The organism is Bacillus sp. N1(2025) (assembly GCF_053470005.1).
Window position 1 is genome coordinate 57,672 of sequence record NZ_JBLTJB010000002.1, and the last position, 115,343, is coordinate 173,014.

Genomic DNA, 115,343 nt, shown 5'->3' on the forward strand with positions numbered 1-115,343 from the left:
GCCTTTCATGTGATATATTATATATTGCATATCAAATTACGTCAAAATGATTTTCGGAGAAGGCGCTTACGAAACGGCCGTCTGATGAATGAGCAATAAAAAAACACCCCGGCGGGTTTCCGGGGTGTTTTGGTTATTCTGCAATCGCGTCTGTTAAAACAGGAACGACTTGTTTTTTTCTGGATACGACGCCTTTTAAAAGAGCCGTGTTGTTTTCTAAAGTCACGTTGAATGCTTTTTCCACTTTTGACGCTTGATCACCGATGGCAAGCGCAAGGGAATCGTTTTCCAGAATATCCGTAATCACGAGAAGGAACAAGTCAAGGTTCTTCTCAGCAATTACTTTTGAAAGAGCCGCTTCTAATTCCGGCTGCCGCTTTTTCACATCTTCAATATCAACTGTGTTGACTTGGGCGATTTCGACTTTTTTGCTGCCGAGCGTGAACTCTTTCGCATCAAGAGAAATCAGTTCTTCCACCGTTTTTTTGCTTAAGTCGGCGCCCGCTTTCAGCATGTTTAAGCCGTACTCTTCCGCATCTACGCCGGCAATTTCAGCAAGCTCTTTTGCCGCTGCGATATCTTGCTCCGTGCAAGTCGGAGATTTAAATAACAGAGAGTCGGAAATGATTGCTGACAGCATGAGGCCCGCAATTTCTTTCTCGATTTTCACGTTATTTTCTTTGTACATTTTGTTTAAGATCGTAGCCGTACAGCCGACCGGCTCAGCACGGTAGTAAAGAGGTTCCGCTGTTTCGAAGTTGGCGATACGGTGGTGGTCGATAACTTCAAGAACCTGAACGTCTTCGATATCCTTGATGCTTTGCTGGCGTTCATTGTGATCAACAAGGATGACGCCGTTTACTTCGTTTGCGGCTGTTTCCACCAAACGCGGGCTTTCCTGCTTGAAATAATCAAGCGCGTATTGTGTTTCGCCGTTGACTTGTCCGAGGCGGACGGGCTCAGCATTGAAGCCGAGTTTATTTTTTAGATCAGCGTAGGCAATGGCAGAGCAAATGGTATCTGTGTCTGGGTTTTGATGTCCGAAAATAAGAATTTTTTCCATAATAACTCCTTGTCCTTTTTTGTAGTGTAAACAATCTTTTTATAGTTTAACACGTCTTGCGGAGGGTGTAATCTTCAAAACCTTAAAAATTGATGTGAAAAAGAAGCATTTTTGTTGAGAGTTGGGGAGGGTTGCGAGTAAAATACTGGGTAAGTCAGATGCTAATCAGCATATAGTATCAAAAAAGGTACTATGGAGGATGAAAAATGAACATATATCCGAATAAAGAAGGTTGTCCGGTTGAACTGACGCTTTCCGTTATCGGCGGAAAGTGGAAGGGTATTTTGTTTTATCATATGATCGGCGGAAAAAAGCGGTTTAATGAGTTTCGGCGCATTTGCCCCAGCATTACGCAGCGTATGCTGACGCTTCAGCTTCGCGAGCTCGAGGCGGACGGCATCGTGCATCGCGAGGTATATCAGCAGGTGCCTCCAAAGGTGGAGTATTCACTCACCGAATTCGGCAGGTCGCTGGAACCGATCGTTTTGCAAATGAAGAAATGGGGAGATGCCAACCGGGAGTTTCTCGAGGCATACCGCGAAAAAACGTCTCCTCAAGATCAATCCGCTCAAAAATAAGAAGCAGCAAAGGATTAAATTCCTTGCTGCTTTTTTTTATTTCATCGCGATGGCCTTTCTGGCGTTGCGCACGTCATTCTTCAGCAATTCGCTCAGGTTATAAGCCGGATATTGTCCGCGTTCTTCCATATACTCAAAGACCATTTGATGCCACTTGATGGCCGCGTTTAAGTGCTTGACGAAGACGTGTCTTAATTGAGGTGTGGCCGTCTCTGTAATGGCTACGGCGTAATTGCGGACAGACGTTTTGGCCATGATCAGCAGGCCGCCGCTGTAAAAGGAGGAATCAGCGCGCTCTTCTGTTTCATCCTCACGAAAAGCGGGAGCTTCAGGGAAGAAAGGAAGCAGTTCACGCAGATTTTGTTCCAGCGAATGGATGGAAAATCTGTAAAGCTGTTTTAATCTGGCATCGTTTACGTCCCGCTCTGTTCTTTTTAATTTCACAAGTCCGTTTGCCTGGAAAGCTACTAACTCATGCAGTTCTAACGTTTCATGCCATGCTAATGTTCTCCGCTCAGTCATGGTGTAAGAATCTCCTTTATCCTTCATTTTCACTTTCAGCATATGCCCCGGTCCCGATGTTGTTCCTGATGTTTTGAAGTTTCCAGAAAGGGAAACTCAATGTAAAGGAAATACGAAATAGAGGTGAAACTATATGTGGGACATGATAAAGAACTTCTTCCTTTTCAGCAGCGGGGTTTTGCAGGCGACCACTCTCTTACTTATCGTTATCGTCTTGTTATATGTACGAAAAACCAAAAAGAAAAACAGAGATACTTCTGGTTTCATGGATGATCAGGATCACTGATACAACGGGCATTCTTTCACTGGGATGTCCGTTTGTCTGTTTTCATGTTTCACATGGAACATTGCGGCTGTCCGCGCTCATTTTACTTGCGATTTCGACTTATGTTAAAATATATACGTGTATTTTGGAGAGTTTATGGAAAATTCAGGTCTTGAAAGAGACATTGCGGCGTCAAAAGAGCAGTCGTCTAAGCTGCTCTTTTCTATTCGTATGTTCGAATGATACAAGGTTTGAGGTGAGTAAGTGAAAAATACAAGGGCTCTATTAGAAGGCGCCATTTTGATCAGTATTTTTGCAATCATTTCCCTTTTGGTCGTGTACCTCCCTTTACTGGGGGCAATTCTTCTCTTTGCTTTGCCGCTGCCGATCATTCTTTACACCATTCGGCACGGTCTGAAGCCCGGGGTATGGATGGGGCTTGCCAGCCTTCCTGTCAGCTTTATTGTAGGTTCGTTTACCGGGCTTACAGGCGCTTTTACGGCAGCCTATACGGGAATCGCCATGGGATATTATTTTAAAAAGAAACAGCCCGGCTATGCGGTTGCTGCCGGCGCTATGGCGTATGTGCTGTGCGGCGTCGTTTTTTTTGTGGTCAGCATCGTGTTCCTTAACATGAATGTGGTTGATACCACCATGTCCCAGCTTCGGGAGTCGCTGTCTTTAGCAGAAACCATGTCAAAGCAACTCGGTTATGGAGACCAGTTCGGGAAGCAGATCAAGCTGATGGAAAGTCAGCTGAGCACGGTTCAATATCTTTTTCCGACAGTGCTCGTATTGACCGGCATCGTTTTTTCTTTCCTCAGTTATGCGATGGCAAGGCCGCTTTTACGGCGATTTTCCCCTGATCTTCCGAAGATGAAGCCTTTTAGAGAGCTCAAACTCCCGCAAAGCGTTGTCATTCTGTATTTTATTGTGACGATATTAGGGTTTCTGCCTTTAGAAAAAGGGCATATGCTGTATTCGGTTTCATTGAATGGGGGATTTATTCTCAGCTTGCTGATTTGTATTCAAGGATTAGCGTTTATTTTTTTCTATTGCCGCGAAATGGAGATGCCGAAAGCCGTTCCTGTATTAGCAATTGTGCTGGGGGTGCTTTTTCCGCTCATCTTGTCCGTGTATCTCCTCTTAGGCATCATTGACATAGGCTTTAACATAAGAAATAAGGTGACGCGAAATTGAGTGTGACTTACAGGTGGGGAGTTGATAGAAATGCCTAGTTTTTATGAAAAACCGTTGTTTCGGTATCCCATCTATGCATTGATTGCATTGTCAATCATCATAATCCTCATCAGCATTTACTTTAACTGGCTGATAGGAGCCATCGGCGTTGTGCTGCTCGCCGTGATCTTGTTTTTCATTAAGCGTGCGGATTCTCTGATCAGAAAAGAAATTGACGATTATATCTCCACGTTATCGTATAGATTGAAAAAAGTAGGCGAAGAGGCATTAATGGAAATGCCTATCGGGATTATGCTGTTTAATGATCAATATTACATTGAGTGGGCGAATCCGTTTTTGTCTTCCTGTTTTAATGAAAGCACGCTCGTCGGACGCTCGCTGTATGACACATGCGAGGCCGTCGTGCCGCTGATCAAGCAGGAGGTCGATTCGGAAACGATCACCTTGAATGAGCGGAAGTTTAAAGTAGTGATTAAAAGAGATGAGCGCCTGCTTTATTTCTTTGATGTGACAGAACAGATTCAGATTGAAAAGCAGTACGAAAATGAGAGAACCGTGCTGGCATATATCTTCTTAGATAACTATGATGACGTCACACAGGGGCTGGACGACCAAACGAGAAGCACGATGAACAGCCAGGTCACCTCATTATTAAATGCGTGGGCGCAGGAGTACGGCATTTTCCTGAAACGGACGTCTTCGGAGCGGTTTATCGCGGTGTTAAATGAACACATTTTAACGGAGCTTGAAAACGCGAAATTTTCGATTTTGGATGAAATTCGAGAAAAAACATCCGTTCACACTGTATCTTTGACCCTCAGCATCGGGATCGGCGCATCGGTTTCTTCCTTGAAGGAGCTTGGAGATCTGGCGCAGTCCAGCCTCGATTTGGCTCTCGGCCGCGGAGGCGACCAAGTGGCGATCAAAATGCCGAACGGCAAGGTGAAATTTTACGGCGGCAAAACAAATCCGATGGAGAAGCGCACAAGGGTGCGCGCCCGGGTGATTTCTCACGCGCTCAAGGAGATTGTCTCAGAAAGCAGCAATGTCATTATCATGGGGCACAAATTTCCTGATATGGACGCGGTCGGAGCCGCAATCGGAATATTGAAGGTGGCGCAGGCCAACGGCAAAGAAGGCTACATCGTCATTGATCCGAACCAGATCGGATCAAGCGTTCAGCGCCTGATTGAAGAAATTAAAAAATATGAAGAGCTGTGGTCGCGGTTCATCACGCCGGAAGAGGCGATGGAAATTTCAAATGATGACACGCTACTTGTCGTCGTTGATACACATAAACCGTCCCTTGTGATGGAAGAGCGCCTCGTGAACAAAATCGAGCACATCGTTGTGATTGACCACCACCGCAGAGGCGAGGAATTTATTAAAGACCCGCTGCTCGTTTATATGGAGCCATACGCTTCATCCACCGCAGAACTCGTGACAGAGCTGCTTGAATACCAGCCGAAGCGGCTCAAAATCAATATGATTGAAGCGACGGCCCTGTTAGCTGGTATAATAGTGGATACGAAGAGCTTTTCCCTTCGCACGGGCTCGCGGACGTTCGACGCCGCTTCTTATTTGAGAGCGAAAGGCGCAGATACGGTTCTGGTGCAGAAAGTTCTCAAAGAATCCGTCGGTTCTTATATCAAGCGGGCGAAACTGATCCAGCATACGTCTCTTTATAAAGAACATATCGCGATTGCTTCTCTTCCTGAGAACGAAGAGGAGTACTTTGACCAGGTGCTGATTGCGCAGGCGGCTGATTCCCTCTTATCAATGAGTGAAGTGGAAGCTTCATTTGCGGTAGCCAGACGGGATGAGCATACGGTGTGCATCAGTGCGAGATCGCTGGGCGAGGTCAATGTGCAGATTATTATGGAGGCGCTGGATGGCGGAGGGCATTTAACCAATGCGGCAACCCAGTTATCGGGCATTTCTGTCTCAGAAGCGCTCGTCCGGCTGAAGGAAGCCATTGATGAATATTTTGAGGGAGGCGTTCAGAGATGAAGGTTATTTTCTTACAAGATGTAAAAGGTAAAGGAAAAAAAGGCGAAATGAAAAACGTAGCAGACGGTTATGCACATAACTTTCTCATTAAAAAAGGCCTCGCTGTCGAAGCAAATGCGACAAACATCAGCGCATTGAAAGGACAGAAAGAAAAAGAGAAAAAAGAAGCGATTGCCGAGCTTGAAAGAGCGAAAGATTTGAAAGAAACGCTTGAACAGCTGACTGTTGAGCTGAGTGCCAAATCCGGTGAAGGCGGCCGTCTATTCGGATCTGTCACAAGCAAACAGATTGCAGAAGCGCTGCAAAAAACGCATAAGATTAAAGTGGATAAACGGAAACTGGAGCTCCAAGACGGTATCCGCACACTGGGATATACAAACGTTCCTGTAAAGCTGCACCCTGAAGTTCAGGCTGTGCTGAAGGTTCACGTAAAAGAAGAAGCGTAATACACAATGAAAAACCCGCCGATCCGGCGGGTTTTTTTCATGTCAGCAGACGGCGCAGCGCAAGAAAATGAGGAGAATGTTTCATTTCCGATCGTTACGGATTGAATATTATATTACATCATGACGAAGGATGTGTCGGTATGAAACGATTTTTTTCTGAAACATATTTTAATTATCCGGAGAATAAAAAAGCGCTGAAACACTATTCGCTGATCGGAGACGGAAAAGACGGGGAGGTCTATCGCTTAACACACAACAAATGCGTAAAATATTTTTTTAAAAAAGAGACATGTAAGAAGGAATTGGAAGCTTTACAGCTCGGATATGGTTCGCCGGTGATCCCGAAACTGTATGAATACGGAGATCATTATATTGTGATGGAATACGTCAAAGGCACCTCCCTTGCGCGCCATATCAAAAAAGAAAAATCCCTGTCCGTCAAACTGACAGCTGATATTTTAAACATGCTGGATGAATTAAAAGATATCGGTTTTGCCAGATGGGATGCCGAAATCAGGCATATTCTGATCAACGAACAAGGTGAACTTAAAGTGATCGACCATAAAAGAGCCTTTTCGACCGTTACCCGAGTTCCCGTAAAACTATTAAAAGGACTGGACAAATACGGCTTGGCGGATGAGTTTTTGAACACCATAAAAAAATTAAATCCGTCACGCTACCGGGAATGGCGAAGGGAATTGTAAGTTTCTGAAAATCCGCATATGTAAGTTTCCTTTTTTTAGGGTCGTCATATGATATTTGTAACATTTGTTTGGTGGAGTGTGGAAAAAATGGGAGAATATATTATGGTTATCGGCGCTCATCCCGACGATGAACTATTGGGATCAGCGGGCACCATAAAACGGCTGATCAATGAAGGATATAAAGTGATTTCCATTATTACGGCATTAGGAAGAAAAGAAGAAGCTCATCATATTAAACAATTAGGCGAACGCGCGAATCAAGAGCTTGGAATTGAGAAAGTCATCTTTTTGGAGCATACGAATTTAGAGCTGGAATGTATCCCTCTTCATAAGCTTGTCAAAGAATTAGAGCAGCTCATTCGCGTCTATCAGCCTGAAAAAATCTTTACACATCATTACGGCGATGTCAATATGGACCACCAGAGAACATTCCAAGCAGTTTTAACAGCCGCCAGACCGCTTCCGAATCAAAAGCCTATCGAACTGCTTACGTTCGAAACGCTATCTTCAAGCGAGTGGGAGAGGAATACGGCTGATAAACTCTTCAAGCCTAATTACTTCGTTAACATCACAGACACAATGGATGCCAAACTCGCGGCGCTTCACCACTATGACGTAGAAATGAGGGATTACCCTCATCCCCGTTCATATGAAGGCGTTACACATTTAGGAAAAGTCAGAGGGATGACGGCGGGTGTGGAATACGCCGAAGCTTTTGAAGTCGTGCGGAGGATCTGGAAATGATCAAGACATTTTCCGTCCCGTATCCGTATATGGTTCAGACGCTTGACCGCTACTACGGAGTCAAAGCGCGCCCGCAAAAAAAGACGGCAGTAAAGACTCAGATGAAACATGCACATCATATTCCGCGATTATACGGAAAAAAACAGAAGTTATCCATTTTGATTGCCACGTTTTGGGACTACCCGCACACGGGCGGTTTATCAAACTATATTAAAACGCTTAGTGAAGGACTGAAAAAAAGAGGTCATAAGGTGGATGTCATATCCCCCAATCAGTTTCCTTCCGCACAGGTAAAAGAATTGCGGGCGGATGTTGTTCCGAAATTAAAAGATTTCTTTAGTGACAGATACGGGGATTACAGTGATCATATTTTGAAGAATAATCGGCTGATGTTTATATACGAGCAAATGCTTCAAAAGATTCATTTGGAAAAATATGATGTGTTTCATGCTCAAGATTTATTTACAGCCAACATATTAGGCAGGTTCAATCAAATCTATAAGAAACCTTTATTTTTTACACCGCATGGCATGTTTACTTTCAACAGACTTAAATTTCACATCTTTAAAAAAGGATCGGTAGAAGAGTTTTATTATAAAAAACTAGAGATGAAAGCCATTGAATACGCAGATCGCCTGATTATTATCAGCGATACGTTCCGCAGCCCGCTCATGAAGCTCGGAGCCGAACAGGAAGACATGGCAACGGTGATCACAGGAATCGATTACGATGCAAAAACAGGCGGGAAAAGAAAAACCCCGATACCGAAAAATAAGATCATCATCGCGTGTATTGCAAGATTAGGCCCGAGAAAAGGACATAATCATTTGCTTGACGCACTTTCAAGAATTCCGTCTGATCTGCTTGAACATGTTGAAGTGCTGATCGCGGGCGACGGAGAGATGAGGAGCGCCTTAGAGGAACAGGCTCGAAAACTGAATCTATCTATGGTCTCCTTTTTAGGAAAAAGAGATGATGTTCCCGCTATTTTGAATATGACGGACATATTCGTACTGCCGACCATTAATGATAGTCTGCCGATTTCGATTATTGAAGCGATGTTCAGCGGATCGGCTATCATCGCGACCGATTGCGGGGGTATTCCGGATCTGATCCGCCATAACAAAACGGGACTTATTGTCGAGCCGGGAAATGCAAAGGTTCTTGCCCGGGCTTTAGCGTTTTTTATCTCTAACAAATCTGCGCGGGAGAAGGCTGCTTCAAACGCAAAGGCCTACGCGGAGAAATATTTAAGCAGTGAGACGATGATAAAAAATATCGAATCGATTTATCAAAATACCAACAGCTCGGAGGGAGATCATGAAACATGAACATGCAGCCGTTGTACTTGATTTCAGTGCAAACGGGATTGGGATCATTCGCAGTCTTGCCCGAAGAGGAATCGATGTTTACGCGTTTGACACGGAGGGACCTTATCGTATCGGAAAATCAAGATTGGCAGATTGCGGGATATGTCCCAGCCCTTTAACAGAAGAGGAAGAACTGCTGACATTTCTGACTGATTTCGGGAAGCGATTCCAAGCAAAGCCGGTTCTGTACGCAGGTTCTGATGATTATGCGGGATTTATATCTAAATTCCGCGAGACATTAGCCGGTTTTTTTTTATTTTTGCTCCCGAGCCACTCTCTGTTAGAAACGGTCTTAGATAAAAGCAAAGCATATGAATTAGCGGTCAAGCATCACATCCCCTGCCCGAAAACCTTTTTTCCGAACAACCAGGATGAGCTGGAAGAGGCCATCGCCAATATTGATTTCCCGTGTATTTTAAAACCGGTGGCCGGCCATGAATACAGAAAAAAAGTAAACAAAAAAGCAATTGTAATGAAGGATGCAGCACAATTGCGCAAGGAGTTCAGCTCCTACAGAGAAAATGGAGAACTGCTCGTGCAGGAGATCATCCCCGGAGACAACCAGTGTTTTTATAAAGTCGCCACTTTTTATGATGACCAAATGAAATTAATGGGCCTATTCTCTCTGCAAAAGAACCATCAATTCCCTGCTGATTTTGGCGCGGGGGCCCACGTCGTCAGCAAACGGCTTCCTGATTTAATCAAGAAGACCCTGCCGTTTTTTGAAGCGATTCAGCTGAAGGGAGTAGGCATGGCGGAATTTAAAAAGGATCCCCGGGACAATGTTTACAAGTTTATCGAAATTAATCCGCGCTTTTGGCTCAGCCATAGCCTGACAGAACCGGCAGGCGTTCATTTCGTTTACATGTACTATCTGTATTTGACCGGACAGCATGTGAAGCCCCAGCTCGAACAAAAAGACGGAATCAACTGGATTTATGAGGTGCGTTATTTCTTAACGTTTTTGAAGAAACGAAAAAGAGGAGAAATGACGTTCCGGGATTTTTGGAAAGGGTGTAAAGGAAAAAAAGAGTACGCTCTTTTTGCTTGGAATGACCCGATGCCATTTATCAGAAACACTTGGTCTCATCTCAAAAACAGCTGGAAACGGAAGCGGAAGGAAGATCGGCATGTATGAAAAGGAGATTTTGTATGGCGCATTTCAAAAACTGAGAATTGACGAAAAACTGTCGTATTCGTTCGGTGAAAGGGCTGCGGTGAATCCGGATGACATCACTTGTCTGAAATCAACAGACAGAAGCTCCATTTATAAACTGTTTGTAAAGAAAAAATCCGGAACTGTTCCGCTGATATTGAAGGTGTATAAATCTTCCCGTGAAAAAAACAAGATCGAGATTAATATATACGGGAAAGCCCGTTCTGTTTTAGGGGATTTGCTGCCGGATATCTATCTTATAGAAGAAAGTGACCATGAAACGTGGATATTTATGGAGTTTGTCAGCCAGATCAGGGGACAGCTTACATTTCACCCGAAGCATTTCAAGTATATTATTCCGTCTGTCGCAGAACTGCACAGCCGCACCTTTGAAAACAAGAATATTTCTGACGGTAAATGGCGGTCGTGGCTGCCGGTATATGAATCGGAAACCATGAGAAAAGGGCGTAAAAAGCAGATCAAAAAGACAGCGGAATTATTGGATAGAGCGCTTAAAGATGAGCGCACAAAAGATATCGTGAAGCCTCATTATCGGCAAATCACAAACTTGCTTGAGCAGAAGGAGCCGAATTTTTCCCCTGAATTGATACAAAACGGCTCAGCCATCACACACGGTGATCTTCATATGCAAAATATCTGCACCCACGATGCGTCCGGACATGAACCGTGGGATATTCAATTCATCGATTGGGAATCAGCAAAATACGCGCCGGTTTGGTTTGATATGACGGTGCTGGTTGAAATTCTGCTTGGCTTCAGAAAAGATTGGAGCCGGCACGCAGAAGATATTCGTACGTATTGCGTAAAAGTGTATACGAAAGAAATGAAAAAGCGGGGCATTCATTTTCAGACCCCTCCTATGACGCTTTATAAAATGGCTTATTTGCAGAGAACACTTGAAAAAGGGCTTCATACCCAATTGCGGAGAATCTTCGACAATCGGGGAGGGGAACTGCTGCCGTATCATGTTGACAAAGTGTCAAAATGGGGACGGGAATTAGGATTATAAGTTTGAGAGAGGGGGAGCGGATGTGAAAGAAGAGATCGGCAAGCCGAACGGTCTGGTGCCTCTAGCCTTATTGCGCGTCATGGATCAATTTTACGGGATCGAACATCAAGGTGAGCCAGAGATGCTGTATTCGTTCTGTGCGGAAGGAAAAAGCTCCCCCAAACGAAAAAAGCCATTGCGTATTCTGTACGCAACCTTTCTCCGTTACCCGAATGTCGGAGGGTTGGCGAGTTATATCACATCAATTAAGACGGGTTTTGAGCGCATCGGTCATCAGGCGGATGTCATCTCGCCGCTCCAAATGCCGCCAACTTTTTTTCAGGAAGATATCCCGCGGGCCGCTGACGAGATCAGAGCGTTTCTTGTTGGCAGATACGGCGCCGCAAATGAAAAGTTTGTGAAGAATCTCAGCTATTTACATGTCTTTCAAAGATTTTTGAAGGAGAAAGACTTAGAACAATATGACCTGTTTCACGCGCAGGATTTATTTGCGGTATTTTTGCTGGGATACCTTAATCAAACGTACCAGCGTCCTCTTTTTTTCACGCCGCACGGACATTTTACGAAAAGCCGGATGAAGTTTCATAAAATCCAAAAGGGTTCAATAGAAGAGGCATATTTCAGTGAAATAGAAAGGCAGGGTATTCAAGCTTCGGATAAAATCATTACAATCAGCGACTCCTTTCACGAGCCTTTGCTGGAGTACGGAGCGAAGGAGGCTCAGCTGAAGACTGTTCATACCGGCATTGACATTCAGGATGCCCCTGAGTCAAAACGTGCTGAAAAGCTCGTGATTGCGTGCGTTTCCCGTCTGACCGAGCGAAAAGGACATGATGTGATGCTGGACGCTCTCGCCCGCATCCGGCACCATTTATCCGGAGTTGATATATGGATCATCGGAGACGGAAACATGAGAGGGTTTCTGGAAGAGAAGAGACGGAAACTGGGCCTCTCAAATGTGTTTTTCCTCGGAAAACGACGTGATGTGCCGGCGCTTTTGGCTGAATCATCTATATTTGTCCTGCCGACATTGAATGATAATTTCCCTATAGCGATCATCGAAGCGATGTTCTCAGGTCAAGCCATTGTCGCAACTGACTGCGGAGGAATCCCTGAGATGATCCGGCATGAGGCCACAGGGCTTATTTGTCAGCCCGGCAACAGCCGCGAACTTGCTGATGCTCTCGTAATGCTGATTACGGATCAGTCTCTCAGGGAACGGCTTGGAAAAGAAGCGCGCTCCTATGCCGGCCGGCATCTGCGTCAGGAACTGATGGTTTCAAAAATAGAAAGTATTTATCAATCATTTTTCTGAATGATACCGGCGCCGCATGGCAGGTGCTTCAAGAGCAAAATAAAGAGGCCGGCGTTTAACTATCCAGCCTCTTTCCGAACTATTTTTTCATCTCATACAGAGTCTGCTGACTTTGTCCGCCCGGGCCGCCTGTCATTCCTTGCCGGGCTGAGCTTGTTTTTCCGGTGCTGTATTGGTCAGCTGAGATTTTTGTCCGTTCTTTTTCATCCATGAGACAAGCTTTGTGTTGCCTGAATTGTTTCCGGATAATAAGAAATATTTCACTTTTCCTTCGTCAACAAGTTTTTTCAGCTGTGAGACGGTTAAAATCGGATCGGTTCCGTTCAAAGAATGTTTTGCCAAAATTTTCTTCACAAAAAAAGAGGCGGAAAGCCATCGCTTCCGCCTCCCGCACATATATATGAGAGAGCAGCCTTTATTTGTGATCGTTCTCTTTTTGGACTTCAGCTAATTTGGCAAGCAGAATGTGCTGAGGCATGTGCATGATTCTCTCAAGCGGCATATTCAGTGATTCTGCGAGCTTTTGCGCCGTTTCGGCGGAAATTTGCAGCGGTTTCATGTGATCACTCCTTCCGTTTCTTTATTGTACTAAAATCAGAAATCTATCGTAAGAGGATATGACAAAGGAATGGAGGTTTGAAAAGCGGGGCTTTATAACAGAATGGGGGAGGTTTTTTATGCAATCGCCATTGATGTTATTACAGCTGAAGCTGGCTGATTATCAGAAAAAAGCCGCAGAACTGCGGACAATTGACGAATTTATTATACTGAAACAGACATTGCAGGACATGATGAAAGTATTCGCCGCCTGTGAAGAATGGGAGCTGTATCAAAAAACGGCCGATCTCATGGCGCAGACGGTGCTGCACATCCGTTTCATCGAATAAGAAAAGCCCTCGCTCGGGCGAAGGCTTTTCTTAAAAGGACCGTTCTTCTTCAATGTTTTTATGCTGATCATAAATGACAAGCTTAGACGGGCTGTTCTCTTTAGCCGTCTGCTCCGCTTTCTCGATCGCCGCGTCCTTTGATGTATAAAGAGCCGTCGGCGCCACATTTTCCACCTTCACAAACCATCCGTCCGCATCAACACTGGGTGTTACTGCATATGTTTTCATCCTTCTTACCTCCTGGTTTCGATTTATTTATTTGTTTCCCGGCATTCGGAATGGCGAAACACGCAGCCGCTGTTTGACAAATACAGGGAAAGTGATGTTTTTCTATTCTTTTTCTTGAGAAATGGTAAAATGGAGTTTGGATATTTTTTAAGGAGAGGACGGTGCTTAGCATGACAGACCTTCTGAATGATCGGCTGCCGCCGCAAAACATAGAAGCTGAGCAGGCCGTGTTAGGTGCTGTTTTTTTACAGCCGTCTGCGTTAACACTGGCTTCTGAAGTGTTGATTCCGGATGATTTCTACAGAATGTCACACCAAAAAATTTACAATGCCATGCTCGTGCTCGGAGACCGCGGTGAACCGGTTGATTTGGTCACGGTAACGTCAGAGCTTGCGAATACCGATTTGTTAGAAGAGGTGGGAGGCGTCTCTTACCTGACGGACATCGCGAATTCCGTTCCGACAGCGGCTAATATAGAATATTACGCGAAAATCGTTGAGGAAAAATCCATTCTCCGCCGTTTAATTAGAACGGCGACCTCAATCGCTCAAGACGGGTATACGCGCGAGGATGAAGTTGAAGATTTATTAAGCGATGCGGAAAAAACGATTATGGAGGTCGCGCAGCGAAAAAATTCGGGCGCCTTCCAAAATATCAAAGACGTGCTTGTGCAAACATACGACAACATTGAGCAGCTTCACAACCGGAAAGGCGATATTACCGGGATTCCGACTGGTTTTATTGAGCTTGACCGGATGACGGCGGGGTTTCAGCGGAATGATTTGATCATTGTCGCGGCCCGTCCGTCTGTGGGGAAAACGGCATTCGCCTTAAATATTGCGCAAAACGTGGCCACCAAAACGGATGAGAGCGTCGCGATATTCAGTCTTGAGATGGGTGCCGAGCAGCTTGTCATGCGTATGCTCTGCGCTGAAGGGAATATTAATGCCCAAAATCTCAGAACGGGAAATCTGACGGAAGAAGATTGGGGCAAGCTGACGATGGCGATGGGAAGTCTGTCAAACAGCGGTATCTTTATAGATGACACCCCCGGCATCCGCGTCAGCGAAATCCGTTCAAAATGCCGCAGACTGAAGCAGGAGAACGGATTGGGCATGATTTTAATTGACTACTTGCAGCTCATTCAGGGAAGCGGCCGTTCAAGCGACAACCGCCAGCAAGAGGTATCGGAAATTTCACGGGCGCTAAAAGCGCTGGCGCGGGAGCTTGAAGTCCCGGTCATCGCCCTGTCTCAGCTCTCCCGGGGTGTTGAGCAGCGGCAGGATAAACGTCCGATGATGTCAGATATCCGTGAGTCGGGAAGTATTGAGCAGGATGCCGACATCGTCGCCTTCCTGTATCGTGATGATTACTATGATAAAGAATCCGAAAACAAAAACATCATCGAAATCATTATTGCCAAACAGCGTAACGGCCCGGTGGGCACCGTCTCACTGGCTTTTGTGAAAGAATACAATAAGTTCGTAAACCTGGAAAGGCGCTTTGATGACGGCGGTGTTCCGGCAGGTGCGTAAAGCCTCAAGCAATGTCTTGAGGCTTTTTTTCATCCGAAAGAATGAGAGAATGCCGTCCGTTCGGCAGACGAAAAAAAGAAAGCGCTTTTATATAATGGCATTAAGGGAGGAATGATGATGACAATTGAATTTCCGCAATTTCAAGCGGCGCAAATCCGGATTGCCCGGCCGACCGGACAGCTCAAAGAAATCATCAGGTTTTATGAAGAGGGCCTCGGGCTGAAGAGGGTCGGCAGTTTTTCCGGACATGAGGGCTACAGCGGCGTCATGTTCGGCCTGCCCCATAAGCAATATCACTTAGAATTCACCGAAGAAACCGGCGCGTCTCAGCCGGCGCCCGTTCCGCACGGCGACAGCCTGCTTGTCTTTTACATCCAGGATCAGCAGGAGGTCATCCGCATCAGCACGAAATTAAAGCAGATGGGATATGAGGAGAAAGCACCCGAAAACCCGTACTGGGAAGAAAAAGGCGTGACCATCGAAGATCCTGACGGCTGGCGGGTCGTCCTGATGAATACAAGCGGCATATAAGTGACTGTCTGAAGAACCCTGATTACGGGTTCTTTTTCTTGTTAAAGCATGAAAGTTTCGGGAGTAATAGATAGCAAATGAAAGAGAAAACGCTTTTAATCATGTTTAAGGCGAACAAATATAGATTGATAAGATTTAAATGTTCGGATTTACGATTGACTTTCTGTTTCGGCACTGATACACTTAATTTGTTTGAATGAGATATCGTTTTGAAAGGTTAACGGAGGTGCACGGATATATGTCTTCAGTAGTCGTAGTAGGTACGCAGTGGGGCGATGAAGGAAAAGGTAAAATTACAGATTTCCTATCAGAAAATGCAGAAGTGATCGCACGTTATCAAGGCGGAAACAATGCAGGACATACCATCAAGTTTGATGGCGTCACGTACAAGCTTCATTTAATCCCATCAGGAATTTTTTATAAAGAAAAAGCGTGTGTCATCGGGAACGGAATGGTTGTTGATCCGAAAGCGCTCGTAACGGAGCTTGCGTATCTTCATGAACGCAATGTGAGCACGGATAACTTGAGAATCAGCAACAGAGCCCATGTCATTCTTCCATACCATCTGAAACTGGATGAAGTAGAGGAAGAACGCAAAGGGGCCAACAAGATCGGCACAACGAAAAAAGGCATCGGACCTGCTTATATGGACAAAGCGGCGCGGATCGGCATCCGGATCGCAGACCTGCTAGATCGTGACGTGTTTGCAGAAAAGCTTGAACGGAACCTTGAAGAGAAAAACCGTCTGCTGGAAAAAATGTATGAAACAGAAGGCTTCAAAATTGAAGATATTCTGGATGAGTATTATGAATACGGCCAGCAGATTAAAAAGTATGTATGCGATACATCCGTCGTCTTAAATGACGCGCTGGATGAAGGCCGCCGCGTTTTATTTGAAGGCGCTCAAGGGGTTATGCTTGATATTGACCAAGGGACATACCCGTTTGTCACTTCATCCAACCCGGTCGCCGGAGGGGTGACGATCGGTTCAGGCGTAGGCCCGACAAAAATCCAGCACGTCGTCGGTGTATCTAAAGCGTACACAACCCGTGTCGGTGACGGTCCTTTCCCGACTGAGCTGAAAGATGAAATCGGGGATCAAATCCGTGAAGTCGGACGCGAATACGGCACAACGACAGGCCGTCCGCGCCGTGTCGGCTGGTTTGACAGCGTTGTTGTCCGCCACGCCCGCCGCGTCAGCGGAATCACAGATCTTTCTCTGAACTCAATCGATGTGCTGACTGGCATTGAAACATTGAAAATCTGTGTCGCTTACCGCTACAAAGGTGAAGTGATTGAAGAATTCCCGGCAAGTCTGAAAGCTCTCGCAGAGTGTGAACCGGTATATGAAGAAATGCCTGGCTGGACGGAAGATATCACAGGCGCAAAAACATTAAGCGATCTTCCTGAAAATGCGCGCCATTATCTGGAACGCGTATCTCAGCTGACAGGTATTCCGCTTTCTATTTTCTCTGTCGGTCCCGACCGTTCACAAACGAACGTCATCCGCAGTGTATACCGCGCTAACTAAGAATTTGCAGCAAACAAGCCTCCGGTCACGGAGGCTTGTTTTTTTATGTAGGAAAAAAATAATAGATTTTTTTCAAAAAAGTAGTTGCCACTTTCGAATGTTCTATGATATTATAAATCTCGTTGTTACGGAACAGCTTCAATAGAGTACTGCAAGAAAGCTTTTGTCTGAATGCTCTATGATACATAATCCGACACATCGGGAGCCATTAGCTCAGTTGGTAGAGCATCTGACTTTTAATCAGAGGGTCGAAGGTTCGAGTCCTTCATGGCTCACCACTTTTTATGGCCCGTTGGTCAAGCGGTTAAGACACCGCCCTTTCACGGCGGTAACACGGGTTCGAATCCCGTACGGGTCATTGATTTACTTTAGCGTTATTGCTAACTCCTTATTTGTCCTCGGAGGGCCGCCACGATACGGCTCTCCGGACAAATTACTGTAAGGTCCGGTAGTTCAGTTGGTTAGAATGCCTGCCTGTCACGCAGGAGGTCGCGGGTTCGAGTCCCGTCCGGACCGCCATTTTACTTTACTTTATAGTATAGAAAAGAAACATCTGGCTCGGTAGCTCAGTTGGTAGAGCAACGGACTGAAAATCCGTGTGTCGGCGGTTCGATTCCGTCCCGAGCCACTTACCCAAACGCATCTGCAATAGTAGGTGCGTTTTTTCTTTTGTTATAAAAAAGGGAGAGCCGGCTTTTCAGCCGGCCCAGAAGAAGACGTCAAACACTAGACGGCGTTTTTTTCGTGAGGTTTCAAAAAAATATTATTTTTTAAAAGAAAATAAAAAACATGACAAAAGGATGGCAGTTCAATACGTTTTTGCGCTGTTCTCTTTAATTTTTTTATCTTTTGACCTGAAACCGTTATAATAGACGGGGAACGTTTTTCACGATCCGAATTGTGATCATCATGAAACATCAATAGATGAAATGAAGTCATTCTGGCAGGAGGAAAATCAAGATGATGGATAAGAAAATCCTTGTAGTCGATGATGAAAAACCGATTGCAGATATATTAGAGTTTAATTTAAGAAAAGAAGGCTATGACGTGCATTGTGCGTACGACGGAAACGAAGCCGTGGAAATGGTGGAGGAGCTTCAGCCTGATTTAATTCTTTTAGATATTATGCTTCCGAATAAAGACGGAGTTGAAGTGTGCCGGGAAGTCCGGAAAAAATATGATATGCCGATTATTATGCTGACGGCAAAAGACTCGGAGATTGACAAGGTCATCGGGCTTGAAATCGGAGCGGATGACTATGTCACGAAGCCTTTCAGCACGCGTGAGCTTCTGGCCCGCGTCAAAGCGAACCTGCGCCGCCAGCTTACGGTTGCGCCGGCTGAGGAAGAATCAGCTTCTAATGACATTCATATCGGTTCTCTCGTCATCTTCCCTGACGCTTATGTCGTATCAAAAAGAGAAGAAACGATCGAGCTGACTCATCGTGAGTTTGAATTGCTTCATTACTTAGCCAAACATATCGGACAGGTTATGACGCGTGAGCATCTGCTGCAGACTGTGTGGGGCTATGACTATTTCGGTGATGTGAGAACGGTGGATGTAACAGTGCGCCGTCTCCGTGAGAAAATCGAGGATAATCCGAGCCATCCGAACTGGATCGTCACAAGACGGGGTGTCGGTTATTACTTGAGAAACCCTGAACAGGACTAACCGGCGATGAATAAGGTTGGTTTTTTTCGGTCGATTCAGTTTAAGATCACGCTGATCTATGTGCTTCTCATTATCATCGCCATGCAGATTATCGGCGTGTACTTTGTGAAACAGGTGGAGAATTCTCTTCTCAAGTCCTATGAATTATCGTTAAATCAGCGCATTGACAATCTATCCTATTATATTGAGCAGGAATATAAAGGAGATAATGACAGCACCGTCATTAAAGATGACGTCAAACGGATTTTGAATGATTTTACGAAGAATAATGAAATACGGGAAATTACATTTGTTGATAAAAGCTATGAGGTCGTCGGTTCTTCGAGGCCTTATGGCGAGGAAATAGCGGGGAAACAGACGACGGACCCGATTTTTAAACGGATTTTCTCAACAAAACAGGCCTATTCAAAAAAATATTATGATCCTAAAAGTAAAAACAGAGTGCTGATTTCAGCAAAACCTGTCGTCACAGAGAATCAGGAAGTTGTCGGCGCGATTTATGTCGTGGCCAGTATGGAAGATACCTTTAACCAGATGAAAACCGTCAACTCGATTCTTGCTTCAGGAACAGGCTTAGCCCTTGTTCTGACGGCTCTTCTCGGTATATTTCTCGCCCGCACCATTACCCATCCGCTGTCAGATATGCGTAAGCAGGCGATGGAACTGGCAAAAGGGAATTTCTCCAGAAAGGTGCGGAAATACGGGCATGATGAAATCGGTCAGCTCGCAACGACGTTCAACCATCTGACGAGAGAGCTTGAAGATGCCCAAGCCATGACGGAAGGGGAGAGAAGAAAGCTTTCTTCCGTTATCGCGTATATGACGGACGGCGTCATCGCAACGAATCGCAATGGAGCTATTATTCTTTTAAACAGCCCTGCGCTTGAGCTGCTGAATGTTTCACGTGAAACGGCTTTAGAGATGCCGATTACGTCTTTATTGGGCATAAAAGAGAACTTTACATTTGAGGATTTAGTAGAACAGCAGGATTCAATGCTGCTGGAGATCGAACGTGACGATGAAACGACTGTACTGCGGGTGAATTTTTCCGTCATTCAAAGAGAGCACGGAAAAATCGACGGTTTAATCGCGGTTCTTTATGATGTCACCGAACAGGAAAAACTCGATCGGGAACGCAGAGAGTTCGTTGCCAACGTGTCTCATGAGCTGAGGACACCGCTGACGACCATGCGAAGCTATTTAGAGGCGCTTGCGGAAGGCGCGTGGGAAAACAAAGATATCGCTCCGCGTTTCTTAATGGTGACCCAAAATGAGACTGAGCGCATGATCAGATTGGTGAACGACCTGCTTCAGCTTTCTAAATTCGACAGCAAAGATTATCAGTTTAATCGGGAGTGGATTCATATGATCCGCTTTATGTCACTGATTATCGATCGTTTTGAAATGACGAAAGAACAGCATGTCGAATTTATCCGCGAGCTTCCGGACAGAAATCTGTACGTGGAGATTGATCAGGATAAAGTGACGCAGGTTCTCGATAATATCATTTCTAACGCACTGAAATACTCACCGGAAGGCGGGCATGTCACTTTCTCAGTCGATGTGAACGAGAAAGAAGAGCTGCTTTATATCAGCGTAAAAGATGAAGGTATCGGCATTCCGAAAAAAGATGTGGAAAAAGTCTTTGACCGTTTCTACAGAGTGGATAAAGCGCGCACGAGAAAACTCGGCGGCACCGGACTCGGCCTTGCGATTGCAAAAGAGATGGTTCAGGCGCACGGCGGAGACATTTGGGCCGACAGTGTAGAAGGCAAAGGAACGAAGATTACATTTACTCTTCCATATAAAGAAGAGCAAGAGGATGATTGGGATGAGGCGTGAAAATATAAAAACAGTCATACTGTCAGTGCTGGTCGTCATTAGTCTTGTTTTAACATGGGGAATTTGGACATTCCAGCCCAATTTTTCAGAAGGCACGGCCTCAACCAAATCGACTGTCCGGGAAAAGCATAAAATTGATAAAACGAGCCAAAAAGTGTCGCAAACGGTAAAACCCCGGGATATGTTTATTCATACAAACGGCTCTCATTATAAAGTGGATGATGAGACGCTCTTTAATGACCTGTGGGCGGATTTGCCGCAATGGGAAGTAAAAGGGATGAAGGATATTTCCGATCAATACGACAAGCTCGGTTTTAAAAATTGGCTTTACGGCAGAAACGGCAATTCGGCAAAGCTCGATCTGCAATTCAATGACACCATTCCGATTGATTTCTTCCAAACAATGTTTAAATGGTCGAATCCGTCAATGGAATACAGCTCATTTGACCATATTGTCATTCCGTTTAATGAGAATAAGACAAATAAAAAGATTTACATGGTCTCATACAGCAAGCAGCTGATTTTGGAAGTGACTGTGGAATCGGCGAATTACCGCAATCTGATGAATGAGCTGTACAGCAAAAAGTCGAGTATGCCGTTATACCACCTCTATTCGGTCGGAAAAAGCAAAGAATTTCTCATGCCGAATGCGCGGTTTAATATGAAGGAAAAAGAATTTATCACTGAAACCATTAAGACGAACCTGTTTAAGCAGACGCTTTTTAATGATCCGAGCACGGTCAGAGAAGACCCGAATTACAATCGGAATGTGCTGACTGACGGAATCAGCCGTCTGGAAATCAATTCGACACAGCGGCAGATTCAATTCCAGCATCGGAACCTGGCACAAAGCGCTTCTTACCAAACGGGTGAGCTGATTAAGAAAAGCTATAAATATTTAGAGGATACGGGAAGCTGGACGGATCATTATCAATTTTTCAATGTGAGTGATAACCAGCAGCTGAGTTTCTACATGTTTAAAGACCAAATGCCTGTGATCAACAGCACGTCTAAGCCTTTCGGATCCGGACCTGTTTTGACCCTGCAATGGGCCAATGACGAGGTTCTCAGCTACAAGCGGCCGAACTATGTTCTCGGACCGAATCCGATTAAAACAAAAGACGTGAAAATGATGAGCGGCAATGAGGTTGTGTCTTTGCTGGAGCAGCAGGTTAAATACGACGTGAATAAAATCGACCAGATCTTCCTGTCCTATCAAATGGTATCTTCGTCAACGAATGATCTTGTTGAACTGGAACCCGTCTGGAGTATGAAAATCAACGGGAAGATCGTCCCGATTACGAAAGATCTGCTGGGGAAGGAGGAGGACGATAATGGAGTGGAATAAGACAAAAACGATCTTCATCATTGCCTTCCTCATCCTCGATATTTTTCTAGGCTATCAGTTTTTTGAAAAACGCTCGAGCAGTGAATACGAAGTGATTAAAAATTCAAATGTGGAAAAAGACATGGAGATGGATCACATCACATTCGGAAACCTGTCTTCTGATTCCGCGACGGGCTACCGGCTGACGGCGGGCCAAAAGGTATTTACCGCTGAAGATATTGATGCTTTGAAGGATCAAAAGCCGTTAATGGAGATGCCGGCGGATGATCACAAGGTTACGACGCTGAAAATGAAATTTACCGATCCGGTCGGTTTATCGAAGCAAAAAACGCAGGAGGATGCGGAATCGCTCGTCAGCTCTAAAGTAACCGGCGGTGAAAAATATAAACTGTGGAAAGTCGACAAGGATAAAAAACAGATCATTTTTTACCAGATGTATGACGGCCAGTTTATTTATCAGGATTTTGACTCGTCCACGGATGCGATCGGACAGGTGATTCTGCATCTGAACGATAAAAACGAGGTCGTATCTTACGAGCAGACCATGCTGGAGTCATTCAAGCGAATCCAGACGGAGAGCCTGATTCCTGAGCTGGATGCGGTCGAATTATTGTATTCTCAAAATTACTTAAAAGCGAATTGCGCCGTTAAAAGCGTTAAGTTCGGCTATATTGCCCAATATCCGCTGACAAGTACGCAGGTGCTGGCGCCGGTATGGAGAATTACAATTGAAGATAAGTCAAAAGGGACGAAGAAAAAGACACTGCAAACGTACACTGTGAACGCATTGGAAAGCACAGTCATTGATAACAATCAAAATAAATAATGGAGTGAGACACAATGGGCTTGCAATTTAGCGTGCTTGCGAGCGGGAGTACCGGAAACGCGTTTTATCTGGAGACAGAGGAGCACTCTTTTCTGGTGGATGCCGGCCTGAGCGGTAAAGCGATGGACGGGCTGATGGAGAGAATCGGCCGCAAGATAGACGACGTCGACGGCATCTTTGTCACTCACGAGCACAGCGACCATATTAAAGGGCTCGGCGTCATTGCGAGAAAGTACGGTCTTCCCGTCTACGCGAATGAAAAGACGTGGAAAGCGATGGAGAATCAGATCGGCAAGCTGGATAACGGACAAAAGTTTTTGTTCCCGATGGAAAGCGTGAAATCCTTCGGCGGGCTTGATGTTGAGTCATTCGGCGTCTCTCATGACGCGGCTGAGCCGATGTTTTATGTTTTCCACTACCAAGGCAGAAAGCTCGCGCTGATGACGGACACCGGGTATGTGAGCGACAGAATGAAAGGCATTATCCGTTCGGCCAATGTGTTTGTGTTTGAAAGCAACCATGATGTCGGCATGCTGCAAATGGGCAGATACCCTTGGAGCATTAAGCGGCGGATTTTAAGCGATGTCGGCCACGTCTCGAATGAAGACGCGGCGCTCGCCATGACTGATGTCATCGGCGACGGCACATCGCGCATCTATTTGGCGCATCTGAGCCAGGACAACAATATGAAGGAACTGGCGAGAATGTCCGTGCAGCAGACATTGGCTGCGAAAGGATTTGTCGCCGGGGAAACGTTTCAGTTATTTGATACCGATCCGAAAATCCCGACGCCGCTGTGCGCCGTGTAATTTTTCCAAATGAATCATGATTATTAATCCGCGATCTGACCCACACTATAAGCAAATCGAGTACTCTTGAAAGGATTTGAGATAGGGTGGATTATAATCGCGATGATGAACAGTACGCCTCCGAACAGCCCCGCCGCAGCAAGAGAGGGTACTTTCTATCAAGTCTGATCGGCGTCATCGTCGGGGCCGCGCTCATGGCTTTCCTGCTGCCGTACTGGACAGGCGGAGACCATGGAGAAAGCAGCAAAAGCACCAGCCAGCGTCTCGGCAGCGAACAGGTGAAAACAGTCAACGTAAATGTCAACGATGCTGTCACGAATATGGTCAGCCGTGTATCAGATTCGGTAGTCGGTGTTCTCAATATCCAAAAGACCGATATTTGGGGAGAGGGCGGCGAAGCGGGAAGCGGATCGGGCGTCATTTACAAAAAGAACGGAAACACTTCTTATATCGTAACCAATCACCATGTCATTGCAGGTGCGACTGAAATTGAGATCAGCCTGAAGGATGGCTCACGCGTGCCTGCTGAACTGATCGGGAGCGACCGTCTGATGGATCTTGCCGTGCTGAAGGTGAAGTCTGATAAAATCAAATCGGCCGCCCAGTTCGGCAATTCTGATCAGGTCAAAGTCGGAGAACCGGTCATTGCGATCGGAAATCCGCTCGGGCTTGAATTTGCGGGATCAGTGACACAGGGGATCATTTCAGGCACGGAAAGGGCGGTGCCCGTTGACTCAAACGGCGACGGACATCCGGATTGGAATGCGGAAGTGCTGCAGACCGACGCCGCGATTAATCCCGGCAACAGCGGCGGCGCTTTGATGGATATATCGGGCAAGGTGGTCGGCATCAACTCAATGAAGATCGCTGAATCCGCCGTTGAAGGCATCGGCCTGTCCATCCCGTCAAAGCTTGTCATTCCCGTTATTCAGGATTTAGAAAAATACGGAGAAGTCAGACGGCCTTTCCTCGGTATTGAGATGAAATCCTTAACGGATATTGCGAGCTACCATTGGAGCCAGACGCTGAAACTTCCGAAAGGCATTAAAACCGGGGCGGTCATTATGGGTGTCGACGCGTTTTCACCGGCCGGAAAAGCGGGTTTGAAAAAGCTCGACGTGATCACCGGGTTCGACGGACATAAGGTCAATGACGTTGTGGATCTCCGTGAGCGCCTGTATCGCAAAAAGATCGGTGACCGTGTGAACATCACGTTCTACCGTTCGGGAAAGAAAAAAACAGCGGAAGTCAAACTGACAGAAGCGGATCGATTACAGAAATAAAAAAACAGCCCGGACAACCGGGCTGTTTTTTATTGATTTATTTGTTAATATTATACTATTATGAAAACGGGAGGTGACACACATGAAAACGGCTGATGTGATCATCGTATTGAATGAAATTGAAGGTGAATGTGAAGGAAGAATTATTTTAGAATGCAGAATTTAAGAACATGAAACATGTCATATCAAACGTCCTTTTTCAGGGCGCTTTTTTTATGCCTTTTTTCAGAAGCCATAAAAAAAGAACTGAACGCGGGTCACAACACGTTCAGTTAAAAATGGGTATATTTAGAAAAAGGCAGACATGAACTTAGAACTTTGTGATTGAAACAGACTGGTGCTGCTGAATTGAAGCGGCAGATGAAACTGCCGGCAGCTTATTTTTTGTTATTTACAGATGGCTCCGTTTTGAGCGTTTACTTTCACCGTTTGTTCCGTATGGTTTTGGGCAGTGATTTTCACGATGTACTTGTAGACGCCGTTTTCTTTCTTCATTTCAGACGATTTCACAGCGCCTTTGCAATGGCTGAGCGCGATGGAATGCGCTTTTTTAGAAGCGATCATCACTTGTTTTTTCTGCACTTCTTCTTTCAGGATTTTTCCGCTTTTGCCGTCCATGTGGAGCGTATGAAGCTTGCCGTCCTGGCCGAATATGCTGACAACATAGACTGATACGCCGTTTTCTTTTTTCATTTGAGCGGATTTCACAGCGCCTTTGCAATGGCTGAGTGCGAACGATTCCGCTTTTGCACGGGTCATGTGTTGCTGGTTATTCTTTATATCATGTTTGACGATTTTGCTGTTTTTACAATTGATATGGAATGTGTGAAGCTTCCCGTCTTGTCCTGATACCTGAACCACGTAAACCATGGCGTTATGTTCGGTCTTCAGCTCAGAAGACTTCACTGTTCCTTTGCAATTCTTCACGGCGATTTTTTCAGCGCCGGATTTTGAGATGAATTGCTGTTTCTTTTCAATTTGGTGTTTCACGACTTTTCCGCTGGAGCTGTTGACATTGACGGTGTGCTGCTTTCCTTTTACGTCAAGGACGTTGACAACATATACGTAAGCGCCGTTGACTTTTTTCATTTGCGCTGATTGAACGGCGCCTTTGCAGCTGCAGTTTTTCAATGCGGTCTCTTTCGCTTTAGAGATAGAAACGGAAGCCTGCTGTTTCGTTTCCACTTTCGTCTGCGCTGCGTCATCCTTATGAATGACAGCCGCATGCGCTGAAGTTAAAGAACTGATTGAAAGTATGGTCCCCAGTGCAGCTCCTGATAAAACTTTTGTAATTCCCATCATATATTCCTCCTTAAACATTTCATTGTTGGCTTCCCAACTAAGGCTTATTGTAAAGACCCAAACTGAAAACAACATGAATCTAAGCTGAAAACTTCCTGAATTCAGCGGATTTTCAGCTTAGATTCAGTTTTGTTTCAGATAAAAGCGAATAATAGAAGGGGAAGCGAAAAAAATAAACACAGGCTGATACATCTAAGGAGAGACTGCATCATGGATAAGTTGAAAGGCATCAAGGTGCTGATTGTAGACGACGAGCCCGCCATCATTGATTTTTTAACGATGGGGCTTGTCAATGAAGGGTTTGAAGTGATGTCCGCGGCAGACGGGATGTCGGCGATGAATCTTGTGAAAACATTTCAGCCTCATATTGCCGTTTTGGACGTGATGATGCCGGGAATGGATGGGCTTGAGCTGTCAAGGATGCTTAAGAAAACAAGCAATACCGCCATCATCATGCTGACCGCGAAGGATGAAGTAGAGTTTCGCGTAAAGGCGCTGATTGAAGGCGCTGATGATTACATGATCAAACCGTTCAGCTTTGAGGAGCTGCTTGCCAGAATTTACGCAAGAATCCGCAACCAGTTTCCGCATCTTTTCGATGAGGTGGTGCTCGGCCCCTTCCGAATCGATGACCGGAGCAGAGAGATTTTTTACAATGAACAGCCTTTGAAGCTGTCCGCCACCGAATATGAACTGCTGAAATGTTTAGTGCTCCACCACGGAACGGTTCTCAGCAAAACGAGGATTCTCGATCAGGTATGGGGCTATGATTTTTACGGGGAAGACAATATCGTCGAGGTGTACATCCGTTCTTTGCGCGAAAAGCTGAAGGACAAAGAACACAAGGTGATTCGCACGGTTCGGGGCGCCGGGTACAGGGTGGATCTGGCATGAAACGGCTGTACAGAACCCTGCGATTCCAGCTCCTGTTCAGGTCACTGGCGATTTTGGCCTTGCTGTTATGTTTCATCGGCGGCACTCAGTACATGTTTATGACACGGACGATGTATGAAAATCAGGCGATCAGCATTCAGAGTTATATCAATTCAATGGATCAAAGCGTATGGAGGTCAATCAAAACCCTTGCCCGTTCCGAAACATCGGCTCATCCGAATTTGATTTACCCCGGGGTGACGGTTGCTTTTATCAATCAATCATACAAGATGTCTGTTTTATCAGAAGACCCGCACGCGGGGGCCGCTCCTTCTTTTCCGAAAAAAGTGTATCAGGATGCGCTGACAGATACAATGGCGCTTCACTATCAGGTGGCTCACAATAAGGCGGGTGAGGAAATCATCGTCGTGTTTCAGGCGATTTCCGTTGACGGCAGGCAGGCGGGAGTTGTGCAGATGAGCACGCTGACCCAGCCTCTGAATGATTCGCTTTTCCGCCAGATCAGCATTTTCGCGGTGCTTTCCTTTGCGGCTTTGGTCATCGGACTGTTTGTTTTCTTGCCGGTGATCCGGCTCACACTCAAGCCGCTGTCCCGCATTGTGCGTATGATGGGTGACATTAATGCCGGCAGTCTCGATAAACGGCTGCCGATCGATAGGAAGCAGGCCGAAATTGAGTCATTGGGCATCTCCATCAATCAGATGCTGGAACGGATTGAAACCTCTTTTCAGGCGGAAAAAGAAGCGAAGGAACGAATCCGGCAGTTTGTATCAGACGCATCACATGAGCTGAGAACGCCGCTTACCTCCATTCACGGCTTTATCGAAATTTTAATGCGCGGAGCGGCGGAGAAGCCGGAGCAGAAAGAAAAAGCGCTTCAAAGCATGTACGCGGAATCCGCCAGGGCAAATAAGCTGATAGAGGATCTTCTGTTTCTCGCGAAGATTGACCGGGTGCCGAGCTTTGAAATGAAAAAAGGCGCATTGGGAGACGTCATTTTGGAAATGGAGGCTCAGTTGAAGCTGCTCGCGAGAAACCGGAAGCTCGAGTTCTTTGTCGATCAAAAGATAGAATCCGTTTTTGACAAAGACAAAATGAAGCAGGTCATTCTCAATCTATTTTACAATGCGGTGCAGCATACGGATGAAGACACGGGTGTCATCACCGTCTCCCTGCAGAAAGACGGAGGAATCATGCTTATGATTGCGGATAACGGAACGGGAATCGCTCCGGAGCATGTGCCTCATTTGTTTGACCGGTTTTACAGGGCGGAAACCTCCCGATCCCGTCAATCCGGCGGCGCGGGGCTGGGTCTTGCCATTACCAAAACCATTATCGACAGCCATAACGGAACAATTGAAGTGAAAAGTGAGCAGGGAAAAGGCTCCGTGTTCATCATCCGGCTGCCGGGATAAACCGGGAAGCAGGAAGAAATATCACAATTTATATATAAATTCTAAATTTTCAAAAAATAACTTGTCCTTTTCCAATATTGATGATAATATCTAGTTATTGGTAAAGGGGGTGTGTACTGATGAAGATTGAAGAACTTGATCTTGATACAGAAACAGCAAGCTTGGTGCATCGCTGCTAGTAAAGCCGTGACTCCCCTCATTGGGGAGTTATTATCTTTCAGGGGGTATGTCATGATGTCAACTGACTGTAAGCGCTGGAAGTTTAAAGACAGCGTGCAGGTGCTGACCTACACGGCGCATATTATCATTCAATATCGAAAGGCGATTAAGCTTGCGCATACGAGTGAGATCAAAGAGGCGGTTGAACGGCTGATCACCGGCTGTGAAAAACAAGAGCTTTCTGATCTTCTGGGAGAGGAAGCGGGAAACCAGTTTTTCGATGCGTTAATGAAATTGGATGCTTTAATAGAGCCATGGCAAAACGGCCGTGAAGGCCGCATCACTGAAAAGCAGCTGTACCATTTTGAGAAATACAACCAAAACCCCAATCTGATCCAAAACAGATTAGACGGCAGCAGGGCAGCGATCGTGGGTCTGGGGGGCGTCGGAACGATCATTCTTCAAAACCTTTTGGCGGCGGGCATGCAGCATTTTATTCTCATTGATTTCGATGCCGTATCAGTACATAACCTGAACAGACAATTCGTCTATAATAAATCTTCTGTAGGCAAATTAAAGATCTCAGAATGCAGAGATTATATTGCGGGTATCAATCCCCATGCGGACGCAGCACTTTACCATCAGGAAATTACACAGCCGCAGGACCTGCGTGTGTTAGATCCGTACGAAATTGATATCGTCATAAATGCCGCTGACAAACCCCATAACATTTCTGAATGGGTTTACCGGTATTGTAAGGAGCGGAATATCGCGTTTATGACCGGGGGTGTCGGCAGCTTCAGCGGCCAATGGGGGCCTCTGCTCACGCCTGAATCCTATCAATCCGGCGTCACTTATGAAAAAAACATGCCGGCCGGACTTCTGAACTGTTACCCCGATGAACCGATCAAAGGTTCCTTAGGAGCGACAAACGGTATTATATCCTCGTTTATGTCTCATGACATTATCACATACCTTGCAGGCGGAAGCCCGAAATCCCTGAATACCCGCATCGGCCTGGACTTTGACGGCCTTCATATTACAGAAACGAAGCTTTCTCAAAAGGAAAGCGCTTTATGAAGACGATACATCGTACGGCGAGAAAACCGGGCGACCCTCTGAAAATAGAAATCGACACAAGCCCGATACGCTTGAACCCATTAGATACGCAGGATTACACAAGCAAGATGATTTGCAGCATTATGTATGAAAGCCTGCAGGACGGCTATAACTGCCGGATCATCCGCAAAGATCCCCGCACCTGTCAGGTGGACATTCACCCGGACTATTTAGGTGACGCCGAGGGTGTGGTTCAAACGATCATCTATCATCTGACGAAAGAAAATCAAAGCCCCCATCTCGGCAGTTTCCTGAACATAAAACAGGCCGTTCCGTATGTAAAAGGCCTCGTCTCATCCGATCAGCTCGGGGTGAACGTAACGGGCGAAAAACGCTTTGAAGTCACCTTGGACGAGCCGTCTGATGAAATAGAATCCGTTTTGCAGAGCAGCTTTCTGATTCCGGCGACCGCCGGGGGCGATGTGCCGGAAAACGGCCCGTACCGATTCAAGCGTACGTTTGAGAAGGGGCTGGAATTTGAGCGGAATCCGCAATATAAAATGACGCCCGCGGATCACCGCACGGTTCAGACCATCCAATTTATTTTAAATGATGATCTGGAAAAAAGCATCGGGCTGTACGAAGCGAATCAAACGGACGTGACCTGCCACACCCAGTTTCATCATTCAAACATGAGGTATCGGCAATATGCTGATTTTAAAGAAAATCATTTGCCGATGTTATTTACCTTCAAGGTAAAGGACGACATGCTAAGAACTTTCATTCAGCATTATTTTGATAAACAAAAGCTGGCCGGGGATTTGGGGCATATCATCACACCGACTGATTCACTGATCGGTATATGGGAAAGCGGGAGGACACCGCAGAAAGATCCGCCCCTTTTGACAAAAGAAGAACCGATCCGAATCGTTTATGCCGATTATTATCCCAACGGAGAGATCATTGAAAGGCTGGCTGATCTGTTTCGGCGGGCCGGAGCGGACGTATCCGTCTCCCAGGTCGGTCATTTCAATGATTATTACCATATGGATAAAAGCGGGTTTGATATTGAACTCCATTTGTTCCTGCCGGCTTACATGCATGAGCTGAGCTATATCAAATATTTCATCCGCGACATCAGCGATCCGGAGAAGAAAAAAACGATCATTGATGCCATAGGATCTGAAAAAAAGAAGGAACTTTTTGGGTTATTCGAGAATACAACTCATTATTGCCCAATTTGTTTTGGGAAAAGTCTGTATCTGCAAGATCCATGTATAGAGGGTTTTAGTGTAAAGACTGACGGGCTCCTTTCTGTTCATGATGTTAAATGCAGATAGCTGGAAAGGGGTATTCATTTGCGGAATCGAAATTTGCTTTACTTCTCCGGTTTTTTCGGAAACTTCTTTTTCGAACGGGGAATTTGGATTTTATATTTAACAAGCATGAATTATTCATTGTTTCTTGTGGGCATCCTGCAATCGGTCCTGAATTTGGCGATGTTTCTGGCGGAAGTGCCGAGCGGCGTCATCTCGGACAGAATCGGGAGAAAAAAATCGCTCTTGCTCGGCCATTTTATGGTCATTATCTATTTGGTGATGTTCCTGAGCTTCCATAACTTCATCGCCCTCTTCATCGCCCATATTATATACGGTATCGGGCTGACGTTTATATCAGGAACGGATCACGCCTTTTTGTTTGATTCACTGAAAGAACAAGGGAAAGAAAAGTGGTACGGCAAATCCATCGGAAACTATAACGGACTTGTCATACTCGGTCTTGCGATTGCCATGGGCATCGGCGGCTACTTGCAGGAAATATCATGGTCGTATGTGTTTATCGCCGGGATTGTCACTCAGCTGATTGCGATGGCGGTCATTACACAGCTGACGGAAATCAAATTTGAAAACAGTGAACACGAAACGCAGACGGTCGGTGACATCTTAAAAGAAGTCAAAGATTTCTTCAGGCTGAACAAAGCCTTTAAATATCTGGTGCTGTCACTCTCCGTTTTCTTTGCGATTACATCGGTTTTTTATATGTACGGACAAGATTTGTTAAGTCAGGAAGGGCTGTCCGTGCGCAATATATCCATTATTTTTGCGGGACTGTCCATCTTGCAGGCGCTGTGCTCCATCTTTTCTTCAAAGCCGGCGGAAAAATTCACGCCGAGGCGCGTGCTTCTGCTGACATTCTGCATCATCGGGGCGGCCTATCTGTTTATACCTTCGGGCAGTCTGTACGTGACGATTGCAGCTTTTGTCGTCATTAACGCGCTCTATGATGTGATAGAACCCGTATCCAGTCAGGTGGTGAATAATGAGATTCCGTCCAGAACGAGAGCAACGCTGCTGTCCATTATCAGTTTGATGACCTCGCTCTTCATGTTCATTGCCTTTCCGTTTATCGGATTCTTAACGGACTATTTTGATTCAGCTTTGCTGCTGACCGCAATCGGGGTATTATCCATCTTATTGTCGCTGTTTATGATGCTCAGCTTTTACAAACTGAAAGCGAGCGTCGCCATCCAGAATAAAGTCGAGCTTTGAACCAGAATGACAAAGGGATGATGTGAGTTGCTGAATATTCATAATCTTACGGTAAATTTAGCGGGAGATACCATTTTCAAACAAGTTTCTTTTTTCATCAATGAAGGCGAAAAAGTGCTCGTGGCCGGGCCGAACGGTTCCGGCAAAAGCACGCTGTTCAGGGTGCTTTCCGGAGAGCTTGAGGCAGATGAAGGAACGATTGCGATCAACAAAGGGGCGAAGGTCGGTTTGCTGAAGCAGATCGCTGATCCCCATGAGGATCTGACGTTGTATCAATATCTGGAAAAATCGTTTGAAGCTCTCGCGGCGATCCAGAAGGAAATGAAGGCCATTGAGCTGAAGCTTTCGGAACCGATGAGTGATGACGAGCTGACTGCTTTATTGGAAAAGTACAGTCAATACACGGAAACATTTGAGCGGAACAACGGCTACCAGATGCATGCGATGATTGACGAGGTATGCAACGGGCTCAGCCTCAGCGAATTAAAGGATCAGCCGTTTTCAAAGCTGAGCGGCGGCGAAAAGACAAAAGCCGGCCTTGCTGAAATTTTAATCCGCAACGACGACGTTATACTGCTGGACGAGCCGACCAACCATTTGGACGTCCATGCGATTGAGTGGCTTGAAGGGTTTATTAAAAAATCGAACAAAACCATTCTGTTTACGACCCACGATAAAACGTTTGCCGACCAAACGGCGATGAAGGTGCTCGAGATTGACGATACCGAGGTGAAGATTTGGCCTTACGGATTCAGCGAATATTTGAAAAAGCGGGAAGAATTCATCATCGCCCAGTTTGAGAAATATGAAGAACAGCAGAGAAAAATACAGAAGATGAAGGAATCCATCGCCCAGCTGAGAGATTGGGCCAACCGCTCGAATCCGCCGTCTGTCGGCCTGCACAGACGCGCGAATAATATGGAAAAGGCGCTGAAAAGGATTGAGCTGATCAATAAGCCGGTCCGGACGGAGCAAAAATTAAAAAACGCATTTCAGGAAGCGGGCGCCGGTTCAAAAGATATTGTGTTCATTGAAAACGGAAAGGTGACCAACGGATCTTCCCTTTTATATCAAAATGTGAACCTGCGCATAAAGCATAAAGACAGAATCGGCATCGTCGGCAGAAACGGCGTCGGCAAAACAACGCTGATCCGCTGCATCATCGGGGAAAGAGAACTGTCGGACGGCACCATTAAAGTGGGGGAAAATCTTAAGATAGGCTACATTGATCAAAAGAGCCACGTCGGAGATTCGAGTCAGACGATTCTGCAATTCTTTAAAGAAAATCTGCTGACTGAAGAGGGCATGGCCCGGAATATGCTGGCCAAGTACGGATTTTACGGGTCGTCGGTCTTTAAAAAACTTTCCGTCCTGTCGGGCGGTGAAAGAATCAGGCTGAAGCTGTCCATCTTAATGGAAAAAAAGCTGAATGTCCTGATCCTGGATGAGCCGACCAACCACTTGGATATTGAATCACAGGAAATTCTCGAAAACAGCCTGATGCAGTTTCAAGGCACCATCATCTGCGTTTCTCACGACAGAAACCTGCTGGAGAAGTTCAACAAGATTTTCTGGCTTGAGAATCAAAACGTCACCATCTTTTCAGGTCCATACAGTTACGCCAAACAAAAAAAACGGCAGATTGCCGAATAAAAGGGGAATGGATATGACCATTGACAGACTGACAATCAATGAGTTATCGTACGATCTTTTTGTAAGCGAGTATGCTGATAAGAAACCTTTTATTTTGACGGGGGCAATGGATCACTGGGAATGCAGGCCGTGGACGCTTGAATACATTGACGAACACTATGGAGACAGAATGGTCACCATCCGGAAATCAGATATCGAAGGGGTCAAAACGTTTAAACAAGTAAAGCTTTCCAACTATATCGAGTACATTGATCAGAATGATGACAAATGGTACTGTGACTGGAATTTTACGCAGCTGAACCAAAATGACTTAGACCTTGTCTATTCCGCACCCGAGTATTTTACAAAAGACACATTGAGAGCGGATGAAGAAACGGGACGGGACTGGAAATGGTTCTTTCTCGGTTCTAAGCAGACAGGCACGCCGCTGCATCAGGATTTTAACAATACGCACGCGTGGAACGGCGTCATTTTCGGGGAGAAGGAATGGATCTTCTATCATCCGGACGACTCTCCGTATTTATACGAAGGAAATATCAATGTCTTTGATGAAAAAGACATTGAGCAAAAACCGCTGGTGCAAAAGGCGTCTCCGATCCGCTTCAGACAAAAGGCGGGAGAAATCATTTACGCGCCGCGCCATTGGTGGCATCAAGTCGAGAATACGGAACATACATTGGCAGTGAGTGAGAACTTTTGGTTTACCGGAGAGCGGCTTGCCAATCAGATATAACCTGACGAAAGGCTGAGGATCATCTCAGCCTTTTTTTGTATGGATTCATTTCATCCGGTCCAGACCGAATTTTTTCAGGCGGTATTGCAGGCTCTGTCTGCTGATTCCGAGCTCGTTTGCCGTTTTGGATATGTTATTGCCGTGTTTTCTCAGGGTTTTTTCGATCATGTATTTTTCGAAGTTTTCCATTTTGTCTTTTAAATCGGTGCCGGGCTGGGTGCTTGCGGCGGCTTTAGTTTCCGTGTCAGCGGGTTTGATTTTCATCCGGTATTGGTAAGGCAGGTGGGCCGCCGTAATCGTCGTTTCATCCGTCATAAAGTTCATGGCGCCTTCAATCATATGTTCAAGCTCGCGGATGTTGCCCGGCCAGTCATATTCCAGGAAGAATCGCTGCACATCGTCACTGATCGAATCGACATGCATTTGGAACAGGTGGTTGTTTTTCTGGATAAACACTTCGGCCAGAGGCAGAATGTCTTCCTTGCGCTCCCGGAGCGGGGGAATGATCAGCGTGACAACGCTTAAGCGGTAGTATAAATCTTTGCGCAGCCGCTCTTCTGAAATGGCGGTGATCGGGTCTTCATTCATCGTGGCGATGATGCGGACGTCAATCGGTTTGTCCTGAGCTGATCCGATGCGCCGGATTTTCTTTTCCTGCAGGGCGCGGAGCAGTTTTGCCTGCAGGCTGAGATTGAGAGAGTTGATCTCATCAAGGAGCAGGGTGCCTCCCTGCGCCTGCTCAAATAAGCCGGGCTGGTCGATGGCTCCGGTAAAGGCGCCTTTTTTCGTGCCGAATAAAATACTTTCGACCAGACTATCCGGCAGGGCGGCGCAGTTTTGTGAGATGAACGGGGCGCCTGAGCGCTGGCTGCCGTTGTGAATGCTTTGGGCGAACAGTTCCTTGCCCGTTCCCGTCTCGCCGGCCAAAAGCACGGACGATGACGTACGGGTTGCCCGTTTCGCGTTTTCGATGACTTCCCGAATGACCGGGCTGTTGCCGAGAATGCTGTCAAACGTGTAGCTGTTCTGTTCTTTCCTGTGCATGTTCTCCCTGATCAGCCGTTCGAGCTTGGTGACGTCCTTGGCGATCTCCACGGCGCCCTTGATCTCGCCGTTTTGCACAATCGGGAAGGTGTGGTTGATCGTCGTGATTTCCTGGCCTTTGTTATTAAAATAGCTTTGCTTCACGTTTTTAATCGTTTTGCCTTCTTGAAGGGCCTGAACGAGCGTGCTGTCCTGCTGATTGGAAAACATAAATACATCAGTCAGGTTTTTATGCAGGACGTCCCGTTCATCCATATCTTCAATCTGCATCATTTTCTTATTGTAAATGACGGTGCTGCCCTTCTCGTCCACCACATGCAGCCCGACATCAATCTCTTCCAGAATGCTTTGTAACACGAGTGTGTAAAATTCGCTGGTTGTGTGCAGGTCAATTCCCCCTCTCAATCGTCTTAACATTCATTATTTTAAAATAAATCGAACGGAAAACGCAAAAAAATTTTGCGCTTGAACGATATTTAAAAATAAATGGAAATTTAGTTAATAAAACCATTGACTTTTTTAGGAAAATGGTTGATATTTAGATATATACTTAAATATCTAAATCATGTACGTATGAGAGGGGGAAAGTTTTTGAATAAAGCTTTTAAAGCACTGGCCGATCCTACAAGGAGAAGAATTTTGGACTTATTAAAGAAACAAGACATGACAGCTGGTGAAATTGCGGAACACTTCGACATGTCAAAACCCAGTATTTCTCATCACCTTACCATATTGAAAAATACTGATTTGGTTCACGATGAGAGGAAAGGCCAATTTATTATGTATTCATTAAATACCACTGTATTACAGGATCTTATAGGCTGGTTCTTTTCTCTGACTGATTCAGAACATGATAATAAGAAAGGCGGGGAATCATGAAAAAATATCTCTTTTCAGCAGGAATCATAGTTTTAACTGTTTTCACATGGGCTTTCACATATTCATCTTTACCGGACAATTTGGCGACACACTGGGGATTAAACGGAAGCGCAAATGATTACACTTCTAAATTTAATGCAATGGTGATGCTTATTGGCATCATGATTATTCAATATATTTTAATGGTTATCATCCCTAAGATTGATCCTAAAAATAACTACAAAACATTTATCCGGCCATATATGGCTATATTTAATACATTGTTTGCGGTTCTGTTTGTCATTAATCTGATGACCATCTTGACCGGCCTGGGATATGATCTCCCTATATCTTATTTAGGAAACTTTATAGTGGGAGTCATTTTCATGGTGTTTGGAAACTTTATTCAGAAAGTTAAGCCTAATTACTTTTTAGGGATAAGAACGCCTTGGACGCTGAGCAGTGAAAGAGTTTGGAAAGATACACACAGGGTTAGTTCGAAAATTTTTGTCTTAGCGGGCATACTCATGATGCTTGCAGCTTTTTTGCCGCCGGTGTATAGAGTGTCAGTCATTTTCATTGCGGCAATCGGCTGTATTATATTATCTTTACTATATTCTTACATTGTATATCAGAGACAATTGAATAAATAACTGTTGAGTAGGAGCAATCTAATTGGATTGCTCCTATTTTGTCAGCGGAAAACGCAAAAAAATTTTGCGCTTGGCTGAAGTTTGCACGCAAACTGCCGGAAAATTTTGCGTGAAAAGAAAGAATGCTGGCGAAACATCCCGTTTTTTCGGATTGGCACGGAACTTGCTTTATAAAAAGGGAAAGCAAGATCTAATGTTGAATGATTACAAAACAAGGGGGAATCAGATTATGTCAGCTTTCACAAAATCTCAAGAAATTATCAGCCAAACTTCACATTACGGCGCGAACAACTATCATCCTCTGCCGATTGTTATTTCCGAGGCGCAGGGTGTTTGGGTAAAAGACCCTGAAGGTAATCAATATATGGATATGCTGAGTGCTTATTCTGCGGTGAACCAGGGGCACAGACATCCGAAGATCATTCAGGCGCTGAAGGATCAGGCGGATAAAATCACTCTGACGTCACGCGCGTTCCATAATGATCAGCTCGGTCCGTTTTATGAGAAAACAGCCAAGCTGACCGGAAAAGATATGATTCTGCCGATGAATACGGGGGCGGAAGCCGTTGAATCCGCTGTCAAAGCGGCGAGACGCTGGGCATATGAGGTCAAAGGAGTAGCGGATAACCAGGCGGAAATCATTGCGTGTATCGGCAACTTCCACGGCAGAACGATGCTTGCGGTATCCCTTTCTTCAGAAGATGAGTATAAACGCGGTTTCGGACCTATGCTTCCGGGTATAAAATTAATTCCATACGGAGACGCAGAAGCGCTGCGCCGGGCGATCACGCCGAACACAGCCGCTTTCTTATTCGAACCGATTCAGGGAGAAGCGGGCATCGTCATTCCGCCGGAAGGATTTTTACAAGAAGCGGCAGCCATTTGTAAGGAAGAAAATGTACTTCTGATCGCTGATGAAATTCAGACGGGACTCGGCCGCACAGGGAAAACATTCGCGGTTGACTGGGAAAATATCGTACCGGATATGTTCATCTTAGGCAAAGCGCTCGGCGGGGGCGTCTTCCCGATTTCGTGCATTGCGGCGAACCGTGACATTCTCGGCGTGTTTAACCCGGGTTCCCACGGCTCGACTTTCGGCGGAAACCCGCTCGCTTGCGCAGTATCGCTCGCATCTCTTGAAGTCCTTGAGGAAGAAGGACTGGCAGAGCGTTCCCTTCAGCTTGGCCGTTATTTTAAAGAAGAGCTTGAGAAAATTGATAACCCGATCATAAAAGACGTGCGCGGTCGCGGCCTGTTTATCGGCGTTGAACTGACAGAAGCGGCCCGCCCGTACTGTGAAAAGCTGAAAGGCGAAGGGCTTTTATGCAAAGAAACACATGATACCGTGATCCGTTTTGCACCGCCTTTAATGATTTCCAAGGAAGACTTAGACTGGGCGATCCAAAAGATCACAAACGTGCTTCAAAACGCGTAAAACCTTGATGCGGCAATGCTTTCCCTCGGCTTGTATGGAATTTACAAATAAAAAATTCAGCACACTCTATTTGCGCGGCGACAGTATTTTAGTATAATGTATCTTTATGTACGAAAATGAATTTAATATAACATTCATATACAAATAGAGGCTCTTTGGACAGCAAATCGGTTTCAAAGCACCGGCTTGGTTCCAATACAAGTTGCTGAAGGGGTGCAGAATAGTGAATACAAATCAAAAAGAGAATCAGCTTCAGCGCACAATGAAATCACGCCATTTGTTTATGATTTCATTAGGCGGAGTGATCGGCACCGGGTTTTTCCTGAGTACCGGATTTACAATTAACCAGGCGGGACCGCTGGGCGCGGTTCTGTCTTATCTGGTCGGCGGCTTTATTATGTTTTTGACCATGCTCTGCTTAGGCGAGCTTGCGGTTGCCCTTCCCGTATCAGGGTCGTTTCAGACGTACGCAACCAAATTCATCAGCCCCGCTTTCGGTTTCGCATTCGGCTGGCTGTACTGGCTCGGCTGGGCGGTGACATGCGCCATTGAGTTTTTATCTGCGGGACAATTGATGCTCCGCTGGTTTCCGCATGTTCCCGTATGGGTGTGGTGTCTCGTGTTTGTCGGACTGATGTTTCTTTTGAACGCCATTACCACAAAAGCGTTCGCTGAGTCGGAATTTTGGTTTTCCGGCATTAAAATTGTAGTCATTCTGCTGTTTATTATTTTGGGCGGCGCCGCCATGTTCGGCCTGATTGACATGAAACACGGCGAGCAGGCTCCTTTCTTCTCTCATTTTTATGAGGATGGATTGTTTCCGAACGGCATTAAGGCTATGCTTATTACGATGATTACCGTAAACTTCGCGTTCCAGGGAACGGAGCTGATCGGGGTTGCTGCGGGAGAAAGTGAAAATCCCGAGAAAACGATTCCGCGCTCTATCCGGCAGACGGTATGGAGAACGCTTGTCTTTTTCGTTCTCTCCATCATCGTCATTGCCGGCATGATTCCGTGGAAGCAGGCGGGAGTGGTCGAAAGCCCGTTTGTCGTGGTGTTTGAACAAATCGGTATTCCATATGCCGCCGATATTATGAACTTTGTTATCTTAATTGCGCTGCTCTCAGTGGCCAACTCAGGCCTGTTTGCATCGACGCGTATCTTATATGCCATGGCGAACGAAGGACAAGCCTTTAAATCGCTCGGCAAAACAAATAAACGCGGGGTGCCGATGAACGCTCTGATCGTGACGCTGGCCGTCGCCTGCCTGTCACTGCTGTCTAAAGTGGCAGCGCCGGAAACCGTTTATATGTTTCTCTTATCATTAGCCGGACTAAGCGCGCAGGTCGGCTGGATCACGATTTCCCTGTCACAGCTGATGTTCAGACGGAAATACATCCGCGAAGGCGGCAAAGTGGAAGACCTGAAGTTTAAAACACCGCTGTACCCGGTGCTGCCTATTATCGGGCTGACGTTAAACACGGTCGTTCTGATCAGCCTCGCATTTGATTCAGAACAGCGGCTCGCCCTTTATTGCGGCATCCCGTTCATGGCGGTGTGCGTTATCGTCTATCATCTGTATGTAAAAAAGCATAAGCAGTCAGAAAAACAGATAGAGCTTTAAATCTTTTCGTGTCCAAGTCATCTTTGAGAAACCCGCACAGGACAACATACAACATGTTGAGGTGGAAAAACGGATGAACAAGAATATCTCAGTTATTGGAATGCCGATGGATTTAGGACAAGCACGACGCGGAGTGGACATGGGCCCGAGCGCCATCCGCTACGCGCATCTCATTGAACGGTTATCTGACATGGGGTATGCGGTGGAAGACTTAGGCGACATCCCCGTCAATCGTGAAAAACTCAAAAATGATGAAGAGCTGAAAAATCTGAACTCTGTGCTCTCGGGGAACGAGCAGCTCGCCCAAAAGGTGGACAGCGTCATTGAGAATGAGCGGTTCCCTCTCGTCTTGGGCGGCGATCACAGCATCGCGATCGGAACGCTGACAGGAACGGCAAAGCACTATAAACAGCTCGGCGTCATCTGGTATGACGCGCACGGCGACTTAAACACCCTGGAAACGTCGCCGTCAGGCAATATTCACGGAATGCCGCTGGCCGTCAGCCTCGGCGTCGGGCACGACACGCTGGTGAATCTGGGCGGGTATGCCCCGAAAATCAAGCCGGAGAACGTCGTCATCATCGGCGCGAGATCGCTTGATGAAGGCGAGCGTGAATACATTAAGGAAACAGGCATGAAGGTCTATACGATGCATGAGATTGACCGCCTCGGCATGACAAAGGTCATTGAAGAAACTATTGACTACTTGTCAGACTGTGACGGCGTTCACCTCAGCCTTGACCTCGACGGCCTTGATCCGAGCGACGCACCCGGCGTAGGCACGCCTGTCGTCGGCGGCATCAGCTACCGTGAAAGCCACTTGGCAATGGAAATGCTGTATGATGCCGACATCATCACTTCAGCTGAATTTGTCGAAGTCAACCCGATCCTCGATCACAAAAACAAAACCGGCAAAACAGCGGTCGAGCTGGTAGAATCTTTGTTGGGAAAAAAACTATTATAAAATATGAGCCTCCGCACCTGCGGGGGTTTTTTTGTTGCCATGAGGAAACTAGAGGGCTTTCACCCTCTTTTTGGAACTGTAAATATGATATATTTATTACACAAAATGGGAAAGGGAGGTGTCCTGACAGATGGCTGAGGTGATGGCCCACGAAACAGTTGCGAAAAAAATCAGTGACTGGTATGAGGAAATCAAAAAGCACAACACCGAATCGGCTGAGGCGTTAAGAGAACAACTGCTTACGGATCTGCAAAATATGACACAAAATCAAACGGTGCTCCTTTATTTTAATTTAATTGATTCCCGCTATAAGCTTTTAATGGAAGAGTATGAGAAAACAGACGGCATTTTAAAAACGATCCAGCTGAACGCCGATAAAGAAAAAACAGACCAGATGATTCAATACTATTATTATTTCTTTTCCGGAATGCACGAGTTTTACCGTAAACGGTTTATGAACGCAATAAATTTTTACCGGATTGCTGAAAGCAGGCTCCGGCACATACCGAATGAGATTGAAAGAGCCGAGTTTAATTATCAAGTGGCGATTGCCTACTATGAAATCCGCCAAAACTACTTTGCAATGAACCACGCGGAAAAAGCGTTGGAGATCTACAAAGCCAATGAAATGTACGCGGTCAGAGAAGCACAGTGTTTAATGGTGATCGGCTGTAACAGAATGGACTTGTTTCACTACCAGAAAGCCGAAGAGCTCCTGCAGACGGCGGTTCATCAAGCCGCCAAAGCGGGCGATCCGCATATTGAGGCGCTCGCCCACTTTAACGCAGGCATTTGCTATGAAAGACAGGAAAAGCTTGAGGAGGCGCGGGTCGAGTTTGAAACGGCTCTCGATCAAAAGGAGCATTTGCAATCAGCATATTCGGTGCGGAGTCTGTACATGCTGGCCAGAGTGTTATTGAAACAGGAACAGACGGATGAGGGCCGGTTTTGGCTGCATAAAGCGCTGAATGCCGCTGAAGAAAAAAACGAGCCCGTATACACCCAAAAGCTGCGCATCTTACAGCATGTCTTTATTGACCAGAGTGAAGAATCGCTTGAATCAGCTTTCGCCGAGTTAAGAAGGAAAGAGCTGTGGAGTGACATTTCCGATTTGTCATATCAAGCCGCTGCGCATTTTAAAAAACAGGAGAATTACAAACTGGCGGCGAAGTATTTTCAGGAATCAATTGATGCCAATGACCAAATTTTGAGATTGACGGAGGGGATTCGTAATGAAAACATGTAAATTCATTGTACTCTCAGCAGCCTTGGCAAGTCTCATTTCGATTGGATTATTTGCGCAAACTGGTTCAACGGCACAAGCCGACCAAATCATAAAACCGGCGGAAAACGGAGCCTTCGGATAATACTGCATGATACCGCTTTCAGTCCGTGTTTTGTAAGGAGTGATTCAATGGCTATCACGCTGCAGCCGATGACAGGACAAGAATTTCAGTCCTATCTCGCCCATTCAACCGAGCATTACGCTGAAGAAAAGGTAAAAGCGGGAACATGGCTGCCTGACGAAGCGCCGGAGTTAGCGGAGCTGGCATTTGAAGACCTGCTTCCTGACGGCTTGGAGACGGCCGATCACTATTTATGGACGCTGACATTGGACGGAAAGGAAAATGCCGGCTGGCTGTGGCTGCACGCCGATCCGGACCACCCGCAGCAGGACGCATTTATTTATGATTTCGGCCTTCATCCGCCTTTCCGCGGCAAAGGCTATGCAAAAGAGGCACTCGCAAGGCTGGAGGACAAAGCCAAAGACCTGGGTGTCCGCAAGATTTCTCTCCATGTGTTCGCTCATAACGAAACGGCGCGGAAGCTGTATGAGAAGACGGGATTTCTGGAGACGGATGTCATCATGAGCAAAAAGCTGTCGTGAAAAGGGGCCCGCACGCTGGGCCTCTTTTGTTATTCATCTAACAATGTCATCATGTGTTCCGGATAACGCTCGCCGGCCGCGGTGCCGATCGGAAACATCTCATCCAAACGCGCCTTCACATCCTCGGGAAGCACAATGTCGAGAGCGGCGAGGTTCTCTTCCAAGTAGTGTTTCTTTTTTGTGCCCGGAATCGGAATGAGATCATCGCCGTTTGCGAAAACCCATGCGAGCGCAAGCTGAGGCGCGTTGATATTCATTTCCCGGGCAATGGCGGTAAGTTTTTGGACGAGCCCTATATTCACCGCCAAATTGTCTCCCTGGAATCTCGGCGTTCTTCTTCTGTAATCATCGGCATCCAGCTGATCGGTCGACGTCATCTTTCCGGAAAGAAAACCTCTGCCGAGCGGACTGTAAGGCACAAATGAGATGCCGAGCTCACGGCAGGCGGGCAGCACATGCTCCTCCGCTTCCCTGCTCCATAAAGAATATTCCGATTGAAGCGCGGCAATCGGGTGAATGCGGACGGCGCGCCTGATCGTTTCTGCGGAAGCCTCTGACAATCCGATAAATCTCACCTTTCCTTCGTCTATCAGCTCCTTCATGGCGCCGACAGTTTCTTCAATCGGCACCCGCGGATCAACCCGGTGCAGATAATAAAGGTCGATATAATCCGTCCCGAGACGTTTCAGACTGGCGTCACACGCTTTTTTCACATAATCGGGCCGTCCGTTAATTTCGATAAACTCACCCTTTTCGCTACGGACATAACCGAATTTCGTCGCGAGGCACAGCTCCTTTCTGAATGGGGCGAGCGCTCTGCCGACAAGTTCTTCATTCGCACCCAATCCGTATTGATCAGCCGTATCAAACAAATTCACGCCGAGATGAACGGCATGATGCAGGGTGGAAATCGACTCTTCCTCACTCTGGCTGCCATAGTATTCCGACATGCCCATGCACCCTAACCCCATTGCGGAAACCCGCATCGAACCGATCGTTCTGTCCTTCATATGTCCTCCCCCTTTCTTGTATGATAACCGGATTTCCTGATATTTGAAAATGATTTATGCGTATGATTTACATATTGTTATAAAATTTTTAAAAATCTGTAAATTGTATATTTTTTTATCACAATTTCGTCATATAATGAAAATGTGGAAAAATTATACTCAAAGAAAAGAGGCGAAGTCAATGTGTAAAAAGCTGTTCAAAGCCGTTCTCCCGTTTGCCCTGTCATTCACCATGGTTCTGTCGTTCTCCGGTTTGAATGTAAAAGCGAAAGAAACAGAAGCAGCCCGCTACGCAAAAGAAATCGCAGACCTTCAGCAGGGCACGACTCCTCAAGACGTTCTCCAATCCGCCAAAGAGCTTGCCAAACAGAAGCACGTTTCAACAGAAGCAATTCTCAAGCAGTTTCATCAAGAAATCACGGCAGACAAGGTGCAAGGAAATGTAATCGCTTCCAAAGAAGGGCTCTCTGCAATGGGCGGATCATCAGGCACAAAAAAACTTCCGAAAAGCACAAAAGGCAATATTTATTACACGAACTCATACACGGCTTATTACAACCACGGGCATGTCGGCATGTATTCATCCGCTGACAAAATTGTTGAATCCGTGCCGGGAGACGGCGTCCGCCAGATTGCTTATAACGGCAGAGAAGTCGAAGACAATTCAATCGTCCAGACCGTGAAAGTCACTGATGCCCAAAAACAATCCGCCGCTGACTGGGCCGTATCAAGAGTGGGTGATGAGTACTCCTTCAACTTCGTCAATAACAGAAATACGGGCCATGAAGGCGCCAAAAACTGCTCAAAACTGCTGTGGTCGGCATTCCTCTTAAAAGCCGGGATTGATATCGACTCTAACGGCGGCTTAGGCGTATACCCGCGCGACATCACAAGTTCGTCCTACACGGCCACGATTCTGACCATTCACTAAGGAGAACAACGTGAAAAAAATCATCTGGATACCCTTAGTGATCATCGCCGCCGCAGCGGTCTTATGCTTCTTCTATTTCCGCACGGAAGATCCTGCGGAGGTTGCGAGAGACACATTAAATGACCCTGATTTTCTGAAAGATAAAGAGGCGCTGCTGTATTTCTCCACTGCGGCTGACCAAGACACGTTCGGCGGCGGAAAAAGCTACGCCCTCTTCGCCGATGAAAAAGGGCGGCTCTCTTCTTATCACATGAAGGGGCTTGAGCTCGGATCGGCCAAAGTGCATGACGGCAGCGTGCTGCTGGAGGACAAAAAAGGAATCTACACCGTTCAGGGCGGCCTTCACACGTATAAAAGAGCGTACCAGCATACGGGAGACAGCGCGGGATATATCGAGCGGACGAAAGGCTTTTACACGCTGTATAATTCGGGCTACGAAAAGAGCGGCGGCAGCTATCGCTCAGAGCTGTACCGCCAGATTGACGGCAGGTGGAAGCAAGACGTCATCCCGCACTATATCCGCGCTTCAGGCTTTTTTAAAGATCATCTTTTCGCACTCACGCCGACAGATGACGAAAAAGGCTATCACGTCCAAGACATTGAGGCTGATAAAGAGAAACTCCATACAACATCAATCGCGACATGGACGTACAAAGAAGGCACGTCTGTCGAATCCCAGCTCGCCGCCGACGACAGCGCCATCTGCTTTGTCACCAGAGGGGAAAAAGCCGATCACATCTATCAAATGGTGAAAGTCATGAAAAACAGCGGCGCCATCAAAACGTATGACATCGCCGCTTATAAAAATGACGAACAGACGATCTATGACTCCATGCCGTTCAGCTTCAAAAAAAGCTTTTTCATGGAGCGGCGCAGCTTCTATTTCGTTGACGGCTTCGGAACCGTCTACCGCATCAACCCTGAGACCGGAAAAAGCAAAAAAGCCTTCAAGCTCCCCGCATCCCGAATGAAGGCCGACTTCAAGGAGCTGACCCATCAAAACGGAAAGCTGTATCTGTTTACGTACAGCTACAAAAAGCCCGCCAAAATCGAATCTTTCGACCTGAAAACGGGCAAAAAGCTGAACGACCTGACCATCCCAAACTTAAAAAACATTGTCACGCCGAAAAGCCATCTCAAGCTGTATGATGTGCAGGTGATGGGTGGATTTTGAAGAGTATAAACATTTCGGAAGAGCTTGCCGCTTTTGGTAAGCTTTTTATAATGAAACGTTACTGCAAGAAAGAAGGTGTTCATTTGAAATCATTCAGTCTCTTCTTATTGTTGTCCGTCATTTGTATAACCATTGTTTTTGTCATAATGAATATGTTGATTGGATACCCTGATGTGAGTAACGGGGCATTGATTATGATTGTATATATCGTTGTGCCCCTCATGATAAGGCTATATAACAAGAGAAAAGCCCACCGAACATAGAGATAGAGGAATTTGAATCGTAAAAGCAGAAGGCAGTCGGTGAAGGAGGGAGCCGATGAAGAAAAAGCTTGCCGCGGTGACCGTAACCATTCTCCTGGTTTCCGTGATAACCAACTCTTTTTTAAACGGCGGAAAGCCGGACTGGATAGATTATGCTCTACACCGCTGGCGTGTCTATTAGGAATTCTGTTCGTCCTTCGCTTAGAAAAAAGAGAAAACACGTAAAGAGCCGGATGCTGAAAACACCGGCTCTTTTTGCGCGTGATTTGCCGAATTGTGGATAAAACTCAGCCCGAAGCACTACTAACATGTGTATAAATAGGTTATATTGAAAAGAGAACAATTGCCGCGCGCAAAAGAAAACCGGAGGACGTAACGATGAAAACCGCTTATTATTCTTGTGAAGAACATATCGAAACCGTGCTGGACATGTACATAGATGATCATGAGCTTCCGCCCGAAATCAGAAAAATCGAACATACTAACAGTTTATCCACAGCCTGTGAATTATGTGGGGACACTGCAACATATCTAGTAGGGAACGAATGATCCTACACAAAATACAGAAAAGATATCCACAATTGTGGACAATATATATGAATAACTTGTTTCTAAAGTGGGGATGACCTGTGAATATCAATATTGTGACCATCGGAAAACTAAAAGAAAAATACCTCAAGCAAGGCATTGAAGAATACAAAAAACGACTCTCAGCCTACGCAAAAATCGACATCATTGAACTCCCGGACGAAAAAGCGCCGGAAAACCTGAGCGACCAAGACATGAAAATCGTCAAAGACAAAGAAGGCGATCGCATCCTGGCCAAAATCAGCCCGGACACCCACGTCATCGCCCTCGCCATCGAAGGAAAAATGAAAACATCCGAAGAACTGGCCGATACAATAGATAAGCTGGCGACATATGGAAAAAGCAAAATCACCTTCGTCATCGGCGGCTCACTCGGATTGAGTGACGCAGTGATGAAGCGAGCGGATGAAAAGCTGTCGTTCTCGAAAATGACATTTCCTCATCAGCTGATGCGGCTGATTTTAGTGGAGCAGATTTATCGGGCGTTTCGGATTAATCGTGGGGAGCCTTATCATAAGTGAATAGACAATTTTTATAAAGTCCAATGTAATAAAGATTTTATTATAAAATTAGAATTGAGCAGTTAAAATAATTCCCCAAATTAATCCGTATTACCATGGATATTTATTTTATTATCAGTCAATAAATAAATTTATCACAATATAATTGTTTTGGAGGATTAGATGGAGAATCTTAAATTTACTATAGAAGATAGAGAAATAGCTGAATTATTAGGGAGACAAAATTTCAGTACGAAAGAATCTGCAGTTTTTGAATTAATAAAAAATAGTTATGATGCAGGATCTGAAACTTGTAATATTTATATTGATGATCATTATATAAAAATTATAGACACTGGAAAAGGAATGAATCACGAGGATTTCAAGACAAACTGGATGCATGTAGGCAAAAGTAATAAAGGCTATAAAGATGAAATTAATAATAGGATATTCACAGGATCAAAGGGCGTAGGAAGATTTGCTTTGGCGAGATTAGGTAACCACGTGAAAGTTTTATCAAAGAAAAATACAGAGAATGCAATAATCTGGAAAACAGATTGGATTACATCAGGTTTTGAAGAAACTAATGTTGATTTCGATCAAGGGACTTATATTGAAATTTTAGATTTAAGAGACAAATGGCGGTCAAAAGACATTAATGAGTTAATTGAATTTCTTAATAGAGCATATAAAAGTAAGGAGATGGAGGTGTTTGTTCATTTCAAAGATAATGAGCCTCATTCTATTCAATCTAAATTTCAGAACCTAAAAATAGGTGTTAACTACGTTACTAAAATTTTATTAAACTATAATAGTACAAATAAGAAATTAACAGTTAAAACAGAATCTGATGAATTTAAATCAGAAATCACCGAAATAGTCAAACCGCTTTTTGCTACGTATTATAAAGAAGATTTTAGCATGGAAGATGAATTGAAAATTTCTAGCGAAATAGAGGATATCGATTTTTACCTAACTGATTTAGGAAATTTCAGTGCCGAATTTTATTTTGGTTTGGAAAAACAGCCCAAAGAAACAGCTAAAAAATTTATGTACAAATATAATGGACTAAGTGATTTAAATAAAGGAATAGTTTTATATAGAAATGATTTTAGTATCTCCTCTTTTGATGGTAAAAAAGATTGGCTTGACATCGCTTCACGTGCAAGAAAATCTCCAGCAGCTGCATCTCATCTTACAGGTAGTTGGAGAGTTCGCTTAAATCAAATGTCTGGATTTGTAATGATTGATAAAAAAAGAAATGCAAACTTGAAAGATATGGCCAATAGGCAGGGTTTAGAAGAAGACGAATTTTACCAAGTATTCATAGAGATTATACAATTCGGAATAAGCAGATTTGAAAAAAATCGTCAATCTATAATTAGAAAAATAGTTGAAAAAAATAACATTGAAAATCCGAATGAAAATGAAGATAAGAAGAAACTAAAAGAGTTTTTAAAACAACCAACAACTATAACAAAAATGTCGAAACAAGAAATTGTTTCTTTAGCAACTGAAATAAAGGAAATACAGCAAGAAGCAAAAGAACGATCGAAAGTATTTAAGGAAAGTGAGCTCAAACATAAATATGATGTTAGGATTTTGAACGTTTTAGCTACACAAGGTTTAAGAGCAAGTGCAGTAGCTCATGAGTTGCAAAATAAAAGGAATGCTCTAAGCTCAGGCTATCAAGATGTTGTTAACGCATTGGTTGAATATGGGTTTTGGGAAAAGTTAAATTCAGATGAATATACAAGGGTTTCATATATGAATGTACCTAAAACATTAGAGAATTTAGAGGAGATAAATGTAAAGTTGATTGCTTTTTTAGATGTAATTCTAAATAAAATTGAAAAGAAAAAATTCAATTCAAAAGTTGAATCTATTGAAAGTGCAGTAAAAAGGATAATAGATATTTGGAAACAACAATACATTTGGATTGATTTTGAAATCATTGTGCGCAATGAGATCCAGAGAGAGTATAAATTTACTGATGATGTCTTCGAAGTAATTCTAGATAATTTAATATTAAATAGTATTCAACACAATGAAATGAAAGATAAATTACTAATAAAAATAATTGTAGAGATTATTGGCGAATCCGTTAGTATAAATTATAGCGATAATGGAGTTGGTTTACATAGAAAGTATAATAATGATCCGAAAAGAATATTAGAAGTACATGAAACAACAAGAAGTGATGGACATGGTTTAGGCATGTGGATAGTTGATAATACCGCCCATATGTATGGAGGGAAAGTTATTGATATAAATGGTGAAAATGGTTTCAATATACAGTTAACAATGAAGGGGTAAGGTTTAAAATGAAGAAGAAAATTAATATTTGTTATATTGATGATAGAATTGATAATATGTTAAGCAGATATTTAGATCAATATTGTAAAGAACAAAATCAGTTGAAAAATTTTAAATATGATTTGGAATTTTTTGAATATGCATTTGAAAATACGGATAATTACAAAACATTATTGAGCAATAATATTATAAATAAGTCAAATATTATTGTAATTGATTCAAGATTATTTGAAAATGAGAGCTCTACTTTAAGTAAATTTACAGGAGAACAATTTAAAATAATTTTAAGACAAATACTACCTTTTATAAAAACAATAGTTATAAGTCAAAATGCTTCCGGTTCAGATTCTCTTACTGTAAAAAAGTTTCAAGCTACAGGGTTTAATAATAATATTAAAGCTTCTCAAAAGTATTATGCTGAAGAATTAGCCGAAAAATTATATATTAATATATTGGCTACTATAGAAGAGTTTGAAGTAATAAGTCAACTTGAGGTCGACAATGAAGTGGATCCTATATTATTAGGAACTATACAAACTACAATCGAAGGTATCCAAGATACAGCATTATTTGAAAAAGAAGATTTAGACAAGCTTATTGATCTATTTAATGAGGTTAAGATTAAGTATGAAAATTGAAACAATTAATGATTATAGAAATACGTCATACAAACAATTTGATTTTACTTTAAATGATAAAAAAATTAAATTTATAGAGGAGTTTATTTTAGAACATCCTAAAGCATGGAATATATATAACTATATAAATCAAAAGGGAAGACAATTCAATGAAATATTTAGAAGTATATACAATGATAAGTGTGTTTATTGTGGAATAAGTACACAAGTGATTAATTCGTCAAATTTTGAGGTAGATCATTTTATACCAAAATCAGTATTGGACTTAGGATTAGGTTATGATAAGAAAGAAATACATGGGATTGATAACCTAGTTAATAGTTGTCAAATGTGTAACAGAGGAAAAGTGAATTTTTTGTGTGATTTTGAAAACATAGAAATTTTGCATCCTGATAATAACAGGTTACCTGAAGTGTTTAATCGCAAAGTTGATTTCTCTATAGAAATTAATAAAGAATATGAAAACAATAATATTATTAAAGATTTTTATAATAAGTTAAAATTGAATAATCAGCTAAAAAGGTTAGATTATTTGTTAATGGAGATGAAAGACTTTTGTGATAAGTATGAAGGAGCCCCAATCATTAATGAAATTCAAAAACTTATTCTTAAAGTTGAAAGTAAAAGAAGAAGAAACTATTAAATTATTTTTTATGTTGGTGGATTATTGTGAATAATAAATGTCAAATTTTCACCCCGAGACCATATGTATCTCAAATGTTAGATGCTATAGATTATAAAGGAGCACAAATTTTAGGTAAATACATTTTAGAAAACTCTTGTGGTGAAGGGAATATTTTATTAGAAATTGTAAAAAGGTATATTGAGGAAGCGCAAAATTTTAAGTATTCAACTCAAGAAATAAAAGATGATTTAAGTAAATACATTTTAGGGTTTGAGATTGATCAAAGAGTTAGAGAGGTCTGTATAAAAAATTTAAACAATGAAATTGAGAGATACGGTATTAAAAATGTAAAATGGCAGATTGAAAATAAAGATTATTTAAAGTGTAAAATTAATAAGAAAATAGATTTCATTGTAGGTAATCCTCCTTATATCATGTATCAAGATTTAGATTTAATTGACAGGGAATTTCTAAGGGGTAATTTTCTTTCGTGTAGTAAAGGTAAGTTCGACTATTGTTATGCTTTTATTGAGAAGAGTATAAAAGAACTTAGTATTACTGGAGAAATGGCTTATTTAGTACCAAGTAGTATTTTTAAGAATGTATTTGGAAAAGAACTAAGGAAAGTTATAAAGAATTCTTTAGTAAAAATATTCGACTATAAAGAACGTACTGTATTTGAAAAGGCATTAACTTCTCCAGCAATTATATGCTTAAATAATAAAATAAAAGTGAACACTATTAACTATTACGATGTAGATAATCACGAAGTACATTTAATTGACAAAAAAAGCTTGGGAGATAAGTGGTTTTTTTCCTACAAAGAGAGTAGTGAAGACTCAACTACCTCAAAGAAGTTTGGAGATTACTTCAGAGTTTCAAATAGTGTGGCAACATTGCTAAACTCAGTATATATAATTAATAAAAAAGATATTGAAGAAGAAGAAGAACACATTATTAAAATAAAAGATTTCACAATAGAAAAAGATGTATTACGGCCCGCAGCAAGTCCGAGAAGTTATTCTTTACAAAGAGAAGAGTATATTATATTTCCTTATACTTATAAAGATGGTTGCCTAAAGAAGTTCGAGGAGGAAGAATTTAAATTAAAGTATCCTGGTGCATATAAATATTTATTTTATTATGCTTCACAGTTGAATCAAAGAAAATCTGATAAATCAGCAAAATGGTTTGAATATGGAAGAACCCAAGCTTTATCACATATAAATCAAGAAAAGATTTTGATCTCTTCTGTTATAACCAATGAAGTTAAGTTCTATCGTATAGCTAAGAATACAATTCCTTACTCAGGGTTTTATATTATTCCGATCAGTGGTAAGAGTTTAGATGAAGCAGAAGAAATTATGAGATCAGAAAAGTTTCTTTCATACCTTTCTATAAGGGGAATTAACGCACATGGTAAATCTCTTCGTTTTTCAGTTTATGATATATTGAATTATCCCCTAAATGATACAACTTTAGAAAAAGGATAGCACCTTATATAATATAGTTAAAGATTATCTGAGGACTAACCATCCTTATCTTATCAAAATGAAATAGGGTGAGCTTTTAAATTCGGAGTAATATAGACTTCATTAAAATCATTTAGTTACTTGTATTTGTTTTTAAATAATAAAAAGACCAAGAAATTTTATTTCTGGTCTTTTCATAATAAACTATATTTGTTGCTCGGAAGTCGTTTTGTAAATAATGTCCTTTAATCCAACTCCTATACCAAGGAGTCGCAAAGTCTCCATTAACCTTGATTCCTAGCTAAGTATTCAGAAGTTAATCGATCACTGTACCTTGGGAAATGTACTAGTATTCTTCCTGCCAAATGCCATTGGATAAACCATCACTAAATAAATACTGTATTGATTGTAGATTAAAATTATCTAACCGCCGTTTTAGGTTTCCTGAAAAACTAACCGTTAAAGGAGGTATTTGGCTGTCTATGTCTAATGAACCTTAAACAAAAAGCATTAGCCTGCACAACAACCTGTAATTACAAATAAATTATAAGAGAATTTCGTGTAACCAAACAAAACCCCATAGTCAGATGAACACTCTAATATCCAGCTTCGGCAATCCATCGTCCAAATCCAAATGCACTGTGTCTTTTTGTATTAAGCTAGCCCACATACAGAGACAATAGAGAGGAGTGATCTCCTTTTTCATTATAGCAAGGTGTTTCTAATGAACGTTCTTCCGTTTTGTCATAAAACGTTTACCTCATCTTACGCTATCTTTCTACGCTGTATGTCTACTATAAAGCTCAGTCTATCTGGTCAGTTAATATACTATTATTTAGTTTTTTCTCGTTATACCTCTTAGGGAATAGTGTCATAAGAAACCCTTCACGGAAGCGTACCACAGTTCCACAGAGTAGAACTTATGATGTTCAGAACAATCAGGGCTCTCATTTTGCGGGCTATATCATGAATCGTTTTCCATTAATGAATTGTTTCGGTGTAAATGCCTTATGTTTTCGCAATCCCCTTCACTTAAGCATTTACCTTCTCTTAAGTGCCATTTTCCAACGATGAAAAAACTCCCCCAAGGTAAACAGATTTTTTTATCTCATCTGCTATCTTTAGGGAAGCATGTCATAGTCCCTGAACCCTAAATATCTCCTTAATTCATATACCGATCTTTCACTTTCTTCCGCTCGAGCTCTTTATCCACTAACCGTTTCACTTTTCAGACATCGGTTCCGGTGCTCAGCACTTCGGCCTTGGAGTCAAAGTGTTTATCGGCAACTAGCTGCATGTCGTAAGAGTTGTATAACAGCCTGTAGACGGCAATGCCTGTTGTGAATTAGCGGGATTTGGATAAGCCACCGTTGATGACGATGATTTTTCCGTTTCCTAATGTTCCCCAACCCCAAAAAGAAGCCATCATTCAAGAATCCCCCTTTGAACAACAGCTTCTTCCGCTTTTTCCATACGACAGTATAAATCCCTTTGCGTCACGGAAACCTAGTGGAAAAGGTTTCTGAAAGGAGGGGGCGTATGATGAAAAGTGAAAAAATTCAAAATAAAACATCTTTGGTTTGGAAGATGGCGATTGCATCTGCGGTTTCTTGGGAAGCGGCAAAACTGGCGGGCTCTGATCATCCCTATTTAGCGCCGCTATCTGTTATCTTATGTTTGCAGCCAACGATAGATCAGTCGATTCGCTTTTCTTTTCATCGTATTGCGGGAACTGCGATCGGAATCATGCTAACGTCCTATCTTGTCAGTCACTTGCCAATGAATGGCTGGATGCTGGGGCTGTTCCTGATAGGCGGTACTTACATTGCGAAGTGGTTGCGAATAGATGTAACGGTTTTACATCAGGCAGCGCTCACCATTTTGTTGGTCTTTACGTTTGAACGAAACTCTAAAGATTATGCATTCGACCGAATCATCGATACGGTGATCGGCGTCATCATCGCCATTCTGGTTCACATGTTCCTTTTTCCGCCGGACTACACAAAAAAGGCAGCGGACTCTTTTCAAACATTGGCTCGTCAGCTTTCCGGCACACTTTCAGACCTCTCCAAATGGGTGCAATCAGAGTGGGGACAAGGAAAAGGGAACCTTATGGAATATAAAATGAACCATCTTCTGCGGGAGCTGCATACGGCAAAAGAGATGCTGCAAACAGCCTCTGACAGCTTAAAATTCAACCCCGTCAGAAAAAAACATAAAATCATCATTTCAAGCTATCAAATAGAGATGCAAAAGTTGAACGCCGGATTTGAGTATCTATCAAATATAGTGAAAACGTTAAAAGAATGGGAAAAAGAAGGAGCTTTATCTTCAAGTGACAAAAGGGAGCTGGGGAATGATTTACAAGTGTTAAGTGAATACTTTGCGGGTTTTAAAGGCATACAGCATGGTGAAACAGACAATTGGAAACAGAAGGAACAGGACATGTTATTGGAATCTCTCCGCTCCGACATGCTGTCGCACCCGCCGCCCGGTCATAAGGTCTATAAAGACTCTTTTTTTTAGAAACGAAGAAATTGCTGAAGCGTTTGTAATGTTTTCCGGAAATAAAGAATACGGATATACAGATGCAGATATGATCAGGTAAAAGCGGGGGACATGAAATGGATGATATACACCGGATTTTGGATGTCATCGCCAATTCTAAAAAAGCTAAGGTACTGGCTACCATCATTAAAACAGAGGGGTCCGCTTATAAGAAAGAAGGGGCCTCCATGTTGATTTTAGGGGATAAAACAAGAGTCGGAATGTTATCCGCCGGTTGTCTGGAAGAAGACCTCGTTGAACGGGCAGAACAGATCTGGGCTGCAGGAGAGCCGTTGATTGTCCGCTTTGATATGAGTGCGGAAGACGATTTATCCTGGGGACAGGGCGTTGGCTGTAATGGTGTTTTGACGGTTTTACTTGAGCCTGTAAAAGGGGAACTGGAACGAAATCTGTTGACAGTCAAGACATGCTTAGATGAAAAAAAGTCTGTGACCCGACTGAAACGATTCACTGAAACGTTAGAGCCGAAGGAAGATCTGTATATAGCTGAAGACGGCAGCGTGTTTGGAACCGGGGATGAGATAGAGCAAGGCTGTATTCAAAAACTGAGACAGACGGAAAAGGGAATCAAAAGGGATGAACATACATCTGATTTATTTTTTATCCATCAGATGGTGCCAAAACCTTGTTTATATGTCTTCGGAGCAGGAGAAGATGCAAGGCCGTTAGTTTCGTTGGCAGCCGGTACGGGTTTTCATGTGACGGTGATTGACTGGCGCCCCGCTTTATGTCATCACGGGCATTTTCCTGAAGCCGGCCATTTGATTACAGGAGCACCGGAAGAAGTCATGGAAGGGCTGAGCATGACAAAAAGGGATTTTGTTGTCATTATGACGCACAGCTTTCAAAAAGATCAGATCATTTTACATACATTAAAAAACGAGAATGTGTTTTATAAAGGCGTTTTAGGCCCCAGAAGGCGCACTGAACGGCTTTTAGGCGGAGCGGAGATTCCGGAAGATATTCATTCCCCTATTGGGCTTCCCATCGGGGCACAAGGGCCTGAGGAGATTGCTGTAAGTATTGTCGGCGAGATGATTAAAAGAATGCGAAAACAAAGGTCTGCTTTATGAAAACAGCAGCCATTTACCTGGCAGCCGGTACAAGCAGACGCATGGGAACGGATAAGCGAAGTTTATTTCTCAATGGCGTCTCTCTGGGAAGTATAGCTCTTAAAAATGCCTTGTTATCTGAATTAGATCATATTTTCGTTATAACGAGAAAGGGAGATTCACTGCATTGGCTTTCGGATTTTTTCTTTTTAGATCCCATATCAAATAAGTGGAGTCAGGCAGAATGTGAGCAAGCGGATAAGGGCCAAGGCCATTCCATACAATGCGGTTTACAAAAAGCGGCAGAGTACGAGGCTGACGCCGTTATCATTCTCCTTGCAGATCAGCCGTTTGTCACCGCAGATATCATCAATACGTTAATTGATTCCTATCACAAGGAGCGCCGTTATTCATTTATCGCCGCTGAAAATCAACATCTTCCTATGCCCCCCATTTTATTCTCCAATCAATGTTTTCCGGTATTGCATCAGTTAAAGGGAGACCAGGGCGCCCGGCATGTGATCCGTGAAAGTATGATCAATACGGGAAAAATGATCAGCTTTCAAGACCCTTTGCTTTTTTATGACGTCGATACAGCTGAAGATTATACGCTGCTGCTGAATAAATTCGGGGAGTGAATGAGTTGGAGTATATCGGGAAGAGTGTCATTCGGAAAGAGGCCCTTGAAAAAGTGACGGGTAAAGCGAAATATACGGATGATTTTCAAGAAACAGGGACGTTACACGCAAAAATGCTGACCAGTCCATATGCGCATGCCGATATTGTGTCTATGGACTTTTCAGAAGCTTGGAAGATTCCCGGCGTGAGAGCGATATTGGGGGATGAACCTTTTCCGCTTGCAGGTGAGGAAATTAAAGACAGATCGCCGATTGCTTATAAAAGGGTCAGATACCATGGTGAGCCGGTTGCTGTTGTTGTTGCGGAAAATCCAATTACAGCTAAAAAGGCAGCGGATGCCATCAAAGTATCTTATAAACCTCTTCCCGTCGTCAATTCCCCCCGTGAGGCCTTTCAAAAGGATGCGCCACTCGTCCATGAAAATGCGGACCGCTATGAGAAGACAAAAGGTGTATTCCCGGTTCCGAAGACAAATATCGCAAACCTGGATAAGGTTAGAAAAGGAAATATTGAAGACGGGTTTAGGGAAAGTGATGTGACAGCAGAATTCCAGATTTCCTTTAACCCTTCTGATCACGCTGCGATGGAGACAAGATGCTCGATTGCTGAAATTCGCGCGGATGAGGAGATTATCATTACCACATCTTCTCAAGCTCCTTTTGCCATTAAAAAATTAATGCAGTGGTATTTTGGAATCGAACCCGGAAAGGTTATCGTCAAAACGCCTTTAGTAGGAGGAGCGTACGGGGGAAAAGCGGCCGTTCAGTTAGAGGTGATTGCCTATTTGGCATCAAAAGCGGTTGGAGGCCGGCCCGTCAAATTATTTAATACGAGAGAAGAGGATATGATCACATCTCCCGTTCATATAGGATTGGATGCCATTGTCAAATTAGGGGCTGCAAAGGATGGAATCTTAAAGGCGGCAGACATTCAGTTTTTATTTGATGGCGGAGCGTATTCTGATAAAGGAGTGGACATCAGCCGGGCTGCGGTGGTTGATTGTACGGGTCCGTACGCTATCGATCATATACGGTGTGATTCATATTGTATGTATACGAATCATCCATATCCAAGTGCATTCAGGGGCTACAGCCATGCTGAAGTGTTATTTGCCTTTGAGCGGACGATGGATGTATTGGCGGAAAAGCTGAACATGGACCCGTTAGAACTCCGCTATAAAAATGCCATTCGCCCCGGTGATACCACACCGACTCAAGTTCTTCTCAATTCAAGCACGGTCGGAAATGTGCCGAAGTGCATTGAAAGATTGAAGGAATTAATGAATTGGGACGAGGGACAGCGAATTGAAATCGACGGCCGGAAGATACGAGCGAAGGGAATCAGCTGCATTTGGAAAACTTCAACATTTGATACAAATGCAACGTCCGGGGTTCTTTTAACCTTTAATCCCGATGGAAGCATTAATTTGATGTCAGGGGTAGTGGAAATTGGAACAGGGACAAAAACAGTGCTAGCCCAAATCCTGGCGGAACGAATGAAAATGGATATAAGCAAAATTCATGTAAAAATGCTTATAGATACACAAACAACACCCGAGCATTGGAAAACCGTGGGGAGCAGAGGGACGTTAATGGCCGGAAGAGCCGTACTGAATGCAGCGGAGGAAGCCATTCGAAAGCTGAAGGATGTGGCATCATGTGTGTTGCGGGTTCCTGTCGAGGAATTGGAAGTTGCCGACGGAAAGGTTTATTTTATAGATCATCCTTCTGTACATGTTGAAATAAAAGACATTGCTTACGGATATACGTTTCCAAATGGAAATACCATTGGCGGCCAAATCATTGCGAGCGGCAATTACACATTAACCCGGATGACGAATTTAGACCGGGAAACGGGAAGAGGAAAGCCGGGACCCGAATGGGCTGTCGGTGCTCAGGGAATTGAAGTTGAGTTGGATAAACGGGATTATACGTACAGAATTACTAAAGCCTATTCTGTTGTGGATATGGGAACTGTACTGAATGAAAAAGCGGCAAGGGGCCAAGTGATGGGGGCGATGAGTATGGGAATTGCATTTGGAGGAAGAGAGACCTTTGTCTTTGATTCATATGGAAGAGTATTAAATCCTCAGCTTAGAACATACCGCCCCCTTCACTATGGAGAGCAGCCTGAATATATTATTGAATTTGTTGAAACCCCGCATGTGATTGCGCCTTATGGGGCGCGCGGCGGCGGGGAACACGGACTGTTGGGGATGCCGGCAGCATTGGGAAATTGCCTGTCCGCTGCTTTAGGTGTCCAATTGAATCAACTTCCTCTCATTCCCGAACAATTATGGAGGACGCAAGAGGGGTGGAAAGATGATACCGTTTGATTTTGACTATTTTAAACCGAAGACCATTCAAGAAACAACCCGCCTGTTTCACTCGCTTGCGGCCGAAAAGAAAACACCAATGTATTATTCCGGCGGCACGGAAATTATCACGTTAGGAAGGCTGAATATCATCTATACGGATGCGGTGATAGATATGAACGCGCTTCCGGGATTTCAAACCATCCGCTTTTATGAAAATGATCTGGTGATCGGAGCGGGCGTGTCATTAACGAAACTGGAGGAAGAAAATCCATTTCCGCTATTAAGTAAAACAGTCAGTGAAATAGCCGATCGGACGACTCGAAATAAGATCAGCCTGGGCGGAAACATTTGCGGGGGCATCTATTACCGTGAGGCCGTGCTGCCGTTGTTAATTTCTGATAGTTTGATAGGGATTGCAGGGAGAGCGGGGATTCATTACCGTCCCATAAATAAAGTATTTAACAAGGAAATACAATTGCAAAAAGGAGATTTTTTATTTCATGTCGTTGTCGATCGAGCGTACGTTGACTTGCCATTTGTCAGTATCAAAAGAAGACAGCAGTGGAATGTCGGGTATCCATTGGTGACAGTCTGTGCGCTGAAAAAAGATGATGAGATCAGAATGGCCTTCAGCGGCGTATGTCCATTTCCTTTTCGTTCTGCTGAAATGGAGGCTGTGCTTAACGATAAAAGCCGATCAGCAGAAGAAAGAGTACGCAGGTCTTTACAATATGTACCCAAACCTGTTCTTGATGATGCAGAAGGCTCAAGTGAATACCGAATATTTGTCTTGCAACATACAATTTTAGATGCCTTATGGGAATTAGAAGGAGGTCCAAATGTCTGATCCTATTACGTTGAAAGTAAATGGCGAGGAAAGACAGATTACGGTCAGACCGGCTGATACTTTGTTATTTGCTCTTCGTCTTCGTCTCGGATTAACTGGTGCAAAGCCGGGCTGCTTAAATGGGGATTGCGGCGCCTGTACGGTATTAATGGACGGGGTGCCGATGAAATCTTGTTTAATGCTTGCGGCAGAAGGGGAAGGAAAGGACATTACGACAATTGAAGGACTGATCAATACGCCGATTCAAAAGGCCTTTATTGAAAAATTCGCGTTTCAATGCGGTTATTGCACACCGGGGTTTCTCATGAATTGTCATGCTTTAGTGAATACTGAGCCGAATGCAAGTGATGACACGATAAAAAATTGGCTGGAGTCCAATATTTGCAGATGTACGGGTTATAGGGAGATTGAAGAAGCGGTTAAATCCGTTTTACGTACAGGGAAAGGGACTCATTAGTCCGTAACCGTAAAAAAAAGAGCCCAGAGAATCATCTCTGAACTCCATATTCTTCACTTCATATACCGATACTCCCGCAGTTTCTCCAAAATCGCCACTTCTTTCATCAGTTCTTCACCGACGTTTGTTTCTTTCACTTTCTTCCGCTCCAGCTCTTTGTCGACTAATCGTTTCACTGTTAAGACGTCGGTTCCGGTGCTCAGCACTTCGGCCTTAGAGTTAAAGTGTTTATGGGCGACGAGCTGCATGCCGTAAGAGTTGTATAAGAGTGTGTAGCCGGCGATGCCTGTTGTGGATTGGTAGGCTTTGGAGAAGCCGCCGTCGATGACGATCATTTTTCCGTTTGCCTTGATCGGATCTTCGCCTTCGATTTCTTTTACCGGTGTATGGCCGTTGATGATATGGCCGTGATCCGGGTTGAGGCCGAATTCCTTCAGGATGTTTCGGCAGGCTGCTTCGTCTTCACGCAAATAGTAATACGGATTTTTCTTTTCTTTATGCGTTTCCTTCTCTTTAATGAAGTATCGCTCAAAGGTTGTCATGGCGCGTTTTCCGAAGAGGGAAGAGTATTCGCCTGTCCATAAGTACCAAGTCATATCTGTCGCCAGATCATCGGTTTCTTCCGGATGGGCGAAGGCTTCTCGTAAGAACCGTTCAAATACATCGAGCAGCTCACGGCCCGCATAAGCTTTATCCTCTATCATCATCGTTTCCATGCTGCCGTTTTCATCGACGGGAATACAGCCATGAATCAACAGGTTGCCGTTATATTTTAAATAAAGGCTGCCTTTTTTCATCATAAAATTCATATGGCGGCCCAGCTTTTCGGAGTTCTGAACAGAGAACAGCAGCTTGTCCATGACTTCTGCTTCTTCTTCTAACAGCTCGTCAGGCTGTTTAGGATTCACCGTCGCAAAGCAGGTGTTTTCCAGTTGATATGTTTTTCCGTTCAGCGTGATTTCATTGCGATCATAATCAATCTTTTCCAGTAACAGACGTTCCTCCATATTAAAGTTCGGCCGTCTCTTAATAATCGGGCTCTCAAGCTTGAATTGGATCATCGCGATCGCCTGATGAATTTTTGTGATTTGTTTAATCTCATCTTCCGGTCTGTTTTCGTCCGCTTTCGGGCGGAAAGACGGGTTATCATCGTAATATTTTTCGGCAAGGTTCAATAGCGGTCTCAGATTGATGCCGTAAACGTCTTCAATAATATCCAGATTGTCATAGCGGGCACAGATGCGGATAATGTTTGCCAGGCATACTTTTGAGCCGGAATAAGCGCCTATCCAGAGAACATCATGATTCCCCCATTGAATATCCACTGAATGATAGTTGATCAGTTCTTCCATGATTTTATCCGGCTGCGGTCCGCGGTCGTAAATATCGCCGACAACATGCAGATGGTCGACCACTAATCGCTGCGTGCTGTAGGCAAGACCGGTGATGAGCTTATCGGCCTGGCCGAGCGCAATGATCTGTTCTATGATTTCGGAATAGTATTGTTCCTTGTTGGCGGCTTGTTCTGTTTTGTACAGAAGCTCTTCGGAAATATAAGCAAATTGGGCGGGCAGCGCTTTGCGCAATTTGGAGCGGGTGTACTTGGAAGAACAATAAGAAACGAGCTTAATCATCCGATGAATCGTTTCTTTATACCACTCGTTTAGTGCCTCTTTCGTATCAAAGTCATGTTTGATCAGCTTCAGTTTGTCCTCAGGATAATAGACCAAAGCCGCCAGCTCATCAATTTCTCTATCGTAAATGACGCCGCTGAAAATATCGCGGATCTTCTCTTTTACCCTTCCTGAACCGTTCCGCAGCACGTGCTGGAATGCCTGATACTCCCCGTGCAGATCACTGACGAAATGCTCGGTTCCTTTCGGCAGGTTCAGTATCGCTTTCAGATTAATGATTTCCGTGACCACTTTTTCTTCACAATCGTATTTTTGTGCGAGCAGATCTAAATATTTCGTTTCCAATCTCGTCCATCCCCTTTTTATTTACGAGCAATTGTATGGTAAGGTGAATTTAAAGTATGACATAATGTTTAAATTGTTAGACCTTATATGATAGTACCGCATAACGCCTTTTTGAGACAATGAAAACGGAAAATACGGCGCTTCAGGCATCGAAAATTGGACCGGGATAACGCCGTGAAGCTCATCCCCCTATTGACAATGAATTCAACTTCCATTAGAATAAAAAGTTAGCTGATAGGTATTTCTATCAGAAACTCAATACGTAGCAGGCTATGATTGCTGTGGGTCGCACTACAGCAGGAGCGGCTTCTGGAGAGACCGCGGGTTTTCCGCGGCGCCGAAGGGTTCACAATCTCAGGCAAAAGGACAGAAGAGTACCGAATATGTATTTGTCATGCTGTTGATTGTCAGCGGCGCAAATATAATTTGATATTCTTATGACCATGAGATTGGAGGGCATCCAATCTCTTTTTTTATTGGCTTTTTTTGCTCGTCGTTCACTAGAGAGGTAAGGAGGAGTCAGATGTGGAGCAGCGAGAGCTAAAGAGGGACTTATCGAATCGGCACGTGCAGCTGATCGCCATTGGCGGCACGATCGGCACCGGATTGTTTTTAGGGTCCGGTAAGGCGATTCAGCTGGCGGGTCCTTCTATCATCTTTGCGTATTTTATTGTAGGTATTGCGCTTTTTTTCGTCATGCGGGCGCTGGGAGAACTGCTGTTATCTAAAGCGGGCTACCAATCATTAACGGATATTGCCGAGGCGTATTTAGGGCCGCGTGCAGCGTTTGTCACCGGCTGGACCTACTGGTTTTGCTGGATTATGACGGCTATGGCGGATGTGATCGCCGTCGGTGTGTATGTGAAATATTGGTTTGATATTCCGCAGTGGATTCCGGCACTTATCTGTTTGCTCATTTTATTAGGGCTTAATCTGTTAACGGTTAAGATTTTTGGAGAATTGGAGTTTTGGTTCGCCTTAATTAAGGTAGTCACGATTCTCGCGTTAATTGTCATCGGTGTGGTTCTGCTGGTGATTGGGTTCAAAACGCATACCGGAACGGTTTCAGCGGCGAATCTGTGGGAGCACGGCGGCTTGTTTCCGAACGGACTTTCAGGTTTTTTGCTTTCGTTCCAGATGGTGATCTTCGCCTATGTCGGTGTGGAATTAGTGGGTGTGTCGGCGGCGGAAACGTCAAATCCGAAAAAAAATATTCCGTCCGCTATCAATAAAATTCCATTGCGGATTTTATTTTTCTACGTCGGGGCATTGCTCATTCTTTTATGTATTAACCCGTGGATGCAGCTGAATGCGGCGGAAAGTCCTTTTGTGAAGACCTTCAGTCTGGTCGGCATCCCGTTAGCCGCGGGAATCATTAATTTTGTCGTATTAACGTCTGCTGCTTCTGCTTGTAACAGCGGGATGTTTTCAACAAGCCGGATTTTGTATAACTTAAGCAAAACGAAACAGGCGCCTGCAAGTTTTGCGAAGCTGAATAAAAATCATGTGCCGAGCCGCGCATTATGGATATCGGTTATTGTGCTGTCAGCCGGCGCTCTTTTAAGCAAATTGATACCGGAAGCGGCCTTTGGCATCGTGACAACCATCAGCGCGATTTGTTTCATTTGGGTGTGGGGCGTGATTCTTGTCTGTCATATCAGATACAGAAAAACCCGTCCGGACTTACACGCAAGCTCGTCTTTCAAGGCGCCGTTTGCGCCGTTTATCAATTACGCCGTGCTGGCGCTGTTTGCCGTCATTCTGGTGATTATGCTGTTTGCGGATGCAACGCGCCCGGCTTTGCTGCTGACGCCGCTGTGGTTTATTGGATTATTTCTTATCTATCGGGCGAGAGGGAGAAAGACAGATTGAATTGCTTCAGACGGTGTACTGCCATGCAGTATGCCGTTTTTTGTTTTGTTTGGAAAGCGAGAATATTTGTTAGAAATCAGGCTATAATGATTGTATAATTTTAAAAAAGTGTATGAATTTAAATTAAGCGAGGTGATAATATGAAGTATGAGAAGTTATCTAAGCTTTTTTATAAAATGGATGCTGATTCATATGAGAAAGAATGTAAAAAGAGAACAAGCAGCTATGGCAGTTATTCAACATCATTAAACATACGGGGGTTCCGAAAAGGCCGACCCACGGGCGATTCATTTGAGTTATTCTATGTGAATACACATAAACTCATGAAGCTGAATAATGAAGTGTTGTTAAACAGTTCCAAAATTTCATCCCTTATCAGTCAGCTCCCCGAATTTGCCGTCAAACCTTATTTTGATAAATTAATTATTAATGAAGCACAGAGTAATAATGAAATTGAAGGAATTCGCAGTACAAAAAAAGAATTGAAAGAGGCTCTTAAAGCGTTAGAACAATCCGAGCCCTCACATAAGCGGTTTGTCGGATTGATGAAAACATATCAATTTATAGACCGAATTCCGTCGTTTACAAGCATTCATGACTTTAGGGAATTATATGACGAGCTGGTCGCAGATGAAATCGGAGCAGAAGATGCGCCGGATGGTGAGCTATTCAGAAAAGGCTATGTTGAAGTGAACGATGGGAACATGACGACCCATATCGGCGTTAATTCTGAACAGAAGATAACAAAAGCGCTTGAGGCTTTAATTGCTTATCTTCATGATGAAACACATCCCCAGCTGTATCGTTACATGACAGCTCATTACTACTATGAATACATTCATCCTTTTTATGACGGCAATGGAAGAACAGGACGCCTTATCGTTGGGAGTTATTTGTCCCGATACTTAGAAAAATATTCAGCCATCACTTTTTCTTACGCAGTTAATAAGAACAAAGATAAGTATTATAAGGCATTAGAGGAAATTCCCGCACCTTTAAACCGGGGAGAGCTGACTTTTTATTTAATGGATATGCTGGAATTGCTTCTGTCAGGTCAAAAAGGGATTATTGAGGATCTTGAATTTAATTTAATGAAACTGAAACGAATTAGGAACTATATTGATAGCGATCAATGGGCTGATTATAAGGATGAACGTGATATTTTTAATATCATTATCACGATTAATGTATTTGTAAATGATCAGGTTACGCTGTCGGTGCAAGATTTAATGGAGCTCTCAAATAAATCGAGACATAAAATTAACAGAGTAATGGATTATTTAGAACAGCAAGGATTTGTTGAGCTGGTAAGCAGAAGGCCAAAATCTTATAAAATCAGCGAGGATTGTTTAGAGGAGATACTGCCTTCTTAATTCATATTTAAAAAAGCCGCCATATGAATGGCGGCTTTCACATTAATTCCGGATCAAATAATCAAATGCGCCTAAAGCGGCAGTTGCACCTGATCCCATGGAGATAATGATTTGGTTGTACGGGCCGTCTGTGCAGTCCCCTGCGGCAAATAGGCCGGGAACGCTTGTCGCGCCGCTCTTATCGACGATGATTTCGCCGATGCGGTTGCGTTCGACAGTTTCGTCTAACCATTCTGTATTAGGCACGAGACCGATTTGGACGAATACACCTTGGAGTTCAACGTGTTTTTCTTCGCCTGTTTCACGGTCAACGAACGTAATGCCGTTTACGTTTTGATCGCCTGTGATTTCTTTCGTTTGTGCATTTTTGTGCACAGTGACGTTTGGCAGGCTGTAAAGACGTTTTTGCAGGACTTCGTCTGCTTTCAGTTCAGGCGCGAATTCCAGCACAGTCACGTGATTGACGATACCTGCAAGGTCAATCGCCGCTTCGATTCCGGAGTTTCCGCCGCCGATAACGGCTACGTCTTTGCCTTCAAACAATGGTCCGTCACAGTGCGGGCAGTATGCAACACCTTTGTTTTTGAACTCTTGCTCACCAGGTACGTTGACATTGCGCCAGCGGGCACCTGTTGAAAGGATCACTGTTTTACTTTTCAGTACAGCGCCGTTTTCAAGTTCAAGTTCGAAGAGGTCTTTTTTCTCAAGGCGTTTCGCGCGCTGAAGGTTCATGACGTCAATATCATAATCTTTCACGTGCTCTTCAAGGCTTGCAGCGAGCTTCGGTCCTTCAGTCGCTTTGACGCTGATGAAGTTTTCGATGCTCATGGTGTCGAGTACCTGGCCGCCGAAGCGTTCAGCGACGACACCGGTGCGGATGCCTTTACGCGCCGTGTAGATCGCCGCGCTTGCGCCGGCAGGTCCGCCGCCGACAACAAGAACGTCAAACGGCTCTTTGTCGGCAAACTCAGACGCATCTGCGCCGCTGCCCATTTTCGCGAGAATCTCTTCGATGGTCATACGGCCGCTTCCGAAAGATTCACCGTTTAAGAAAACAGTCGGAACAGCCATAATGTTTTTGCTTTCTACTTCTTCTTTGAATGCCGCGCCGTCAATCATTGTATGTGTGATATTCGGGTTGAGCACGCTCATCATGTTTAATGCTTGGACGACATCAGGGCAGTTGTGGCACGTCAGGCTGATATAAGACTCGAAGCGGTATTCTCCGCTGATGTTCTTAATCTGGTCAATGACCTTTTGATCAGCCTTAGGCGCTCTGCCGCTGACTTGAAGCAATGCCAGCACTAAAGATGTAAATTCGTGGCCGAGAGGAACACCGGCGAATGTAACGCCTGTGTCTTCTCCGGTACGATTAACGCTGAAGCTCGGTGTTCTGTTTAATTCAGTTTTTTCAACTGAAATTTTAGATGACATGGAAGCCAGCTCGTCAACAAGAGCCAGCATGTCCTTAGAAGTGTCATCGTCACCGGCGCTTACTTTGAGAACAATGTCGTTCTCAATTAGCTGCATGTATTGATTTAATTGTGCTTTGATATTTGCATCAAGTACCAATGGAATGCACTCCTTAGATTTTACCTACCAAATCAAGGCTAGGTGTAAGTGTTTCGCCGCCTTCTTCCCATTTAGCCGGGCAGACTTCACCTGGGTTTTGACGAACGTATTGAGCTGCTTTTACTTTGTTTACAAGGTTGCTTGCGTCACGGCCGATACCGCCTGCATTGATTTCAACTGTTTGGATCACGCCATCAGGATCGATGATGAATGTTCCGCGGTCAGCAAGACCAGTTTCTTCGTCAAGAACGTCGAAGTTGCGGGAGATCGTTTGAGATGGGTCACCGATCATTGCGTAAGTGATTTTGCCGATTTTTTCAGAGCTGTCATGCCAGCCTTTGTGTACGAAGTGAGTATCTGTAGAAACAGAGTATACTTCAACGCCTAATTCTTTCAGTGCAGCGTATTGTCCTTGAAGATCTTCAAGTTCAGTCGGGCAAACGAAAGAGAAATCCGCTGGGTAGAAGCAGAAAACGCTCCATTGACCTTTCAAATCTTCGTTTGTTACATCGATGAATTCACCGTTTTTAAAAGCTTTTGCTTCGAATGGCAGTACTTCTTTTCCGATTAAAGACATAATATCTTCCTCCTGAAATGTGATTTGAAATATATTAAAAAGACAAAGCATTCACTTTATCTTTCAATAATAATTCTAATTATATATAGATTATTAAATAACATTTATTTTTTGTCAAGCTATATGGGGTATTATTTTCTGCTTTTTTTGCTTCAGACGTTAAAAAACGCCTGGTATAAGCGGTTTGGCGCTGTTTGTCATGTGTAGCGCCGGGCGAGAGGGGGATTCTCAATTGGTGAATCGAAATAGTGGGAATTAACCCCTCTATATGGCAGTATAAACCAAAGGGGGTATGATCATGCAAATAAATAACATTACTTTGTACAGTTGTGCGTTGGAGGAGACGAAACACTTCTATGGACGGGTGTTAGGTTTTCCTTTAATTGATGAGTCCGGTGATTCGTTTACCATCAAGGCGGGAGAAAGTGAATTGGAATTCAGGCGCGCCGATTCTCACTCTCAACCGACGTATCATTTCGCGTTTAACATTCCGAATAATCGTTTTGATGAGGCGAAGGCGTGGATAAAGGATAAAGTCGTTTTTCAAACGGAAGATGGGGAGGATGAGGTGTATTTCTCTCATATACATGCGCGTTCCTTTTATTTCAAAGATCCGTCCAACAATCTGGCGGAATTCATCGCGAGAGACACATCGCCGGCAAGCGCGGAACGTTTTTCGATTGAGTCCGTCCTGAATATCGGCGAGGTGAATCTGACGGCTGCCGAGGTGGTATCGACCGGGAAGGAGCTGCAGCGTTTCGGTATACCGGTGAGAGACGGCGCGCCTCTTAAGGAGAACAGATTTCATTTTATGGGTGATTACAATGATGGGGCGTTTTTGCTTTTAGGGCCGAACGGGCGCCGCTGGATTTTTTCTGATCAGCATGCGGAGTTCCATCCGCTGTCTGTCATTGTGAACGGGACGGTCCGCATTGAGGCTGACGGAAAGGGCGGCATTGACATCAGGCGGGCACAGCCGTCATAAAAAAGCCCGGGCTCAAAAGGCCCGGACTTGAGGTCATTATTTATAGACAACACGGGTGCTGCACATGATGTCGTGCAGCGTTTTTTTCTCTCCGAAGGCGCCCATGATGAATCCGATATAAAGAATGAGCTTAGATATGATATATGCGAAAGCGCGTCCGAAGGCCTGGCCGATGGAAATGCGTCCGCCATCTTCATTGACGACCTTAAGGCCGAGCAATGCTTTTCCCAGTGTCCCCTGCATCTTTGAGGCCGTGAGCAGGCTGAAATATAAAATACTGATCACAAAAGAGCTCACAAGAATCGGGATGACGCCGAACACCAGAAAAGAGATGTTAAACTGATTTTCGGTCATGAAGGGGTCAGCCGCCGCAACGCCTGCCGCAAATAAAAAAGAGACCATAAATTGAATGATAAAAATCGGAATTCCTATGATGATTTGATCAATGACGTAAGCCAGAAACCGAATCCAAAATCCTGCCGGTCTTTCCATGTATCATTTTCTCTCCCTTGCTTTAATCTGGAATATTATACGTAATCATTCCGGATTTTGCAACGGAGCTTAAGCTTCTGCGAGCAGCCTCTTTCCCCATGCCAAGCGTCCCATGATCAGCCCGAAAGCCAGAAGGGCAAACATGATGCCGCAACACATCAGCTGATGGATTCCCAAATGGGAAATAAACCAGCCGCCCGCCGCCGTTCCGATGGTGATGCCGAGGTTGGAAAAAGAGACAAACAGGCTGTTGCCGAATTCGGGGGCCTCCTTTGCTTCCGCAGTAAGCCATGTCTGGCTGACAATGAGCCCGCCGGAATGAACGGCGCCCCATACGAAGACGAGGACGGCCATCGGCGCGAAAGACGTCCCAAACCCGTATATGAGCAAGTAGGCGGCTGTATAAAGAAGCGGAAACAGGATGACGGTCTTTTTCATATTTTTATATAACAAAGCGCCGAAGACGAAATTCCCGGCTATCATAATGACTCCGAAGCTCATCAGCATAAAGCTGACCCATGTGCCGTTCATATGGGACACCCGTCCGAGGTACTCCGCAAAATAGCTGTAGACAGAAAACATGGCCGCAAAGAGACAGGTGACGGCAGCGATATTAAGCCACAAGACCGGCTTGCGAAGGATGCCGAGCTGGCTTCTGAAAGACATGTTTTCTGTGACCGGCATGGATGGCAAAAAGAGAAGAATACCTGTGAATGCGATAAGACTGATGATAGCGCCGAATAGGAATGCTGATTCAAGGGAGAGACGATCCGCCAGATAAGACGTGAAAGGCACGCCGAACGCAAAGCCGGCGGTGATGCCTGAAAAGACTTTCGTTACGGCTTTTCCGGATTGGCCGGCGGGGACAAGCCGGGCCGCGGCCGCAAGCGCTACAGAAAAGAACACCGGGTGGCATAAAGCCGGAATGATCCGAAACGCCAGCATGACACTGAAATGCGCCGTATACGCGTAGACCGTATTTGAAACGGCAAACATCAGCACCGCCAAAAGCAGAATGTATTTCCGGTTTATACCTGAAGCAAGCAAGGTTAAAAACGGTCCCGACACAGCAACGATGAACGCGAAAATGCTGACAAGCCACCCCGCTTTTGAAGCAGAAATATGAAATCTGTCCGCCACTTGCGGAAGAACGCCGATAATGCCCATTTCAGTCGTGATAATTCCGAAAACCCCTAATGCCAAAAACAGAATGAAGATGGAGCTGCTTTTTTTCATTGTTATGTATGCCTCCTTTTATAACTACATATACAGAAAAATAGATACGTTAGAACAAAAAAAGCCCTCCTTTCATGGTTATAGCTGGTGCTGAACATAGTCAGCAAAGGCTTTAATTTGTTTTTCATTCCTTCTGTAATAGGTCCATTTTCCGATTCGTTCGGATTCCAGCAGGCCGGCTTTTTGCATGGTCAGCAGGTAGCTGGAGATGACGGACTGCGCAAGCCCCGACTTTGCCTGAATATCACCGACGCAAATTCCGGTGCGGAAACTGAGTCCCTGCTCAAGGTAAGGTTTTTCATCAAAATGGTCCTCCGGGTGTTTAAGCCACGTCATAATATCACTTCGTGTTTTGTTAGATAACGCTTTATGAATCAATATCGGTTCCATAACGTTTATTATATCTATTTTTCTGGATTTGTAAATTCGTTTTTGACAAAACATTCTCAAATTAAGTAAAAATCGTGCTAAAATATAACATATTATCAGATTACCGGTAAAAAAGCCGGGTTATTGTCAGGAGGATATTCACATGAATCAAAAGAAAAAAGGTACGGTTGCGGTGACCTTGCTTTCCGCTCTGCTGTTTTGTTTATTGCCGGTCCTCGTCTCGCTTTCTCCGCTTGCGGAAACGGGGCCGAACGCGAATCGTTTTAATTCCGCGGGCATGTGGGCCGCCGTCGGCCAGATCCTTGTTATATATGCGGTCCCGCTCATTATGTATATTCTCGGTATTCGTGTCATGAAAATCATCATGGCCGTTTTTTGCGGAATCGGGCTTATCATTTGCGCGGCTGTCTTGTTGGTGACGTTATTGACCGCAATTTCCTTAGGGCAGGAGCTGTCTCTTTATTACGGCCTTCTCGTTTGGTCAGGCGCGGCTTTTATCGTCAATGTGGTGTGGTATATTGCCGCGTTTCGATCATCCCCGAAGCATCAGCAGGCTATGTGACATTTGTTCTATAAATCTACCGAAAATACAAATATTTCATAGGTTAATTATGGTATGATCAAAGTGATATAGCAGCTTTTAATAGAAACGGGAGGAACTGACATTGAAAAAAAAGACAGCTTCATTGCGAATGAAAACATTGGCGGCCGGCGCTGCGGTTGCTGCGGCTTTATCTGTGGGAGCGGTTTCTGATCTGCCGGGGGCAAAATGGCTGCATCCGGCGGCTGCTCAAGCTGCGGAAACGGTATTTAAACAAAATCATGCGGCATCCGGTTTCTTGGCGGGACGGTATGACGCGCAGGCGATGTCTCCGACGATGTTCAACTGGTCAAGAGAAAGCCGGTTTACAAGCACTGCCGATGGCGCATTAAAATGGGAAAAGAATGTTCCGGCCAATCCTCAAAACGGTGCGGGAGCCGCGGTTGATGGGGACGGCACCGTATTTATTCAATCAAAAGACGGGAAGCTGACCGCGTATCATCCGGACGGTACTGTGAAATGGGTGACGGAAAACCTCGGGACGACCTATACGCTGACTCCGGTGCTCGGAACAAACGGTGTCATTTATCTTCCTTCTCGCGATAAAAAACTATATTTCATCGACAAAGAAACCGGAACCATTTTAACATCAGTTCCGCTGAGCGGAGCGCCTAGTTCCGATGCAGCTATCGGCTCTGACGGCACGCTGTATGTGTCGACGCTGGATAACTATATCTATGCGATTAAACCGACGTCGCCTTCGACATGGACGCAAAAGTGGAAGTTTAAAACAAACGGCGTGGTCGGTTCCGCTCCCGTGTTAGCGTCAAACGGCACGCTGTATACGGCAACGTACAATAATATCTTTTACGCGATCAATTCCGGAACGGGCCAAGTGAAATGGTCAAAAACGACGTCCAACGGGTTTAAAGGCTATCCGGTTATTGATAGAGACGGCACCGTTTACGCCGGAAACCAGGACGGCAACTTATACGCCTATACATCAACGGGTGCTGTAAAGTGGACGTTCCCGTTAAACGGTTTCTCCAGCTCTTCATTAGCGATCGACCATAACGGCAATGTGTATATCGGTTCCGGAAGCGGCGAGCTGTTTTCCATCAGCAAAACCGGCAATATGAACTGGTCTTTCTATACGGACGGGCCTGTGAGAACGGCGCCGCTGATTGATGCGGACGGCAATGTGTACTTCGGTTCTGACGATAAAAATGTCTATGCGGTTGACGCTGACGGTAATGAAAAATGGCGCTATCAAACAGACAGCAATGTCATTTCCTCCCCGGTTCTGGCTGAAGACGGCACGCTCTATGTCGGCACTTATACGAAACTGCTCGCATTCGGAGCAAAAAAATAATAAAAAAGAATCCGCGTCATCTGCGCGGATTCTTTTTTATTTAGAGGCTTGAATAAATACGCCTTTTTCATGAGAAAATTCTTTAAAGCCGTACACACCGTGATATGAACCGATCCCGCTCGTATTGACACCGCCGAACGGAAGGTTGACGTCAGTGAAATGAACGACGACATCATTGACAGAAGCATTGCCGGACGTCGTATGCTGCAGAACATAATCAATCAGCTCCTGATTATGGCTGAATACATACAAGGCAAGCGGCTTGTCCCGTTCAGTGATGTAATCAACGGCTTCACTGATATCTTCGTAATTCATAATCGGCAGAATCGGTGCGAAGATTTCTTCCTGCATGATCTTCATATCAGGCGTGACGTTTGTCAGCACGGTCGGAGAAATCGTGCGGTCATGCGAATCGAATACGCCGCCGAACGCCGTTTTCGCCCCTTTTTCAATGGCGTCATCATACAGGGCTTTGACACGGTTAAAGTTGCGGTCGTTGACAATCTGCGTGAATTTGTTGCGGTCAACCGTATGATCATCCTCCATAAAACCTGCATTGACAATGGTTTGCAGGAGATCTGTAAAGGTGCTCTGCACTTCTTTCTTCATAAGGAGATAGTCAGGAGCGATACATGTTTGCCCCGCATTGACAAATTTGCCGACGGCGATTTTTTTCGCCGCGTCCATCAAATCATAGCCGCTGTCGATGATCGTCGGACTCTTTCCGCCAAGCTCAAGCGTGACGGACGACAAGTGCTTCGCCGCTGCCGTCATGACGATTTTACCGACATTCGTGCTTCCGGTGAAGAAAATGTGGTCAAACGGCTGGTCGAGAAGTTCTGTGGCGACATCGACCTCACCTTCAAAAATGGCGACTTCTTCTTCGTGAAATGCCTCGCGAATAACTGTCGCGGCGATATGGCTCGTCTCCATCGTAAAATCGGACAGCTTCACAATCGCGCTGTTGCCGGCCGCAATGGCAGCCGCAAGCGGAGCCATCGTCAGCATAAACGGATAATTCCATGGGCCGAGAATTAAGGTGACGCCTTTTGGCTCATACATTAATACGCCGTCAGCGTCGGGGCTGACGGATGAGCCGACGCGTTTCGGCGCCATCCAGGTGTCGAGATTGTTCATATTATCTTTAATCGCCTTGATCGTTCCCTGCGTTTCCGCTCTTTTCACCTCATGATAAGGCTTGCGGACGTCCCGTCTGATCGCCTCGATGATTTCTTCTTCATGTGCGGTGACGGCATCTAAAAAGCGCTGAAGCTTTTCTCTGCGCTGCCCGGCTGTTGAAGCACGCAGCGTTTTTTGATTTTTTTTCTGAAGCTCAAAGACGCGTTTGATGTCTGCTTTTATATGCTGATCCATCGGTCTTCCTCCTCTGGTTGCTTTTTTGTTTCTTCAGGGCCTATTATAATGTGATGTGTTTTTGCGGCAAAGACAGCGTAAACACATCTATACGTTACCGTACAAATTGCGGTGATCTGTCTAATGAAAGGAGTGTCTCTTATGCCGGATTCTGTGACAACTGACATCAAACAAGCGCTTTTGGCCATGCTTGGAGAGCGGGATATCCGCCGTGTGACCATGAAGGACATCGCCGAACGGTCGCATGTGAGCCGGGGGACACTGTACCTTTATTACGAAGATAAATATGCGATTTTAGAAGATATAACGGAAGAAATGAAAGAAGGGCTGAGCGAAGCGCTTTATGATTCGCTGAAGAATAAAGATGTGCTTCATTTACATGGCGGATGGCAAAAAGTGCATCCGACCCTGTCTTTTGTTGACCGGCATCGGGAGTTTTTTCAAACGATGATGGACCGTCATAAAATGCCGTATTTTCACTTTCATGCTTTTTTAAAAGATGTGTTCCGGCATGATGTGCTGCTGTCACCGGTCAATGCGGATTTCTCACCGACTGAACAGGATATGTACATTCATTACCGCGCTTTATATACGTATGCCATTGTGTTGTACTGGCTGAATGAGGAGCCCGGGGCATCCCCGGAAGCGATCAGCGGACAGGTGTGGGATTTGATTTCTCAAAAACGGTTTTACTGGCTGTTCGGCCGCCGGGTGCCGGAACAAGAAGAAAAAAAGCCCGCCGACCGCCGGGTGACCCGGACGAGGCAGGCCTTGCAAGAAGCCATGATCGGCTTAATGGCGGAAAAAAAAGAGTACGCGGCGATTACGATTTCCGATATTGCCCGTCAAAGCAACCTCCGCCGTGCCACTTTTTATGACCATTACGCCAACAAAGAAGCATTGCTGAAAACGATCATCCATCAATCATGCCGGGATCTGATCGGATTATTGACGGTAAAAGGAGAGCCTGCCGACTGTTCCATGGAAGAAGCGGAAGCCGCGCTCGTCCGTCTCTTTTCCGCACTGTCGGACGGCATGCCGATCGTCCATTTTCTGAGAGAGGGTTCGGGAGTGCCTGACGTCATCCCGGAAATGTTCAGAGCGCTGCAATCGTTTTATCTTCATCAGCCTCTGCACATTCAGGCGGGCAAAAAACTCTATGCATACTATGTCGCGTCCATGCTCGTCGGCTTGATTCAATATCGTCTTCATGAAGGAAAAGACCACGCGCCGGACATGCTGGCCCGGGAGTTTCTGCAGTTTTTGGATGTGAAGAAGTATCGGGTGATTTTGCTGTGAGGATGATGAAAAAGAACTCCGAAAACAGGCGGGGTTCTTTTTTGCTGTTTTCTTTGAGAAGTGCCGCTATGAAGTGTCCGGCTTTATCCCTTATAAAAAAGATACCTTCCATATGACGCCTGATCAGCATTTTGCCGCCAAACATGACAAATGTCATATTCGGGGCATGATGGCTGCTACTACAAAAGCGTCTGGCGCCCCGTTATACTTGGGATCATAATGAAAAAGAAGGGACATGACATTCATGATCAATCACGCCGCAACTCAAAAACAAGCGTCTTTAAAAAAGCAGGTTGCCGCATTTTCCGGCGCCGATACAAAGCATAGTGTCATTCAGCTTTTCAACACGTTTGTGCCGTTTTTTGCCCTTTGGTTTCTTGCTTACTTCAGCCTCAATGTCTCCTATCTTCTGACCCTCGCCTTTACTGTTATAGCAGCGGGATTTTTGACAAGAATCTTTATTATTTTCCACGACTGCTGCCATCAATCCTTTTTCAAACAAAAGAAGCTGAACCGGCTGTTCGGGTTTATTTCAGGTGTGCTGACACTGTTTCCGTTCCTTCAATGGCAGCGCAGCCACTCCATTCATCATGCGACGAGCAGCAACTTAGATAAACGGGGCACCGGCGATATTTGGATGATGACCGTCAAGGAATACAACGAAGCGTCAGCTTGGACAAAAGTACGCTACAGACTTTATCGCAATCCGTTTATTATGTTTATTCTCGGCCCGATTTACGTATTTCTGATTAAAAACCGTTTCAATGTAAAAGGCGCCCGCCGCAAGGAGCGCTGGAACACCTATTTCACGAACGCGGCGATTGTCTTATTAGCTGCTGCGACGTGCCTGCTTGTCGGCTGGGAAAACTTTTTGCTTGTTCAGGGTCCGATTTTCCTTATTTCGGGGTCAATCGGCGTCTGGCTCTTTTATGTTCAGCACACGTTTGAGGATTCTTATTTTGAAGCCGATGAGCATTGGGATTATGTGCAGGCCGCGGTAGAAGGAAGCTCCTTTTACAAGCTTCCGAAGCTTTTGCAATGGCTGACAGGCAACATCGGCTACCATCATGTCCACCACTTAAGCCCGAAAGTGCCGAACTACAAGCTGGAAGCCGCTCATGAGGGGCACGAGCCTTTAAAAAACGTACCGACCATTACGCTTAAAACAAGTCTTGAATCCATGAAATTCCGTCTGTGGGATGAGGACGAAAAGCAATTTGTCACCTTTCGGGAGGCGCGGAAAACACCGCTGCCCCAACCGGTACCGAAAGAACCTTTAAAGAAAAATGCCTGATATGGCGCGCGGCTCTTTCTCTTATCAGAAAGGGCCTTCTCTTCATACGTGAGGATGCAATGAAGGCGGTGTTTTGATAAAGTGATGGTAGACACAAGCAGCAGAAGGTGGAACAAAGATGAAGAAGTATTTTAAATTTCAAAAACTGAATGGGATTTCTCCTTATATATGGACGATTTTTTTCATCTTGCCTTTTTATTTTATTTTTAAAAGCTCTTCTACCTTTGTCATCGTGGCCGGCATCATTTTCACACTTGTTTTCTTTGGCGCATACCGCTTTGCATTTGTTGCAAAAGGCTGGCCGCTTTACTTATGGGCACTTCTTCTGATCGGCATTTCGACCGGCTCTGTCATGCTGTTCAGCTATATTTATTTCGCCTTCTTTATCGCCTACTTCATCGGCCATATCCGAGACAAAGTTCCTTTTTACATCTTATATTACATTCATATCATCAGTGCGGCGGTTGCCGTCAACTTCAGCCTTGTTCTGAAAAAAGGGTGGTTTTTGACCCAAATTCCGTTTATCGTCATTACACTGATCAGTGCCATCCTGCTCCCGCTCACCATTCGAAGCAGAAAGGCAAGAGAGCGCCTTGAGGAGAAATTAGAATATGCAAATGAGCGAATCGCCGATCTTGTGAAGCTGGAAGAAAGGCAGCGCATCGCCCGGGACCTTCACGATACACTTGGACAAAAGCTCTCCTTAATCGGACTGAAAAGCGACCTCGCCCGAAAGCTGATATATAAGGACCCTGAACAGGCCCGCACTGAGCTGAAAAGCGTGCAGCAGACGGCCCGCACCTCCTTAAATGAGGTCAGACAAATCGTCTCGTCGATGAAAGGCATCCGATTGAAGGATGAGCTCAGCAATGTTCGGCAAATTCTTGAAGCGGCAGGAATTGAATTTGTGTATGAAGAAAAAGAAGCGCCAAAACATATCTCTCTGCTGAACGAAAACATCGTCAGCATGTGCATAAAAGAAGCCGTCACCAATGTCGTGAAACACAGCGGCGCCAAAGTATGCCGCATCACCATTCAGCAGCTTTGGAAAGAGGTTGTCATTACGGTGGAAGATGACGGCAGCTTTCAATGCAAAGAAGACCGCTTTTTTTCAAAGGGGCACGGCCTGCTTGGAATGAGGGAACGTCTTGAATTCGCAAACGGCAGTTTAGCCATCGATACAGCCGCCGGAACAAAGCTGACCATGAGAATCCCGAATGATTCAAAATCAAAAGAAAAGGATGGTAGCAGATGATCAACATCTTCATTGCCGAGGATCAGCAAATGCTGCTCGGTGCACTCGGTTCGCTGTTGAATTTAGAAGAGGATATGACGGTTGTCGGCAAAGGCACAAGCGGCCAGGATGCCATCGATTTCGTGGAAAAACATGCGCCCGACATCTGTCTGATGGATATCGAAATGCCCGGGAAATCAGGTCTTGAAGCGGCAGAAGAACTCAAGGACAGCGGTGTGAAAATCATCATTTTGACGACCTTTGCCCGCTCCGGCTATTTTCAGCGGGCGCTAAAAGCAGGCGTCAGCGGGTACATGCTCAAGGACAGCCCGAGCGATGAGCTCGTCAGCGCCATCCGCAGCGTCATGAAAGGAAGACGCGTCTACGCACCTGAATTAATGGAGGACATCTATAGTGAAGAAAACCCGCTGACCGAACGGGAAAAAGAGGTGCTCGAGCTTGTCGCAGACGGAAAAAACACGAAAGAAATCGCCAACGCCCTCAGCATCAAAAGCGGCACAGTCCGCAATTACGTTTCGATGATCCTGGATAAACTAGAAGTGAAAAATCGAATTGAAGCCATTACCCGATCAAAGGAAAAGGGCTGGTTTAAGTAACCCGCCCTCAGCTTGTTCAGCCAGTGTTTTTGCACTGGCTTGTTTCTTTTTCACCGTCACTCCGTCTCTTCCTTCCACTTCTTATCAATCAGCATTTTTCCCGGCCAAGTGTATGCCATGATGCCGCCGTCTGCGGTGATGTCTTCTCCCGTTACGTAAGAGCTGTCGTCTGAAGCGAGGAAGAGCGCGACGGCTGCCATTTCTTCCGGTTTTCCGAGCCGGCCGAGCGGCGTGATCCATTTGTTGGCTTCACGGAACGCTTCGCCCATTTCGTCTTCTGTCGTGCCTGCCAATTTATCAATGAGCGGCGTTTCAATCGTCCCCGGCGATAAGGAATTGACGCGGATTCCGCTTCTGGCGTAATCAATGGCCATCGCTCTCGTCAGGTTCGTGATTCCGCCTTTTGCGGCGTTATAGCCTGAGCGGTCAAGGTCTGCGGCCCGGCCGGACATGGAGGAGGTGTTGATGATGGAGCCTCCTTTTTCGAGCATGAGCGGAATCAGGTATTTGCTGCACAGAAATGTGCCGCGCAGATCGACGGCGATGATCCGGTCAAACAGGTCGACCGGGTATTCATGGACTTTTCCGCCCTCTTGGTCAACACCGGCATTGTTAAACAGAATATCAATTGTTCCGTACTTTCGTTGAATGCCGTCTGCAAAAGACTTTACGTTTTCTTCGTCTGATACATCAAGGTGAAAGGCTTCTGCTTCTCCACCGTTTTTTCTGATGGCGCTGACGGTTTCATTCAGTTCGCTTTCATTGATGTCACCGCAGATCACGCGGGCGCCTTCATCGGCGAAAATCCGTGCCGTCGCTTGTCCGATGCCTGTCGCGGCCCCTGTGATGATTGCGGTTTTGTCTGTTAATCTTCCCATATTGCGATTCCTCCTTTTTTATATCTGTTCCCGCTGAATAGGGGGATAAACATACGGAGGTCTGTTTCTAAATACCTATTAAATATGTTAATATTATGTATATACATCATTGGAGGTTTGCATATTTTGAAGATACAGCATAAGAAGGAGATAGCGTTTTATTGTTATGCCATTGTTCCTATGGGATTTGTGATTTACACCGTTATCTCTATTCTATTTCAGGACATCACATTTCCTCTCACTGTAAGAAATGTTCTGCATGAGTCTTTGCGAAACTTGGGATCTCTTATCTTATTTAGTTTGTTTTTCTACCCGTCATACATATGGATGAAGAAGGAATTCGGCCGCCGGAAAGAAGCAGATAGGAGAGGATGATCAACATTCTCTCTTTTTTATTGATAAAATGGGTGAAATGAATCCATTAACATGTTAAATTTACAATATATGCATCTGCTAATGCTAGTTGACAATTGTCACTGTATATGATAAATAGATGCTGAAAAGATTTTACATAACATCAAAGCATAATTAAAGGAGAGATCTGAAGTGCGGAAAAAAAAGTTTAAAGCAGAATCCAAGCGATTGCTGGACATGATGATTAACTCCATTTACACGCAGAAGGAAATTTTTCTCCGCGAGTTAATTTCCAACGCGAGCGATGCGATTGACAAAATCTATTACAAGGCGTTAACCGATGATTCATTAACGTTTGATCAAGACAATTACTACATAAAAGTGACGGCGGACAAAGAAGCGAGAACGCTCACCGTCAAAGACACCGGTATCGGGATGACAAAAGACGAGCTTGAACAGCATCTCGGCACGATTGCGAAAAGCGGTTCACTCGCTTTCAAGCAAGAAAATGACTCGAAAGATGGCCATGACATTATCGGCCAGTTCGGCGTCGGGTTTTATGCGGCGTTTATGGTGGCTGATAAAGTCACGGTGAAAAGTAAGGCGCTCGGCAGTGACGAGGCGTATGTATGGGAGTCGGAAGGGGCTGCCGGCTACACGATCGCGCCGTGTGACAAGGAAACCGTCGGTACGGAAATCACCTTGAAAATAAAAGAAAACACAGAAGATGAAAGCTATGATGAGTTTTTAGAAAACTACCGCATCAAAGCGATCGTGAAAAAGTACTCTGATTTTATCCGCTACCCGATCAAAATGGAAGAGACGGTCAACAAGCCGAAAGAGGGCAGCGAGAACGAATTTGAAGAAGTTCAGGAAGAACAGACGGTCAACAGCATGGTGCCGATCTGGAGAAAAAACAAAAGCGAGCTGACGGATGAGGATTACGAGGCTTTTTACGCCGAGAAGCATTACGGTTTTGATAAACCGCTGACCCATGTGCATATCAGCGTCGATGGAGCGGTGCGCTACAATTCGATTTTGTTTATTCCGGAAAACATGCCGTTTGACTATTATACGAAGGAATTCGAAAAAGGATTGGAGCTGTACTCCAACGGCGTGCTGATCATGAACAAATGCGCCGACCTGCTGCCGGATCATTTCAGCTTTGTAAAAGGCATGGTGGATTCTGAGGATCTGTCGCTGAACATTTCCAGAGAGATGCTGCAGCACGACCGCCAGCTGAAGCTGATTGCGAAAAACATCAATAAAAAAATCAAAGCCGAGCTGAAGAGCCTGCTGAAGAACAAAAGGGAAAAATACGAATCTTTCTATGAATCTTTCGGCAGACAGCTGAAATTCGGTGTCTATAATGATTTCGGCGCGAATAAAGACGTATTAAAAGATCTGCTTCTCTTCTATTCATCTAAGGAGAAAAAGCTCGTCACTCTGGACGAATATGTGTCCAGAATGCCTGAGGATCAAAAATATATCTATTACGCGTCCGGCGATTCATATGAGCGGATTGAAAAGCTGCCGCAAACTGAAATGGTGGCGGACAAAGGCTACGAGATTTTATATTTCACGGAAGATATTGATGAATTCGCGATCAAAATGCTGACAAGCTATGAGGAAAAAGAGTTCAAATCCGTATCCAGCGCCGACTTAGGCATCGACAGTGACGAAGATGAAAAGCAGACTGAAGCCGAAGAGAACGAATATAAAGACCTGTTCGAAAGCATGAAAGAGATTCTTGCGGATAAAGTAAAGAACGTCAGAGCATCGAAACGTTTAAAATCCCATCCGGTCTGCTTTGCGACAGACGGCGAAGTGACGATCGAAATGGAAAAAGTGTTGAACGCCATGCCTGACAGCCAGCAGGTCAAAGCGGAAAAAGTGCTGGAAATCAACCCGAATCACGAAGTGTTTGAGACGTTAAAGAACGCTCACGGACAAGATCGGGAAAAGCTTGCATTATACACAAACCTTCTCTACAATCAGGCGCTTCTGATTGAAGGGCTGCCGATCCATGATCCGGTCGAGTTTACGAATGACATCTGCAAAGTCATGGTATGACGCTAAAAAGGAATCGCCCGGCGGGGGCGATTCCTTTTTTTATTACAATGTGCGCTGTTTAAGAATTTGATTTTGTTTGCTGCGCTTCTTTAAGGAGAACCGTTTTTTCAAGTGCGTTTCGATTTCTTCTAAACTTCTGCCCTTCGTTTCGGGAACGATGTAAGCGGCGAAGAAGAAGGATGAGAGGCAAATGACTGAGAATATTCCGAATACCCAGCCGATGCCCATGGCGCTCAGCATAAGCGGGAATACCAGTGAAACGATCAGGTTGGTTGCCGACAGAATCAATGTCGTAAATCCGGTTGCGGCTCCGCGTGCGTTTGACGGGAACAGCTCCGGCATCAGGACCCACACAACGGGACCCCATGTCGCCTGATAGAAAACGATATAGATGCCGAGAAACAGCACGGTCAGCCATGCCGTTGAAGCTGACAGGCCGGCCAGAAGGAGAATGGCTGATAGTGACGCCAGGCTCAAGGTAATGCCGACACTTCCCCACATCAGCAGTTTTTTCCGGCCGATCCGGTCAATTAAGATCATGGCGGTGATACACATGATGACGTTTAAGACACCGATGCCCATCGTGCCGAGAACGGACGCCGAAGTGCCGAGTCCTGCCTTTGTAAAGATGGTCGGCGCATAGTAAATCACCGTGTTGATACCGACCGCCTGCTGGAAGATGGCGAGGCCGATCCCGATCAGCAGCATAGGGCGGATCCATTTTGCTTTCAGCAAGCCGAGCGTAGATTCTTTTTTCTCGGCTTCTCCTTGTTTCATTTCCGCCAATTCAACAGCGATATCCTCTTTGTCGTGGGTCATTTCCATGACTTGTCTGGCTTCCTGCTCACGGCCGCGTTTGACGAGCCATCTCGGAGATTCCGGCATAAACGCGATTCCGATTAATAAAAGCGCCGCCGGTACTGCCGCGAGACCGACCATCCAGCGCCAAGCTTCAAACGGGGTGAATATGTAATTCACAATATATGCGAGTAAAATTCCGGTTACAATCATTAAGTTATTCAATGTGCCGAGCGTTCCGCGTATTTTTGTTGGCGCCATCTCAGATAGATAAACGGGAACCAGTGCCGTTGAGCCGCCGACGGCTAACCCGAGAATGACACGGGAGATAATCAGCATGGTGACGGTTTGCGAAGCCGCACACGCAAGCGCGCCGATAATAAAAATGAGTGAAAGGACGAAAACCACTTTTCTCCGGCCCCATCGGTCAGAGCATGTCCCGCTTAAGGCGGACCCGAAAATCGCACCGAGCAGCAGCATGCTGACGACCAATCCCTCGGTCAGCGTGTTTAAAGGAATATCATTGTTAATAAATAACAAAGCCCCTGAAATCACACCGGTGTCATAGCCGTAAAGCAGCCCGCCTAATGCTCCGAAAAAGTAAATCAGGTATTTTTTGGTGTTTTTCTTCACAGATGATCCTCCTCATCTTTTGGAACGCATAATAGTTTATTTAGATAACTATTTCATTCCCCGAAGAGAAAAATATAAACATAAAAAAACACGCCCCTTTTAAAAGGCGTGTTTTTTTTCTTAGGAAAACAGCTTGTCGATAAACGCGATTTCTTCAGCAGATAGCGTAATGGAGGCTGCTTTCATGTTGTCTTTTAATTGATCCGCGCGTTTGGCGCCCGGAATCAGGATATCGATTTCAGGTCTCGCCAAGTACCAGGCAAGCACGATATGCGCCGTATCGGCATTGTGCTTTTCGGCAATCGGTTTGAGCTGGTTGACTTTTTTGATGTTTTCTTTAAACTGCTCCCCTTGGAAATGCGCCTGGTCATTGCGCAGGTCGCCTTCAGGGAAGGTTGTGTTCTGGTCGTATTTGCCGGCAAGCAGTCCGGATACGAGCGGGAAGTACGGAATGAATGAGATGCCGTGTTCTGTCGTATAAGGGAAGAAAGTCTTTTCCGCCTCACGGTTCAGCAGGTTGTATTCTCCTTGAATCACGTCGACTAAGCCGTCTTTATTGGCTTCTTTCAGCTGCTCCAAAGAGAAATTGGATACGCCGATGGAACGGATTTTTCCTTCTTTTTTCAGCTCATTCAATGCTTGAACGGCTTCGTCCTTCGGCGTGTGCTCATCCGGGAAATGGATGTAGAATAAATCGATGTAATCAGTCTGCAGGCGTTTCAGGCTGTCTTCGACCGATTGTTTCAAAAAGGCCGGTGAATTGTCGAAAACAAAGTCATCGCCTTCTTTTCTGTGAGCGGCTTTTGTGGCGATGAAGACATCCTCGCGGTTGCATTCTTTCAGCACCTCGCCGATTAATTCTTCAGAACGGCCCACACCGTAAATATAGGCGGTATCTAACATGGTAACGCCGCTTTTAATCGCTTCCCGAACCAATTCTTTTCCCGTTTCTTCATTCAGATTCGGATAGAGATTGTGTCCGCCGACCGCATTTGTTCCCAAACCGATCGGAAATACCTTTAGGTCAGTTTTGCCGATTGTTACTTTGCTCATGTTTTCGCCCCCTGAAAAAATTGGATATCATAGCGACTGCCGGAAAAATACGGCAGCGTTCTCTATTAACTATAACGCTATGCCAAGTGAATGTCGATTTGATGCTCTTGGCAATACTTCGTATATTCCTCATCCAGCTGCTGAGAAGTGACGATGCTGTGAAGCCGGTCGAAAGGCGCGTATGTCAAAAGCGTGGATTTGCCGAATTTGGAATGATCCGCGAGCAGATACACTTCGTTCGCCTTTTCGGAAATTCTCTTTTTCACCTCGTATTCCAGTAAGTCGGAATTCGTCAGGCCGTGGGTGATCGTTGTCCCGGTAGCGGACATGAACGCCTTGTTAATGTTGTATTTATTGAGTGTGCTCGGATCATCAATGCCGACAAACGACCTTGTCTTCCGTTTGTAGTTATTGCCGATGATGATCAGGTCGATATTTTTCATGGATGAAGCCGCGTTAATAATATCAAGGCTGTTCGTCAAAACCGTTACATTCTTATCGGGATCAAGTGTCTCCAGCATCGATTTGGTCGTCGTGCCGGAATCAATAAATACAAGATCGTGATCCTCGATAAACCGTGACGCATAGCGGGCGATTTTGATTTTTTCATCCTGATGTTGAATGGTGCGGTTCTCAAAAGGGACGAGCACAGATTTTTCGGCTGATGTCACGCCGCCGTACACCTTTTTGATAACCCCTTTTTCCGCAAGCTTATTAATATCGCGTCTGACCGTGTTTTTAGAGACGTTGAATACCTCGCACAGCTCATCCAGAGAAGTGGCTCCGTGTTTGAGAATGTATTCTTCCATCTCCTGAATCCGCATCAGTTTCATAAAAAAACTCCTTCTAGAATTCTTAAAGTAATTAAAATATATAATAAACACCAGAAGTTAATCAATAGTTACTTAACAAATGATAAAAAAGAGGGTTCACACCGTACGATTCGACACGGTTCTCCAAGTTCCTGTTTTCCCGATCAAAAAAAGTATGATAAAAATAATGAAAAAATTTTGATTTTTTAGATTGACTTGAAGATGTGTTGGGCTTACAATGTAACCAAGAAATGACCAAAATATAACCTGTAAAATCAAAAGTGAAAGATGTAACCGTTTGCTTTTCCCGGTACATGACCAACTTTTACATGGGAAGATTGGGAGTCACCATCATTTTAGCATTTGTAAGCGTTTAATTCATGTCTTTTATATGTAAAAGATGAATATATTCATCCGTTATTATCCAGCTGAACAGGATGTTTACTATTTAAGGAGGCAATGAGAATGGCAGAGATCAGAAAACTGAAAAACTACATCAATGGTGAATGGGTTGAAAGTAAGACAGATCAATATGAAGACGTTGTCAATCCGGCTACAAAAGAAGTGATGTGCCAGGTTCCGATTTCTACGCGGGAGGATGTGGAATACGCCGTCCGCTCAGCGTCAGAGGCGTTTCAAACATGGTCAAAGACGGCAGTGCCGCGCCGTGCGAGAATTCTATTTAACTATCAGCAGCTTCTCCAGCAGAACAAAGAAGAGCTTGCCCGTCTGATCACTTTGGAAAACGGTAAAAACACGACGGAAGCACTCGGTGAAGTGGGGCGCGGAATTGAAAACGTCGAATTCGCAGCGGGCGCGCCGTCACTCATGATGGGCGATTCACTCGCCTCCATCGCGACGGATGTAGAGGCGGCGAACTACCGCTATCCGATCGGGGTGGTCGGCGGTATCGCACCGTTCAACTTCCCGATGATGGTTCCGTGCTGGATGTTCCCGATGGCGATTTCATTAGGAAACACGTTCATTCTGAAGCCGTCTGAGCGCACGCCGCTGTTAACGGAAAAACTGGCAGAGCTGTTTGAACAGGCCGGTCTGCCGAAGGGCGTCTTCAATGTCGTGCACGGCGCGCATGACGTCGTAAACGGCGTTCTTGAACATCCGGATATTAAAGCCATCTCATTCGTCGGTTCAAAACCTGTCGGCGAGTATGTTTTCAAAAAAGGCAGCGAACATTTGAAACGCGTGCAGGCGTTAACGGGCGCGAAAAACCATACGATCGTGTTAAATGACGCCCACCTTGAAGATACGGTGACAAACATTATCGGCGCGGCATTCGGTTCGGCAGGAGAGCGTTGCATGGCATGCGCGGTTGTGACGGTTGAAGAGGGAATCGCCGATGAGTTTATGGCGAAACTACAGGAAAAAGCAGCGGACATCAAGATCGGAAACGGACTGGATGACGGCGTATTCTTGGGCCCGGTCATCCGCGAGGACAACAAAAAACGCACGAACAGCTATATTGAAAAAGGCATCGAAGAAGGAGCGAGACTTCTTTGTGACGGGCGTGAAAACGCAACGGAAGACGGCTATTTCGTCGGACCGACGATTTTTGACAACGTGACGACGGATATGACGATCTGGAAAGATGAAATCTTTGCGCCCGTTCTGTCGGTCATCCGCGTGAAGAACTTAAAAGAAGCGGTGGACATCGCCAACCAGTCTGAATTTGCGAACGGCGCGTGTCTGTTCACTTCAAATGCGAACGCGATCCGCTACTTCCGTGAAAATATTGACGCGGGGATGCTCGGCATCAACCTTGGCGTGCCGGCGCCGATGGCATTCTTCCCGTTCTCAGGCTGGAAGTCTTCTTTCTTCGGCACATTGCACGCAAACGGAAAAGACAGCGTCGACTTCTATACACGTAAAAAAGTCGTGACGGCACGATACCCGTCTCCTGACTTCAATTGATCTGACAGCCGGCCCGGACGGCTTCGAGATTCCGTCCGGGTTTTCTTTTACCATCAATTAAGGAGGAATAAACATGAGTCATTTGCTGCGCAAACCGCAGGCCGATGAGATTTCTCAAGGTGTGAACATCATACATGACGTCACTTCAGCCAATTCAGACCTCAAATACGTCGGATTTAAAGTCGTTGACCTCACTCCCGGTTCCGCATATACAGAAGATTTGAAAAAGACGGAGTGCTGCATCGTTGCGGTAACGGGAAAAATCACCGTCACTGATTATGATCAGACATTTGAAAGCATCGGCACCCGTGAAAGCGTATTTGAAAGAAAACCGACGGACAGCGTTTATGTGTCCAATGACCGCTCTTTTGGAATCACAGCCGTCAGCGGGGCGAGGGTCGCGCTGTGCTATTCTCCGTCCGAACACCAGCTTCCGACAAAGCTGATTAAAGCGGAAGACAACGGTGTGGAACATCGCGGCAAGCTGGCAAACAAACGAACCGTTCATAATATTCTCCCCGATTCAGATCCATCGGCAAACAGCCTTCTCGTTGTTGAAGTTTACACGGACAGCGGCAACTGGTCGAGCTACCCGCCTCATAAACATGACCAAGACAATCTGCCGGCTGAATCCTTTTTAGAAGAAACCTATTACCATGAAACGGACCCGCCGCAGGGGTTTGTCTTCCAGCGTGTGTACACGGACGACCGCTCGATTGACGAGACGATGACCGCAGAAAATGAAAACGTTGTCATCGTGCCGGCGGGCTATCACCCGGTTGGTGTTCCGGACGGGTATACCTCTTACTACCTGAATGTAATGGCGGGACCGACACGAAAATGGAAGTTTCATAATGATCCGGCCCATGAATGGATCCTGGAACGCTAACAAGTGAGGAGTGGCAGATAACGATGAAATATACATTTAATGAAGAAAAAGAGTTTGATATTGTCGCGATCGGGCGCGCGTGTATTGATTTGAACGCTGCGGAATACAACCGGCCGATGGAAGAAACGATGACGTTTTCTAAATATGTCGGCGGCTCCCCGGCAAATATTGCGATCGGCAGCGCCAAGCTCGGATTAAAAGCCGGTTTTATCGGCAAAATCCCGGATGATCAGCACGGCAGATTCATCGTTTCTTATATGCAGGGAAAGGGCGTTGATACGTCACAAATGACCGTTGACAGAGAAGGGCGCAAAGCCGGGCTCGCTTTTACGGAAATTCTCAGTCCCGAAGAGTGCAGCATTCTGATGTACCGGGATGACGTGGCGGATTTGTATCTTGAGCCGTCCGAAGTCAATGAAGGCTACATCGCAAACGCGAAAATGCTGCTGGTGTCAGGCACGGCGCTTGCAAAAAGCCCGTCGCGCGAAGCCGTCTTAAAAGCGGTGCATATCGCAAAAAAACATGACGTAAAAGTCGTGTTTGAGCTCGACTACCGTCCGTATACATGGCAATCGGCAGAAGAAACAGCCGTGTACTACACGCTGGTGGCGGAACAATCCGATATCGTCATCGGTACGCGTGATGAATTTGACGTAATGGAAAACCGCAGCGGCGGAGATAACGATGAAACCGTCCGCCATTTGTTTGCGCACTCTGCTGACCTTGTCGTCATTAAGCACGGCGTTGACGGATCATACGCATACAGCAGATCGGGAGAAGTTTTCCGGGCGCACGCCTATAAAACAAAGGTGCTGAAGACCTTCGGTGCGGGTGATTCCTATGCGTCAGCCTTCATCTACGGACTTGTCAGCGGCCGGGATATTGAAACGGCTTTAAAATACGGGAGCGCTTCCGCTTCCATCGTCGTCAGCAAACACAGCTCCTCAGAGGCAATGCCGGCTGCCGGTGAAATCATCGAACTGATTGAAGCGCAGCACAGTCTTAACGGTAAATAGAACGTATAAAAGGTGGGATCGTTTGTGGGTAAGACAATTCGCTTAACGACAGCACAAGCGCTGATTAAATTCTTGAACCGGCAGTACATTCATGTTGACGGAAAAGAAGAGCCGTTCGTTGAGGGCATCTTCACGATTTTCGGCCACGGAAATGTGTTGGGGATCGGGCAGGCGCTTGAGCAGGACGCCGGGCACCTGAAAGTCTATCAAGGCAAAAACGAACAAGGCATGGCGCATGCCGCGATGGCATACAGCAAGCAGATGCTGAGAAGAAAAATTTACGCGGTATCGACATCAGTCGGTCCGGGTGCCGCTAACTTGACGGCTGCCGCGGGTACGGCGCTGGCCAATAATATCCCGGTGCTGCTGCTTCCGGCCGATACCTTTGCGACGAGGCAGCCTGACCCGGTGCTTCAGCAGGTGGAGCAGGAATACAGTGCCGCCGTCACGACAAACGATGCGTTAAAGCCCGTGTCCCGCTATTGGGACCGCATCACCCGCCCCGAGCAGCTGATGAGCAGCTTAATCCGGGCATTTGAAGTGATGACAGATCCGGCAAAAGCGGGCCCGGCGACAATCTGCATTTCTCAGGATGTAGAGGGAGAAGCATTTGATTTTGATGAAAGCTTCTTTGAAAAACGCGTTCATTACATTGACCGGATGCAGCCGAGCGAGCGTGAACTGAAAGGCGCCGCGGAAAAAATTAAGGAGAGCAGCCGTCCCGTCATTTTAGTGGGCGGAGGCGCGAAGTACTCCGGCGCGCGTGAGGAATTAATCGCGCTTTCTGAAACATACGGCATTCCGCTTGTCGAAACGCAGGCCGGCAAGTCAACGGTTGAAGCCGATTTCGCCAACAATCTGGGCGGCATGGGCATCACGGGCACACTCGCCGCAAACAAAGCCGCCCGCCAGGCTGATCTGATCATCGGTGTCGGCACACGGTACACGGACTTTGCGACATCCTCGAAAACGGCGTTTGATTTTGACAAAGCAAAATTTTTGAATATCAATGTCAGCCGCATGCAGGCTTACAAGCTTGACGCGTTTCAGGTCGTAGCCGATGCGAAAGTCACGCTCGGCAGGCTGTACGGCTTATTAGACGGATATAAAAGTGCATTCGGCACGGCGATTAAAGATTGGAAAGATGAATGGCTGGCTGAACGGGACCGGCTCGGCAAGGTCACTTTTACACGTGACGCGTTCGAACCGGAAATTAAGAACCATTTCTCACAGGATGTGTTAAACGAGTATGCCGACGCGCTCGAGACTGAGCTGCCGCAAACAACGGCGCTGTTGACCATCAATGACACGATTCCTGAAGACAGCGTCGTCATCAGTTCGGCGGGATCTCTTCCGGGAGATTTGCAGCGGCTGTGGCATTCCAACGTCCCGAATACGTACCACCTCGAGTACGGCTATTCCTGCATGGGGTATGAGGTATCGGGCACGCTCGGCCTCAAGCTGGCCCATCCCGACAAAGAAGTCTATTCACTCGTCGGCGACGGAAGCTTTCTGATGCTGCACTCAGAGCTGATTACCGCGCTTCAATATAACAAAAAAATCAATGTCCTGCTTTTTGACAACTCGGGATTCGGCTGTATCAACAACCTGCAGATGGATCACGGGAGCGGCAGTTATTTCTGCGAGTTCCGAACAGAGGACAATCAGATTTTAAACGTTGATTACGCGAAGGTGGCAGAGGGCTACGGCGCTAAAACATACAGAGCCAATACGGTTGAAGAACTGAAAGCGGCGCTTGAAGATGCGAAAACGCAAGACGTATCCACTTTAATTGAAATGAAGGTTCTGCCGAAAACGATGACGGACGGCTATGACAGCTGGTGGCATGTCGGCGTGGCGGAAGTGTCGGAGCAGGAAAGTGTTCAGCGGGCATACGAAGCGAAAGAGATGAAGCTGAAGTCTGCGAAGCAGTACTAGAGGGGAGGCATCACGATGGGCAAACAAGATATTCTGTGGGGCATCGCTCCCATTGGGTGGCGCAATGACGATATGCCGGAAATCGGAGCCGGGAATACGCTGCAGCATTTGTTAAGCGATATTGTTGTCGCCGGCTTTCAAGGTACGGAAGTGGGAGGGTTTTTCCCTGAACCCGCCGTCCTGAATAAGGAGCTGGCTCTCCGGAACTTGCGGATTGCGGGGAAATGGTTCAGCAGCTTTATCATTCAAGACGGTATTGAAAAAACGGCTGAACAATTTACAGAACACTGTGATTATTTGCAGAAAGTCGGAGCGGATGTCGCCACCGTTTCTGAACAGACGTACAGTGTTCAAGGCTTGGACATTGATGTATTTAAGAAAAAACCGCACTTCTCAGATGAAGAATGGGATACGCTGTGCCAAGGCTTGAACCGTCTCGGGAAAATCGCTGACGAATACGGGCTGGACATGGTTTTTCATCATCATCTCGGCACAGGCGTCCAGACGGCGGAAGAAGTTGACCGGCTGATGGATGGAACGGACCCGCGGTATGTCCATTTACTTTATGATACCGGCCATGCCTATATCTCGGACGGAGACTATATGACGATTCTCAACAAGCATATGGATCGGATCAGACACGTTCATTTCAAGGACGCGCGGTTTGACATTATGGAGCGGTGCAGACAGGAAGGCAAGTCATTCAGGCAGTCGTTTTTACAGGGCATTTTTACGGTTCCCGGAGACGGATGCATCGATTTTACCGAAGTGTACCGATCGCTCGTCCGTCATGATTATTCAGGCTGGATCGTCATCGAAGCCGAACAAGACCCGGCAGTCGCCAATCCGCTTGAGTACGCGCTGATTGCGAGAAAGTACATCGACAGTGAACTGCTTGATCCTGCAAATTAGAGGGGGACTTATATGAATAATGCCAAGGCGGAATCAGCTTTCAGCAAAAGGACCATCGCCGCAGCGTTAGCCAATTACATTGATGCAGGTTCCATCGTGGCAGGATCAGCGGGTTTATCTATGTGGGTCAGCTACTTGAAGCTGTCCGACAGTCAGATCGGATTGCTCGGCGCCTTCAGCGCAAATGCGATATCAGCGGCCATCGGAGCGCTGCTCGGCGGGTATTTGGCCGATAAGGTCGGCCGAAAAGCTGTATACACAAACAGTATGCTCGTCTACGCCTTAGGAATTTGTTTGGTTTTGTTTGGATTCAACTTTCCCATGCTGTTATGCGGATACATGATTATCGGGATTTCTGTAGGCGCGGATATTACGGCTTCATGGACCATTATCGCGGAAAACGCCCCTGAGAAAAACCGGGCGAGGCATTGCGGAGTGGCGCAGGTGGCGTGGGCCGCAGGAGCCGTTGTGGTTCTGCTGTTATCCGTTTTGGTCGGTGACCTCGGGCTTTTAGGAAATAAAATTGTCTTTGCGCATCTATTGGTGATCGCCCTTATCACATATGTGATAAGAAAGCGTTTACCTGAGTCGGATGCCTGGAAAAACAGTGAAGAGCGGCCTGCCGCCGTGAAAAAAACATCTTATTTTGACCTGCTTCAGCCGAAATTTTTCAAGAACATTTTGTTTTTAATGGGTGTGTTTCTCGTATGGAATCTCGCCGCGGGCGTCATGGGATTCTTCATGCCGTACATCTACCAGCAGGTCGGCGGCGTATCCGCAAATACGGCCAACATTCTGCAGATGGCCCTGTTTATCTTCACCGGGCTCGGCGTCGCCTGTATCTTCATGCCTTTTGCAGATAAATATCGGAAAACGGTGTTCGGAATCTGTGCCTTTATGGCCGTTGTCGGCTGGTCGCTGTTTTTACTGCCGTTTCAGGGGCTCCCGATGCTGCTTTTGTTTGTTTTAGCGATCGGCATCAATAACGGAGCCGGCCAGCAGGCGAACTACCAGCTGTGGGCAAGCGAGCTGTTCCCGACAGAATACAGAGCGTCAGCACAAGGGCTCATGTTCTTTCTCGTCCGTATTTCAATCGGCATTTGGAGTTTATTTGTGCCGGTCATCATGTCACAATTCGGCATCGGTTTTATGGCCGGTATTCTGCTCATATGTGTGACGGCCAGTATGATCATCGGGCTTGTCTTCGCGCCGAATACGTCCGGCAAGTCGCTTGAACAGATACAGGAGGAACTGTACGGCGCTCCTCAGGACGGCAGCGAGAAAAGAAAGACGAGAACCATTATTTGATTATCAGAAGGAGTGGCGATCAATGAATTTACGTATAGGTGTTATCGGAACCGGTGCTATCGGAAAAGAGCACATCAACCGCATCACAAATAAGCTGTCCGGAGCGGAAATTACCGCTGTCACAGATGTGAATCAGGAGGCCGCGCAGCAGACCGTTCAGGATTTCAATTTGAACGCCTCCGTTTATCCTGATGACGACAGCCTCCTCGCTGCTGAAAATGTGGATGCCGTCTTAGTGACAAGCTGGGGCCCGGCTCACGAGTCCAGCGTTTTGAAAGCGATTCAGCACGGCAAGCACGTGTTTTGTGAAAAGCCGCTTGCGACAACGGCAGAAGGCTGTATGCGCATTGTCGAGGAAGAAATGAAGACGGGAAAACGATTGGTGCAGGTAGGTTTTATGCGCAGATATGACAGCGGTTACGTTCAGCTGAAAGAAGCGATCGATAACCGCGTGGTCGGCGAGCCGCTGATGATTCACTGTGCGCACCGTAACCCGACAGTCGCATCGAATTATTCAACGGACATGGCCGTCGTCGATACGCTCGTTCATGAAATTGATGTCCTCCACTGGCTCGTCAATGACGACTATGAATCCGTACAGGTCATCTATCCGAAGAAATCAAAAAATGCGCTGCCGCATCTGAAAGATCCGCAGATGGTCATCATTGAAACAAAAGGCGGCATCGTCATCAATGCCGAAATCTACGTGAACTGTAAATACGGCTATGACATTCAATGTGAGATCGTCGGGGAAGACGGCGTCATCAAGCTTCCGGAACCGTCAAGCATCAGTTTGAGAAAAGAAGGGAAATTCAGCACCGATATCCTGATGGATTGGCAGCGCCGATTTGTGGCTGCGTATGATGTGGAAATTCAAGACTTCATTGATTCGATCCGGAAAAAAGGCGAAGTCAGCGGTCCGACGGCATGGGACGGTTATATTGCCGCAGTGACAACTGACGCGTGCGTAAAAGCTCAGGAATCCGGGCAGAAAGAGCCTGTGGCGCTGCAAGAGAAACCGGCATTCTACCAATCATTTACGACTGTGAACAAATAATAGATCGGGAGTGAAAGAAATGAAACTGGCCTTAGATCCATCCATGTACCGCGATGATTTAACGTTAGAAGAAATGGTCTATAAAACGGCGGAACTCGGATACGAATATATCGAACTGTCCCCGCGCGAGGATTTTTGTCCTTTCTACAAATATCCGAAAGTCGATTCAGCAAAAATCAAACAATTGAAGCGCCTTTTAAAGGATACAGGTGTGAAGCTGTCCTCTCTTCTTCCGCTTTACCACTGGGCGGGTCCTGATGAAGACCGCCGACAGGCCGCCGTGCGCAACTGGAAACGGGCGATCGAAATTGCGGTTGAACTTGAAGTGGATTTGATGAACAGTGAATTCAGCGGTTCAAAATATGATCCTTTGACAAGTGAAGAAAAATTTATCAAATCCATGGATGAACTGCTGCCCGTTTTTGAAAAAGAAGGCGTTAAACTCAATCTTCAGGCTCACCCATACGATTTTATCGAAACGCACAAAGGCGCGATGGATATGATCCGCGCGCTTGACAAGGATTGGATCAATCTTGTCTACTCGACTGCGCATACGTTCTTCTATGATGACGGAAAAGGCGATATTGCGACCATGTTTGATGAAGCCGGCGACCGCCTTACACATGTTTTATTTGCAGATACTTTTAATCATAAAGCGGCGCACGGCCTGCGCTACATCGTCAACCCGCCTGATGCGAAAGTAACGGTTCACCAACATTTGGACATCGGGCAAGGCGAGGTCGATTTTGAGACGATTTTCAGAAAGATGAGAGAGATGAAATTCGACGGAATTGCGACGAACGCCGTTTTTGCTTGGGTCGGCGAAAGAGCGGATGAATCAAGCCGGACCACGCTTAAGAAATTAAAGGAAGAACTGGGTATGGCATAAGCTGAGTACGGAGTTCGGCGGAGCGGGGCAAAAAAGCCCTCCAGCCGGACTCCCTTCATATCGAAAACGCGGATGGGAGAGGCTGACATGAAACTTTGCTTTAATGAAGCGACTACGCTGGAGAATTCAAACCTGAAACAGGATTTAGAACTGTGCGAAAAGCACGGCTATGATTATATTGAAATCCGCACAATGGATAAGCTGCCGGAATACTTAAAAGACCATTCACTGGCCGATCTGGCGGAATATTTTCGAACCCATCACATTAAACCGCTTGCCCTGAACGCACTGGTTTTCTTCAACAACCGTGATGAGAAGGGCTATAGGGAGATCATTTCGGAATTCAAAAGCATGATGGAAACCTGCAGGACGCTCGGCGTGAAATACGTAGTGGCCGTGCCGCTTGTGACAGAGCGGAAAATCTTGAAAGAAGAGATCAAAAAGAGCAGCGCAGAGGTGCTGACTGAGCTTTCGGACATCGCGGAGCCGTACGGCGTAAACATTGCCCTTGAATTTGTCGGACACCCGCAATGTACGGTCAATACATTTGAACAGGCGTATGACATCGTGAACGCTGTCGGCCGCGATAATGTCGGACTGGTGTTTGACAGTTTCCATTTCCACGCGATGGGCTCCAATATTGAGAGCTTGAAGCAGGCGGACGGAAAGAAAATTTTCATCTATCATATCGACGATACAGAGGACTTCCCGATCGGCTTTTTAACGGATGAAGACCGCGTCTGGCCTGGACAGGGTGCGATTGACTTAGACGCCCATCTGTCAGCGTTAAAAGAAATCGGATTCAATGATGTTATCTCCGTAGAGCTGTTCAGACCTGAATATTATAAGCTGACTGCGGAGGAAACGATCAAAACGGCAAAGGAAACAACGGAAGCCGTCGTATCAAAATACTTCATGAAGGAGGCGTGAGCATGGCTTTTGTCACCATGAAACATCTTCTTGCAGAAGCGAAACGGGAGCATTATGCAGTCGGCCAATTTAATATCAACGGCCTCCAATGGACGAAGGCGATTCTGCAAGCCGCGCAAAAGGAGCAATCGCCGGTCATCGCCGCGGCTTCCGATCGTCTGGTCGACTATTTAGGCGGATTTAAAACGATTTCCGCCATGGTCGGCGCGTTAATGGAGGAAATGGCGATTACCGTTCCCGTTGTGCTCCATCTTGATCACGGAAGCAGTGCGGAACGCTGCAGACAGGCCATTGACGCCGGATTCAGCTCAGTGATGATTGACGGCTCCCATCATCCGATTGATGAGAACATCGCGATGACAAAAGAAGTCGCCGATTATGCCGCAAAACACGGCGTGTCAGTAGAAGCAGAAGTCGGCACGGTCGGCGGCATGGAAGACGGGCTGGTCGGCGGGGTCCGCTATGCCGATATCGCCGAATGTGAGCGGATCGTCAAAGAAACCAATATCGACGCGCTGGCCGCCGCCCTCGGCTCCGTCCACGGCAAATATCAAGGTGAACCGAATCTCGGATTTAAGGAAATGGAGGAAATCTCCCGCATGACTGATATTCCTCTCGTTCTTCACGGAGCATCCGGGATTCCGCAGGATCAGGTCAAAAAAGCCATCACGCTCGGCCACGCGAAAATCAATATCAACACGGAATGTATGGTAGCCTGGACAGACGAAACACGCCGCATGTTTCAGGAAAACGGCGATCTGTACGAACCGCGCGGCTACATGACACCCGGCATTGAAGCCGTGGAAGAGACAGTGCGAAGCAAAATGAGAGAGTTCGGATCAGCCGGTAAAGCCGTAAAACAGCAGGTCGGCTGATGAAAAAGCACTCACAACATCGTGAGTGCTTTCGTATTTCCGTTTATTTCCTTCTTGCGTTTCACCAAAGTATCACAATCAAATCAACCTGTTCAACCTTTACAGGCCCTTTCAATCCAAGCGAATTGTATACAGCTTGCCCCCTCGTTTACTATAGTTATGAAAACTAGAATTCGTTATTATCCTTTTCTTTATCGATGATGTCGGTAACTTTCTTTTTTGTTGAAATAATCTATAAGACATAAGTTTATACCGCATATACCCTACGTAAGGTCTCGTTTAGTAAAACTTCTTATTCCGTAAACCAGGAGACCGAGACACGTTATTACCATAATTGAGTAAAACAGGAAATTTGATTGAATCGGTGATTCATCTTCGGGTGACATTGCTAACATAGGCTGTGTCCATGGATATACTTGACCTAATGGTGTACTGGCAATAATAATGGCCGGTAATATAAAAACAATGCTAACAGCGAGTGGTATGCCAAATGTTTTAGACCTGATTGAAACAATAAGCTGCAATAAAATTAATGGTAAACAAGCTAAGATCCCTCTAATTCCATAACCTAGAATTGTAAGTAAAGGAAGACTCCCGCTTATGCCTAACATATAACCGAATCCAATAAATAAGAGGATTAAAATGGACATACTAATGAATATCATGCGGACCACTGTTAGAAACTTTCCCAGAAAGATATCTGAGTGTTTGACTGGTAAGGCTAGAAGCTGTTTCCAACCGCCTCCTGCATGTTCCCCCCTGCAAACAAGGGCGGCGAAAATTCCCACTACGATAGGCAATACAAAAGGGCCCATAAATAAGGCAACTTGTGTCCAAGCCTCTACCCAGGGATTGTCTCCGGGATTCATAAAAAGGTTATAGTTTTTAATAAAGTTAGTGTATGCCAGGGATACACCTAACAAAGGCCCTAATAAGTAGATGATCCATAACTTTGATCGCTTAAGCTTTAAACGTTCTACAAATAAAATGTTTTTCAAGTATTTCGCCTCCTTTTTACAAAGCATCCCGTTTAGCAAAATGAATAGAGCCTAGAAATAATATAATTATCCCTAAGAAAAGGCTAATGCAAAGGTAAGATGAAAGATCTGGGTTATATCCTATACCTTCATACTGCAGAATGACTGTCGAAGATTGACTAGGATAAGCCAGCGGAAACCATCTCGTTGATTGAGCAGCTGCCAAAAACAAACCCATTATAGATGATACTGATCCTACAAGAATTGAGAATGCTTGGTTGCTAAACACCATAGATAACCATATCTGGAATGCCATTATAGGCAGTACTGTAACTAACATGCTGTAACTATCTCCAAACAAAAGTCCCCAAGGTACACTACCTTCGAATCCTACCAGTTTGCCCAGCAGTACCATGCCGAGCAAGAAGATTGTTGACGAAATAAATAAACTGACTACTAAGCAAATAAATTTACTTACATAAATTCGCATTCTAGATACAGGAAAAGAAAGGGTTTGCTTCCATCCGTTTGCTTGATGCTCTATATTTGCTATTATTGACGCAGAAAGTGTGGCGGCTAATGGAAAACCCAGACCAAATAACAAACTGTTATCATACAGTAAATACATCCACATTGATCCAGCATGGAACATTTCAGCTTGTTTTTCCACGTATTCAGATCGATAAGTAAGATTTACCAACTCATATGCTATAATGAGTAAGGGAACCAATAAGACTACAATCAATAACGACGAACGTTTCAGTTTTAATTGATCTGCCCATAATAACTTTTTCATAGACTTCCCTCTGTACCGGTTAATTCTAAAAAAATATCCTCAAGTGATCGTGTCTTTTCTTCAAGTCGAAATACAGACAGCCCTGAATGAAGAAGTATGGAATTGATTTCTGAAACGAATTCCGGTTCTGTTTGAGACAGCCACAAATCATTTTTTTGTAAATCAACCTTTAATCCTTTCCTGTTTAATATTGTTTTTGCTTCGATTACGTCACTAACACCGACTTTTAATAGTGGTTTTCGTTTTTGATGTAAACTTGCAATCGAGTCCTGAAAAATCATTTTTCCATTGTTGATAATTCCCACTTGAGTAGCCATTTGATCTATTTCACTCAATAAGTGGCTGGATACAATAACACTCATTCCCGATTTAGGCAATTCTTTAATTAGCTCTCTTATTTCTTGGATACCGGATGGATCTAAACCATTTGTCGGTTCATCCAGAATTAATAAATCAGGACTGCTTAACAGGGCAACTGCAATTCCCAAACGTTGTTTCATTCCAAGGGAATACTCCTTAGTCAGTCGATTTGCTACTTTAGATAACCTTACAGTTTCCAATACTTCATTGACCCGTTGTTCCGGAAGTCCTCGTAACCTCCTAACAGCTTCTAAGTTTTCGTAACCTGTTAAATTACCATAATAAGTTGGAGATTCTACCAGTGACCCGATTCTTTGCAATATCTGCAAACGATTCTTGTTTAGGTTTTGGCCAAAGATTTCGATGTTTCCTTTTGTTGGTTTAATTAAACCTAATAACATTCGGATGGTTGTTGTTTTACCAGCACCATTCGGTCCAAGAAAACCATAAATTTCGCCACGCCTAATCCTTAAGTTTAATCCATCAACAGAAGTAAGCTTTTTATACTTTTTAGTCAGATCGTGTGTTACCACTATTTGATCATTCATTTGTCTCTCACCTCACTTTTATCATAAGCGATGTTCTTTAAACACAAACGAAACTCTTCCTAAACATTCACTTAACGACATCCATGGTTTATTGACTGCATATAGTAAAATTGATTATTTGATAAGAATATTCTGAAACCTAAACAAAAGCTAAATTCTTTCCTTTTCCAACTCTTATGTATTCGATTTCATTTAAAATGAGAAAAAAAGGAGGGTAACTTATGACGTTAGAAGAGAACAAAATCCTCATGGTGGATGATGACGAACATATCTTAAACTTATTAATAACTTGCTTTGAAAAGGAAGGTTTCAGCAATATTTCCACAGCTATGACAGGGAGCGAAACCCTTCTGAAAATCGATCAGGAACTTCCAAATATTATTTTATTAGATGTCATGCTTCCGGACACTGATGGCTTCACCTTATGCAGCAAAATACGCTCGCATACAAATGTGCCGATACTCTTCTTAACGGCAAAAACAACAGATTTAGATAAATTGCAAGGGTTTAGTTTTGGGGGAGATGACTATATTACTAAACCATTTAATCCACTAGAAATTGTAGCTCGTGTAAAAGCCCAATTAAAGAGAACGACTCAACTCTCTTCTTCTTACCCTCTAAAACAGGTATACGATTATGAATATTTTAAAATAGATCCCAATACCGGAAGACTTGTTGTTAACGGGACAAGAATAGATTGCCCTGCTCAGGAAATGAAACTTCTGATTTATTTCTGTGAACATCCCAATCAAATTTTAAGTAAACACCAAATTTATAAAGATGTGTGGGGGGAGTTTTATGGCGGAGATAGTACTGTAATGGTACATGTAAGACGATTACGTGAAAAATTAGAGGAAGACCCGAGCAGACCTAGATGGATTAAAACGGTTCGAGGACAGGGCTATATATTTGAAGCAGAGCCTATAGATGAGGATTTATTTTGAAGCTGAGAAATAGGATAGCATTTTACTTCGTATCGAGACTTTTTTTACTCATGTTTATTTGGGGTGTGCTCATTGTGGGCAGTATCATATTTTTCAGCCTCGTCTTAGGTCAGAATAAAATGGAAACGCCGCACTTATCCTTAAAAAAAATTGTTGACCAAACAGTTGTTGCAGATAAACAATTTTCAATAAATACGAAAGCAAAAGAAGATTTATTAGAGAACCGGATGTGGATTCAAATTTTAGATGAACAAGGAGATGAGGTTTTTTCTTTTAATAAACCTCAAAATATACCTAAGCATTATATTCTTGGAGAGTTAATATCAGATTACATGTATCCTGCCAAAAAAGGTTATCAATTATCTACGTGGTATGAAACGAAAAACAATCAGGATTTAACATGGGTATTGGGAAAGCCGATGGAAAAAAATAACCCTTTTTTCTATTGGGTGAATAACTTGTGGATTGTTTCTATTATTATGGCAGGGATTGTCATTGCAATATTTTACGGAAAAAAACTAGGTGCTCCCCTGCTGTTTATTGTATCTTGGATTGAGAATTTGTCTAAAGAAAAATATGAAGAACCTTATGATTGGAAGTTTCATTCAAGCAAATATAGACATAATAAATCTGGATATAAGACCTATCAAGAATTAATGCAGGCTCTGTCTGAACTTACCTCAACGCTTCAAAGGAATAAGGCTGAGCGAGAATTATTGGAAAAGACACGAGAAGAGTGGATGGCCGGTGTCTCACATGATTTAAAAACCCCTCTTTCGGTTATTAAGGGATATACGGTTCTTTTATCTTCAAATGAATATGAGTGGGAAAATCAGCAAGTGCGTGATTTTTCCTTAATAATGGAAGAACGTGTCGAATATATGGAAAAGCTGATTGAAGATTTCAACTTAACTTTTCAATTGAAAAATGAGTCGCTTCCAATCCATCTTGAAGAAAAAAACGTAGTGAAAGTAATTCATGACACTTTAGAAAAAATGAAGCTGCTACCGGAGTCAGAAAATAAGAGATTCGCTTTAGAATCCAGTCACAATAAGATACTTTTTAATATGGATGAAAGGTACCTAAAGCGTGCAGTTGAAAACTTGATTGCTAATTGTATTAAACATAATCCTCCGGGCACTAAAATAAAGGTCATATTATATCAGGACGTGTTACATGACAATGAAATACAAATTATAATAGAAGACGATGGGATAGGAATGGACGAAGAGACGGTCGAATGTTTATTTGATCGGTATTTCAGAGGGACAAGCGCTACGTCAAATAACTCAGGGACTGGATTAGGAATGGCTATTGCTCAACAAATTATCAAGGCACATGGGGGAAATATTGATATATATAGTCAGCCGGGAATTGGCACAAGATTTAAAATTACCTTTCCGAGTCCGCCATCTAAGTATAACAATGTCAATTAGAAATAATCGATCTTACATTGAGAAAGGGAGAAGCGGGTCTTTTATAAAGGCCCGCTTTCTCATGTTGCAGAGAACCGATGAAAGCATTATGATGGGGGCATCAAATAATGAGGGCTCCGAAAAGCCGTATCCTTTTGGAGGATGGTTGCATGAATAAAATCATGATTGTGGAAGACAGTGAAGACATTCGCGGACTATTGCAGAATTACCTTGAAAAATACGGATATCAAACCGTGGCCGCCGCGGATTTCACGGCTGTTCTTGATGTTTTTTTGCGGGAAAAGCCTGATGTGGTGCTGCTTGATATCAATCTGCCGTCTTATGACGGCTATTATTGGTGCCGCCAGATCCGCCAGCATTCTACAAGCCCGATCATTTTCATCTCAGCCAGAAGCGGAGAAATGGATCAGGTGATGGCGATTGAAAACGGCGGAGATGATTATATCGAAAAACCATTTTCTTATGATATTGTGCTGGCGAAAATCAAAAGCCAGATCCGCAGGGCATACGGAGAGTACGCCGCCAAGCAGGGAGAGAAAGTGGTTGAATATGCCGGTGTGCAGCTCTTTGTGGAACGGTTTGAACTGCGTTTTCAGGACGAAAAAAGCGAGCTTTCTAAGAAAGAAAGCAAGCTTTTGGAAGTTCTGCTGGAGCGGGGAGAAAAGGTGACGAGTCGGGACCGTCTCATGGAAAAGACGTGGGACACCGACGTTTTCGTCGATGATAATACGCTTAACGTGTATATCACGCGGCTCAGAAAAAAACTGCGGGAGCTGAATGCGCCTGTTTCCATTGAATCGGTGCGGGGCGAAGGCTACCAGCTGAGGGCGCTGTCATGAAGCTGTTTCTCCGGTCTCATGCCGTGCTGATTCTGCTTTTTCTCCTTCAAGGGCTGTTTGTCTTCTTTTATTACTGGTTTGCGGGTCTTCATTCTTTTTCCCACCTGTTTTACATATTGGGCGTGCAGCTTCTTATTTTGGCGGGTTATCTTGCCTATCGCTGGTACAAAGACCGCGGCGTGTATCATTGGCTCAGCTCGGAGCAGGAAGGGACGGACATCCCGTATCTCGGTTCTTCGGTGTTCTGTTCAGAGCTGTATGAAAAGCAGATGGAGCTGACCCGGCTGCAGCACCAGAAGCTCCATGAGACCGAAGCCAAGCTCGACGCGCGGGTGACGTATATGAATCAATGGGTGCACCAAGTAAAGACGCCGCTGTCGGTCATTAATTTAATCATTCAGGAAGAAGATGAGCCCGTCTTTGAACAAATCAAAAAAGAGGTTCGGCAGATTGAATTCGGGCTGGAGACGCTTCTTTATTCATCAAGGCTTGACCTGTTTGAGCGGGATTTTAAAGTCGAAGCGGTTTCCTTATCAGAGCTTCTCCAATCAGTCATTCAAAGCTATAAACGATTCTTTATTCAATACCGCGTTTATCCGAAAATGGACATTCGCGATGATCATCAGATTTACACCGATGCGAAATGGCTCAAATTTGCGATCGGCCAAGTGGTCACAAATGCGGTCAAGTATTCGGCAGGCAAGAGTGACAGACTTGAGCTGAATGTCTTCCGCGATGAAGACAGGACGGTGCTTGAAGTCAAAGATTACGGTGTCGGCATTCCCTCGCAAGATATCAAGCGGGTGTTTGACCCTTATTACACCGGCGAAAACGGGCGGCGTTTCCAAGAATCTACGGGGATCGGCCTCCATCTCGTCAAAGAAATTACGGGCAAGCTCAATCATACGGTGGACATCAGCTCGTCCCCCGGTGAAGGGACATCGGTCCGATTTTCATTTCTTACAAAAATGTAAGGCTGCGTTAAGAAAACAACATAGCTCGTTTTGTTTCCCCTTGATAACATGGATTTACGTCAAGGGGATTTTTATGTTAAATGCCCCGGCACTACATGAAAGCAGCCCAGACCAACAAGAATAAAACCATAAGGAGGATTTTCATGGCGAATATGCTTGAAGTCAAACATATAAATAAAACCTATAAAGGACAAGTGTCCTATCAAGCTTTAAAACAAATTTCGTTTTCAATAGAAGAAGGCGGGTTCACGGCGGTGATGGGACCGTCCGGCTCCGGAAAAACAACGCTTTTGAATATCATTTCAACGATCGACCGGCCGGATTCAGGCGATATCCTGATTCACGGAGAAAACCCGCACCGCCTGAAGCGGACAAAGCTCGCTCATTTCCGCCGCAAGCAGCTCGGATTTGTGTTTCAGGATTTCAACCTTCTGGACACGCTGACGATCGGTGAAAATATCATGCTGCCGTTAACGCTTGAAAAAGAAGCGCCGTCTGTCATGGAAGAAAAACTGCACGGCATCGCGGCAAAGCTCGGAATCGAAGACCTGCTCAACAAACGGACGTTTGAAGTATCCGGCGGACAGCGCCAGCGGGCCGCCATCGCAAGGGCGGTCATTCATAAGCCGTCACTCATTCTGGCCGATGAACCGACGGGAAACCTTGATTCCAAAGCGTCAAAAGACGTCATGGAAACGATGCAGAGCCTGAACCAGGATGATCATATCACGGCTTTGATGGTGACCCATGATCCGGTTGCGGCAAGCTACTGCCGCCGCGTCATCTTTATAAAAGACGGCGAACTGTTTAATGAGATTTACCGCGGGGAAAACCGCCAAGTATTTTATGAACAGATTCTTGATGTGCTGTCTATGCTGGGGGGAAACGCAAATGACCTTTCTTCAGTTCGCTTATAAAAACGTCACGAGAAACAAAAGGGCCTATCTTGCTTTCTTTTTAAGCAGCGCTTTTTCCGTTTTGATTTTCTTTACCTTTGCGATGTTCCTGTTTCATCCGGCACTAAAGGAAGGCTACCTGAATAACATCGCCAGAAAAGGCTTAACCGCCGCGGAATGGATGATCTTTGTTTTTTCTTTCTTATTTGTTCTGTATTCGGTTAACGCATTTTTGAAATCGAGAAATAAAGAATTCGGTATCCTGCTGATGCAGGGTATTACGCCGGGGCAGCTGAGAAAGCTCATTACGGCGGAAAACATGATCATCGGCGTCATGTCGATCGCAGCCGGGATTATCGGAGGATTCATTTTTTCGAAAACGTTCTTTACGGTCGGCGCTTATATTTTAGAAATGGACGCGCTGCCTCTGTACATGCCTTGGAAAGCGCTCGGCATTACGGCCGGCGGATTTCTGCTCTTATTTTTCCTTTTATCGCAGTTCACGATCCTTTTTGTCAGATCAAATACGGTGATCAAATTAATAAAGGGCACTGACAAGATCAAGCCGGAGCCGAAGCCGTCCGTGCTTCTGTCCTTATTCGGCATCGCCTGTCTTTGCGGCGGGTACGGCATGGTTCTGAAAGGCAATGTCCACGGGACTCAACCGTTCATCATTTTACTGCTTACCGTCATCGGCACGTATTTCTTTTTCAGCCAAAGCAGCATCTGGATTCTGCGCGCGCTGAAGAAGTGGAAAACCTTTTATCTGCGCGGGAAAAATGTCATTTGGGTTTCTGACCTTGTTTATCGTTTAAAAGACAACGCCCGCCTGTTCTTTATCGTCAGCATTATTTCCGCGGTTGCGTTTACTGCGACAGGCGTGCTCGCAATGTACAAATCGACCGTCGGGGCGGAAGAGTCCGCCTATGAGATGGAGTATGTATCTTTCAGCAATAATTCAAAAGAAAAGACTCATTTGAAAGATATTGACCATGAACTGAAAACACACGGCTTTACGTATAAGAAAGACAAAATAAATGTTTCCTATGTCCGCTATCAGGAAGGAGATACTGTTCCGCCTATTTACATGATCAGCAAATCGGATTTATCAAAATACTTCCATGTCAAGCTGAGCGGCCTGAAACATGATGAGGCTGTCTATTTCCCGGGCACGTATGACCGCAATTTCAAAAACGAAGCGCCGGATCAGCTGAAGCTGCTGAACCAAAAAGGCAAGCCGTCTGACCAAAAACTGACGGTAAAAGAAGTCAAAAAACCGCTGATCTCATTGAATGCCATCATCGCGGTGAACGATCAAACCTTTGATCAGCTCAAATCACTCGGTGATAAAGCGTCATTATACGGCTACAGCTACGATCATTGGAAAGACAGTCTTGGGTTCAGCCAATCTCTGAAAGATGAAATCTACGGCAACTATATCGACGTGCATTCTGATTTTATGTCAAAAGCCGGCACCTACTATGATACGGTGCAGCTGCCGAGCCTGAGTTTATTCATCGGCCTGTTTATCGCCATCGTCTTCTTTGTCGCGGCAGCAAGTTTCTTATATTTCAGGCTGTTCACCGATTTAGATGAGGACCGGGAGCGCTACCGTTCACTGGCCAAAATCGGCCTGAGTGAGCGTGAAATGGCACAAAGCGTGACAATACAATTGGCCATTCTTTTCTTCTTTCCATTTGTCATTGCCGTCATGCATACACTGTTTGCCTTGAGAACATTGGCCGTGGAAGGCTATTCCGATGTAGCGGGGCCGCTCAGTCTGACCATCGGAGGGTTTTTCATCTTTCAGCTTCTGTTCTTCCTCGCGGTGCGGACAAGCTATTTGAAAAAAATGAACAAGTAAGGGGAGTGCAAAGATGAAAAAAGCATTGGCAATCCTGGCCGTCTTGGCGGCCGCTGCCGTCATATACGGACTTCTCTTTTTTCATAATGATGTTACAGACAGATTTAATCCGTTTATTCACCAGCAAGATGTTTATGTACAGATTGATCGAGATGGCAAACATCTTAGCCCGGGCGGTACTGAGTATACATTAGACGGATATAACGCATCCGGGAAAAAAGAAGAAGTGACCTTTTTCGCCGGGAAAGACCTTCGGAAGAACGCGTATTTGAAGGTGAAGGCGAAAGGAAAGTATGTCGAGACCTGGGAAGAAGTCAGATTTGAAGATATGCCGGGCTCCGTACAGTCAAAATTAAAGTGAACATGAAAAGCGGCACAGTGTCATGACTGTGCCGCTTTTTTTATTTTTTATTTTCTTCAGCCCGTTTGATCAGCATGTCGGTGATGATATCCATCTGTTTGCTGACGGCAATCGGGTCATACGGATAGAAGGTGTTGAAATCGTTGATAAAGACACGGTTGTTCTTTACGGCATCGAGATTTTTCCAAACGGATGACTCTTTCAGACGCTCAAATGTTTTGCTTTCTCCATTCGGATTGTAATCGGTAATGAACATATAATCAGCCGCATATTGAGGGATGACCTCTTGGGAAACCTGTTTCATGGCGCCCGTTTTCATGATGTCTTTTTCGATTTTGGCCGGCGCTTTCAATCCGAGCGCGTTATAAACGGCTTGGCCGCCGCGGCCGGAATTGTCATTGAAAATCCAGATTTCGCCTTTATCCGTCGTTTCATAAAGGCCGACTGTCTCGTCTTTGCCGATCACGTTTTTGAGGCGCTTTTGATTCGCTTCGGCTTTTTTGTTGAAGTCTGCCATAAAGCTTTTGGCTTTATCCTTCGCCCCGGCAATGTCGCCGAATAGGCTGACCGTATCTTTCGTATTCTTTGCGGTGTTAAAAGGAATGACAATCGTCGGTGCGATTTTCGATAGTTTTTCGTATTGGTCATCCTTCATCAGCACGATTAAATCAGGCTTCAGCTGCATCACTTTCTCCACATTGACGGGATTGCCGATGTCCGTGGTGTTTTTCAGCTGTTTTTTGATAAACGGATTTTTGAAAGCCCATGAGCCCGCCCCGACGACATTTGCGTCAACGGACAGCAGCTCACCTGCATAAAAGTCAGTGACGATCCGTTTCGGATGTGCGGGTATGTCAATATTTCCTTTTGTTGATTCATATGTACGCATGTCTGTCTTTCCTTTGCCTGATGCCGATCCGTTGTTTTCCTTCGCGCCGCTGCAAGCGCTTAATGCGAAAACAAGCAGAAGTGCCAGGCCGATCAGCCATGATTGTTTCTTCATAATGATCCCCCTATTTCGGTGATAATGATTATCATTATTAATATAGCAGGAAGACGTCATTCCGTCTATGTTTTTTATAGAAAACCTTCCTTGATTATCCATGTTATAGTAGTAAAGGAGGAGGAATGAATGTTGATTACGAAAAGAGGGACTTGGTGGGAAGTGCTGCACAGCTGGTGGCTGCTGCTGACTTTTGCGCCGTTTGCGCTGACCGCTTTCTTGGCCTTTTTCTATATCGGCTACCGGGCCAAGAACAAAAAATGGCTGAAATACGGACTTATCTATTTTATTATTTTAGCAATTGCTTTTGTGCTGCCGAGCACGCCGGGCGTGTATATCGTGCTGCCTTTATGGGTCATCTCCATCATCCACGGGCTGAAAGTGCGGGCGGCTTATTTGATACAGCTTGATGTGTTTAAACAAAACGTCGAAGCAAGAGCGTTTGAAGCGGTAAGGCATGAGGCGGAAGCAAAATTCGGCGGAAAACCCGCTCATCGCATTGATCTGACAAAACAGAGATAAAAACAAATGACAAAGCCGGTATCTCGCGCTTTGTCATTTGCATGACCGGCCTATTGCTGGTATGAGTGCTGCTGAAACGGTGTGTGATGCTGTGTTTGCGGGAATGAAGAAACATTAGCGTTTGCCATCGGTGCAGGCATGTGTCCGCTTACTTCCTGCTGAAGCTGATTGCACACATTCACGATTTGCTGGCATTTCTGAATGGCCGCTTCATGCCCCTGCAGCGCTTGCTGAATGGTATGAACGGCATGCTGTTCATGGTTAAGCATCTGCTGAAGCATTTGAATGTTTTGCTGTTCCTGCTGGAGCATTTGCTTGTACTGCTGACTGCTTTGCTGTGTCTGCTGAATAAGCTGCTGTGCTGTTTGGCGGCATTGCTGCAGCTGATTTCCGCTGTATTGGTTTTGATACATCATGAAGACCTCCTGGAGTGATTGATTTTACACATTTATCATGTGAAAGAATAGGAGAGGCATTCATGCAAGAAAAGGATTCAAATATTTACCTGTTATGTACAGAGCGGAATACAAGGCTCGGGATGGCCTGTCGAGCTTTGTATTCCGGCCCTTTTTCTCAGAAGCCGCCTTCTGTAGCGTGAAAAGGAATATTGAGTCTGTTTTCGACTGCGCGCAGGCGCTGATTCAAACGGTTTAAGCGGCGGGTATGGATTTCAATGGACTGGCTCAGCCGTCTGATCTGCTCATTCATACGCGTGATTTCCCGGTTTTGGCGCTGGTCTTCTTGTGAGAGGCGGGTGAGCTCTCTCGTTTGCTGGGCGTTTTGTCTTTCAAGCTGGGCGACTCTCCGTTCTAAAGCCGTCGGCTGCCGCTCTTCAGACTGAGGGGGCGCATAATAATAGCTTTCCTGCTGCTGATACGGCTCATACTCAACGCGGTTCACTTCGTATTCCTGCTGCTGAGGGAAATAGGCAGGCGGGGTGTAGTACTGATATGGGTTCATTCATCATTCTCCTTATCTAGTGAAGTCTTTATACACTATGTAGTCAATTGCACAGTGCCACGGCATCTGCCTAAGTTACAGGCGTAAAAAAGCTTCAAAGGAAGGTGATCATGTTGCGGAACATACGGATTTTCATCATGACGGTTCTTGTTTTCGGATGCGTCATGATAACAGGCTGCTCGCAAAAGAAAGCAGACGATACCCCTTTTTATTACGGGACATGGGATGCAGGGCTGAAACCGGGCCCGATGGACGGGGTCAGATCTGAAACCGTCACGTTTACGAAAGACAGCGTGCTGACAAAGCAGGTCATTCAAGGCCGCGGCGAGGTTGCCATGCCCTCAGATGTGTACAAGGTGATCTCACAAAACACGGACGGGACGATCGAGATTGAATACCTCGGACATCCGCATCCCGTCAAAAGCACGTTGAAAAGAGGAAAAAACGGTACGCTCATTTGGAAGATATACGGAGAAACAAAAACAATGACAAGAATAAAAACCGGCGGGGAGGATGCACATGAGAAATAAGGCTGCCGACAGACTCGTTTTGACGGGTGTCATCGTACATATCATTCAATGGTTTTCACTGTTATGGTTATTTTTTATGCTTTTTGATCAGTTCGGGCGTTTTACCATTTACAATCCCAATGTCGTCAACGGCAGCATGCAGTCTTTTTCATTCTTTGATATGATGCGCGCTCTTCTGTTTTCCGGCACGCTGCGGAATACGCTTCTGCTGTTTCTGTTTGCGGCAATGCTCATTTACTTGTGGGTGAACGCTCTGTTTATCCTGCTGGAAATCGTTTCTTATATCATGATCAGGCGGAACAGCCGTTCATTATGGGCATACTTTCCCGCAGCGATGGGAATAAAGCTTGCCCTTCTGGACATAGCGGCCGTCCCTTTCTTTGCGGCGGGGCTGATGCTCTTGAAGCAGAAAACAGACGACGGCGGCGAACAAGCTGACAAGGGGAAAAGACGGCCCCGCATCCGGAGGCAGGCCCGTTATACGAAGAGAAGGCGGAGAAACTCGTCCGTTTGATTTTTCATTGAAACGAAAAAACGATATGATGAAAGCATAAGAAGAAAAGGACACAAAGGAGATGCAGGATGTACAAGTTAATCGCAATAGATATGGACGGAACACTATTAAACGATCATCATGAAGTGACGGCTGAAGTCCGCGGGGCGCTTGATGCCGCCAAAGCGGAAGGGGTCAATATCGTCCTGTGCACGGGCCGGCCGATCGGCGGCGTGCGTCGGTATTTGGAAGAGCTGAACTTACAGGAAGAAGGCGACTTTGTGATTGCCTATAACGGCGCACTCGTCCAAAATACGTATACAAACGGTGTCGTGGCCGAGCAGTCATTAGGCTTTGAGGATTTGAAGTCGCTTTACGAGCTGAGCTTACAGCTGGATACTCCGATGCATTACTTTGACACAGCCAATCTGTACACGCCGAACCGGGATATCAGTGAATACACGGTATACGAATCATACATTACGAAAGTGCCGCTTCATTTCCGCACGATCGATGAAGTGCCGAAGGATATTCTGATTCCGAAAGTCATGTTCATTGACGATCCGGACAAGCTGGAGAAAGCGATCGCTTCCATTCCGGAATCATTCAAAGAAACATACACAATGGTCAAAAGTGCGCCATTCTTCCATGAGATTCTTCACCCGAAAGTCAGTAAAGGAAACGCGGTTAAGCTGCTGGCCGAAAAACTCGGCATTGAACAGAAAGACGTCATGGCAATCGGCGATAACGGCAACGACATGTCCATGATTCAGTGGGCCGGCTGCGGTGTGGCAATGGCCAATGCCATCCCGGAAGTAAGGGAGATTGCCGATTTTGAAACGAAATCAAATAACGAACACGGCGTGGCGTATGCGATTCAGGAGCTTGTGCTGAAAAAATAGGCACCCCATCAGAGGGTGCTTTTTTACCGCGTATTTTGGTGATATGATAAGCGGAGAGGGGAGGCGCGACATGGATCGTGAAAAACAGCAGCTCAGCATAGAAGCGGCAAAACTATATTATCAATCAGATTACAGCCAGCAGCAGATCGCCGAACGGCTTAATCTGTCACGCCCCACCGTTTCAAGGCTGCTTCAGTACGCAAAGGAAAAAGGGTATGTGCAAATTCGCGTCATGGACCCATTTGAGGATCTGGACGAACTAGGCGCGAAGCTGGAAGAAAAATACGGGCTGCTTGAGGCGCACGTCGTCTTTTCTCCAAGCGACGATTACCAGGCCATTACACATTACTTAAGCCGCTATGGCGCAGACTATATGCATAAAACCGTAAAGGACGGCGATATACTCGGCGTAAGCTGGGGGACGACGATGTACCAGATCGCAAGCCGCATGGAGCCGAAGCAGGTAAAGAGCGTTGAAGTTGTGCAGCTGAAAGGCGGCATCAGTCATTCCAATGTCAATACGTATTCGTCAGAAACGATTCAGCTGTTCGCCGAAGCATTTCAGACGATGCCGAGGTATTTGCCGCTGCCGGTTATATTTGACAGCGCCGATGTGAAACAGATGGTCGAGCGGGACAGACATATTAAGCGGATCATTGAAATGGGCAGACAAGCCAATATCGCCCTGTTTACGGTCGGAACCGTCCGGGATGAGGCGCTGCTTTTCAGACTCGGCTATTTCCGGGAAGAAGAGAAACAATTGCTGAAAGCGCACGGGGTCGGGGATATTTGTTCGCGCTTTTTTGACGCGGAAGGCAGGATTTGCAGCAGCAGCATTAACGGCCGGACGATCGGAGTCGAGCTCAGCGACTTGAAAATGAAAGAGCGTTCGATTCTGGTGGCGGGCGGCAGCAGAAAATGCAAGGCCATTCACGGTGCCCTCAAAGGAAAGTACGCCAACGTTTTGATTACCGATCAGCATACGGCCAAAAAACTCATTCAAGAATTGTGACAATTCATGAACATAATTTCAATTACCAATTTACATATGTTCATAATTCGGTTATTCTAAACGTATCCTAGGAAAAAGGAAGTGCATACAATGTCAATTGCAAGTCAAATAGACCATACTGCTTTGAAACCGCATACACAAAAAGCAGATATTTTACAACTGATAAAAGAAGCAAAAGAATATAAATTCGCTTCCGTTTGTGTAAACCCGACTTGGGTCAAACTCGCAGCGGAGGAACTGAAGGGCACGGGAGTTGACGTTTGCACCGTTATCGGATTTCCTCTCGGCGCAACGACATCGGAAACAAAAGCATTTGAAACGAAGGATGCCATCTCAAAAGGAGCCACTGAGGTTGACATGGTCATCAATATCGGCGCATTAAAAGACGGCGATGATGAAGCGGTTGAAGCTGATATCCGCGCAGTAGTTGAAGCAGCTGATAAAAAAGCGCTCGTCAAAGTGATCATCGAAACATGCCTTTTGACAGATGAAGAAAAAGAGCGCGCGTGCCGCTTAGCGGTATCAGCAGGCGCCGATTTCGTCAAAACGTCTACCGGTTTTTCTACAGGCGGGGCAACGGCTGAAGATATCGCTCTTATGAGAAAAACAGTCGGACCGGACATCGGGGTCAAAGCATCAGGCGGCATCAGAACAAAAGCTGATGTTGACAGCATGATCGCTGCGGGCGCGAGCCGGATCGGCGCAAGTGCGGGCGTCTCTATTGTGAGCGGCGGAGACAGCGGCAGCAGCGACTATTAATCAGCAGTGCGGAAGCTGAAAGCTTCCGCCATCCTCTTTCTTTGTTGATGCATAAAAAATTGTAAGCGAATACAAATAAAAGGAGAACACATATGAAGTATCTCATCGGAATTATCGGAATCATTGTGTTTTTAGGTCTTGCCTGGCTTGCCAGCAACGGCAAAAAAAGAATCAGAATCCGGCCGATCGCCGTCATGCTCGTGCTGCAGCTGATTCTCGGTTATATTCTCCTCAACACCGGTATCGGGAATTTTCTTGTCGGCGGTTTTGCAAAAGGATTTAACTACTTGCTGGAATATGCATCAGAAGGGATTAACTTTGTATTCGGCGGGCTTGTGAATGCGAAACAGACGACGTTCTTCATGAGCGTGCTTCTGCCGATCGTCTTTATATCCGCTTTAATCGGAATTCTGCAGCATTGGAAGGTCCTTCCCTTCATCACGAAGTATATCGGTCTTGCGTTAAGCAAGGTGAACGGAATGGGGAAAATCGAATCTTACAACGCTGTTGCATCCGCGATTTTAGGGCAATCAGAAGTCTTTATCAGTTTGAAAAAACAGCTCGGTTATCTTACTGAACAGCGCTTATATACGCTTTGCGCGTCCGCAATGTCGACGGTCTCAATGTCGATCGTCGGTTCTTACATGATGATGCTGAAGCCTGAATACGTCGTGACGGCGCTTGTGCTGAACTTATTCGGCGGATTTATCATCGCTTCTATCATTAACCCGTACACCGTCAGCAAAGAAGAGGATTTGATCGTCGTTCCTGAAGAAGAAAAGCAATCCTTTTTTGAAGTGCTCGGTGAGTATATAATGGATGGATTCAGAGTCGCCGTCGTCGTAGCGGCGATGCTGATCGGATTTGTCGCACTCATTGCCCTGGTCAACGGCGTTTTTAACGCGGTCTTCGGCATTACATTCCAGGCGCTGCTCGGATATGTATTCGCGCCGTTTGCGTTTTTAACCGGTATTCCGTGGAATGAAGCGGTGAGCGCCGGAAGCATTATGGCGACGAAAATGGTATCGAATGAATTTGTGGCGATGCAGACACTCTCATCCGGCGATTTCCATTTCAGTGCGCATACACAGGCAGTGGTATCTGTATTCCTTGTCTCATTCGCGAATTTCTCCTCTATCGGAATCATTACCGGTGCGGTGAAAGGGCTGCATGAAAAACAAGGAAACGTCGTCGCGCGGTTCGGGCTGAAGCTGCTGTACGGCGCAACACTCGTCAGCTTCTTGACAGCGGCGATCGTCGGATTGATTCACTGAACATAAATGAAGGACAGGTGATAGATCATGAGAATGGTAGATCTTATTGTAAAAAAACAAAATGGAAAAGAACTGACAACAGAAGAAATTCAATTTTTCGTAAAAGGATACACGGACGGAAGCATCCCTGATTATCAGGCAAGCGCACTGGCTATGGCGATTTACTTTCAGGATATGACAGATCAGGAGCGCGCCGATCTGACAATGGCGATGGTGAATTCAGGGGAAACGATTGATCTCTCCGCCATTGAAGGCATTAAGGTCGACAAGCACTCTACGGGCGGGGTCGGCGACACGACAACTCTCGTACTCGCACCGCTCGTCGCGGCGCTCGGCGTTCCCGTCGCTAAAATGTCCGGCCGCGGTCTTGGCCATACGGGGGGTACCATTGATAAGCTGGAAGCGATCGAAGGCTTCCATGTGGAATTGTCAAAAGATGAATTCATCAAGCTTGTGAACCGCGACAAGGTAGCGGTCATCGGACAAAGCGGCAATTTGACGCCTGCCGATAAAAAGCTGTATGCGCTGCGTGATGTAACGGGTACGGTGAACTCCATCCCGCTGATCGCAAGCTCAATTATGAGTAAAAAAATCGCCGCCGGAGCAGATGCCATCGTGCTTGACGTCAAAACGGGAGCCGGCGCGTTTATGAAAACGGATGAAGACGCCGTGAACCTCGCCAAAGCAATGGTCCGCATCGGAAACAACGTCGGCCGCCAGACGATGGCCGTGATTTCTGACATGTCGCAGCCGCTCGGTTTTGCGATCGGGAATGCCCTGGAAGTACAAGAAGCCATTGATACGTTAAGAGGGGAAGGGCC

The 115,343-nt window shown here is 45.3% G+C and carries 110 protein-coding genes, 4 tRNA genes, 3 pseudogenes and 1 riboswitch (1 of these 118 only partly in view); of the genes and pseudogenes, 91 read left to right on the plus strand and 26 right to left on the minus strand.

What is annotated here, in order from left to right; translation table 11 throughout:
- Window positions 1-133: 133 nt before the first annotated feature.
- Window positions 134-1,063 carry a manganese-dependent inorganic pyrophosphatase gene (locus tag ACNFN4_RS05165; RefSeq protein ID WP_004393053.1) on the minus strand — a complete coding sequence of 310 codons (930 nt, stop codon included), beginning with the start codon at window positions 1,061-1,063 and terminating at the stop codon, window positions 134-136.
- Between the two features lie 206 nt (window positions 1,064-1,269).
- On the opposite strand from ACNFN4_RS05165, the gene ACNFN4_RS05170 reads away from it, so the two are divergent.
- The gene (locus ACNFN4_RS05170) at window positions 1,270-1,641 is read left to right on the plus strand and encodes a winged helix-turn-helix transcriptional regulator (RefSeq protein WP_007615010.1); all 372 of its coding nucleotides are present in this window, start codon (window positions 1,270-1,272) and stop codon (window positions 1,639-1,641) included.
- A 36-nt stretch (window positions 1,642-1,677) separates the two neighbouring features.
- Here the strand turns inward: ACNFN4_RS05170 and ACNFN4_RS05175 are convergent, their stop codons facing one another.
- Complete coding sequence (locus ACNFN4_RS05175; protein WP_029973031.1) at window positions 1,678-2,163, minus strand: spore coat protein; 486 nt, start codon at window positions 2,161-2,163, stop codon at window positions 1,678-1,680.
- Between the two features lie 133 nt (window positions 2,164-2,296).
- Here ACNFN4_RS05175 and ACNFN4_RS05180 point away from each other — a divergent pair, with 133 nt between their 5' ends.
- From ACNFN4_RS05180 to ACNFN4_RS05225, 10 genes are all read left to right on the plus strand, one after another.
- Window positions 2,297-2,449 (plus strand): hypothetical protein, encoded by a 153-nt coding sequence (locus ACNFN4_RS05180; RefSeq protein ID WP_004393059.1) that lies wholly within the window; start codon window positions 2,297-2,299, stop codon window positions 2,447-2,449.
- Window positions 2,450-2,692: 243 nt separating this feature from the next.
- A complete protein-coding gene (locus ACNFN4_RS05185) occupies window positions 2,693-3,628 on the plus strand; it encodes a YybS family protein (protein WP_053285276.1) in 936 nt (311 codons plus the stop codon).
- A 30-nt stretch (window positions 3,629-3,658) separates the two neighbouring features.
- Window positions 3,659-5,638 carry a DHH family phosphoesterase gene (locus ACNFN4_RS05190; RefSeq protein ID WP_007407911.1) on the plus strand — a complete coding sequence of 660 codons (1,980 nt, stop codon included), beginning with the start codon at window positions 3,659-3,661 and terminating at the stop codon, window positions 5,636-5,638.
- Window positions 5,635-6,084, plus strand: a complete 450-nt coding sequence (gene rplI, locus ACNFN4_RS05195; RefSeq protein WP_004393063.1) for a 50S ribosomal protein L9 — start codon at window positions 5,635-5,637, stop codon at window positions 6,082-6,084. The genes ACNFN4_RS05190 and rplI overlap by 4 nt, the downstream gene beginning before the upstream one ends.
- Window positions 6,085-6,224: 140 nt before the next feature.
- Complete coding sequence (locus ACNFN4_RS05200) at window positions 6,225-6,788, plus strand: kinase (protein WP_110124466.1); 564 nt, start codon at window positions 6,225-6,227, stop codon at window positions 6,786-6,788.
- A gap of 87 nt (window positions 6,789-6,875) precedes the next feature.
- Window positions 6,876-7,532 (plus strand): PIG-L deacetylase family protein, encoded by a 657-nt coding sequence (locus ACNFN4_RS05205; protein WP_038461722.1) that lies wholly within the window; start codon window positions 6,876-6,878, stop codon window positions 7,530-7,532.
- On the plus strand, window positions 7,529-8,863 hold the full coding sequence (locus ACNFN4_RS05210; protein ID WP_110124465.1) for a glycosyltransferase family 4 protein: 1,335 nt from the start codon (window positions 7,529-7,531) through the stop codon (window positions 8,861-8,863). Before ACNFN4_RS05205 ends, ACNFN4_RS05210 begins: the two co-directional genes overlap by 4 nt.
- A complete protein-coding gene (locus ACNFN4_RS05215) occupies window positions 8,853-10,040 on the plus strand; it encodes a carboxylate--amine ligase (protein ID WP_032863864.1) in 1,188 nt (395 codons plus the stop codon). Before ACNFN4_RS05210 ends, ACNFN4_RS05215 begins: the two co-directional genes overlap by 11 nt.
- Window positions 10,033-11,088: a phosphotransferase gene (locus ACNFN4_RS05220; RefSeq protein ID WP_182072175.1), complete on the plus strand. Its 1,056-nt coding sequence runs from the start codon at window positions 10,033-10,035 to the stop codon at window positions 11,086-11,088. Before ACNFN4_RS05215 ends, ACNFN4_RS05220 begins: the two co-directional genes overlap by 8 nt.
- Window positions 11,089-11,110: 22 nt before the next feature.
- A complete protein-coding gene (locus tag ACNFN4_RS05225) occupies window positions 11,111-12,403 on the plus strand; it encodes a glycosyltransferase family 4 protein (protein ID WP_020958106.1) in 1,293 nt (430 codons plus the stop codon).
- Window positions 12,404-12,482: 79 nt separating this feature from the next.
- On the opposite strand, the pseudogene ACNFN4_RS05230 reads toward ACNFN4_RS05225, so the two are convergent.
- Together ACNFN4_RS05230 and ACNFN4_RS05235 are read right to left on the minus strand one after the other, a co-directional pair.
- Window positions 12,483-12,733 (minus strand): annotated as a pseudogene (locus ACNFN4_RS05230) (hypothetical protein); the annotation flags it as partial.
- A gap of 85 nt (window positions 12,734-12,818) precedes the next feature.
- Entirely contained in the window at window positions 12,819-12,962 is a 144-nt protein-coding gene (locus ACNFN4_RS05235) for a YycC family protein (protein ID WP_007407902.1), read from the minus strand.
- Between the two features lie 118 nt (window positions 12,963-13,080).
- Between ACNFN4_RS05235 and ACNFN4_RS05240 the strand changes: the two genes are divergently transcribed.
- The gene (locus ACNFN4_RS05240) at window positions 13,081-13,290 is read left to right on the plus strand and encodes a hypothetical protein (RefSeq protein WP_015418617.1); all 210 of its coding nucleotides are present in this window, start codon (window positions 13,081-13,083) and stop codon (window positions 13,288-13,290) included.
- A gap of 30 nt (window positions 13,291-13,320) precedes the next feature.
- Here the strand turns inward: ACNFN4_RS05240 and ACNFN4_RS05245 are convergent, their stop codons facing one another.
- Entirely contained in the window at window positions 13,321-13,518 is a 198-nt protein-coding gene (locus tag ACNFN4_RS05245; RefSeq protein WP_007407900.1) for a DUF2188 domain-containing protein, read from the minus strand.
- Between the two features lie 170 nt (window positions 13,519-13,688).
- Between ACNFN4_RS05245 and dnaB the strand changes: the two genes are divergently transcribed.
- The 13 genes from dnaB (at window position 13,689) to ACNFN4_RS05310 (ending at window position 24,894) form a co-directional block, all read left to right on the plus strand.
- Window positions 13,689-15,053, plus strand: coding sequence for a replicative DNA helicase (dnaB, locus tag ACNFN4_RS05250; protein WP_004393100.1), 1,365 nt, complete (start codon window positions 13,689-13,691; stop codon window positions 15,051-15,053).
- Between the two features lie 117 nt (window positions 15,054-15,170).
- Window positions 15,171-15,584, plus strand: a complete 414-nt coding sequence (locus ACNFN4_RS05255; protein ID WP_020958104.1) for a VOC family protein — start codon at window positions 15,171-15,173, stop codon at window positions 15,582-15,584.
- 238 nt (window positions 15,585-15,822) lie between these two features.
- Complete coding sequence (gene purA / locus ACNFN4_RS05260) at window positions 15,823-17,115, plus strand: adenylosuccinate synthase (protein WP_004393102.1); 1,293 nt, start codon at window positions 15,823-15,825, stop codon at window positions 17,113-17,115.
- Window positions 17,116-17,317: 202 nt separating this feature from the next.
- Window positions 17,318-17,393, plus strand: a tRNA-Lys gene (locus tag ACNFN4_RS05265).
- Between the two features lie 8 nt (window positions 17,394-17,401).
- Window positions 17,402-17,473 (plus strand) — tRNA-Glu (locus ACNFN4_RS05270).
- An 84-nt stretch (window positions 17,474-17,557) separates the two neighbouring features.
- Window positions 17,558-17,634: transfer RNA gene (locus tag ACNFN4_RS05275), tRNA-Asp, on the plus strand.
- 36 nt (window positions 17,635-17,670) lie between these two features.
- Window positions 17,671-17,743: transfer RNA gene (locus tag ACNFN4_RS05280), tRNA-Phe, on the plus strand.
- 335 nt (window positions 17,744-18,078) lie between these two features.
- Window positions 18,079-18,786, plus strand: a complete 708-nt coding sequence (gene walR, locus ACNFN4_RS05285; RefSeq protein ID WP_004393104.1) for a cell wall metabolism DNA-binding response regulator WalR — start codon at window positions 18,079-18,081, stop codon at window positions 18,784-18,786.
- 6 nt (window positions 18,787-18,792) lie between these two features.
- Window positions 18,793-20,628, plus strand: a complete 1,836-nt coding sequence (walK, locus tag ACNFN4_RS05290; RefSeq protein WP_004393106.1) for a cell wall metabolism sensor histidine kinase WalK — start codon at window positions 18,793-18,795, stop codon at window positions 20,626-20,628.
- The gene (gene yycH / locus ACNFN4_RS05295) at window positions 20,618-21,976 is read left to right on the plus strand and encodes a two-component system activity regulator YycH (protein WP_007407897.1); all 1,359 of its coding nucleotides are present in this window, start codon (window positions 20,618-20,620) and stop codon (window positions 21,974-21,976) included. Before walK ends, yycH begins: the two co-directional genes overlap by 11 nt.
- Window positions 21,963-22,802 (plus strand): two-component system regulatory protein YycI, encoded by an 840-nt coding sequence (locus tag ACNFN4_RS05300; protein ID WP_014419340.1) that lies wholly within the window; start codon window positions 21,963-21,965, stop codon window positions 22,800-22,802. Before yycH ends, ACNFN4_RS05300 begins: the two co-directional genes overlap by 14 nt.
- Window positions 22,803-22,816: 14 nt before the next feature.
- Window positions 22,817-23,611 (plus strand): MBL fold metallo-hydrolase, encoded by a 795-nt coding sequence (locus tag ACNFN4_RS05305; RefSeq protein ID WP_448200038.1) that lies wholly within the window; start codon window positions 22,817-22,819, stop codon window positions 23,609-23,611.
- 86 nt (window positions 23,612-23,697) lie between these two features.
- The gene (locus tag ACNFN4_RS05310; protein ID WP_219371670.1) at window positions 23,698-24,894 is read left to right on the plus strand and encodes a S1C family serine protease; all 1,197 of its coding nucleotides are present in this window, start codon (window positions 23,698-23,700) and stop codon (window positions 24,892-24,894) included.
- Window positions 24,895-25,281: 387 nt separating this feature from the next.
- On the opposite strand, the gene ACNFN4_RS05315 is transcribed toward ACNFN4_RS05310, so the two are convergent.
- Window positions 25,282-26,193, minus strand: a complete 912-nt coding sequence (locus ACNFN4_RS05315; protein WP_017418499.1) for a PepSY domain-containing protein — start codon at window positions 26,191-26,193, stop codon at window positions 25,282-25,284.
- 213 nt (window positions 26,194-26,406) lie between these two features.
- On the opposite strand from ACNFN4_RS05315, the gene ACNFN4_RS05320 reads away from it, so the two are divergent.
- From ACNFN4_RS05320 to ACNFN4_RS05350, 7 genes are all read left to right on the plus strand, one after another.
- On the plus strand, window positions 26,407-27,090 hold the full coding sequence (locus ACNFN4_RS05320) for a response regulator transcription factor (RefSeq protein ID WP_014419337.1): 684 nt from the start codon (window positions 26,407-26,409) through the stop codon (window positions 27,088-27,090).
- Window positions 27,087-28,505, plus strand: a complete 1,419-nt coding sequence (locus ACNFN4_RS05325) for a sensor histidine kinase (protein ID WP_021494634.1) — start codon at window positions 27,087-27,089, stop codon at window positions 28,503-28,505. The genes ACNFN4_RS05320 and ACNFN4_RS05325 overlap by 4 nt, the downstream gene beginning before the upstream one ends.
- A gap of 231 nt (window positions 28,506-28,736) precedes the next feature.
- Window positions 28,737-29,744, plus strand: a complete 1,008-nt coding sequence (locus ACNFN4_RS05330; RefSeq protein ID WP_021494635.1) for a ThiF family adenylyltransferase — start codon at window positions 28,737-28,739, stop codon at window positions 29,742-29,744.
- Entirely contained in the window at window positions 29,741-31,063 is a 1,323-nt protein-coding gene (locus ACNFN4_RS05335) for an ABC transporter substrate-binding protein (RefSeq protein ID WP_061861704.1), read from the plus strand. Before ACNFN4_RS05330 ends, ACNFN4_RS05335 begins: the two co-directional genes overlap by 4 nt.
- An 18-nt stretch (window positions 31,064-31,081) precedes the next feature.
- Window positions 31,082-32,272, plus strand: coding sequence for an MFS transporter (locus ACNFN4_RS05340; protein WP_012118887.1), 1,191 nt, complete (start codon window positions 31,082-31,084; stop codon window positions 32,270-32,272).
- 27 nt (window positions 32,273-32,299) lie between these two features.
- Complete coding sequence (locus ACNFN4_RS05345) at window positions 32,300-33,925, plus strand: ABC-F family ATP-binding cassette domain-containing protein (protein WP_007614956.1); 1,626 nt, start codon at window positions 32,300-32,302, stop codon at window positions 33,923-33,925.
- Window positions 33,926-33,938: 13 nt separating this feature from the next.
- Window positions 33,939-34,658: a cupin-like domain-containing protein gene (locus ACNFN4_RS05350; RefSeq protein WP_007407887.1), complete on the plus strand. Its 720-nt coding sequence runs from the start codon at window positions 33,939-33,941 to the stop codon at window positions 34,656-34,658.
- Between the two features lie 45 nt (window positions 34,659-34,703).
- On the opposite strand, the gene ACNFN4_RS05355 is transcribed toward ACNFN4_RS05350, so the two are convergent.
- Window positions 34,704-36,119: a sigma-54 interaction domain-containing protein gene (locus ACNFN4_RS05355; RefSeq protein WP_050556574.1), complete on the minus strand. Its 1,416-nt coding sequence runs from the start codon at window positions 36,117-36,119 to the stop codon at window positions 34,704-34,706.
- 174 nt (window positions 36,120-36,293) lie between these two features.
- Between ACNFN4_RS05355 and ACNFN4_RS05360 the strand changes: the two genes are divergently transcribed.
- The 8 genes from ACNFN4_RS05360 (at window position 36,294) to ACNFN4_RS05395 (ending at window position 43,124) form a co-directional block, all read left to right on the plus strand.
- Window positions 36,294-36,581 (plus strand): autorepressor SdpR family transcription factor, encoded by a 288-nt coding sequence (locus tag ACNFN4_RS05360; RefSeq protein ID WP_015240946.1) that lies wholly within the window; start codon window positions 36,294-36,296, stop codon window positions 36,579-36,581.
- Window positions 36,578-37,213: an SdpI family protein gene (locus tag ACNFN4_RS05365; protein ID WP_021494638.1), complete on the plus strand. Its 636-nt coding sequence runs from the start codon at window positions 36,578-36,580 to the stop codon at window positions 37,211-37,213. Before ACNFN4_RS05360 ends, ACNFN4_RS05365 begins: the two co-directional genes overlap by 4 nt.
- A 229-nt stretch (window positions 37,214-37,442) precedes the next feature.
- On the plus strand, window positions 37,443-38,648 hold the full coding sequence (locus ACNFN4_RS05370) for an ornithine--oxo-acid transaminase (RefSeq protein WP_004393130.1): 1,206 nt from the start codon (window positions 37,443-37,445) through the stop codon (window positions 38,646-38,648).
- A gap of 223 nt (window positions 38,649-38,871) precedes the next feature.
- Window positions 38,872-40,272, plus strand: coding sequence for an amino acid permease (locus ACNFN4_RS05375; RefSeq protein ID WP_021494640.1), 1,401 nt, complete (start codon window positions 38,872-38,874; stop codon window positions 40,270-40,272).
- Between the two features lie 73 nt (window positions 40,273-40,345).
- On the plus strand, window positions 40,346-41,236 hold the full coding sequence (gene rocF, locus ACNFN4_RS05380) for an arginase (RefSeq protein ID WP_007407883.1): 891 nt from the start codon (window positions 40,346-40,348) through the stop codon (window positions 41,234-41,236).
- A gap of 130 nt (window positions 41,237-41,366) precedes the next feature.
- Window positions 41,367-42,482: a response regulator aspartate phosphatase gene (locus ACNFN4_RS05385; RefSeq protein ID WP_173613536.1), complete on the plus strand. Its 1,116-nt coding sequence runs from the start codon at window positions 41,367-41,369 to the stop codon at window positions 42,480-42,482.
- The gene (locus ACNFN4_RS05390) at window positions 42,469-42,603 is read left to right on the plus strand and encodes a hypothetical protein (RefSeq protein WP_004393139.1); all 135 of its coding nucleotides are present in this window, start codon (window positions 42,469-42,471) and stop codon (window positions 42,601-42,603) included. Before ACNFN4_RS05385 ends, ACNFN4_RS05390 begins: the two co-directional genes overlap by 14 nt.
- A gap of 47 nt (window positions 42,604-42,650) precedes the next feature.
- The gene (locus ACNFN4_RS05395) at window positions 42,651-43,124 is read left to right on the plus strand and encodes a GNAT family N-acetyltransferase (protein ID WP_021494642.1); all 474 of its coding nucleotides are present in this window, start codon (window positions 42,651-42,653) and stop codon (window positions 43,122-43,124) included.
- 29 nt (window positions 43,125-43,153) lie between these two features.
- On the opposite strand, the gene ACNFN4_RS05400 is transcribed toward ACNFN4_RS05395, so the two are convergent.
- Window positions 43,154-44,134, minus strand: coding sequence for an aldo/keto reductase (locus ACNFN4_RS05400; RefSeq protein WP_448200039.1), 981 nt, complete (start codon window positions 44,132-44,134; stop codon window positions 43,154-43,156).
- 181 nt (window positions 44,135-44,315) lie between these two features.
- Between ACNFN4_RS05400 and ACNFN4_RS05405 the strand changes: the two genes are divergently transcribed.
- The 9 genes from ACNFN4_RS05405 (at window position 44,316) to ACNFN4_RS05445 (ending at window position 52,662) form a co-directional block, all read left to right on the plus strand.
- Window positions 44,316-45,065, plus strand: a complete 750-nt coding sequence (locus tag ACNFN4_RS05405; RefSeq protein WP_103526435.1) for a hypothetical protein — start codon at window positions 44,316-44,318, stop codon at window positions 45,063-45,065.
- A 10-nt stretch (window positions 45,066-45,075) separates the two neighbouring features.
- The gene (locus tag ACNFN4_RS05410) at window positions 45,076-46,239 is read left to right on the plus strand and encodes a hypothetical protein (protein ID WP_448200040.1); all 1,164 of its coding nucleotides are present in this window, start codon (window positions 45,076-45,078) and stop codon (window positions 46,237-46,239) included.
- A gap of 318 nt (window positions 46,240-46,557) precedes the next feature.
- Entirely contained in the window at window positions 46,558-46,683 is a 126-nt protein-coding gene (locus ACNFN4_RS05415; protein WP_448200041.1) for a hypothetical protein, read from the plus strand.
- A 197-nt stretch (window positions 46,684-46,880) separates the two neighbouring features.
- Window positions 46,881-47,051, plus strand: a complete 171-nt coding sequence (locus ACNFN4_RS05420) for a CxxH/CxxC protein (protein WP_004393147.1) — start codon at window positions 46,881-46,883, stop codon at window positions 47,049-47,051.
- 80 nt (window positions 47,052-47,131) lie between these two features.
- Window positions 47,132-47,611, plus strand: a complete 480-nt coding sequence (gene rlmH, locus ACNFN4_RS05425) for a 23S rRNA (pseudouridine(1915)-N(3))-methyltransferase RlmH (RefSeq protein ID WP_448200042.1) — start codon at window positions 47,132-47,134, stop codon at window positions 47,609-47,611.
- Between the two features lie 162 nt (window positions 47,612-47,773).
- A complete protein-coding gene (locus ACNFN4_RS05430; RefSeq protein WP_448200043.1) occupies window positions 47,774-49,906 on the plus strand; it encodes a sensor histidine kinase in 2,133 nt (710 codons plus the stop codon).
- 8 nt (window positions 49,907-49,914) lie between these two features.
- Complete coding sequence (locus tag ACNFN4_RS05435; protein WP_269387906.1) at window positions 49,915-50,544, plus strand: hypothetical protein; 630 nt, start codon at window positions 49,915-49,917, stop codon at window positions 50,542-50,544.
- Window positions 50,534-51,187 (plus strand): HNH endonuclease signature motif containing protein, encoded by a 654-nt coding sequence (locus ACNFN4_RS05440; protein ID WP_342019227.1) that lies wholly within the window; start codon window positions 50,534-50,536, stop codon window positions 51,185-51,187. Before ACNFN4_RS05435 ends, ACNFN4_RS05440 begins: the two co-directional genes overlap by 11 nt.
- Window positions 51,188-51,213: 26 nt before the next feature.
- Window positions 51,214-52,662: an Eco57I restriction-modification methylase domain-containing protein gene (locus ACNFN4_RS05445; RefSeq protein ID WP_448200044.1), complete on the plus strand. Its 1,449-nt coding sequence runs from the start codon at window positions 51,214-51,216 to the stop codon at window positions 52,660-52,662.
- Window positions 52,663-53,872: 1,210 nt separating this feature from the next.
- Here the strand turns inward: ACNFN4_RS05445 and ACNFN4_RS05450 are convergent.
- Window positions 53,873-54,034 (minus strand): annotated as a pseudogene (locus ACNFN4_RS05450) (fructose-bisphosphatase class III); the annotation flags it as partial.
- A gap of 146 nt (window positions 54,035-54,180) precedes the next feature.
- Here ACNFN4_RS05450 and ACNFN4_RS05455 point away from each other — a divergent pair.
- From ACNFN4_RS05455 to ACNFN4_RS05480, 6 genes and pseudogenes are all read left to right on the plus strand, one after another.
- Window positions 54,181-55,196 (plus strand): annotated as a pseudogene (locus ACNFN4_RS05455) (FUSC family protein).
- A 69-nt stretch (window positions 55,197-55,265) separates the two neighbouring features.
- Window positions 55,266-56,282, plus strand: coding sequence for an XdhC family protein (locus ACNFN4_RS05460; protein ID WP_448200045.1), 1,017 nt, complete (start codon window positions 55,266-55,268; stop codon window positions 56,280-56,282).
- Window positions 56,279-56,899: an NTP transferase domain-containing protein gene (locus ACNFN4_RS05465; RefSeq protein WP_448200046.1), complete on the plus strand. Its 621-nt coding sequence runs from the start codon at window positions 56,279-56,281 to the stop codon at window positions 56,897-56,899. The genes ACNFN4_RS05460 and ACNFN4_RS05465 overlap by 4 nt, the downstream gene beginning before the upstream one ends.
- 5 nt (window positions 56,900-56,904) lie before the next feature.
- A complete protein-coding gene (locus ACNFN4_RS05470; RefSeq protein WP_173613533.1) occupies window positions 56,905-59,235 on the plus strand; it encodes a xanthine dehydrogenase family protein molybdopterin-binding subunit in 2,331 nt (776 codons plus the stop codon).
- Window positions 59,222-60,064 (plus strand): FAD binding domain-containing protein, encoded by an 843-nt coding sequence (locus ACNFN4_RS05475; RefSeq protein ID WP_109567335.1) that lies wholly within the window; start codon window positions 59,222-59,224, stop codon window positions 60,062-60,064. Before ACNFN4_RS05470 ends, ACNFN4_RS05475 begins: the two co-directional genes overlap by 14 nt.
- Window positions 60,057-60,521, plus strand: coding sequence for a (2Fe-2S)-binding protein (locus ACNFN4_RS05480; RefSeq protein ID WP_101287693.1), 465 nt, complete (start codon window positions 60,057-60,059; stop codon window positions 60,519-60,521). The genes ACNFN4_RS05475 and ACNFN4_RS05480 overlap by 8 nt, the downstream gene beginning before the upstream one ends.
- Before the next feature lie 53 nt (window positions 60,522-60,574).
- On the opposite strand, the gene fbp is transcribed toward ACNFN4_RS05480, so the two are convergent.
- On the minus strand, window positions 60,575-62,500 hold the full coding sequence (fbp, locus tag ACNFN4_RS05485; RefSeq protein ID WP_014419314.1) for a fructose-1,6-bisphosphatase: 1,926 nt from the start codon (window positions 62,498-62,500) through the stop codon (window positions 60,575-60,577).
- A 299-nt stretch (window positions 62,501-62,799) separates the two neighbouring features.
- Window positions 62,800-62,880, plus strand: a riboswitch (glycine riboswitch).
- Window positions 62,881-63,025: 145 nt separating this feature from the next.
- Here fbp and ACNFN4_RS05490 point away from each other — a divergent pair.
- Both ACNFN4_RS05490 and ACNFN4_RS05495 read left to right on the plus strand, forming a co-directional pair.
- The gene (locus ACNFN4_RS05490; protein WP_014419313.1) at window positions 63,026-64,372 is read left to right on the plus strand and encodes an amino acid permease; all 1,347 of its coding nucleotides are present in this window, start codon (window positions 63,026-63,028) and stop codon (window positions 64,370-64,372) included.
- 140 nt (window positions 64,373-64,512) lie between these two features.
- A complete protein-coding gene (locus tag ACNFN4_RS05495; protein ID WP_448200047.1) occupies window positions 64,513-65,745 on the plus strand; it encodes a Fic family protein in 1,233 nt (410 codons plus the stop codon).
- A 42-nt stretch (window positions 65,746-65,787) separates the two neighbouring features.
- On the opposite strand, the gene ahpF is transcribed toward ACNFN4_RS05495, so the two are convergent.
- Window positions 65,788-67,317 (minus strand): alkyl hydroperoxide reductase subunit F, encoded by a 1,530-nt coding sequence (gene ahpF, locus ACNFN4_RS05500; protein WP_007614902.1) that lies wholly within the window; start codon window positions 67,315-67,317, stop codon window positions 65,788-65,790.
- A gap of 13 nt (window positions 67,318-67,330) precedes the next feature.
- On the minus strand, window positions 67,331-67,894 hold the full coding sequence (ahpC, locus tag ACNFN4_RS05505) for an alkyl hydroperoxide reductase subunit C (RefSeq protein WP_004393188.1): 564 nt from the start codon (window positions 67,892-67,894) through the stop codon (window positions 67,331-67,333).
- A 298-nt stretch (window positions 67,895-68,192) separates the two neighbouring features.
- Here ahpC and ACNFN4_RS05510 point away from each other — a divergent pair, with 298 nt between their 5' ends.
- Entirely contained in the window at window positions 68,193-68,879 is a 687-nt protein-coding gene (locus tag ACNFN4_RS05510) for a VOC family protein (protein WP_174747417.1), read from the plus strand.
- Between the two features lie 36 nt (window positions 68,880-68,915).
- Here ACNFN4_RS05510 and ACNFN4_RS05515 read toward each other — a convergent pair whose 3' ends face one another.
- From ACNFN4_RS05515 to ACNFN4_RS05525, 3 genes are all read right to left on the minus strand, one after another.
- Window positions 68,916-69,371 (minus strand): RDD family protein, encoded by a 456-nt coding sequence (locus tag ACNFN4_RS05515; protein ID WP_004393190.1) that lies wholly within the window; start codon window positions 69,369-69,371, stop codon window positions 68,916-68,918.
- 69 nt (window positions 69,372-69,440) lie between these two features.
- Window positions 69,441-70,607, minus strand: coding sequence for an MFS transporter (locus tag ACNFN4_RS05520; RefSeq protein ID WP_448200048.1), 1,167 nt, complete (start codon window positions 70,605-70,607; stop codon window positions 69,441-69,443).
- 78 nt (window positions 70,608-70,685) lie between these two features.
- Window positions 70,686-70,997, minus strand: a complete 312-nt coding sequence (locus ACNFN4_RS05525) for an ArsR/SmtB family transcription factor (RefSeq protein ID WP_014471266.1) — start codon at window positions 70,995-70,997, stop codon at window positions 70,686-70,688.
- A 142-nt stretch (window positions 70,998-71,139) separates the two neighbouring features.
- Between ACNFN4_RS05525 and ACNFN4_RS05530 the strand changes: the two genes are divergently transcribed.
- Together ACNFN4_RS05530 and ACNFN4_RS05535 are read left to right on the plus strand one after the other, a co-directional pair.
- Complete coding sequence (locus ACNFN4_RS05530; protein WP_088056360.1) at window positions 71,140-71,559, plus strand: DUF5391 family protein; 420 nt, start codon at window positions 71,140-71,142, stop codon at window positions 71,557-71,559.
- A 130-nt stretch (window positions 71,560-71,689) separates the two neighbouring features.
- Window positions 71,690-72,910: an outer membrane protein assembly factor BamB family protein gene (locus ACNFN4_RS05535; protein ID WP_419690929.1), complete on the plus strand. Its 1,221-nt coding sequence runs from the start codon at window positions 71,690-71,692 to the stop codon at window positions 72,908-72,910.
- A gap of 36 nt (window positions 72,911-72,946) precedes the next feature.
- Here the strand turns inward: ACNFN4_RS05535 and ACNFN4_RS05540 are convergent, their stop codons facing one another.
- Window positions 72,947-74,284 (minus strand): aldehyde dehydrogenase family protein, encoded by a 1,338-nt coding sequence (locus tag ACNFN4_RS05540; RefSeq protein WP_429774420.1) that lies wholly within the window; start codon window positions 74,282-74,284, stop codon window positions 72,947-72,949.
- A 141-nt stretch (window positions 74,285-74,425) separates the two neighbouring features.
- On the opposite strand from ACNFN4_RS05540, the gene ACNFN4_RS05545 reads away from it, so the two are divergent.
- The 4 genes from ACNFN4_RS05545 to ACNFN4_RS05560 all read left to right on the plus strand — a co-directional run bounded on the left by ACNFN4_RS05545 (window position 74,426) and on the right by ACNFN4_RS05560 (window position 78,728).
- Complete coding sequence (locus tag ACNFN4_RS05545; protein WP_448200049.1) at window positions 74,426-75,583, plus strand: TetR family transcriptional regulator; 1,158 nt, start codon at window positions 74,426-74,428, stop codon at window positions 75,581-75,583.
- A gap of 244 nt (window positions 75,584-75,827) precedes the next feature.
- The gene (locus ACNFN4_RS05550; protein WP_014419303.1) at window positions 75,828-76,877 is read left to right on the plus strand and encodes a fatty acid desaturase; all 1,050 of its coding nucleotides are present in this window, start codon (window positions 75,828-75,830) and stop codon (window positions 76,875-76,877) included.
- A gap of 118 nt (window positions 76,878-76,995) precedes the next feature.
- Window positions 76,996-78,132, plus strand: a complete 1,137-nt coding sequence (locus ACNFN4_RS05555) for a sensor histidine kinase (protein WP_021494663.1) — start codon at window positions 76,996-76,998, stop codon at window positions 78,130-78,132.
- Window positions 78,129-78,728: a response regulator transcription factor gene (locus ACNFN4_RS05560; RefSeq protein ID WP_007407848.1), complete on the plus strand. Its 600-nt coding sequence runs from the start codon at window positions 78,129-78,131 to the stop codon at window positions 78,726-78,728. Before ACNFN4_RS05555 ends, ACNFN4_RS05560 begins: the two co-directional genes overlap by 4 nt.
- A 56-nt stretch (window positions 78,729-78,784) precedes the next feature.
- Here the strand turns inward: ACNFN4_RS05560 and ACNFN4_RS05565 are convergent, their stop codons facing one another.
- Entirely contained in the window at window positions 78,785-79,606 is an 822-nt protein-coding gene (locus ACNFN4_RS05565; protein ID WP_021494664.1) for an SDR family oxidoreductase, read from the minus strand.
- 126 nt (window positions 79,607-79,732) lie between these two features.
- On the opposite strand from ACNFN4_RS05565, the gene ACNFN4_RS05570 reads away from it, so the two are divergent.
- Both ACNFN4_RS05570 and htpG read left to right on the plus strand, forming a co-directional pair.
- Window positions 79,733-79,981, plus strand: coding sequence for a hypothetical protein (locus ACNFN4_RS05570; protein ID WP_446476070.1), 249 nt, complete (start codon window positions 79,733-79,735; stop codon window positions 79,979-79,981).
- 171 nt (window positions 79,982-80,152) lie between these two features.
- The gene (gene htpG / locus ACNFN4_RS05575) at window positions 80,153-82,033 is read left to right on the plus strand and encodes a molecular chaperone HtpG (protein WP_017418536.1); all 1,881 of its coding nucleotides are present in this window, start codon (window positions 80,153-80,155) and stop codon (window positions 82,031-82,033) included.
- A gap of 42 nt (window positions 82,034-82,075) precedes the next feature.
- Here the strand turns inward: htpG and ACNFN4_RS05580 are convergent, their stop codons facing one another.
- The 3 genes from ACNFN4_RS05580 to ACNFN4_RS05590 form a co-directional block, all read right to left on the minus strand.
- Window positions 82,076-83,464, minus strand: coding sequence for a sugar porter family MFS transporter (locus ACNFN4_RS05580; protein WP_007407844.1), 1,389 nt, complete (start codon window positions 83,462-83,464; stop codon window positions 82,076-82,078).
- A gap of 120 nt (window positions 83,465-83,584) precedes the next feature.
- Entirely contained in the window at window positions 83,585-84,517 is a 933-nt protein-coding gene (locus ACNFN4_RS05585; protein ID WP_448200050.1) for an aldo/keto reductase, read from the minus strand.
- 77 nt (window positions 84,518-84,594) lie between these two features.
- Window positions 84,595-85,350: a DeoR/GlpR family DNA-binding transcription regulator gene (locus ACNFN4_RS05590; protein ID WP_007614879.1), complete on the minus strand. Its 756-nt coding sequence runs from the start codon at window positions 85,348-85,350 to the stop codon at window positions 84,595-84,597.
- Between the two features lie 444 nt (window positions 85,351-85,794).
- Between ACNFN4_RS05590 and iolA the strand changes: the two genes are divergently transcribed.
- From iolA to iolJ, 10 genes are all read left to right on the plus strand, one after another.
- Window positions 85,795-87,258 carry a methylmalonate-semialdehyde dehydrogenase gene (gene iolA, locus ACNFN4_RS05595; RefSeq protein WP_448200051.1) on the plus strand — a complete coding sequence of 488 codons (1,464 nt, stop codon included), beginning with the start codon at window positions 85,795-85,797 and terminating at the stop codon, window positions 87,256-87,258.
- Between the two features lie 73 nt (window positions 87,259-87,331).
- The gene (gene iolB / locus ACNFN4_RS05600; RefSeq protein ID WP_014419294.1) at window positions 87,332-88,147 is read left to right on the plus strand and encodes a 5-deoxy-glucuronate isomerase; all 816 of its coding nucleotides are present in this window, start codon (window positions 87,332-87,334) and stop codon (window positions 88,145-88,147) included.
- A gap of 23 nt (window positions 88,148-88,170) precedes the next feature.
- Entirely contained in the window at window positions 88,171-89,163 is a 993-nt protein-coding gene (gene iolC, locus ACNFN4_RS05605) for a 5-dehydro-2-deoxygluconokinase (RefSeq protein WP_017418539.1), read from the plus strand.
- Window positions 89,164-89,187: 24 nt separating this feature from the next.
- A complete protein-coding gene (gene iolD / locus ACNFN4_RS05610) occupies window positions 89,188-91,101 on the plus strand; it encodes a 3D-(3,5/4)-trihydroxycyclohexane-1,2-dione acylhydrolase (decyclizing) (protein ID WP_191389373.1) in 1,914 nt (637 codons plus the stop codon).
- Between the two features lie 15 nt (window positions 91,102-91,116).
- Complete coding sequence (gene iolE / locus ACNFN4_RS05615) at window positions 91,117-92,013, plus strand: myo-inosose-2 dehydratase (RefSeq protein ID WP_014419291.1); 897 nt, start codon at window positions 91,117-91,119, stop codon at window positions 92,011-92,013.
- A gap of 12 nt (window positions 92,014-92,025) precedes the next feature.
- On the plus strand, window positions 92,026-93,321 hold the full coding sequence (locus ACNFN4_RS05620) for an MFS transporter (RefSeq protein ID WP_205161014.1): 1,296 nt from the start codon (window positions 92,026-92,028) through the stop codon (window positions 93,319-93,321).
- A gap of 22 nt (window positions 93,322-93,343) precedes the next feature.
- Window positions 93,344-94,378: a Gfo/Idh/MocA family protein gene (locus ACNFN4_RS05625; RefSeq protein WP_022554004.1), complete on the plus strand. Its 1,035-nt coding sequence runs from the start codon at window positions 93,344-93,346 to the stop codon at window positions 94,376-94,378.
- Window positions 94,379-94,397: 19 nt separating this feature from the next.
- Window positions 94,398-95,267, plus strand: coding sequence for a sugar phosphate isomerase/epimerase family protein (locus ACNFN4_RS05630; RefSeq protein ID WP_007407833.1), 870 nt, complete (start codon window positions 94,398-94,400; stop codon window positions 95,265-95,267).
- 87 nt (window positions 95,268-95,354) lie between these two features.
- Window positions 95,355-96,197 carry a 2-keto-myo-inositol isomerase gene (iolI, locus tag ACNFN4_RS05635; protein ID WP_191389371.1) on the plus strand — a complete coding sequence of 281 codons (843 nt, stop codon included), beginning with the start codon at window positions 95,355-95,357 and terminating at the stop codon, window positions 96,195-96,197.
- Window positions 96,198-96,199: 2 nt separating this feature from the next.
- Window positions 96,200-97,072 carry a 6-phospho-5-dehydro-2-deoxy-D-gluconate aldolase gene (gene iolJ, locus ACNFN4_RS05640; protein WP_014419287.1) on the plus strand — a complete coding sequence of 291 codons (873 nt, stop codon included), beginning with the start codon at window positions 96,200-96,202 and terminating at the stop codon, window positions 97,070-97,072.
- 263 nt (window positions 97,073-97,335) lie between these two features.
- On the opposite strand, the gene ACNFN4_RS05645 is transcribed toward iolJ, so the two are convergent.
- Genes ACNFN4_RS05645 through ACNFN4_RS05655 form a run of 3 tightly spaced genes read right to left on the minus strand, consistent with a single transcriptional unit; the run spans window position 97,336 to window position 99,753 of the window.
- Window positions 97,336-98,070 (minus strand): ABC transporter permease, encoded by a 735-nt coding sequence (locus tag ACNFN4_RS05645; RefSeq protein ID WP_448200052.1) that lies wholly within the window; start codon window positions 98,068-98,070, stop codon window positions 97,336-97,338.
- 16 nt (window positions 98,071-98,086) lie between these two features.
- Complete coding sequence (locus tag ACNFN4_RS05650) at window positions 98,087-98,845, minus strand: ABC transporter permease (RefSeq protein ID WP_007614844.1); 759 nt, start codon at window positions 98,843-98,845, stop codon at window positions 98,087-98,089.
- Complete coding sequence (locus ACNFN4_RS05655; RefSeq protein ID WP_448200053.1) at window positions 98,842-99,753, minus strand: ABC transporter ATP-binding protein; 912 nt, start codon at window positions 99,751-99,753, stop codon at window positions 98,842-98,844. The genes ACNFN4_RS05650 and ACNFN4_RS05655 overlap by 4 nt, the downstream gene beginning before the upstream one ends.
- Window positions 99,754-99,974: 221 nt before the next feature.
- Between ACNFN4_RS05655 and ACNFN4_RS05660 the strand changes: the two genes are divergently transcribed.
- From ACNFN4_RS05660 to ACNFN4_RS05690, 7 genes are all read left to right on the plus strand, one after another.
- Window positions 99,975-100,697: a response regulator transcription factor gene (locus tag ACNFN4_RS05660; protein WP_014419282.1), complete on the plus strand. Its 723-nt coding sequence runs from the start codon at window positions 99,975-99,977 to the stop codon at window positions 100,695-100,697.
- A complete protein-coding gene (locus tag ACNFN4_RS05665) occupies window positions 100,694-102,133 on the plus strand; it encodes a sensor histidine kinase (RefSeq protein ID WP_043858349.1) in 1,440 nt (479 codons plus the stop codon). Before ACNFN4_RS05660 ends, ACNFN4_RS05665 begins: the two co-directional genes overlap by 4 nt.
- A gap of 149 nt (window positions 102,134-102,282) precedes the next feature.
- On the plus strand, window positions 102,283-102,972 hold the full coding sequence (gene yxdJ, locus ACNFN4_RS05670; protein WP_021494677.1) for a two-component system response regulator YxdJ: 690 nt from the start codon (window positions 102,283-102,285) through the stop codon (window positions 102,970-102,972).
- Window positions 102,969-103,946: a two-component system sensor histidine kinase YxdK gene (gene yxdK, locus ACNFN4_RS05675; protein WP_088056366.1), complete on the plus strand. Its 978-nt coding sequence runs from the start codon at window positions 102,969-102,971 to the stop codon at window positions 103,944-103,946. The genes yxdJ and yxdK overlap by 4 nt, the downstream gene beginning before the upstream one ends.
- Window positions 103,947-104,089: 143 nt before the next feature.
- Complete coding sequence (yxdL, locus tag ACNFN4_RS05680; RefSeq protein ID WP_007614823.1) at window positions 104,090-104,863, plus strand: ABC transporter ATP-binding protein YxdL; 774 nt, start codon at window positions 104,090-104,092, stop codon at window positions 104,861-104,863.
- On the plus strand, window positions 104,838-106,706 hold the full coding sequence (gene yxdM, locus ACNFN4_RS05685; RefSeq protein WP_448200054.1) for an ABC transporter permease YxdM: 1,869 nt from the start codon (window positions 104,838-104,840) through the stop codon (window positions 106,704-106,706). Before yxdL ends, yxdM begins: the two co-directional genes overlap by 26 nt.
- Window positions 106,707-106,719: 13 nt before the next feature.
- Complete coding sequence (locus ACNFN4_RS05690; RefSeq protein WP_004393256.1) at window positions 106,720-107,067, plus strand: YxeA family protein; 348 nt, start codon at window positions 106,720-106,722, stop codon at window positions 107,065-107,067.
- A gap of 40 nt (window positions 107,068-107,107) precedes the next feature.
- Here the strand turns inward: ACNFN4_RS05690 and ACNFN4_RS05695 are convergent, their stop codons facing one another.
- Window positions 107,108-108,070, minus strand: coding sequence for an iron-hydroxamate ABC transporter substrate-binding protein (locus ACNFN4_RS05695; RefSeq protein ID WP_022554000.1), 963 nt, complete (start codon window positions 108,068-108,070; stop codon window positions 107,108-107,110).
- Between the two features lie 129 nt (window positions 108,071-108,199).
- On the opposite strand from ACNFN4_RS05695, the gene ACNFN4_RS05700 reads away from it, so the two are divergent.
- On the plus strand, window positions 108,200-108,592 hold the full coding sequence (locus ACNFN4_RS05700; protein ID WP_007407824.1) for a hypothetical protein: 393 nt from the start codon (window positions 108,200-108,202) through the stop codon (window positions 108,590-108,592).
- Window positions 108,593-108,642: 50 nt separating this feature from the next.
- Here the strand turns inward: ACNFN4_RS05700 and ACNFN4_RS05705 are convergent, their stop codons facing one another.
- Together ACNFN4_RS05705 and ACNFN4_RS05710 are read right to left on the minus strand one after the other, a co-directional pair.
- A complete protein-coding gene (locus ACNFN4_RS05705) occupies window positions 108,643-109,005 on the minus strand; it encodes a hypothetical protein (protein WP_007407823.1) in 363 nt (120 codons plus the stop codon).
- 160 nt (window positions 109,006-109,165) lie between these two features.
- Entirely contained in the window at window positions 109,166-109,552 is a 387-nt protein-coding gene (locus tag ACNFN4_RS05710) for a hypothetical protein (RefSeq protein WP_014419276.1), read from the minus strand.
- 110 nt (window positions 109,553-109,662) lie between these two features.
- Between ACNFN4_RS05710 and ACNFN4_RS05715 the strand changes: the two genes are divergently transcribed.
- The 7 genes from ACNFN4_RS05715 to ACNFN4_RS05745 all read left to right on the plus strand — a co-directional run.
- Window positions 109,663-110,082, plus strand: a complete 420-nt coding sequence (locus ACNFN4_RS05715) for a lipocalin family protein (RefSeq protein ID WP_007407821.1) — start codon at window positions 109,663-109,665, stop codon at window positions 110,080-110,082.
- Window positions 110,072-110,596 (plus strand): hypothetical protein, encoded by a 525-nt coding sequence (locus ACNFN4_RS05720; protein WP_015240896.1) that lies wholly within the window; start codon window positions 110,072-110,074, stop codon window positions 110,594-110,596. The genes ACNFN4_RS05715 and ACNFN4_RS05720 overlap by 11 nt, the downstream gene beginning before the upstream one ends.
- Window positions 110,597-110,664: 68 nt before the next feature.
- Entirely contained in the window at window positions 110,665-111,477 is an 813-nt protein-coding gene (yidA, locus tag ACNFN4_RS05725) for a sugar-phosphatase (RefSeq protein ID WP_280156832.1), read from the plus strand.
- A gap of 70 nt (window positions 111,478-111,547) precedes the next feature.
- Window positions 111,548-112,489 (plus strand): sugar-binding transcriptional regulator, encoded by a 942-nt coding sequence (locus ACNFN4_RS05730; RefSeq protein ID WP_014419273.1) that lies wholly within the window; start codon window positions 111,548-111,550, stop codon window positions 112,487-112,489.
- A 90-nt stretch (window positions 112,490-112,579) separates the two neighbouring features.
- Complete coding sequence (gene deoC / locus ACNFN4_RS05735; protein ID WP_004393277.1) at window positions 112,580-113,248, plus strand: deoxyribose-phosphate aldolase; 669 nt, start codon at window positions 112,580-112,582, stop codon at window positions 113,246-113,248.
- 92 nt (window positions 113,249-113,340) lie between these two features.
- Complete coding sequence (locus tag ACNFN4_RS05740) at window positions 113,341-114,522, plus strand: NupC/NupG family nucleoside CNT transporter (protein WP_004393280.1); 1,182 nt, start codon at window positions 113,341-113,343, stop codon at window positions 114,520-114,522.
- A gap of 27 nt (window positions 114,523-114,549) precedes the next feature.
- Window positions 114,550-115,343: the 5' portion of a pyrimidine-nucleoside phosphorylase gene (locus tag ACNFN4_RS05745; protein ID WP_007407816.1), read on the plus strand. 508 nt of this gene lie beyond the right edge of the window; 794 of the gene's 1,302 nt are visible here — the first part of the coding sequence; its start codon is at window positions 114,550-114,552; the stop codon falls past the right edge of the window.

What these genes read in the sequence shown, in the direction of transcription:
- ACNFN4_RS05355 (WP_050556574.1), bottom strand. Translation starts at nt 36,119, where the DNA reads ATGTTAAGACGATTGAGAGGGGGAATTGACCTGCACACAACCAGCGAA.
- ACNFN4_RS05700 (WP_007407824.1), top strand. Translation starts at nt 108,200, where the DNA reads ATGTTGATTACGAAAAGAGGGACTTGGTGGGAAGTGCTGCACAGCTGG.
- ACNFN4_RS05335 (WP_061861704.1), top strand. Translation starts at nt 29,741, where the DNA reads ATGAAGACGATACATCGTACGGCGAGAAAACCGGGCGACCCTCTGAAA.
- ACNFN4_RS05365 (WP_021494638.1), top strand. Translation starts at nt 36,578, where the DNA reads ATGAAAAAATATCTCTTTTCAGCAGGAATCATAGTTTTAACTGTTTTC.
- yxdJ (WP_021494677.1), top strand. Translation starts at nt 102,283, where the DNA reads ATGAATAAAATCATGATTGTGGAAGACAGTGAAGACATTCGCGGACTA.
- ACNFN4_RS05320 (WP_014419337.1), top strand. Translation starts at nt 26,407, where the DNA reads ATGGATAAGTTGAAAGGCATCAAGGTGCTGATTGTAGACGACGAGCCC.
- ACNFN4_RS05245 (WP_007407900.1), bottom strand. Translation starts at nt 13,518, where the DNA reads ATGAAAACATATGCAGTAACACCCAGTGTTGATGCGGACGGATGGTTT.
- ACNFN4_RS05385 (WP_173613536.1), top strand. Translation starts at nt 41,367, where the DNA reads ATGGCTGAGGTGATGGCCCACGAAACAGTTGCGAAAAAAATCAGTGAC.
- ACNFN4_RS05535 (WP_419690929.1), top strand. Translation starts at nt 71,690, where the DNA reads ATGAAAACATTGGCGGCCGGCGCTGCGGTTGCTGCGGCTTTATCTGTG.
- iolI (WP_191389371.1), top strand. Translation starts at nt 95,355, where the DNA reads ATGAAACTTTGCTTTAATGAAGCGACTACGCTGGAGAATTCAAACCTG.
- ACNFN4_RS05255 (WP_020958104.1), top strand. Translation starts at nt 15,171, where the DNA reads ATGACAATTGAATTTCCGCAATTTCAAGCGGCGCAAATCCGGATTGCC.
- iolJ (WP_014419287.1), top strand. Translation starts at nt 96,200, where the DNA reads ATGGCTTTTGTCACCATGAAACATCTTCTTGCAGAAGCGAAACGGGAG.
- ACNFN4_RS05215 (WP_032863864.1), top strand. Translation starts at nt 8,853, where the DNA reads ATGAAACATGAACATGCAGCCGTTGTACTTGATTTCAGTGCAAACGGG.
- dnaB (WP_004393100.1), top strand. Translation starts at nt 13,689, where the DNA reads ATGACAGACCTTCTGAATGATCGGCTGCCGCCGCAAAACATAGAAGCT.
- ACNFN4_RS05405 (WP_103526435.1), top strand. Translation starts at nt 44,316, where the DNA reads ATGTGTAAAAAGCTGTTCAAAGCCGTTCTCCCGTTTGCCCTGTCATTC.
- ACNFN4_RS05370 (WP_004393130.1), top strand. Translation starts at nt 37,443, where the DNA reads ATGTCAGCTTTCACAAAATCTCAAGAAATTATCAGCCAAACTTCACAT.
- yxdL (WP_007614823.1), top strand. Translation starts at nt 104,090, where the DNA reads ATGGCGAATATGCTTGAAGTCAAACATATAAATAAAACCTATAAAGGA.
- ACNFN4_RS05475 (WP_109567335.1), top strand. Translation starts at nt 59,222, where the DNA reads ATGATACCGTTTGATTTTGACTATTTTAAACCGAAGACCATTCAAGAA.
- ACNFN4_RS05710 (WP_014419276.1), bottom strand. Translation starts at nt 109,552, where the DNA reads ATGAACCCATATCAGTACTACACCCCGCCTGCCTATTTCCCTCAGCAG.
- yidA (WP_280156832.1), top strand. Translation starts at nt 110,665, where the DNA reads ATGTACAAGTTAATCGCAATAGATATGGACGGAACACTATTAAACGAT.
- ACNFN4_RS05415 (WP_448200041.1), top strand. Translation starts at nt 46,558, where the DNA reads ATGAAGAAAAAGCTTGCCGCGGTGACCGTAACCATTCTCCTGGTTTCC.
- ACNFN4_RS05480 (WP_101287693.1), top strand. Translation starts at nt 60,057, where the DNA reads ATGTCTGATCCTATTACGTTGAAAGTAAATGGCGAGGAAAGACAGATT.
- ACNFN4_RS05180 (WP_004393059.1), top strand. Translation starts at nt 2,297, where the DNA reads ATGTGGGACATGATAAAGAACTTCTTCCTTTTCAGCAGCGGGGTTTTG.
- ACNFN4_RS05715 (WP_007407821.1), top strand. Translation starts at nt 109,663, where the DNA reads ATGTTGCGGAACATACGGATTTTCATCATGACGGTTCTTGTTTTCGGA.
- ACNFN4_RS05175 (WP_029973031.1), bottom strand. Translation starts at nt 2,163, where the DNA reads ATGACTGAGCGGAGAACATTAGCATGGCATGAAACGTTAGAACTGCAT.
- ACNFN4_RS05465 (WP_448200046.1), top strand. Translation starts at nt 56,279, where the DNA reads ATGAAAACAGCAGCCATTTACCTGGCAGCCGGTACAAGCAGACGCATG.
- ACNFN4_RS05705 (WP_007407823.1), bottom strand. Translation starts at nt 109,005, where the DNA reads ATGTATCAAAACCAATACAGCGGAAATCAGCTGCAGCAATGCCGCCAA.
- ahpC (WP_004393188.1), bottom strand. Translation starts at nt 67,894, where the DNA reads ATGTCTTTAATCGGAAAAGAAGTACTGCCATTCGAAGCAAAAGCTTTT.
- ACNFN4_RS05530 (WP_088056360.1), top strand. Translation starts at nt 71,140, where the DNA reads ATGAATCAAAAGAAAAAAGGTACGGTTGCGGTGACCTTGCTTTCCGCT.
- yycH (WP_007407897.1), top strand. Translation starts at nt 20,618, where the DNA reads ATGAGGCGTGAAAATATAAAAACAGTCATACTGTCAGTGCTGGTCGTC.
- ACNFN4_RS05305 (WP_448200038.1), top strand. Translation starts at nt 22,817, where the DNA reads ATGGGCTTGCAATTTAGCGTGCTTGCGAGCGGGAGTACCGGAAACGCG.
- ACNFN4_RS05200 (WP_110124466.1), top strand. Translation starts at nt 6,225, where the DNA reads ATGAAACGATTTTTTTCTGAAACATATTTTAATTATCCGGAGAATAAA.
- ACNFN4_RS05420 (WP_004393147.1), top strand. Translation starts at nt 46,881, where the DNA reads ATGAAAACCGCTTATTATTCTTGTGAAGAACATATCGAAACCGTGCTG.
- deoC (WP_004393277.1), top strand. Translation starts at nt 112,580, where the DNA reads ATGTCAATTGCAAGTCAAATAGACCATACTGCTTTGAAACCGCATACA.
- ACNFN4_RS05690 (WP_004393256.1), top strand. Translation starts at nt 106,720, where the DNA reads ATGAAAAAAGCATTGGCAATCCTGGCCGTCTTGGCGGCCGCTGCCGTC.
- purA (WP_004393102.1), top strand. Translation starts at nt 15,823, where the DNA reads ATGTCTTCAGTAGTCGTAGTAGGTACGCAGTGGGGCGATGAAGGAAAA.
- ACNFN4_RS05390 (WP_004393139.1), top strand. Translation starts at nt 42,469, where the DNA reads ATGAAAACATGTAAATTCATTGTACTCTCAGCAGCCTTGGCAAGTCTC.
- ACNFN4_RS05655 (WP_448200053.1), bottom strand. Translation starts at nt 99,753, where the DNA reads ATGAATGATCAAATAGTGGTAACACACGATCTGACTAAAAAGTATAAA.
- ACNFN4_RS05170 (WP_007615010.1), top strand. Translation starts at nt 1,270, where the DNA reads ATGAACATATATCCGAATAAAGAAGGTTGTCCGGTTGAACTGACGCTT.
- ACNFN4_RS05315 (WP_017418499.1), bottom strand. Translation starts at nt 26,193, where the DNA reads ATGGGAATTACAAAAGTTTTATCAGGAGCTGCACTGGGGACCATACTT.
- ACNFN4_RS05560 (WP_007407848.1), top strand. Translation starts at nt 78,129, where the DNA reads ATGATCAACATCTTCATTGCCGAGGATCAGCAAATGCTGCTCGGTGCA.
- iolC (WP_017418539.1), top strand. Translation starts at nt 88,171, where the DNA reads ATGAAATATACATTTAATGAAGAAAAAGAGTTTGATATTGTCGCGATC.
- ACNFN4_RS05210 (WP_110124465.1), top strand. Translation starts at nt 7,529, where the DNA reads ATGATCAAGACATTTTCCGTCCCGTATCCGTATATGGTTCAGACGCTT.
- ACNFN4_RS05625 (WP_022554004.1), top strand. Translation starts at nt 93,344, where the DNA reads ATGAATTTACGTATAGGTGTTATCGGAACCGGTGCTATCGGAAAAGAG.
- ACNFN4_RS05520 (WP_448200048.1), bottom strand. Translation starts at nt 70,607, where the DNA reads ATGAAAAAAAGCAGCTCCATCTTCATTCTGTTTTTGGCATTAGGGGTT.
- ACNFN4_RS05435 (WP_269387906.1), top strand. Translation starts at nt 49,915, where the DNA reads ATGAAGAAGAAAATTAATATTTGTTATATTGATGATAGAATTGATAAT.
- ACNFN4_RS05205 (WP_038461722.1), top strand. Translation starts at nt 6,876, where the DNA reads ATGGGAGAATATATTATGGTTATCGGCGCTCATCCCGACGATGAACTA.
- ACNFN4_RS05300 (WP_014419340.1), top strand. Translation starts at nt 21,963, where the DNA reads ATGGAGTGGAATAAGACAAAAACGATCTTCATCATTGCCTTCCTCATC.
- ACNFN4_RS05510 (WP_174747417.1), top strand. Translation starts at nt 68,193, where the DNA reads ATGCAAATAAATAACATTACTTTGTACAGTTGTGCGTTGGAGGAGACG.
- ACNFN4_RS05720 (WP_015240896.1), top strand. Translation starts at nt 110,072, where the DNA reads ATGAGAAATAAGGCTGCCGACAGACTCGTTTTGACGGGTGTCATCGTA.
- iolE (WP_014419291.1), top strand. Translation starts at nt 91,117, where the DNA reads ATGGGCAAACAAGATATTCTGTGGGGCATCGCTCCCATTGGGTGGCGC.
- ACNFN4_RS05440 (WP_342019227.1), top strand. Translation starts at nt 50,534, where the DNA reads ATGAAAATTGAAACAATTAATGATTATAGAAATACGTCATACAAACAA.
- ACNFN4_RS05545 (WP_448200049.1), top strand. Translation starts at nt 74,426, where the DNA reads ATGCCGGATTCTGTGACAACTGACATCAAACAAGCGCTTTTGGCCATG.
- rplI (WP_004393063.1), top strand. Translation starts at nt 5,635, where the DNA reads ATGAAGGTTATTTTCTTACAAGATGTAAAAGGTAAAGGAAAAAAAGGC.
- ACNFN4_RS05660 (WP_014419282.1), top strand. Translation starts at nt 99,975, where the DNA reads ATGACGTTAGAAGAGAACAAAATCCTCATGGTGGATGATGACGAACAT.
- ACNFN4_RS05220 (WP_182072175.1), top strand. Translation starts at nt 10,033, where the DNA reads ATGTATGAAAAGGAGATTTTGTATGGCGCATTTCAAAAACTGAGAATT.
- iolB (WP_014419294.1), top strand. Translation starts at nt 87,332, where the DNA reads ATGAGTCATTTGCTGCGCAAACCGCAGGCCGATGAGATTTCTCAAGGT.
- ACNFN4_RS05630 (WP_007407833.1), top strand. Translation starts at nt 94,398, where the DNA reads ATGAAACTGGCCTTAGATCCATCCATGTACCGCGATGATTTAACGTTA.
- ACNFN4_RS05460 (WP_448200045.1), top strand. Translation starts at nt 55,266, where the DNA reads ATGGATGATATACACCGGATTTTGGATGTCATCGCCAATTCTAAAAAA.
- ACNFN4_RS05350 (WP_007407887.1), top strand. Translation starts at nt 33,939, where the DNA reads ATGACCATTGACAGACTGACAATCAATGAGTTATCGTACGATCTTTTT.
- ACNFN4_RS05240 (WP_015418617.1), top strand. Translation starts at nt 13,081, where the DNA reads ATGCAATCGCCATTGATGTTATTACAGCTGAAGCTGGCTGATTATCAG.
- ACNFN4_RS05515 (WP_004393190.1), bottom strand. Translation starts at nt 69,371, where the DNA reads ATGGAAAGACCGGCAGGATTTTGGATTCGGTTTCTGGCTTACGTCATT.
- ACNFN4_RS05165 (WP_004393053.1), bottom strand. Translation starts at nt 1,063, where the DNA reads ATGGAAAAAATTCTTATTTTCGGACATCAAAACCCAGACACAGATACC.
- rocF (WP_007407883.1), top strand. Translation starts at nt 40,346, where the DNA reads ATGAACAAGAATATCTCAGTTATTGGAATGCCGATGGATTTAGGACAA.
- ACNFN4_RS05525 (WP_014471266.1), bottom strand. Translation starts at nt 70,997, where the DNA reads ATGGAACCGATATTGATTCATAAAGCGTTATCTAACAAAACACGAAGT.
- ACNFN4_RS05550 (WP_014419303.1), top strand. Translation starts at nt 75,828, where the DNA reads ATGATCAATCACGCCGCAACTCAAAAACAAGCGTCTTTAAAAAAGCAG.
- ACNFN4_RS05590 (WP_007614879.1), bottom strand. Translation starts at nt 85,350, where the DNA reads ATGAAACTGATGCGGATTCAGGAGATGGAAGAATACATTCTCAAACAC.
- ACNFN4_RS05730 (WP_014419273.1), top strand. Translation starts at nt 111,548, where the DNA reads ATGGATCGTGAAAAACAGCAGCTCAGCATAGAAGCGGCAAAACTATAT.
- ACNFN4_RS05540 (WP_429774420.1), bottom strand. Translation starts at nt 74,284, where the DNA reads ATGGATCAGCATATAAAAGCAGACATCAAACGCGTCTTTGAGCTTCAG.
- ACNFN4_RS05740 (WP_004393280.1), top strand. Translation starts at nt 113,341, where the DNA reads ATGAAGTATCTCATCGGAATTATCGGAATCATTGTGTTTTTAGGTCTT.
- ACNFN4_RS05325 (WP_021494634.1), top strand. Translation starts at nt 27,087, where the DNA reads ATGAAACGGCTGTACAGAACCCTGCGATTCCAGCTCCTGTTCAGGTCA.
- ACNFN4_RS05555 (WP_021494663.1), top strand. Translation starts at nt 76,996, where the DNA reads ATGAAGAAGTATTTTAAATTTCAAAAACTGAATGGGATTTCTCCTTAT.
- ACNFN4_RS05330 (WP_021494635.1), top strand. Translation starts at nt 28,737, where the DNA reads ATGATGTCAACTGACTGTAAGCGCTGGAAGTTTAAAGACAGCGTGCAG.
- ACNFN4_RS05395 (WP_021494642.1), top strand. Translation starts at nt 42,651, where the DNA reads ATGGCTATCACGCTGCAGCCGATGACAGGACAAGAATTTCAGTCCTAT.
- walR (WP_004393104.1), top strand. Translation starts at nt 18,079, where the DNA reads ATGGATAAGAAAATCCTTGTAGTCGATGATGAAAAACCGATTGCAGAT.
- ACNFN4_RS05190 (WP_007407911.1), top strand. Translation starts at nt 3,659, where the DNA reads ATGCCTAGTTTTTATGAAAAACCGTTGTTTCGGTATCCCATCTATGCA.
- iolA (WP_448200051.1), top strand. Translation starts at nt 85,795, where the DNA reads ATGGCAGAGATCAGAAAACTGAAAAACTACATCAATGGTGAATGGGTT.
- ACNFN4_RS05430 (WP_448200043.1), top strand. Translation starts at nt 47,774, where the DNA reads ATGGAGAATCTTAAATTTACTATAGAAGATAGAGAAATAGCTGAATTA.
- ACNFN4_RS05565 (WP_021494664.1), bottom strand. Translation starts at nt 79,606, where the DNA reads ATGGGAAGATTAACAGACAAAACCGCAATCATCACAGGGGCCGCGACA.
- ACNFN4_RS05620 (WP_205161014.1), top strand. Translation starts at nt 92,026, where the DNA reads ATGAATAATGCCAAGGCGGAATCAGCTTTCAGCAAAAGGACCATCGCC.
- ACNFN4_RS05695 (WP_022554000.1), bottom strand. Translation starts at nt 108,070, where the DNA reads ATGAAGAAACAATCATGGCTGATCGGCCTGGCACTTCTGCTTGTTTTC.
- ACNFN4_RS05650 (WP_007614844.1), bottom strand. Translation starts at nt 98,845, where the DNA reads ATGAAAAAGTTATTATGGGCAGATCAATTAAAACTGAAACGTTCGTCG.
- yxdM (WP_448200054.1), top strand. Translation starts at nt 104,838, where the DNA reads ATGACCTTTCTTCAGTTCGCTTATAAAAACGTCACGAGAAACAAAAGG.
- ACNFN4_RS05400 (WP_448200039.1), bottom strand. Translation starts at nt 44,134, where the DNA reads ATGAAGGACAGAACGATCGGTTCGATGCGGGTTTCCGCAATGGGGTTA.
- ACNFN4_RS05585 (WP_448200050.1), bottom strand. Translation starts at nt 84,517, where the DNA reads ATGAGCAAAGTAACAATCGGCAAAACTGACCTAAAGGTATTTCCGATC.
- ACNFN4_RS05235 (WP_007407902.1), bottom strand. Translation starts at nt 12,962, where the DNA reads ATGAAACCGCTGCAAATTTCCGCCGAAACGGCGCAAAAGCTCGCAGAA.
- ACNFN4_RS05495 (WP_448200047.1), top strand. Translation starts at nt 64,513, where the DNA reads ATGAAGTATGAGAAGTTATCTAAGCTTTTTTATAAAATGGATGCTGAT.
- yxdK (WP_088056366.1), top strand. Translation starts at nt 102,969, where the DNA reads ATGAAGCTGTTTCTCCGGTCTCATGCCGTGCTGATTCTGCTTTTTCTC.
- walK (WP_004393106.1), top strand. Translation starts at nt 18,793, where the DNA reads ATGAATAAGGTTGGTTTTTTTCGGTCGATTCAGTTTAAGATCACGCTG.